Annotated in this window: 109 protein-coding genes, 1 tRNA gene, 1 pseudogene and 1 riboswitch (2 of these 112 running past the window's edge); of the genes and pseudogenes, 55 read left to right on the plus strand and 56 right to left on the minus strand. The window is 61.1% G+C overall.

What is annotated here, in order from left to right:
• The 5 genes from C0V76_RS11640 to C0V76_RS11660 form a co-directional block, all read right to left on the minus strand.
• Positions 1 to 148: the 5' portion of an FmdB family zinc ribbon protein gene (locus C0V76_RS11640; protein WP_101942569.1), read on the minus strand. Its footprint begins 125 nt before the window's first position; the window shows 148 of its 273 coding nt (coding positions 1-148); its start codon is at positions 146 to 148; the stop codon falls past the left edge of the window.
• A gap of 126 nt (positions 149 to 274) precedes the next feature.
• The gene (locus C0V76_RS11645) at positions 275 to 1,129 is read right to left on the minus strand and encodes an A24 family peptidase (RefSeq protein ID WP_101942570.1); all 855 of its coding nucleotides are present in this window, start codon (positions 1,127 to 1,129) and stop codon (positions 275 to 277) included.
• A 48-nt stretch (positions 1,130 to 1,177) separates the two neighbouring features.
• A complete protein-coding gene (locus tag C0V76_RS11650; RefSeq protein ID WP_101942571.1) occupies positions 1,178 to 2,416 on the minus strand; it encodes a type II secretion system F family protein in 1,239 nt (412 codons plus the stop codon).
• A gap of 15 nt (positions 2,417 to 2,431) precedes the next feature.
• Positions 2,432 to 4,150, minus strand: a complete 1,719-nt coding sequence (gene pilB / locus C0V76_RS11655; RefSeq protein WP_101942572.1) for a type IV-A pilus assembly ATPase PilB — start codon at positions 4,148 to 4,150, stop codon at positions 2,432 to 2,434.
• A gap of 155 nt (positions 4,151 to 4,305) precedes the next feature.
• Positions 4,306 to 5,112 (minus strand): inner membrane protein YpjD, encoded by an 807-nt coding sequence (locus C0V76_RS11660; RefSeq protein ID WP_101942573.1) that lies wholly within the window; start codon positions 5,110 to 5,112, stop codon positions 4,306 to 4,308.
• Positions 5,113 to 5,182: 70 nt separating this feature from the next.
• Between C0V76_RS11660 and ffh the strand changes: the two genes are divergently transcribed.
• The 8 genes and pseudogenes from ffh to C0V76_RS20390 all read left to right on the plus strand — a co-directional run bounded on the left by ffh (position 5,183) and on the right by C0V76_RS20390 (position 13,149).
• The gene (ffh, locus tag C0V76_RS11665; protein WP_101942574.1) at positions 5,183 to 6,553 is read left to right on the plus strand and encodes a signal recognition particle protein; all 1,371 of its coding nucleotides are present in this window, start codon (positions 5,183 to 5,185) and stop codon (positions 6,551 to 6,553) included.
• 171 nt (positions 6,554 to 6,724) lie between these two features.
• Positions 6,725 to 6,898 (plus strand): annotated as a pseudogene (locus C0V76_RS11670) (IS5/IS1182 family transposase); the annotation flags it as partial.
• A 301-nt stretch (positions 6,899 to 7,199) separates the two neighbouring features.
• On the plus strand, positions 7,200 to 7,706 hold the full coding sequence (locus C0V76_RS11675) for a GspH/FimT family pseudopilin (RefSeq protein ID WP_101942787.1): 507 nt from the start codon (positions 7,200 to 7,202) through the stop codon (positions 7,704 to 7,706).
• Complete coding sequence (gene pilV / locus C0V76_RS11680) at positions 7,696 to 8,211, plus strand: type IV pilus modification protein PilV (RefSeq protein WP_101942575.1); 516 nt, start codon at positions 7,696 to 7,698, stop codon at positions 8,209 to 8,211. The genes C0V76_RS11675 and pilV overlap by 11 nt, the downstream gene beginning before the upstream one ends.
• Positions 8,212 to 8,225: 14 nt before the next feature.
• A complete protein-coding gene (locus C0V76_RS11685) occupies positions 8,226 to 9,311 on the plus strand; it encodes a PilW family protein (RefSeq protein ID WP_158239228.1) in 1,086 nt (361 codons plus the stop codon).
• An 11-nt stretch (positions 9,312 to 9,322) separates the two neighbouring features.
• Positions 9,323 to 9,847, plus strand: coding sequence for a PilX N-terminal domain-containing pilus assembly protein (locus C0V76_RS11690; protein WP_143707414.1), 525 nt, complete (start codon positions 9,323 to 9,325; stop codon positions 9,845 to 9,847).
• A gap of 15 nt (positions 9,848 to 9,862) precedes the next feature.
• The gene (locus C0V76_RS11695; RefSeq protein WP_143707415.1) at positions 9,863 to 12,709 is read left to right on the plus strand and encodes a hypothetical protein; all 2,847 of its coding nucleotides are present in this window, start codon (positions 9,863 to 9,865) and stop codon (positions 12,707 to 12,709) included.
• Between the two features lie 14 nt (positions 12,710 to 12,723).
• Positions 12,724 to 13,149: a type IV pilin protein gene (locus tag C0V76_RS20390; protein ID WP_173893990.1), complete on the plus strand. Its 426-nt coding sequence runs from the start codon at positions 12,724 to 12,726 to the stop codon at positions 13,147 to 13,149.
• A 105-nt stretch (positions 13,150 to 13,254) separates the two neighbouring features.
• Here the strand turns inward: C0V76_RS20390 and C0V76_RS11705 are convergent, their stop codons facing one another.
• The 4 genes from C0V76_RS11705 to C0V76_RS11720 form a co-directional block, all read right to left on the minus strand.
• Positions 13,255 to 14,202, minus strand: a complete 948-nt coding sequence (locus C0V76_RS11705; RefSeq protein ID WP_158239229.1) for a DUF2950 family protein — start codon at positions 14,200 to 14,202, stop codon at positions 13,255 to 13,257.
• 37 nt (positions 14,203 to 14,239) lie between these two features.
• Positions 14,240 to 15,472, minus strand: coding sequence for a DUF3300 domain-containing protein (locus tag C0V76_RS11710; RefSeq protein ID WP_101942581.1), 1,233 nt, complete (start codon positions 15,470 to 15,472; stop codon positions 14,240 to 14,242).
• 166 nt (positions 15,473 to 15,638) lie between these two features.
• Positions 15,639 to 16,415 carry an SDR family NAD(P)-dependent oxidoreductase gene (locus C0V76_RS11715; protein ID WP_101942582.1) on the minus strand — a complete coding sequence of 259 codons (777 nt, stop codon included), beginning with the start codon at positions 16,413 to 16,415 and terminating at the stop codon, positions 15,639 to 15,641.
• A 107-nt stretch (positions 16,416 to 16,522) separates the two neighbouring features.
• On the minus strand, positions 16,523 to 17,767 hold the full coding sequence (locus C0V76_RS11720) for a nitronate monooxygenase (protein ID WP_101942583.1): 1,245 nt from the start codon (positions 17,765 to 17,767) through the stop codon (positions 16,523 to 16,525).
• 248 nt (positions 17,768 to 18,015) lie between these two features.
• On the opposite strand from C0V76_RS11720, the gene purB reads away from it, so the two are divergent.
• The 5 genes from purB to C0V76_RS11745 all read left to right on the plus strand — a co-directional run bounded on the left by purB (position 18,016) and on the right by C0V76_RS11745 (position 22,367).
• Positions 18,016 to 19,389: an adenylosuccinate lyase gene (gene purB / locus C0V76_RS11725; protein WP_101942584.1), complete on the plus strand. Its 1,374-nt coding sequence runs from the start codon at positions 18,016 to 18,018 to the stop codon at positions 19,387 to 19,389.
• Between the two features lie 10 nt (positions 19,390 to 19,399).
• Positions 19,400 to 20,230 (plus strand): glutamate racemase, encoded by an 831-nt coding sequence (gene murI / locus C0V76_RS11730; RefSeq protein WP_101942585.1) that lies wholly within the window; start codon positions 19,400 to 19,402, stop codon positions 20,228 to 20,230.
• Complete coding sequence (locus C0V76_RS11735) at positions 20,230 to 20,616, plus strand: MAPEG family protein (RefSeq protein ID WP_101942586.1); 387 nt, start codon at positions 20,230 to 20,232, stop codon at positions 20,614 to 20,616. Before murI ends, C0V76_RS11735 begins: the two co-directional genes overlap by 1 nt.
• Positions 20,617 to 20,661: 45 nt before the next feature.
• Positions 20,662 to 21,525 (plus strand): HDOD domain-containing protein, encoded by an 864-nt coding sequence (locus tag C0V76_RS11740; protein WP_101942587.1) that lies wholly within the window; start codon positions 20,662 to 20,664, stop codon positions 21,523 to 21,525.
• Positions 21,526 to 21,620: 95 nt separating this feature from the next.
• Positions 21,621 to 22,367: a PP2C family serine/threonine-protein phosphatase gene (locus C0V76_RS11745; protein ID WP_101942588.1), complete on the plus strand. Its 747-nt coding sequence runs from the start codon at positions 21,621 to 21,623 to the stop codon at positions 22,365 to 22,367.
• A 61-nt stretch (positions 22,368 to 22,428) separates the two neighbouring features.
• Here the strand turns inward: C0V76_RS11745 and C0V76_RS11750 are convergent, their stop codons facing one another.
• A complete protein-coding gene (locus C0V76_RS11750; protein WP_101942589.1) occupies positions 22,429 to 23,205 on the minus strand; it encodes a class I SAM-dependent methyltransferase in 777 nt (258 codons plus the stop codon).
• A gap of 115 nt (positions 23,206 to 23,320) precedes the next feature.
• Between C0V76_RS11750 and C0V76_RS11755 the strand changes: the two genes are divergently transcribed.
• On the plus strand, positions 23,321 to 24,544 hold the full coding sequence (locus C0V76_RS11755; protein ID WP_101942590.1) for a citrate synthase family protein: 1,224 nt from the start codon (positions 23,321 to 23,323) through the stop codon (positions 24,542 to 24,544).
• 76 nt (positions 24,545 to 24,620) lie between these two features.
• Here C0V76_RS11755 and gcvP read toward each other — a convergent pair whose 3' ends face one another.
• The 5 genes from gcvP to C0V76_RS11780 form a co-directional block, all read right to left on the minus strand.
• Positions 24,621 to 27,506, minus strand: a complete 2,886-nt coding sequence (gcvP, locus tag C0V76_RS11760; RefSeq protein WP_101942591.1) for an aminomethyl-transferring glycine dehydrogenase — start codon at positions 27,504 to 27,506, stop codon at positions 24,621 to 24,623.
• A gap of 27 nt (positions 27,507 to 27,533) precedes the next feature.
• Complete coding sequence (locus C0V76_RS19930) at positions 27,534 to 27,716, minus strand: hypothetical protein (protein ID WP_101942592.1); 183 nt, start codon at positions 27,714 to 27,716, stop codon at positions 27,534 to 27,536.
• Between the two features lie 67 nt (positions 27,717 to 27,783).
• Entirely contained in the window at positions 27,784 to 28,167 is a 384-nt protein-coding gene (gene gcvH, locus C0V76_RS11770) for a glycine cleavage system protein GcvH (RefSeq protein ID WP_101942593.1), read from the minus strand.
• Between the two features lie 47 nt (positions 28,168 to 28,214).
• Positions 28,215 to 29,300 (minus strand): glycine cleavage system aminomethyltransferase GcvT, encoded by a 1,086-nt coding sequence (gene gcvT / locus C0V76_RS11775; protein ID WP_101942788.1) that lies wholly within the window; start codon positions 29,298 to 29,300, stop codon positions 28,215 to 28,217.
• A 275-nt stretch (positions 29,301 to 29,575) separates the two neighbouring features.
• Positions 29,576 to 29,660: riboswitch (glycine riboswitch) on the minus strand.
• A 54-nt stretch (positions 29,661 to 29,714) separates the two neighbouring features.
• The gene (locus tag C0V76_RS11780) at positions 29,715 to 30,545 is read right to left on the minus strand and encodes a CPBP family intramembrane glutamic endopeptidase (RefSeq protein WP_143707416.1); all 831 of its coding nucleotides are present in this window, start codon (positions 30,543 to 30,545) and stop codon (positions 29,715 to 29,717) included.
• Between the two features lie 59 nt (positions 30,546 to 30,604).
• Here C0V76_RS11780 and C0V76_RS11785 point away from each other — a divergent pair, with 59 nt between their 5' ends.
• The 13 genes from C0V76_RS11785 to pnp all read left to right on the plus strand — a co-directional run bounded on the left by C0V76_RS11785 (position 30,605) and on the right by pnp (position 44,577).
• Positions 30,605 to 31,447: a 3',5'-nucleoside bisphosphate phosphatase gene (locus C0V76_RS11785; protein WP_101942595.1), complete on the plus strand. Its 843-nt coding sequence runs from the start codon at positions 30,605 to 30,607 to the stop codon at positions 31,445 to 31,447.
• A gap of 38 nt (positions 31,448 to 31,485) precedes the next feature.
• Positions 31,486 to 32,109 carry an L-threonylcarbamoyladenylate synthase gene (locus tag C0V76_RS11790; protein WP_101942596.1) on the plus strand — a complete coding sequence of 208 codons (624 nt, stop codon included), beginning with the start codon at positions 31,486 to 31,488 and terminating at the stop codon, positions 32,107 to 32,109.
• 12 nt (positions 32,110 to 32,121) lie between these two features.
• Positions 32,122 to 32,778 (plus strand): site-2 protease family protein, encoded by a 657-nt coding sequence (locus tag C0V76_RS19660; RefSeq protein ID WP_143707417.1) that lies wholly within the window; start codon positions 32,122 to 32,124, stop codon positions 32,776 to 32,778.
• Between the two features lie 151 nt (positions 32,779 to 32,929).
• Positions 32,930 to 33,760 carry a ScpA family protein gene (locus tag C0V76_RS11805; protein WP_101942599.1) on the plus strand — a complete coding sequence of 277 codons (831 nt, stop codon included), beginning with the start codon at positions 32,930 to 32,932 and terminating at the stop codon, positions 33,758 to 33,760.
• Positions 33,732 to 34,454, plus strand: a complete 723-nt coding sequence (gene scpB, locus C0V76_RS11810; protein ID WP_254048229.1) for an SMC-Scp complex subunit ScpB — start codon at positions 33,732 to 33,734, stop codon at positions 34,452 to 34,454. The genes C0V76_RS11805 and scpB overlap by 29 nt, the downstream gene beginning before the upstream one ends.
• Positions 34,432 to 35,661, plus strand: coding sequence for a 23S rRNA pseudouridine(2605) synthase RluB (rluB, locus tag C0V76_RS11815; RefSeq protein ID WP_371460164.1), 1,230 nt, complete (start codon positions 34,432 to 34,434; stop codon positions 35,659 to 35,661). The genes scpB and rluB overlap by 23 nt, the downstream gene beginning before the upstream one ends.
• Positions 35,662 to 35,807: 146 nt before the next feature.
• Positions 35,808 to 36,236, plus strand: coding sequence for a ribosome maturation factor RimP (gene rimP / locus C0V76_RS11820; protein WP_101942601.1), 429 nt, complete (start codon positions 35,808 to 35,810; stop codon positions 36,234 to 36,236).
• Between the two features lie 27 nt (positions 36,237 to 36,263).
• Entirely contained in the window at positions 36,264 to 37,736 is a 1,473-nt protein-coding gene (gene nusA / locus C0V76_RS11825) for a transcription termination factor NusA (RefSeq protein WP_101942602.1), read from the plus strand.
• Between the two features lie 18 nt (positions 37,737 to 37,754).
• Entirely contained in the window at positions 37,755 to 40,562 is a 2,808-nt protein-coding gene (gene infB / locus C0V76_RS11830) for a translation initiation factor IF-2 (RefSeq protein ID WP_101942603.1), read from the plus strand.
• A 64-nt stretch (positions 40,563 to 40,626) separates the two neighbouring features.
• Positions 40,627 to 41,028 carry a 30S ribosome-binding factor RbfA gene (gene rbfA, locus C0V76_RS11835; protein WP_101942604.1) on the plus strand — a complete coding sequence of 134 codons (402 nt, stop codon included), beginning with the start codon at positions 40,627 to 40,629 and terminating at the stop codon, positions 41,026 to 41,028.
• Positions 41,025 to 41,927, plus strand: coding sequence for a tRNA pseudouridine(55) synthase TruB (gene truB / locus C0V76_RS11840; RefSeq protein ID WP_101942605.1), 903 nt, complete (start codon positions 41,025 to 41,027; stop codon positions 41,925 to 41,927). Before rbfA ends, truB begins: the two co-directional genes overlap by 4 nt.
• A gap of 83 nt (positions 41,928 to 42,010) precedes the next feature.
• Positions 42,011 to 42,277: a 30S ribosomal protein S15 gene (gene rpsO, locus C0V76_RS11845; protein ID WP_101942606.1), complete on the plus strand. Its 267-nt coding sequence runs from the start codon at positions 42,011 to 42,013 to the stop codon at positions 42,275 to 42,277.
• 194 nt (positions 42,278 to 42,471) lie between these two features.
• Complete coding sequence (gene pnp / locus C0V76_RS11850; RefSeq protein ID WP_101942607.1) at positions 42,472 to 44,577, plus strand: polyribonucleotide nucleotidyltransferase; 2,106 nt, start codon at positions 42,472 to 42,474, stop codon at positions 44,575 to 44,577.
• A gap of 94 nt (positions 44,578 to 44,671) precedes the next feature.
• Here the strand turns inward: pnp and C0V76_RS11855 are convergent, their stop codons facing one another.
• Positions 44,672 to 45,307, minus strand: a complete 636-nt coding sequence (locus C0V76_RS11855) for a cytochrome c (RefSeq protein ID WP_101942608.1) — start codon at positions 45,305 to 45,307, stop codon at positions 44,672 to 44,674.
• Between the two features lie 105 nt (positions 45,308 to 45,412).
• Here C0V76_RS11855 and yihA point away from each other — a divergent pair, with 105 nt between their 5' ends.
• From yihA to C0V76_RS11870, 3 genes are all read left to right on the plus strand, one after another.
• Complete coding sequence (gene yihA, locus C0V76_RS11860) at positions 45,413 to 46,054, plus strand: ribosome biogenesis GTP-binding protein YihA/YsxC (protein ID WP_101942792.1); 642 nt, start codon at positions 45,413 to 45,415, stop codon at positions 46,052 to 46,054.
• Positions 46,055 to 46,270: 216 nt separating this feature from the next.
• Positions 46,271 to 47,275: a porphobilinogen synthase gene (gene hemB, locus C0V76_RS11865; RefSeq protein ID WP_101942609.1), complete on the plus strand. Its 1,005-nt coding sequence runs from the start codon at positions 46,271 to 46,273 to the stop codon at positions 47,273 to 47,275.
• A 16-nt stretch (positions 47,276 to 47,291) separates the two neighbouring features.
• Positions 47,292 to 47,753, plus strand: a complete 462-nt coding sequence (locus C0V76_RS11870) for a GNAT family N-acetyltransferase (RefSeq protein WP_158239230.1) — start codon at positions 47,292 to 47,294, stop codon at positions 47,751 to 47,753.
• Between the two features lie 27 nt (positions 47,754 to 47,780).
• Here the strand turns inward: C0V76_RS11870 and msbA are convergent, their stop codons facing one another.
• The 4 genes from msbA to C0V76_RS11890 form a co-directional block, all read right to left on the minus strand.
• Positions 47,781 to 49,580 carry a lipid A export permease/ATP-binding protein MsbA gene (gene msbA, locus C0V76_RS11875; protein WP_101942611.1) on the minus strand — a complete coding sequence of 600 codons (1,800 nt, stop codon included), beginning with the start codon at positions 49,578 to 49,580 and terminating at the stop codon, positions 47,781 to 47,783.
• 198 nt (positions 49,581 to 49,778) lie between these two features.
• Positions 49,779 to 50,438, minus strand: a complete 660-nt coding sequence (locus C0V76_RS11880; RefSeq protein ID WP_101942612.1) for a hypothetical protein — start codon at positions 50,436 to 50,438, stop codon at positions 49,779 to 49,781.
• A gap of 118 nt (positions 50,439 to 50,556) precedes the next feature.
• A complete protein-coding gene (locus C0V76_RS11885; RefSeq protein ID WP_254048230.1) occupies positions 50,557 to 51,222 on the minus strand; it encodes a dual specificity protein phosphatase family protein in 666 nt (221 codons plus the stop codon).
• A 39-nt stretch (positions 51,223 to 51,261) separates the two neighbouring features.
• The gene (locus tag C0V76_RS11890) at positions 51,262 to 52,533 is read right to left on the minus strand and encodes a LysR family transcriptional regulator (RefSeq protein ID WP_101942613.1); all 1,272 of its coding nucleotides are present in this window, start codon (positions 52,531 to 52,533) and stop codon (positions 51,262 to 51,264) included.
• A 229-nt stretch (positions 52,534 to 52,762) separates the two neighbouring features.
• Between C0V76_RS11890 and C0V76_RS11895 the strand changes: the two genes are divergently transcribed.
• The 8 genes from C0V76_RS11895 to C0V76_RS11930 all read left to right on the plus strand — a co-directional run bounded on the left by C0V76_RS11895 (position 52,763) and on the right by C0V76_RS11930 (position 60,577).
• Positions 52,763 to 53,278, plus strand: coding sequence for a TRAP transporter small permease (locus tag C0V76_RS11895; protein WP_101942614.1), 516 nt, complete (start codon positions 52,763 to 52,765; stop codon positions 53,276 to 53,278).
• Positions 53,275 to 54,597 (plus strand): TRAP transporter large permease, encoded by a 1,323-nt coding sequence (locus C0V76_RS11900; protein WP_101942615.1) that lies wholly within the window; start codon positions 53,275 to 53,277, stop codon positions 54,595 to 54,597. Before C0V76_RS11895 ends, C0V76_RS11900 begins: the two co-directional genes overlap by 4 nt.
• 61 nt (positions 54,598 to 54,658) lie before the next feature.
• Positions 54,659 to 55,708 (plus strand): TRAP transporter substrate-binding protein, encoded by a 1,050-nt coding sequence (locus C0V76_RS11905; RefSeq protein ID WP_101942616.1) that lies wholly within the window; start codon positions 54,659 to 54,661, stop codon positions 55,706 to 55,708.
• Positions 55,709 to 55,747: 39 nt separating this feature from the next.
• On the plus strand, positions 55,748 to 56,299 hold the full coding sequence (locus C0V76_RS11910) for a hemerythrin domain-containing protein (protein WP_101942617.1): 552 nt from the start codon (positions 55,748 to 55,750) through the stop codon (positions 56,297 to 56,299).
• Between the two features lie 24 nt (positions 56,300 to 56,323).
• Complete coding sequence (locus C0V76_RS11915; protein WP_101942618.1) at positions 56,324 to 57,349, plus strand: amidohydrolase family protein; 1,026 nt, start codon at positions 56,324 to 56,326, stop codon at positions 57,347 to 57,349.
• Positions 57,350 to 57,529: 180 nt separating this feature from the next.
• On the plus strand, positions 57,530 to 58,216 hold the full coding sequence (gene ligK, locus C0V76_RS11920; RefSeq protein ID WP_101942619.1) for a 4-carboxy-4-hydroxy-2-oxoadipate aldolase/oxaloacetate decarboxylase: 687 nt from the start codon (positions 57,530 to 57,532) through the stop codon (positions 58,214 to 58,216).
• Positions 58,209 to 59,297, plus strand: a complete 1,089-nt coding sequence (locus tag C0V76_RS11925; RefSeq protein WP_216821723.1) for a 4-oxalomesaconate tautomerase — start codon at positions 58,209 to 58,211, stop codon at positions 59,295 to 59,297. The genes ligK and C0V76_RS11925 overlap by 8 nt, the downstream gene beginning before the upstream one ends.
• Before the next feature lie 14 nt (positions 59,298 to 59,311).
• A complete protein-coding gene (locus C0V76_RS11930) occupies positions 59,312 to 60,577 on the plus strand; it encodes a gallate dioxygenase (protein WP_101942621.1) in 1,266 nt (421 codons plus the stop codon).
• A gap of 181 nt (positions 60,578 to 60,758) precedes the next feature.
• On the opposite strand, the gene C0V76_RS11935 is transcribed toward C0V76_RS11930, so the two are convergent.
• The gene (locus C0V76_RS11935) at positions 60,759 to 62,576 is read right to left on the minus strand and encodes a GspE/PulE family protein (protein WP_101942622.1); all 1,818 of its coding nucleotides are present in this window, start codon (positions 62,574 to 62,576) and stop codon (positions 60,759 to 60,761) included.
• 161 nt (positions 62,577 to 62,737) lie between these two features.
• Here C0V76_RS11935 and C0V76_RS11940 point away from each other — a divergent pair, with 161 nt between their 5' ends.
• Positions 62,738 to 64,699 (plus strand): ATP-dependent DNA helicase, encoded by a 1,962-nt coding sequence (locus C0V76_RS11940; RefSeq protein WP_101942795.1) that lies wholly within the window; start codon positions 62,738 to 62,740, stop codon positions 64,697 to 64,699.
• 121 nt (positions 64,700 to 64,820) lie between these two features.
• Complete coding sequence (locus C0V76_RS11945; protein WP_101942623.1) at positions 64,821 to 65,372, plus strand: hypothetical protein; 552 nt, start codon at positions 64,821 to 64,823, stop codon at positions 65,370 to 65,372.
• A gap of 1 nt (position 65,373) precedes the next feature.
• On the opposite strand, the gene C0V76_RS11950 is transcribed toward C0V76_RS11945, so the two are convergent.
• Together C0V76_RS11950 and msrP are read right to left on the minus strand one after the other, a co-directional pair.
• Positions 65,374 to 66,057 carry a sulfite oxidase heme-binding subunit YedZ gene (locus C0V76_RS11950; RefSeq protein WP_101942624.1) on the minus strand — a complete coding sequence of 228 codons (684 nt, stop codon included), beginning with the start codon at positions 66,055 to 66,057 and terminating at the stop codon, positions 65,374 to 65,376.
• Positions 66,057 to 67,001 (minus strand): protein-methionine-sulfoxide reductase catalytic subunit MsrP, encoded by a 945-nt coding sequence (gene msrP / locus C0V76_RS11955; protein ID WP_101942625.1) that lies wholly within the window; start codon positions 66,999 to 67,001, stop codon positions 66,057 to 66,059. Before msrP ends, C0V76_RS11950 begins: the two co-directional genes overlap by 1 nt.
• Before the next feature lie 191 nt (positions 67,002 to 67,192).
• Between msrP and C0V76_RS11960 the strand changes: the two genes are divergently transcribed.
• Positions 67,193 to 67,283 (plus strand) — tRNA-Ser (locus tag C0V76_RS11960).
• Positions 67,284 to 67,644: 361 nt separating this feature from the next.
• Here C0V76_RS11960 and C0V76_RS11965 read toward each other — a convergent pair.
• The 4 genes from C0V76_RS11965 to C0V76_RS11980 all read right to left on the minus strand — a co-directional run bounded on the left by C0V76_RS11965 (position 67,645) and on the right by C0V76_RS11980 (position 72,041).
• The gene (locus tag C0V76_RS11965) at positions 67,645 to 68,406 is read right to left on the minus strand and encodes a TerC family protein (RefSeq protein WP_101942626.1); all 762 of its coding nucleotides are present in this window, start codon (positions 68,404 to 68,406) and stop codon (positions 67,645 to 67,647) included.
• 75 nt (positions 68,407 to 68,481) lie between these two features.
• Positions 68,482 to 69,861: a DUF1501 domain-containing protein gene (locus C0V76_RS11970; protein WP_101942627.1), complete on the minus strand. Its 1,380-nt coding sequence runs from the start codon at positions 69,859 to 69,861 to the stop codon at positions 68,482 to 68,484.
• Between the two features lie 10 nt (positions 69,862 to 69,871).
• Positions 69,872 to 71,599, minus strand: a complete 1,728-nt coding sequence (locus C0V76_RS11975) for a DUF1800 family protein (protein WP_101942628.1) — start codon at positions 71,597 to 71,599, stop codon at positions 69,872 to 69,874.
• A 136-nt stretch (positions 71,600 to 71,735) separates the two neighbouring features.
• Entirely contained in the window at positions 71,736 to 72,041 is a 306-nt protein-coding gene (locus C0V76_RS11980; protein WP_101942629.1) for a hypothetical protein, read from the minus strand.
• 117 nt (positions 72,042 to 72,158) lie between these two features.
• On the opposite strand from C0V76_RS11980, the gene C0V76_RS20035 reads away from it, so the two are divergent.
• A complete protein-coding gene (locus C0V76_RS20035) occupies positions 72,159 to 72,323 on the plus strand; it encodes a LiaI-LiaF-like domain-containing protein (RefSeq protein ID WP_173893991.1) in 165 nt (54 codons plus the stop codon).
• Here the strand turns inward: C0V76_RS20035 and C0V76_RS11985 are convergent, their stop codons facing one another.
• Both C0V76_RS11985 and C0V76_RS11990 read right to left on the minus strand, forming a co-directional pair.
• On the minus strand, positions 72,324 to 73,814 hold the full coding sequence (locus tag C0V76_RS11985; protein WP_101942630.1) for an ATP-binding protein: 1,491 nt from the start codon (positions 73,812 to 73,814) through the stop codon (positions 72,324 to 72,326).
• Positions 73,814 to 74,830, minus strand: a complete 1,017-nt coding sequence (locus C0V76_RS11990; protein WP_158239231.1) for an ABC transporter substrate-binding protein — start codon at positions 74,828 to 74,830, stop codon at positions 73,814 to 73,816. The genes C0V76_RS11985 and C0V76_RS11990 overlap by 1 nt, the downstream gene beginning before the upstream one ends.
• Positions 74,831 to 74,987: 157 nt before the next feature.
• Here C0V76_RS11990 and C0V76_RS11995 point away from each other — a divergent pair, with 157 nt between their 5' ends.
• Entirely contained in the window at positions 74,988 to 75,755 is a 768-nt protein-coding gene (locus tag C0V76_RS11995) for a hypothetical protein (protein WP_158239232.1), read from the plus strand.
• 19 nt (positions 75,756 to 75,774) lie between these two features.
• On the plus strand, positions 75,775 to 76,272 hold the full coding sequence (locus C0V76_RS12000) for a hypothetical protein (protein WP_101942633.1): 498 nt from the start codon (positions 75,775 to 75,777) through the stop codon (positions 76,270 to 76,272).
• Positions 76,273 to 76,275: 3 nt separating this feature from the next.
• Here C0V76_RS12000 and C0V76_RS12005 read toward each other — a convergent pair whose 3' ends face one another.
• From C0V76_RS12005 to C0V76_RS12110, 22 genes are all read right to left on the minus strand, one after another.
• On the minus strand, positions 76,276 to 76,887 hold the full coding sequence (locus C0V76_RS12005; RefSeq protein ID WP_101942634.1) for an HAD family hydrolase: 612 nt from the start codon (positions 76,885 to 76,887) through the stop codon (positions 76,276 to 76,278).
• Positions 76,884 to 77,315: a DUF1841 family protein gene (locus C0V76_RS12010; RefSeq protein ID WP_101942635.1), complete on the minus strand. Its 432-nt coding sequence runs from the start codon at positions 77,313 to 77,315 to the stop codon at positions 76,884 to 76,886. Before C0V76_RS12010 ends, C0V76_RS12005 begins: the two co-directional genes overlap by 4 nt.
• Positions 77,316 to 77,320: 5 nt before the next feature.
• On the minus strand, positions 77,321 to 77,962 hold the full coding sequence (gene nth, locus C0V76_RS12015) for an endonuclease III (protein ID WP_101942796.1): 642 nt from the start codon (positions 77,960 to 77,962) through the stop codon (positions 77,321 to 77,323).
• A gap of 20 nt (positions 77,963 to 77,982) precedes the next feature.
• A complete protein-coding gene (rsxE, locus tag C0V76_RS12020; protein WP_101942636.1) occupies positions 77,983 to 78,663 on the minus strand; it encodes an electron transport complex subunit RsxE in 681 nt (226 codons plus the stop codon).
• Positions 78,660 to 79,310: an RnfABCDGE type electron transport complex subunit G gene (locus tag C0V76_RS12025; protein ID WP_101942637.1), complete on the minus strand. Its 651-nt coding sequence runs from the start codon at positions 79,308 to 79,310 to the stop codon at positions 78,660 to 78,662. The genes rsxE and C0V76_RS12025 overlap by 4 nt, the downstream gene beginning before the upstream one ends.
• Before the next feature lie 7 nt (positions 79,311 to 79,317).
• The gene (locus C0V76_RS12030) at positions 79,318 to 80,331 is read right to left on the minus strand and encodes an RnfABCDGE type electron transport complex subunit D (protein WP_101942638.1); all 1,014 of its coding nucleotides are present in this window, start codon (positions 80,329 to 80,331) and stop codon (positions 79,318 to 79,320) included.
• Between the two features lie 14 nt (positions 80,332 to 80,345).
• Positions 80,346 to 81,311: a Gfo/Idh/MocA family protein gene (locus C0V76_RS12035; RefSeq protein WP_101942639.1), complete on the minus strand. Its 966-nt coding sequence runs from the start codon at positions 81,309 to 81,311 to the stop codon at positions 80,346 to 80,348.
• Complete coding sequence (rsxC, locus tag C0V76_RS12040) at positions 81,308 to 83,449, minus strand: electron transport complex subunit RsxC (protein ID WP_101942640.1); 2,142 nt, start codon at positions 83,447 to 83,449, stop codon at positions 81,308 to 81,310. Before rsxC ends, C0V76_RS12035 begins: the two co-directional genes overlap by 4 nt.
• Positions 83,446 to 84,009, minus strand: coding sequence for an electron transport complex subunit RsxB (rsxB, locus tag C0V76_RS12045; protein ID WP_101942641.1), 564 nt, complete (start codon positions 84,007 to 84,009; stop codon positions 83,446 to 83,448). The genes rsxC and rsxB overlap by 4 nt, the downstream gene beginning before the upstream one ends.
• Positions 84,009 to 84,590: an electron transport complex subunit RsxA gene (rsxA, locus tag C0V76_RS12050; RefSeq protein WP_101942642.1), complete on the minus strand. Its 582-nt coding sequence runs from the start codon at positions 84,588 to 84,590 to the stop codon at positions 84,009 to 84,011. Before rsxA ends, rsxB begins: the two co-directional genes overlap by 1 nt.
• Positions 84,591 to 84,774: 184 nt before the next feature.
• Positions 84,775 to 85,809, minus strand: a complete 1,035-nt coding sequence (locus C0V76_RS12055) for a quinone-dependent dihydroorotate dehydrogenase (RefSeq protein WP_101942643.1) — start codon at positions 85,807 to 85,809, stop codon at positions 84,775 to 84,777.
• Between the two features lie 4 nt (positions 85,810 to 85,813).
• Positions 85,814 to 86,737: a cation diffusion facilitator family transporter gene (locus C0V76_RS12060; protein WP_101942644.1), complete on the minus strand. Its 924-nt coding sequence runs from the start codon at positions 86,735 to 86,737 to the stop codon at positions 85,814 to 85,816.
• Between the two features lie 11 nt (positions 86,738 to 86,748).
• Entirely contained in the window at positions 86,749 to 87,519 is a 771-nt protein-coding gene (locus C0V76_RS12065) for a flagellar brake protein (protein ID WP_101942645.1), read from the minus strand.
• A gap of 30 nt (positions 87,520 to 87,549) precedes the next feature.
• Positions 87,550 to 87,882, minus strand: coding sequence for an EscU/YscU/HrcU family type III secretion system export apparatus switch protein (locus C0V76_RS12070; protein WP_101942646.1), 333 nt, complete (start codon positions 87,880 to 87,882; stop codon positions 87,550 to 87,552).
• On the minus strand, positions 87,869 to 89,092 hold the full coding sequence (locus C0V76_RS12075; RefSeq protein ID WP_101942647.1) for a flagellar hook-length control protein FliK: 1,224 nt from the start codon (positions 89,090 to 89,092) through the stop codon (positions 87,869 to 87,871). Before C0V76_RS12075 ends, C0V76_RS12070 begins: the two co-directional genes overlap by 14 nt.
• 37 nt (positions 89,093 to 89,129) lie before the next feature.
• On the minus strand, positions 89,130 to 89,468 hold the full coding sequence (locus tag C0V76_RS12080; RefSeq protein WP_101942648.1) for a flagellar protein FliT: 339 nt from the start codon (positions 89,466 to 89,468) through the stop codon (positions 89,130 to 89,132).
• Complete coding sequence (gene fliS / locus C0V76_RS12085; protein ID WP_101942649.1) at positions 89,468 to 89,881, minus strand: flagellar export chaperone FliS; 414 nt, start codon at positions 89,879 to 89,881, stop codon at positions 89,468 to 89,470. The genes C0V76_RS12080 and fliS overlap by 1 nt, the downstream gene beginning before the upstream one ends.
• A 21-nt stretch (positions 89,882 to 89,902) precedes the next feature.
• Positions 89,903 to 91,279 (minus strand): flagellar filament capping protein FliD, encoded by a 1,377-nt coding sequence (fliD, locus tag C0V76_RS12090; protein ID WP_101942650.1) that lies wholly within the window; start codon positions 91,277 to 91,279, stop codon positions 89,903 to 89,905.
• Positions 91,280 to 91,320: 41 nt separating this feature from the next.
• Complete coding sequence (locus C0V76_RS12095; protein WP_101942651.1) at positions 91,321 to 91,701, minus strand: flagellar protein FlaG; 381 nt, start codon at positions 91,699 to 91,701, stop codon at positions 91,321 to 91,323.
• A gap of 368 nt (positions 91,702 to 92,069) precedes the next feature.
• Complete coding sequence (locus C0V76_RS12100; RefSeq protein WP_101942652.1) at positions 92,070 to 92,909, minus strand: flagellin; 840 nt, start codon at positions 92,907 to 92,909, stop codon at positions 92,070 to 92,072.
• A 40-nt stretch (positions 92,910 to 92,949) separates the two neighbouring features.
• Positions 92,950 to 93,792, minus strand: coding sequence for a flagellin (locus tag C0V76_RS12105; RefSeq protein ID WP_101942653.1), 843 nt, complete (start codon positions 93,790 to 93,792; stop codon positions 92,950 to 92,952).
• Positions 93,793 to 94,059: 267 nt separating this feature from the next.
• Positions 94,060 to 94,899 (minus strand): flagellin, encoded by an 840-nt coding sequence (locus C0V76_RS12110; RefSeq protein WP_101942654.1) that lies wholly within the window; start codon positions 94,897 to 94,899, stop codon positions 94,060 to 94,062.
• A gap of 384 nt (positions 94,900 to 95,283) precedes the next feature.
• On the opposite strand from C0V76_RS12110, the gene C0V76_RS12115 reads away from it, so the two are divergent.
• Both C0V76_RS12115 and pseB read left to right on the plus strand, forming a co-directional pair.
• Entirely contained in the window at positions 95,284 to 97,395 is a 2,112-nt protein-coding gene (locus C0V76_RS12115) for a 6-hydroxymethylpterin diphosphokinase MptE-like protein (protein WP_158239233.1), read from the plus strand.
• Positions 97,392 to 98,387, plus strand: coding sequence for a UDP-N-acetylglucosamine 4,6-dehydratase (inverting) (gene pseB / locus C0V76_RS12120; protein WP_101942656.1), 996 nt, complete (start codon positions 97,392 to 97,394; stop codon positions 98,385 to 98,387). The genes C0V76_RS12115 and pseB overlap by 4 nt, the downstream gene beginning before the upstream one ends.
• A gap of 249 nt (positions 98,388 to 98,636) precedes the next feature.
• On the opposite strand, the gene pseI is transcribed toward pseB, so the two are convergent.
• Genes pseI through pseC form a run of 5 tightly spaced genes read right to left on the minus strand, consistent with a single transcriptional unit; the run spans position 98,637 to position 103,119 of the window.
• Positions 98,637 to 99,698: a pseudaminic acid synthase gene (gene pseI / locus C0V76_RS12125; protein WP_101942657.1), complete on the minus strand. Its 1,062-nt coding sequence runs from the start codon at positions 99,696 to 99,698 to the stop codon at positions 98,637 to 98,639.
• The gene (gene pseH / locus C0V76_RS12130; protein ID WP_101942658.1) at positions 99,688 to 100,218 is read right to left on the minus strand and encodes a UDP-4-amino-4,6-dideoxy-N-acetyl-beta-L-altrosamine N-acetyltransferase; all 531 of its coding nucleotides are present in this window, start codon (positions 100,216 to 100,218) and stop codon (positions 99,688 to 99,690) included. The genes pseI and pseH overlap by 11 nt, the downstream gene beginning before the upstream one ends.
• Positions 100,215 to 101,273 carry a UDP-2,4-diacetamido-2,4,6-trideoxy-beta-L-altropyranose hydrolase gene (gene pseG, locus C0V76_RS12135; protein ID WP_101942659.1) on the minus strand — a complete coding sequence of 353 codons (1,059 nt, stop codon included), beginning with the start codon at positions 101,271 to 101,273 and terminating at the stop codon, positions 100,215 to 100,217. The genes pseH and pseG overlap by 4 nt, the downstream gene beginning before the upstream one ends.
• Positions 101,270 to 101,962 (minus strand): pseudaminic acid cytidylyltransferase, encoded by a 693-nt coding sequence (pseF, locus tag C0V76_RS12140; protein ID WP_101942660.1) that lies wholly within the window; start codon positions 101,960 to 101,962, stop codon positions 101,270 to 101,272. The genes pseG and pseF overlap by 4 nt, the downstream gene beginning before the upstream one ends.
• Positions 101,959 to 103,119: a UDP-4-amino-4,6-dideoxy-N-acetyl-beta-L-altrosamine transaminase gene (gene pseC, locus C0V76_RS12145; RefSeq protein ID WP_101942661.1), complete on the minus strand. Its 1,161-nt coding sequence runs from the start codon at positions 103,117 to 103,119 to the stop codon at positions 101,959 to 101,961. The genes pseF and pseC overlap by 4 nt, the downstream gene beginning before the upstream one ends.
• Positions 103,120 to 103,281: 162 nt before the next feature.
• Here pseC and C0V76_RS12150 point away from each other — a divergent pair, with 162 nt between their 5' ends.
• From C0V76_RS12150 to C0V76_RS12190, 9 genes are all read left to right on the plus strand, one after another.
• Entirely contained in the window at positions 103,282 to 103,620 is a 339-nt protein-coding gene (locus C0V76_RS12150) for a P-II family nitrogen regulator (RefSeq protein ID WP_101942798.1), read from the plus strand.
• Positions 103,621 to 103,687: 67 nt separating this feature from the next.
• The gene (locus C0V76_RS12155) at positions 103,688 to 104,119 is read left to right on the plus strand and encodes a heme-binding protein (RefSeq protein ID WP_101942662.1); all 432 of its coding nucleotides are present in this window, start codon (positions 103,688 to 103,690) and stop codon (positions 104,117 to 104,119) included.
• Positions 104,120 to 104,174: 55 nt separating this feature from the next.
• Positions 104,175 to 105,308, plus strand: a complete 1,134-nt coding sequence (gene aroC, locus C0V76_RS12160; RefSeq protein WP_101942663.1) for a chorismate synthase — start codon at positions 104,175 to 104,177, stop codon at positions 105,306 to 105,308.
• The gene (locus C0V76_RS12165; protein WP_254048231.1) at positions 105,301 to 106,491 is read left to right on the plus strand and encodes an MFS transporter; all 1,191 of its coding nucleotides are present in this window, start codon (positions 105,301 to 105,303) and stop codon (positions 106,489 to 106,491) included. Before aroC ends, C0V76_RS12165 begins: the two co-directional genes overlap by 8 nt.
• Positions 106,484 to 107,314: a M48 family metallopeptidase gene (locus C0V76_RS12170; protein ID WP_101942664.1), complete on the plus strand. Its 831-nt coding sequence runs from the start codon at positions 106,484 to 106,486 to the stop codon at positions 107,312 to 107,314. The genes C0V76_RS12165 and C0V76_RS12170 overlap by 8 nt, the downstream gene beginning before the upstream one ends.
• Positions 107,315 to 107,560: 246 nt before the next feature.
• Positions 107,561 to 108,370, plus strand: a complete 810-nt coding sequence (locus tag C0V76_RS12175; protein ID WP_101942665.1) for a response regulator — start codon at positions 107,561 to 107,563, stop codon at positions 108,368 to 108,370.
• A gap of 2 nt (positions 108,371 to 108,372) precedes the next feature.
• On the plus strand, positions 108,373 to 110,208 hold the full coding sequence (locus C0V76_RS12180) for an ATP-binding protein (protein WP_101942666.1): 1,836 nt from the start codon (positions 108,373 to 108,375) through the stop codon (positions 110,206 to 110,208).
• Positions 110,205 to 111,158: a TRAP transporter substrate-binding protein gene (locus C0V76_RS12185; protein WP_101942667.1), complete on the plus strand. Its 954-nt coding sequence runs from the start codon at positions 110,205 to 110,207 to the stop codon at positions 111,156 to 111,158. The genes C0V76_RS12180 and C0V76_RS12185 overlap by 4 nt, the downstream gene beginning before the upstream one ends.
• On the plus strand, positions 111,155 to 111,587 hold the beginning of the coding sequence (locus C0V76_RS12190; protein WP_101942668.1) for an ATP-binding protein. 854 nt of this gene lie beyond the right edge of the window; the window shows 433 of its 1,287 coding nt (coding positions 1-433); the start codon lies at positions 111,155 to 111,157; its stop codon lies beyond the right edge, outside the window. Before C0V76_RS12185 ends, C0V76_RS12190 begins: the two co-directional genes overlap by 4 nt.

Raw genomic sequence — 111,587 nt, forward strand, 5'->3', positions numbered from 1 at the left:
CTTTGAGCTGAAAACCTGCTGCAGTCAGCTGCTTTGTGTAGCTGGCGCTGCCGCAGGCCGGGCAGGCTGCGATCGGCGCATCGCTATGCTTCTGCAGGTGGTCTTTTTGGTGGCCGCAGTCGCCACAACGGTATTCGTAGATGGGCATTTGATTCTCCTCAGCCGCGCATTCTAACGCATTGGCACAACGGGAAAAACCGCCGGCTGATCGTGGTGAGCACGCTAGCGGGCGGTTTTTTTGCTGTAAGGGCTGAAGATCGGGCTTTCAGATCGATCAGAGCGGCACGAAAAGCGCGCTCAAGGCGTCACCAAAGAAAATGGCAAGAATCCCCGCACCGGCGAGATAGGGGCCAAATGGAATGGGTGTTTCACGCCCGTGTCGGGCAAACACCATCAGACAGATTCCGACGCAGGCTCCGACGACCGAGGAAAGCAGTATGACCGCAGGCAAGGCCTTCCATCCCAGAAAGGCACCTATGGCGGCGAGTAGTTTGAAGTCGCCATAGCCCATTCCTTCTTTGCCTGTCACCAGCTTGAACAGCCAGTACACAGACCAGAGGGCGAGGTAGCCCGTCATTGCGCCGATTACGGCTGCATCCAGCGTGACGAATGTCTGGTTTAGGTTGAATAGAAGCCCTCCCCACAAAAGTGGAAGAGTGATGTCATCGGGCAATAGGAAAGTGTCGAGGTCAATGAAAGTCAGGGCGATCAAAGCCCATACCAACAGCAGCCCACCAGCGGTTTGCCAGCCATAACCAAATTTCCATGCGACCGCAGCTGAGAGTGCTGCAGTAAGCGCTTCAATCAATGGGTAGCGAAGACTGATCGCTGCGCGGCAATGGCGACATCGGCCACGCAACAGGATATAACTGATGAGTGGGATGTTTTCGAGGGCGCCGATAAGGTGCCCACAATGCGGGCAGCGAGAACGTGGCGTGGCCAAGCCCAGTTGCTCGCTTTTCGGAGCGGTTTCGCCGCGCATTTCTGCTGCATCAGCCAGCCAACCTGCTTCCAGAATTTTGGGCAAGCGATGAATGACAACATTGAGGAAGCTGCCAACACACAAGCCGACCAAGGTGCAGCAGAAGACCAATATGGCCGGAATAGTCAAGTATTCATTAAGAAGCATAAGTGTATGGGGAAGGGCGGCACTAGACCGCCCTGTTGATTATGAAGGTCAGACCACTTGGCCGAGCTTGAAGATTGGCAGGTACATGGCAACCACCATCCCCCCGATGACGGTACCGAGGAATACGATGATGATTGGTTCCAGCAATTGCGATAGGCCGGCGACCATGTCATCCACTTCACGCTCGAAGAAGTCAGCGACCTTGGCACACATGCTGTCAAGCTGACCGGATTCTTCGCCAATTGAAACCATCTGAACAACCATGGCCGGGAAGACTTGCGCCCCCTGCATGGCAACAGTAAGGCTGGTGCCGGTGGAAACCTCGTTCTGGATGTTTTTTGTTGCGACCTTGTAAATATGATTACCCGCAGCGCCGGCGACAGAGTCCAGCGCTTCAACCAGCGGAACGCCAGCAGCAAACATTGTGGAAAGCGTACGCGTCCAGCGTGCGATGGTGGCCTTGCGTAGGATGTCACCAATGACTGGAATCTGAAGGCTCATCCTGTCCACCCAAGCTTGCATTGCAAGGGATCGCTTGTATGTAGAAGCTATGCCGATTACTGCTGCGATCAATGCCAATAAAATCAGAAAGCCGTTGGCTACAAAGAAATCTGAAAGAGCCATGACAAACAACGTAGGAGCAGGTAAGTCTGCTCCGAAGCTTGTAAACACTTTTTTGAACTCCGGAATCACGAAGATCATCATGACCGCAGTTACTGCACCGGCAACGACCATTACCGAAATCGGGTAAAAAAGTGCCGCCTTGATTTTGCTCTTGATGGCCAGCATTTTTTCCTGGTAGATCGCTATGCGGTCTAGAAGGTTTTCCAATGCACCTGACTGCTCGCCTGCCGCCACCAGATTGCAATACAGCGCATCGAAGTGCTGAGGATGTTTGCGCAGAGAATTGGCCAGACTTGTGCCCGTCTCGACTTCACTGCGGATGTCATTGAGTAGGCGACCCAGCGCGGCATTGCTGGTGCCCTTGATAGCGATGTCGAAGGACTGAAGAAGAGGCACGCCGGCGCGCATCATTGTTGCGAGCTGGCGAGTGAAGATTGCGATGTCCTTATCCTTGACCTTGGCGCCACGGCCAAAGGAGCGTTTCTTGACCTTGGTAACCGAGATGCCTTGACGTCGAAGGGTTGCTTGGACCACGTTTGCAGTTTGGGCGCGAAGCTCTCCGCGCACAATTTTTCCTGCTTTGTCCTTGCCTTCCCAAGTGAATAGGTTCTCTTGCTGGGAAGCGCTTGCTGGGCGGCGTACGGTGCGGGTTGCAGTGGCCATGGTGTTTTCCGTGGATTACTCGTTGGTTGTGGCGAGCACTTCAGTGAGTGAGGTGAGGCCTTGCTTGACCTTGCGCAAGCCTGATTGGCGCAGATCGCTTACGCCCTCAACCTGTGCCTGGGCGGCTACATCCATAGAGTTGCCGCCGGTCATGATGATGTGCTGGATTTCTTCAGTGATGGGCATAACCTGATAGATGCCGACGCGACCCTTGTAGCCAGAGCCTTTGCAGCGATCACAGCCAACAGGACCGTAAGGCTGCCAGCTGCCATCCAGATCGGCTTCGCCAAAGCCAGCCTGGACAAGCGCTTCGATGGGAATGTCGATCGGTTTCTTGCAGGAGCAGAGGCGGCGCGCGAGGCGCTGGGCTGTGATTAGAATGACTGAAGAAGCGATATTGAAGGGGGCAACCCCCATGTTACGAAGTCGTTCCAGCGTGGTGGGGGCATCGTTGGTGTGCAGGGTGGATAGCACCATGTGCCCGGTTTGCGCTGCCTTGATCGAAATTTCTGCAGTCTCAAGGTCTCGAATTTCACCGACCATGATGATGTCCGGATCCTGGCGCAGAAATGCTTTCAGGGATACCGCAAAGGTCAAGCCAGCCTTGTCGTTCATCGAAACCTGATTGATGCCCGGCAGGTTGATTTCAGCAGGATCTTCAGCGGTCGAAATATTGACGCCCGCTTTATTTAGAATGTTGAGGCAGGTGTAAAGCGACACAGTTTTGCCCGAACCCGTCGGGCCTGTTACTAAAACCATACCGTAGGGCCGTTCGATAGCGTCCATCAGGGCCGCTTTTTGATCGGGTTCATAGCCCAAAGCATCGATCCCCAGCATGGCGCTGGATGGATCAAGAATACGCATCACGATCTTCTCGCCATGCATGGTAGGTAGCGTAGAAACGCGAAAGTCGATGGCCTTACTCTTCGACAGTACCAGCTTCATGCGACCATCTTGTGGTACGCGTTTTTCCGAGATATCGAGGCGCGAAATGACCTTAATCCGCGCAGCGATTTTTTCTTTTAGAGCCAATGGTGGCTGGGAAATCTCACGCAGGATGCCGTCCGTGCGGAAACGGATCCGGTAGTACTTCTCGTAGGGCTCAAAGTGGATGTCGGACGCTCCTTCATTGATAGCGTCCACAAGCATTTTCTGGATGAAACGTACGACGGGGGCGTCATCAACCTCTGCCGCACCGGCCTCTGCAGCTTGAGCATCCTCCTGATTGGAATCATTCAGCGCATCGAGATCGAAATCATCGGTGGTTGAAAGGTTCGTGAGGGCTGATGAGACTGACTCGGTCAGTTTGCCTAGCAGGACTGCGAGCTTGTCGACTTCGACAACTACTGGGTCGACGGCTAGCCCTGTCTGAAAACGGATCTCGTCCAGCGCGCGCAAATTGCTGGGGTCGGCTAGTGCCACCGATATGCGGTTGCCGCGCTTGGCCAAGCCGATGACCTGATGCTTGGACATCAGCTTGGTGTCGATTGCATCCTTGGCTACATAGCTTTCGTCGTAAGCCGAAAGATCCATCCACGGACAACCAAAGCTGTTTGCGCAAAAGGCTGCGATGTCACTGGCCTTCATCAGGCCGCGCTGCACAACCTCGGCAACAAAGCCGCCCGGGTTGCTGCTTGGTGCCGAACACGCTGACGCATCCGCCTCTTTGAGGCGTTCCTGCTGGACAAGCGCACGCGCCAAGCCATTTAAAGCGGATTGTGGGGTGGATGCCATCGTTATTTGATGTGCCTGTCTATCAACGAGTTAGCGGGCTTACTTGATGTTGCACGGTAATTCCTGCGATTGTAAACCCATCCGGCTAGAGGCGTTGCGCCGGTGGTCGGCCTCGAATGGCTCGCACAACCGACTGTCTGGAGGCTCTTAAGCACTCAGGTGCTGCGTTCAAGCAGTATTTCAAGAACGAAACGAGTGCCGGCATAGGCTAGCAGCAGGCATGCAAAGCCTGCTAACAACCAGCGGATGGCCAGCTTGCCACGCCACCCCTTTAGAAAGCGCCCCAGGATCAGAATAGCAAACAGTACCCATGACGCGATGCCAAACACCGCCTTGTGTGAAAAAACGAAGGGCTTGCCAAAGATTTGCTCAGAGAAAAGCAGTCCTGAGCCCACTGTTAGTGTCAGGAATACGAAGGCTGCGTGAATGATGCGGAAAAGAATCCGTTCAAGGCTTAGTAGCGGTGGTAATTCTTCGCTTTCCAAGGTGGCTGCGTGATGGATGTTGCGTTCGGTCGCTGCCAGTACGACGGCATGAAAGACGGCTAGTGTGAATAGACTGTAGGCGAGCATTGCAACGACTATGTGGGTGCGGAAAGCCCAGTTTTCAGCATCTATCGACTGCGGGTGGCCTCCACCCAGCGCGGGCAGAAAAGCGCAGATGGCCGCAATGGGGGTCGCATAGCCCAGCAGTTGGTTGAGCGGAGTGATCAGGCTCTCCAGTGAATAGATCAGCATCGCCAGCCAGAGGCTGAGTGAGAGTGCTATGAAAAGACCGAACTGGAACCCGCCTGTTCCAAACATGGCTTCTGACAGCACGAAGGCGTGGCTCAAGAGCGCCATGGCTTGTAGGCCGCGATTTGCAACCCGCATGCTCGGCAACTGAAGCATGTTTGAGCGGCAGAGGGCCGTAATCCCCAGATAAAACGAGGCTGGAAGCAGATGCAGTAGAATGTTTGCCATTCAGCCAGTTTAACGCCCATCGGCTTGCCTGCGGAACCTCCTGGCGGCCCTTTTCTGACGGTTTTCATCAATGCTAGATAACCTTACAAATCGCCTCGCTCAGGTAGTGAAGACTCTGCGTGGTCAGGCCCGCCTGACTGAAGACAATATTGCCGACATGTTGCGTGAAGTTCGCATGGCTTTGCTTGAGGCTGATGTGGCCTTGCCTGTCGTCAAAGATTTGATGGCCCGGATCAAAGAGAAGGCGCTTGGTCAGGAGGTTGTGGGTTCCCTTACGCCAGGGCAGGCGCTGGTCGGTGTGGTGCAGCAAGAGCTCGCTTTGATCATGGGAGGGAGCCAGGCAAGTCTTAATTTCGCAACTCAGCCGCCTGCAATCATCTTGATGGCGGGCCTGCAGGGGGCAGGCAAGACCACGACGGTTGGCAAGCTAGCTAAGTACCTGAAAGAGAAGCAGCGCAAGAAGGTTCTGACGGTCTCCTGTGACGTTTATCGCCCCGCGGCTATTGCTCAGTTGCAGACGGTTAGCGCGCAGGCGGGGGCCGAGTTCTTTCCGTCGTCAGTTGATCAGAAGCCAGTCGATATCGCGCTTGCCGCGATCGATTACGCCAAGCGGCATTATCTGGATGTTCTGCTGGTCGATACCGCTGGGCGTATCACCATAGACGAGCAGATGATGGACGAGATTCGCCAATTGCACGCAGCAATTAAGCCGATCGAAACGCTCTTCGTTGTCGATGCCATGCTGGGGCAGGATGCTGTCAATACCGCGCGTGCCTTCAACGAGGCTTTGCCTCTGACTGGCGTCGTGCTGACTAAGCTTGATGGTGACGCCCGTGGTGGGGCTGCGCTATCGGTGCGGCACGTTACCGGGGCACCGATCAAATTTACCGGCGTGGGAGAGAAGCTCGGCGGACTGGATGAGTTTCACCCGGATCGGATGGCTAGCCGCATCCTTGGGATGGGAGACATTCTTTCTCTGGTCGAAGAAGCACGTGCAGCCGTTGATGAAAAGGCTGCGCTTGATCTTGCGGAAAAACTGCGCAAGGGCAAAGGCTTCGATCTGAATGACTTCAAGGAGCAGATGGGGCAGATGCGCAAAATGGGAGGCTTATCCGGGTTGATGGACAAAATGCCGGCCCAGTTTGCTCAGGCCGCTGCCCAGATGCAGCCCGGTGCGCCGGAAAAGGCTATGGCTCGCGTCGAGGGTATCATCAACTCGATGACGCCGGCTGAGCGATCTAATCCTGATCTCATCAAGGCCGCACGCAAGCGTCGGATCGCTGCCGGAGCGGGAGTTCAAGTGCAGGAGGTCAATCGCTTGCTCAATCAGTTCGAGCAGATGCAGAAAATGATGAAGCAGTTTTCCAAGGGCGGGATGGGGAAGTTGATGCGCGGACTTGGTGGGCTTAAAGGTATGAAGGGCATGATGCGGGGTGGATGAGTCTGTTGATGGGCTTTGTTGCACAAAGCGCCTGCCCGACAGCGTGTGGCCGATAGACTTGCGGGATGAGCAAGTCTTTGACGCCGAAGTACTGCATGACCAACTGGTCTTCCTAGAACGATTCCTTGTGCCAACGTGGCGCGTTGCTGTTATGGATCGACAAGGACATTGAGTGGGTACCACTGGCGCAGCTTGGTCGAAGCCAAGATGCGCAGCTTCAAGTTGCTCGGCGAGCGTGTGGTGGCCCGCGACTTTGATCGGCAGGTCGCGGAGCTACAAATTCGCGCTGCGCTGCTCAATCGTTTCACCCAGCTCGGAACGCCTCAAACCGTGCGCGTGGCATGAGTCCGTCTGGGGGCAGGGGAATTACGGCCTTGCTTCGATTTGTGCAACAAAGCCGTTCGGAGCGCAATCTATCCTGTTGGCCTTGGGTTGAGCATTGAACAAAACGTACTGAGCGATGGACGCTGACCGACTTCTTTGCTTTTTTTGGTTACCGGTGCCATTTCCGTGGTTTAAGGGTTTTGCTTAATCCCTGAGTGGGGGTTTTCACTAGCCGACCGTCCGAATGTCAGAAAAATGCTTAAGGGATTTCCCTGTCATGGTATTTTTTGGGCTGGCAGCTTGTTAAGCAAGGAGTCGCACGATGTCGCGAAAACGCTCAGAGTCACTGATGCAGCAGGGTTTTACATTGATCGAATTGATGGTCACCGTTGCCGTGTTGGCTGTCCTGCTTGCTATCGCTGTACCTAGCTTTACCGCCCAAATACAGTCTGGCCGGGCGCAGATGGCGGCCGATGGTCTTAAGAGGGCTGTCGCGAATGCTCGAGCGATCGCATCCCAGACCGGTAAGCGAACGACACTAACCCTCAAGGGGGGCGTAACTGGGTGTGACCCTGCCGCTTGGGCTATCACGCAAAAAGCCGCAACCGCTAGCAATCCTGATGCAGTTACGGTGGTTGGGTGTCTTACCCAAGTCGACTTTTCCAAGCGCTATGAAGGTACTTCTTTGGCTGGATCTGACTCTCAGTCAGTGGTTTTCTTGCCGACAGGTATTGCGACTAACACAAGCGCGCTGACTTACACATTTACGGCAGGAAGCTCCAGCAAGTCCCTGACGATCAACGCTGGTGGTGCTGTTAATGTGCTCTGATTCTGGAAAGTCCTTACAGCTTGGCGCCACCTTGATTGAGGTGTTGATAGCCGTTCTTGTATTGTCAATTGGCCTTCTTGGTGCTTTGAAGCTTCAGACCGAAGGGGTGCGTCTGAATGCTGATTCGAAATACACAGTTCTTGCTGCTGCGTTTGCGCATGATGCATTGGATGCACTGACTTTGGATCGCTTCAACGATCGTGCCAGTTGGACTGCGATCGATACCATCACCACACCTTTGAGCTGCAATACGGGCACATCAAGCGCGGCGAGTTCAACAGCAACTGGAGCTACAGGGCGGGCGGGCGAATGGGCTCAAAAGGTCGCTTGTGATCTACCTGATGGCAAGGCCAAAGTCAGTTGTACGAGCGCGGGAGAGCCCAAAACTTGCAACGTAGAGTTGCGCTGGACTCCTTCTGGCCGCGATACGGTCTCCGCTACGTATTCCGTATATGCCGGAGCTGCTTCCTCGGCGGCAGCAAGCTCTGCTGCTTCCAGTTCATGATGCCGGTACCAGCGATGATAGCTATTCAGCCGAAGTACAACACCTTAAATAGGCGACAGCGTGGTTTGACGCTGGTCGAGTTAATGATTGCTTTAGTTCTTGGGCTGATCGTAGTAGGTGGCTCGTTGGCCGTTTTTCTAAGTCAGCGTGTCAGTAGTACTCTTTCTGCACAAATGGCTGATGTGCAATCCGAGGGGCGCATTGCCCTGGATGCAATGGCTCGCGATCTGCGTGCAGCTGGGGATTTTGGTTGCTGGCCAGTAACCAACCCAATTGATGAACGACTAAATAACAAGACTGCACTGGATGCCGATCAAGGCGGGATTTTGGGGTTTGATAAGCTGGCGGATGTGCCCGCCGATGCCTCTGGCCATTACGGATTGGCCAAGGTTAAGGATTCAATGCCCAACGACCTGACCGATCTTGCAAAGAACTCCAGCGTTGTTGCATTTGTGGGTATTTCTGGCTCCCTTTCGGTGCTCAGTACTGCAATGGGCTCGCAAGCTGCAGATCTTGTTATCAAAAAACCACTTGAGCTGTTCAAATCCAATGATCTGGCGGTTGTTACGGATTGCATTAATTGGGCGAAATTTGAAGTAACTTCGGTCACGGTGCCAGATGCCAGTGGGACGACGCAGACGCTCAAGCATGAGGCGGGAGAAACATCCAGTTTCGGCAAGGGGAATCTTGACGGAAATATTGGCGAGTTATTTGGTGTTGGGGCTTCCGTTGGTCGCTTGGACTCTGTTTGGTGGTTCATGGGGAAGGTCAACGGGCAGTCAGGGCTTTTTCGCCTGAGTGCGCGTGACAACGTTCCCGTACTGGTTTCGAGTCAGGTGGCTGCGATCAGTGTGAACTATGACCTCAGCAATAGTGCAAATGGCAGCGTTACCGACGCAGGTAAGACGGCCGCTCAGGTTGAGGCAAGTGCCAATAAATGGACCAGCGTGCGCTCAGCCACAATCAGCATGCTGATGCGTTCCGAGAGGGTAGGGAATGCAGGTCAGCAGACAGTGACATCATTCAATGGACAGAGCGTTTCGAGCGATAGTCATGTCTATCTGCCACTGCAGATGACGATCGCCTTGCGCAATCAATAAGGAGCGTGAGCATGCGTCATTCCAGCTCATTTGATCGACAAAGAGGGGCTGCATTGCTGGTCTCGTTGATCATGCTGATACTGGTTTCTTTGTTGGCAGCTGCCGGCTTCATGCTCTCTACAGGCGAGGCGCGCGGGGCGGCAGGCTGGAGTGATCGACAGCGGTCGATGTTTACGGCCGAAGGGGCTTTGAAAGAAGCTGAGGTTGCCGTAGCAAGCCTGGTGGCAAGTTCGCAGGATATCGAGACGGCGCTCAGCGGGCGTTCAGGCTATTTTCTGCGCAAGAACGGCAATGTGCCAGATTTCGATCCCTGGCCGGTTTCCAGTTCGATTTCGGCCACTCAGCCAAATTCTGGTGCGGATAATGCTTATTACATCGTCGTGTATGAAGGCAAGGCCGTCGGGAGTAATGACGGCATGCTCAGTGGCGGACGCGTGAACCAGACTGCGGCTAAGCCGCGCTTCACGCTTTACGCCAAAGCGGGTGGTATCAAGGAGGGCACTTACGTGGTGCTCTCCACTTCCAAAGAATTCTGAGACCGGAGTTAAATCATGGAACACAAAACGATCAAGCGTATCGGGGCTGCGTCCTTGGTGGGTCTTCATGTTTTCAGTTTTCCGGCTTGGGCGCAGGTGTGCTCTGCCACTAATGGATTGGGGGCTGTTTTCTCAGTAATGGGAGATGGTCAAATTAACCTTAAAAACGATGGTGAAAACGGGCAGTGCAACCCGACGTTCTATAACGCAAATCAGGTTAATGCAAATCCGGGCAATTTGATTATGTCTGGCACTGATGCTAACAAGAAAAACTGTCAGTCTTTTGCTTCCTCAGGCGATGTGACATCAAACAATTCGACGTCGTTGAAAGTTTCTGGATCGTCAATCCCTGCGCGAACTCTGCCTACCTACATAGAAAGTAGTTCGGCCTTTGATATTAGCTTTCCTAATAGCAACCAGATTCAGTATGGCAACGCCCTTGGAGGGAGCTCAAATGCCGACTCAAACGGCCAATATACATTGGAGAGAGACAGCAGGGCGGTTGTTGTCTCCAAATCGGGTAGTGTTTATACCCTACCAGGTGGGGAATATGATCAAATATCAATATCTAATGGCAATAGTATTGTTTTTTCTGCGCCTGTCAGAATAAAGCGACTTTCCATGGGGGGGTGCAACGGGGCGGGAGTGACGTTTGCACAGGATGTCGATGGTGCTGTAATTCCACAGAGCAATATCAACCAAATTGATTGGCCCGCTGCATGTAACGTCAGCACGGCTGGGCCGGGTGTGACGACGTTGAATGTTTTGGGTAAAAACGTTTCTGGAAGTGTGATTGGCCTTGAATTGAATGGCGGGCCTACCTGCGTGAACTACACTAATTGCTCTGCAGAAAAGGACTGGGCCAATATGGACGCCCAGCACCCTGAGCGTTTACAGATAAACGTTTATAACGGTACGATGACTACGCAGGGTAATTTCAGCTTAGCTGCTGGTGTCTATGTCGCTGATGGCGATTTCAATATGGGTAATGGTTCGCCTGTGACCATTGTTGGTGAAATTCTGGCTAAGAACGTAATTGCTCAGAATAACTCTCAGACGAAATTTTTCTCAAAAACCACAACCAGTGCGGTGCCCCGCACTGGAGCTTATTCGCTGACCCCGCCCGTCACAGAACTGATTACAGATAAAGACTCCTTGGTCTATCGAGCCCTGCAGAAGGATCAGCCGGGCACTTCAGGCCACCTGCAAGCGTTCAAGCTCAAGGACGACAGTTCGCAGAACACTACGCCGGAGTGGGATGCGACGGATGTGTCGGCGAGCAAGATGAGCGCAGATAATCGTCTGGCCAAGCTGCGCACGGAAACCACGAACTGGGCGAGTGCGAGCACGGATTTTGAAGCCTTGAGCAATACAGCTTCGGGCGCCACACTGGCTCAGGCCTGCGCGGTAAATCCCACTCAGATGGCGTGCCGGATTACGGGTGACAAGCGTCTGGCGACTTCCATGGTGGGGGTGCCTTGGCGCGTAGCACCACTGTTGCTCGGCGATTCGGTGTTGTTCGCTACTGACGACGGAATCCTGTATTCGGTCGACAAGACCAATGGCAACCTGAATTGGGGCTGGATCCCGCGTGATGTACTGGCCGAGAGCCAGGCTGCGTTGAGTTCCACGCCCATGAAGCTGATGGAAGCACATCCCTGGGGGCAGATTGCGTCAGTGCAACTCTTGGAGGATGACGTGTCATCTACAGCAGGCGCAAAGGTCACGCGTACTTACGTGACTGGAACGGCTTTGGGTGGCAAGCTGCATTTCTCGATCCGAGTTAGTAACGACGGTAAGTCGCTCGACAAGGTCGTGTGGCTGGATTCACGCACGAGCGAGTATTCACCGGGCTCTGCAGGCAACACCAATGATGGCGAGGCAGGTTGGAGCAGTGGCGTGTATGGTCGTCCGTATGGTGGTGCTGCACCAGTAGGGGCGGTGATGGGCGGCAACAAGGTTGCCTATGTGGTGGGCGGCAAGCTGGTGACACGTGAGGTGAATACCGATGTTGCTGCTGTGGAACGCAATTTCACTACCGGTGGTGAGATGGCGTCTGCTTCCTCCTCGGCGGCAAGCTCCGCTTCTTCCAGTGCAACCAGTTCGGCAGCCTCGTCCGTGACGAATTCTGCCGCCAGTGTTACACCCAGCAGCAACCTGTTGTATGTGGATGACAACGCGATCTACTTCGGTGCGGAAGACGGTAAGGTTTATAAGACCAAGAGTACAGGGGTGATCGAAACAGGTGAGTACAGCGTCGACAAGCTGCGGACTTATCGCACTGGCGGCTCGGCTAGTGCGGTGTGGTACGTGAATGGCAGCAAGATCGCCTCGGCCAGTGGTAATGGTCTGATCCTGCTGGCGCAGACCAAAACTCACGTGACGGCCTTGAAGTACTTCTCGGACAAATGGACTTTTGCCTGGCAGACCGGCATCAATGCTTCGACGAAGCTGGGTGAATCCGACCCAGCGACTAATCCGAGCATCAGCGTTCTGGCGAGTGACAATGCTTATCTCTCTGCTCCGGCCGACATCATCAATGGTGTGGTGGTGTTGTATTACACGAAGAAGCCAAGTGAGTGTGACATCAAGGGCTATACCTTCGGTCCGCTGAAGCTGCTTGATGGAACGGATGCGCGCGGGAATTCTCAATTCCGGATGACGGACATGACCAGCCTCGATAACTATGTGGGTCTTGGTGATGCTACTGGCGGAGCGTTTACGCGCTTTAAGGGCAAGCGTGCGATTCTGGCGGGTACCGGGGGGGATCCGGGAAATTCGGGCGATACGGCGGCAATTACTCCAGCTGAAAACGCATTCCGTGAGCGCCTGAATTGGCGTGAACTGACTAATTTCTTCTGATGAGAGCAGGCGTCATGAGGAAAAAAAATGGTTTTACTTTGATCGAATTGATGATCACTGTTGCGGTGATTGGTATTCTTGCCGCGATAGCCTATCCGAGCTTCATTGACTATGTGCGAAAAACAAAATTTGCCCATGCCAAGGATGGTGTGATGCAGATTGGTGCTCAACTGGAACGTCTAGTCGCGCAGGCGAGTTCCTATCCTTCAGCACAGCCAGCGCTTGGTAACGAGTATGCGGATGTGACCTTCAGCTACGGTCGCTCTGACACTAACCGCGATTACTCTCTTGGCGGTGCCATGACGTCCTGGAAGGTGTGGGTGGGTATCAACTCTAAGGGAACGCGTTGCGGCTGTTCGGGTGGATCATGCGAGGCACCGTCTTCATCGTCGTTTGGTGCAACAACGACCTCCTGCCCGTCCGGAACCAGTGCGTTTTGAGGGAGGTCGAGGGCGTCAGCCTGCTTCGCTGATGTAATGGGTTGATATCAAGAAAAGAGCCGTCGGGTCAAAGCCGGACGGCTCTTTTCTTGATTTTGCGCCAGCCTATTTCCCCGTGACGGGTTTCCAGTCTGGAGCCAGTTCGAAGAGTCTCAAGGCGGCAGCCTTGGCCGCGGTTTCGCTACCGAGGTCGCGTTCATAGACCATGCCGTCCTGATTGATCATGAAGCTCTTTATGCCACTGATGCCATAGCGCTCCGGCCATGCCAGTACGGCAAAACCGCCGATCTGGTATTTGCCGGTCTGGTATTGGCGGGCTCCGCCTTGGGCTGATTTCCCCTGGCCTGGCAGCATGCGGTAGCGATAGCCGAAGTAGGCGCCCGGCTCTCCGCTATGGCCGGCAGCGCTCAGTTCTGAGGCGCGCGCAACCAGTGGCCCGAGGGGGCTGGCGGGCTTGCCGGGGGCATCGGGCCAGTAGAGGCCGTCCTGTTTGCCGGGGCTGCTTTCGATGCGTCCGGCGTATTCGCCGGCACGACCCGGCTCGCGTGCGGCCATCAGGAAATATTCGTCCTGCGCCAGAGCGATCTGTTTGAGCACTTCAATGGTGGTGAGTTCATTCAGGCCAATGCGGCGGTTGATGAGTTCGTCTTTGCCAGCCTTGGTGTCGAACTGCCAGCCCGTTGCGGTTTTTCGCAGCGGAACAGGGAAGGGGTAGTGGGCCTTGCCAACGATCAGGATCTGCAGGCCGCTCCGGCTACGCTCTAGTTTGTGGTACGTGTCGTAGGCTTTATTGAAGCGCTCCCAGGTGTTTATGTCTTCATCAATGTTGTCACTCAGGACGAATTCATGGCTTCCTGGGCCAAGTACTTCCAGAATCTGGCCCGCATCCTTGGCTTTCAGGGCGGAGGAGAGTGCTGCCGCTGCGGCCTCCGGTGAGGGGTAGCTACGGGATGACTGGGCCGTGGTGGCGAGCGGTAGGGCCAGGCTGAGTGCGAGGATCAGTTTTGCGGGGCTGAATGGTGCTGTATGCCACAGCGATGCGAAGCATTTCATGAGGTCACCTATTAGGGCTGGCTGCACATGAGGAGGGTCAGCGGCGTCCGCCACCACGGCGCCCAGCGCCGCTTCCTCCGCTGAGGGAGCGGCTGTTGCTGCCGCGGGCGCTGAAGTCTCGTGCCTGGCTGCCGTGCTCGACTCCGGAGAAGGCGCCGCTGCGCTCTGCAGTGCCTGCGCTCGGGCTGCGCTCTCCGCGATCGCCGCGATCCATGCCCTGACTGCGATCCTGTACGCCAGCGCCATGGCCGGTTCCACCGGCGCTGCGGTCACTGGTCGAAGGGGCGCGGCCAAAATCCTGACCGAGTTCCTGACGTCCTGATTCTGCGCGTCCGCGGAATTCTTCACGGGCGCGGGTGTCGCGCGTCTGGGCGCTCTTGTCGCCGTATTTCTGGCGCGATCCTTCGCTGGCATAGGGCACGCCGCGGCGGTTCTCCACGTTGTGTTGCCAGTTGCCGTTGTTGATCTTGTTGTAATGATTGACCTGGTTGTAGCGATTAATGTTGATATTGACCGAGCCGCCGCCGTGTCCCCAGTTACAGCCGCCCCATAGCCAGCTTCCGACGATGACGCCGGCAGTGAAGGTGAAGAATGCGGCGCCGGGGACGTAACCGGGCGGGTACCAGTAGTAGGGGGGAGGTGCGGAATACCACCAGGGGCCATAAACCGTTGTCGGGTTGTAGGTCGGCACATAGACCACTTGTGGGTCAGCCGGCTCCACTTTGATGACAGTCTGGCTGCCTTCGCTTGCCGTTGTGACGATCTGTTCTTTGGTGGTTTCTAGCGAGCCAGCCTGCTTGGCCTTTGTGCGCAAGCTTTGTACCGTGTCCATTACTTGCGCTTGCTGACCAAGGAAGGCGTCACCCAGCTTCTGGGTCCAGTCGAGCTTGTCATTCATCATTTCAAGTACGTTAGGGAAGGCGCTCAGCGATTTCACGCTAGGGTCCCATCGCTGCTGCTCCATGGCAGTCTCCAACTTTTTGCCTTCGACTTTAGGGTTGGCTTGTTTCCAGCGTGCCGCTTCAACCACGTCAAGCGGGTAGGTGGACGCCATTAGAATCTGGGCGAGCAGAGCGTCCGGATGCAGGGCGATGGGGGCCAGCAGTTCATCCAGTTCCTGCTGAGAGTAGGTCTTGCCGGAGGATGCCTGGTTGCTGCTCGCTGCGCTTGGTGTGTCTTGCCCAAGCGCTGAGGTAACAGGCAGGCTGCCTGTGAGCACCAGGCTGGCTGAGACCAGCATGGAAACGAAGCGATGCAGGCGAGAGGGCATTGGGCATTCCTCTATGCAGATAGTTCTGGAACTGTATCAGTTCTGTTTGCCCTGAAATTGCGCCCAGAGGGGTGTGTGGCACCCAGCCATCTGCTTGCGGTGTAGCAGGCTTGTTTACCGCAGGAGGGGCGTTTGCGTTCTGCGGGGTTGTCGGGTTGGCCAAGGCTCAGGGCATGAATTGCCCGCCATTCACGTCGAGGATCTGCCCGGTGATGTAGCCCGAACAGGCATGAGAGGCGAAGAACAGGAAGGCCGGGGCAATGTCTTCCGGCTGACCGAAGCGCCCCATCGGGATGCCGGCGCTGATGCGCTGGCGGACTTCCTCGCTCTTGTCGGCATGGAAAGCCGTATCGAACACGCCTGGTGAAATGATATTGAAGCGGATGCCGTCCGCCGTGTGGTAATCGACCCAGTTCTTGTGGATGTTGTGCAGCCAGGCCTTGGCTGCGCCGTACAGCGAGGCACCGGGGCCGCCGCCGGTGTGACCTGCGATCGAGCCGACGCTGATGACTGCCGCCGTTTCGCCCCGTGCTGCTGCCGAGGCTTTCAGGTGAGGCAGGGCCGCCTGAGTGCAGACGAGTGCCGAGCGCATGTTGAGATCTCCGACGGCCTTGTAGAAGTCGTCATCGATGTCTGCCAGCGACTTGCGTCCCACCAGACCGCCGGCATTGTTGATCAGCACATCGATGCCGCCGAAACGGCTGATGAAGTCGTTCACGAGCTTCTTGCAGGCGCTGCTGTCGGAAAGGTCTGCGCAGAAGAACTCAGCTTCACCGCCTTGGCCGCGCATTTCTTCGAGCAGTGAATCCAGCCCTGCAGGTGTGTGGCGGGCGTTGATGCCTACTTTTGCGCCACAGCGGGCGAAGGCCCGGGCAGCACCGAGGCCGATACCCATGCTGGAGCCGGTGATGAGGACGCGCTTGCCTGCAAGATCCTGGAACATGTCGTGTGCCTGCTACGAAAAGGGAGGTCGCAAGGATAGCCTGTGAGCGCGCGATAAAAAAGCCGCCGGGCTTGCGCCGGGCGGCTTATGTGCAATGCGCTGGCTGCTCAGGCGGGCAAGGCGATTTGGTTGTTGGTGCTGAACTGGTAGTCCTTGAACACATGCTCGGCAGTGAGTTGGCGATAGCTGCCGTCCTCATTCTTTGTCGTGGTGTCCTTGAGGCGATAGGTGTAGTGGCCGCAGGTCCAGCAGTCGAAGTTGCGCATGTGGGTGCACAGGCAGGTCTTCTCTTTGACTGACAGCTTCTTCATGCCCGGATTGGCCTCGACGGTCTTGTTGTAGGCCTCGATATAGGCGCAGCCTCCCTTGGCGTCGAGCAGGTAGCCGTAGGCTTCGCAGTTCGGACGAATGCCTGCGCCGATGGCGGGGCTGCTCTTTAGCATGCGCATCGGGTAACCCGTCGGCGATTGCTCATTGACCTCGATGTCTTCTTCGCTAGCCTTGAAGTATTCCTGCTGAACCTTGGCCGGCAAGCCGCATTCTTGAGTCACGGTGAAGCGGGTGGCAACCTGCACCCCGGCCGCGCCCATTTCCATGTAGCGCACGGCATCCGAGCCGGTGAAGATGCCACCGGCCGGGATGACCGGGATGTCCAGTTTTTCGTTCTTCAGCCAGGCCATGACTTCCTCCACGATGCTGGAAAGTTCGTACTTGGCCCAGTCCATCCCGAAGCCGAGGTGACCGCCGGCCAGCGGGCCTTCGACGACCACGTAGTCCGGCAGTCGGTTGGTACGCATGTTTTTGCGGATGAAGAGCTGCAGCGCACGGGCCGAGGACACGATGATGCCAAGCTTGGCGTCGCGGAAGCGCGGGTGATCTTCGATCAGCGAGAAGCTGTTCAGATGCAGGCCCGCGGCGAGTGTGATGCCATCGATACCGGCATCCAGCGCCGAACGCAGACGCACAGCCAGAGTTTCCTTTGGCGCGTTCATGGTCAGTTTTTCCATGCAGTTGATGAAGACCATGCCGGCGCCACGCACCGCTTCCATGGTCTTGCCCACATGTAGCTTGGTGGCTTCAGCCAGCTCACCAAGGCGGAACTGGACGACAGACTTGTCCATGTTCGCGACGTTGAATTTGTAGCGCTGAAGCTTTTCCTTAACGAAGGTGGTGTTGAATTTGCTGTCGGACACGACTTTGATCATGGCATCCGAGATATGGCCAATGCCGCCCAGACGAGCCGCCTCTAGCGCCAAGGCGGAGGTCGAGATATCCACGCCCATACCACCGATCATGATCGGCACCAGTTCGCGATTGCCGAAAGTGAGGCGAAAGTCGTCAAGTTTCTTCATTGCTGTTTCCTGGTGGAACCGCAGTACTGCGGGCGCGCTTGCAGGAGCGCTTTTCTCTGTAGGGTCTTGCTGTCGACAGGAAAAGCCCGCCGGGGTTCAAAACCGCGCGATTGTACCGGGTCTACGCTCCGGCTGTCCTGAATCTTGTGCGCTCGGGCTGCTTGTGCGGCGCGGGGAAATGCAGGGATCCGGTTCCGCGCAGCTATAATCCGCGCCTCACGCCCCATTCTTATGAAATCGGATTTGCCATGTCTTCCCAGCTTAATACCCTGCTTGCCCTGTCTCCGCTCGATGGCCGCTATGCCGCCAAGCTCGATCCGCTACGTCCGCATTTTTCGGAGTACGGCCTGATCCGCAACCGGGTTCGCGTCGAGATCGAATGGCTCAAGGCTTTGGCTGCGGACGCCCGCGTGCCGGAAGTGCCGGCCTTTTCCGCCGCCACGCTGGCTGAGCTGGATGCTGTGGCTGCCGGTTTCTCGGAAGCCGATGGCGACGCGATCAAGACCATCGAAGCGCGCACCAATCACGACGTGAAGGCCATGGAGTACTGGCTGCGCGACCGCTTTGCGAACAACGCCGAGGTCAGCAAGGCCGCTGAGTTCATCCACTTCGCCTGTACCTCGGAAGACATCAACAATACCTCGCACGCGCTGATGCTCAAGGAGTCGCGCGACGCAGCCTTCCTGCCGCAATTCGACAAGGTGGTCGCGCGCTTCGTTGAGCTGGCCCATCTGCTTGCTGATCTGCCGATGCTTTCGCGCACCCACGGTCAGCCGGCCAGCCCGACCACGCTGGGCAAGGAAATGGCCAACATCGCCTATCGCCTGCGTCGCGCTCGCAAGGCCATCGCAGCGGTGGAGATGACCGCCAAGTTCAACGGCGCGGTCGGTAACTACAACGCCCACCTGTCCGCCTATCCGGAAATCGATTGGGCCGCGCACAACCAGGCCTTCATCGAATCGCTGGGTCTGGTGTTCAACCCCTACACGATCCAGATCGAGCCGCATGACTCGATGGCCGAGCTGTTCGACGCCATCGCCCGCGCCAACACCATGCTGATCGATGCCTGCCGCGACATCTGGATGTACATCTCGCTCGGCTTCTTCAAGCAGAAGCTCAAGGACGGCGAAGTCGGTTCCTCGACCATGCCGCACAAGGTCAATCCGATCGACTTTGAAAATGCTGAAGGCAACTTCGGGGTGTCGAATGCCGTGCTGAAGCATTTTTCCGAAAAGCTGCCGATCTCGCGCATGCAGCGCGACCTGACCGACTCCACCGTGCTGCGCAACATGGGTGTGGCCATCGGTCACAGCCTGCTCGGTCTGGATTCCTGCCTGCGTGGCCTGAACAAGCTCGAAGCCAATCCGTCCGCGCTGTCTGCCGATATCGACAATGCCTGGGAAGTGCTGGCCGAGCCGATCCAGACCGTGATGCGTCGCTACGGCTTTGATAACCCCTACGATCAGCTCAAGAAAATGACCCGTGGTGCCGGCATCAGCAAGGAAGCCCTGCAGGAGTTCGTTGCCACGCTGGACATCCCGGCGGCCGACAAGGCTCGCCTGCTGGCGATGACCCCGGCCAGCTACATCGGCGCTGCTGCAGAACTCGCGAAAAAGATCTGACGCTGACTGCATGAGCGATCCTCGTCCCATCGGTGTATTTGATTCCGGCCTGGGCGGTTTGTCCGTCCTGCGCGAAATCCGTGCGCTGCTGCCGAACGAGGATCTGCTCTATTGCGCTGATTCCGGCCACGCACCGTATGGTGAAAAGCCGCAACACCTGATTGCCGCACGCTCCCTGGAGTTGTGCGGCTTTCTTTTGGAGCAGGGCGCCAAGGCGCTGGTGATTGCCTGCAACACCGCTACCGCCGCGGCCGCGCAGGCGATCCGCGAGCGCTGGCCGGATGTGCCGGTGATCGGCATGGAGCCGGCCGTGAAGCCTGCTACCGCTGCGACCAAAAATGGCGTGGTCGGCGTGCTTGCGACCACCGGAACGCTGGAAAGTGCGCGTTTTGCGGCGCTGCTTGATCAGTTCGGGAAGGACGTGCGTGTATTGACGCGTTCCGGTACGGGCCTAGTCGAAGCGGTGGAGCGTGGTGAACAGAGCTCTCCCGCTTTGCTCCGGCTGCTGGCATCGCATCTGGAACCTTTACTGGCAGGGGGGGCAGACGTGATCGTGCTGGGTTGTACTCATTATGTGTTCCTGCGTGAGCAAGTTGAAGCCCAGGTGGGGGGGGATGTACGGGTGATCGACACCGGCGCGGCGGTGGCCCGTCAGCTACAGCGCAAACTCGCTGCAGAGAGTTTGCTGGTTGATAGGCAAATTGCAGGGCACGCGCGTTTCTGGTGCAGTGGTGTGGCCGGGCAAGTTTCGCCAGTGCTTGAACAGCTCTGGCCGGGCGCCGGCGAGGCTCAGTCTCTGCCCGAGTCGGCGTGTCTTTCAGAAAAGAGTGAGGAAGCGTGATGAATGTGGCCTATCTGTGCATCCTGATTGCGGCCTTGCTGCCTATCCTGCTGGCCGGCGCAGCCAAGGCGGGCGGCCGGAAGCTTGGCGTGTCCTACGATAATGCTGCGCCACGTGCTTCGCTTTCGCAGCTGTCTGGGTGGCCGCAGCGCGCCAACTGGGCGCAGCAGAACAGTTGGGAAGCTTTTCCTGTGTTTGCTGCCGCAGTTCTGATGGCCTTGCAGGCGGGGCTGGATGTACGCATGGTGGGTCTATGGGCCAGCGCTTTTGTGTTTGCCCGCTGTGCCTATTCGGTGTGCTATCTGCTGGATCTGGCTGCGGCGCGCTCACTGTGCTGGATGGCCGGCCTATTCATCTGCATGCGTTTGATGATGGCCGCGATCTGAAGGCAGCCGCCTTCAGCTTCGCTTCCCGCTGCCGTTAATCCCGGGATGAGCCCGGAAAACCTCCAGACGCTGGCCGAAGTCGATGAAGAAGTGGCGAGGCTGGTCTCGTCCGGCATCCGCATTCCACCCCAGCCGAAAATCGTGCAAGAAGTGCTTGCAATGCTGCAGGCCAACCAGCTTGATTTGCGCGAAATGGCCGAGACGATCTCAGCCGATGCCGGCCTGACCGCCATGCTCTACAAGATCACTCGCTCGGCGGCATTTGCGCGGCGGCGGGCACCTCAATCGGTCGAGCAGATTCTGGCGCTGGTGGGGATCCGCCAGGCAGCCCAGTTAGTGCAGTGTTACGGCCTGACTACCGCATTGCCGGGCAATGTTAACGTCATGAATCAGTTCTGGGTGCGCTCTGGTGAGATCGCCCAGCTTGCCTCCGTAATTGCCCATGAGCGGGTCGCGGTGTGCAATATTTTCCCGGAGCAGGCCTATATGGCCGGCATCTTTCATGATTGTGGTGTGCCGGTCTTGATGCAGCGCTTTCCTGGCTATTGCAATGCTACGGGTGTGGACGGCCGGGCGCAGAAATGGGCCGATGTGCGCGAAGAGGACCGCCACTTCCAAGTTGATCACTGCTCGATCGGTTATCTCCTGGCTCGCCACTGGCGCCTGCCTGATTTTGTTGCCCAGGCTATTCGCAATCATCACGATTTGCAGCGTTTGAATGCCAGTGCCTCACGCTCAATGGCCGCCGTGTTGCAATTGGCTATTCAGCTTTATCTGGCAGAGCAAGGATTGAGCAATCCCGAGTGGGTGGAATGCCACAGTCTGGTGCTTGAAGATCTAGGCCTGCATTCCGATGATCTGCAGTTGTTTTGTGATGAAGTTCTGGACCTCTATCACGGTCTGGAGTGAATTATTTCCTGCGCAATGCCAAGCAGGCGGCGCATTGTTGCAGGGCTTTCATTAGAATCAGGCACGCTACAAAATCTAACAGACTGACTGAACGCATGCCTTTTGCCATAGATACCTGCGCCGCCATGCATATTGGCGACCGAACCGACCAGCAGGACCGCGTGGCAATCCTGCCGCACCCAACGCGTTCGGATTGCCTGCTGGCTGTGCTGGCGGATGGCATGGGGGGGCATACAGGGGGCGCGATCGCTGCTCAGCAGGTGATCCTCAAGGCCAAGCAGAACTTCTCCAGCTATCAGCCAGGCAGTGAAAGCACTGCCGAATTCCTGCGCAGCGTGATTGAAGAAGCGCATGTGGTGATCAAGCTCACGCGTTTCACCAGTGAGGCGGATCCGCACAGTACGGCGGTGGTGATGGTGTTGCGCCCTGGTCATGCAGACTGGGCGCACTGTGGTGATTCGCGTCTGTATCACTTCCGGCGTGGCAAGCTGGTGGTGCATACGCCTGATCACTCGCTGGTGGGTGAGTTGATTCGGACCAATCGCATCACGGAAGAGATGGCGCTGCATCATCCGCAGCGCAACCTGCTGCTTTCTTGCCTGGGCGCGGAGAAAGAGCCGCGCATTGACTATGGCGGCGCACCTGTTCTGGAACCTGGCGACTGCTTTGTGCTGTGTTCCGATGGCTTGTGGGGGCTGATCGGTGATGACGAACTGGGCAAGACGCTCAACGAGCTGGACGCCCGTTCGGCAGCACGTGTGCTGATCAATGCCGCACGCAGTCGCGGTGAGGGCGTGGGGGACAACATCTCGCTGGCCATCGTGAAGATCGTGCCGATCTGATTGTTTCGGGCTGGCGAGAACTTTGTACCTCAATCACCTGTAGCGGACATTCGCTCCGAAGTCAGCTCGACAGGGGCATCCTGCCGATCAGGGCAAATACCCGATGCGGGATGCGCAGCGGCTCTGCCGGAGAGCGTGTCGTCAGCATGGCTGCGTGCGCGGTATCGAAGCGATGCACTGCCTCGGGTGACAGGCTGGCTGCCACGCCCGCGCTGGCCCGGATGCGCCCGCGCCAGCCTGCATGCGAGTAGAGGACGTCCTCGTCGTAGGTAAAGGATTGCAGGGCGTGAAAGCCGGCGCCCGTGAGGTCGGCTAATTCCTTGTAATGAACGCCGTGGCCGCTGTGGCCGCGCCAGTCCGGGTTGTGTTCAAGGATCAGCTTTTCAGTGGCCTCAACCACCGTGCCGGGCCAGGGCAGCCAGTCGAAATGCGTGCACAGCATTAGGCCGCCGGGACGCAGCAGGTGCGCGCACATCGCGGCAGCACGCGGGCGGTCGAACCAGTGCCAGCATTGCCCGGCGCTGATGAGGTCGAAGCTGGCGGCGGGCAGGGTGCTGTCTTCGATGCGCGCAAGTACGTAATCCGTACTGACACCAGCCTCCGCATCCAGCTCGCGTGCCTGGGCGATGAGTTCGGCCGATGGATCGAGACCTGTCACCAAGCAGCCACGCCGGGCAAAACCGCGCCCGAGGCTGCCGGTGCCGGTTCCGATATCCAGCACGCGCTGCCCGTTGATGCCGACGCCGTAGACGGTGAGGCGGGTGAAGAGCGAATCGGGAAAGCCTGCCCGGTGGCGGCGATAGTCCTGGGCGGTCAGCCCGAAATTCACGCTGTTCATGTCTTGCTCCTGCGAGATGAGGGAGCAGGCATTTCAAGGCGCGCGGGAAAGCTGCGTCAATCTTGACTGGCTCAATCAAGCTGTTCGGCATGCGGGCTGCATGCCATGATGCGGCATGACCCAGCTCATCGATTCCACGACTGCCGCTGCCTTGCTTGGCGTGTCGCGCCAGACGCTCTACAGCTACGTCAGCCGGGGGCTGTTGCGGGCTCAGGTAGCCTCCGACGGGCGCGGCAAGCGTTATCGCCGCGACGAAGTCGAGCGCCTGCTGCGCCATGCCGTGCAGACCCGCAAGCCGCGCGCGGCGGCCGGTGCAACGCTGGATTTTGGGTTGCCGGTGCTGGCCTCCGCGCTCACCCTGATTGCCGAGGGGCAGCTTTGGTATCGCGGCCAGAATGCCATCCAGCTTGCAGCGACGGCTTCGCTAGAAGAGGTGGCCGCGCTGCTGTGGCAATGCGAGGCCAGCGTCTTCGTTGGGCCGATGGCAGTGCCCGCCGCCGCAAATCCCGTGGTCCCGGCATCGCTGGCGCCATTGGAACGTGCGCTGGCGGTTTTCCCGGCTCTCGCCCTGCAAGTGTCAAGCTTGCCTGTGAATGCCGATTCTGCGGCGCAATACGCGCGTTGCGTGTTCCTGCTGCGGGCGATGGCCGCAGCCTTGCTTGGCTGCGCCTTGTCGGCCGGGCCGATCCACCAGCAGTGCGCGCAGGTTTGGGGGCTGGACGCCGACGGCGCACAGCTTGTCCGCCAGGCTCTGGTGCTGTGTGCTGACCATGAGCTGAATGCCTCCAGTTTCACGGCACGCTGTGTGGCTTCGACCGGTGCGCAAATGCATGCTGCCTTGCTTGGTGGGCTGGCTGCCTTGTCCGGTCCTCGCCACGGCATGGCCAGCGAGCGCGTGGAGGGCTGGCTGGATACATTGAGTTCAGCGACGACTATTGCCGAGTTGCGGCAAGCGCTGGCAGAGCAAAAATCCGTACCGGGTTTTGGTCATCGTCTGTATCCGTTCGGCGATCCGCGTGCGCGTTGCATCCTCGCGGCACTGCCTGTAGAACCAATGCTGATGCGGCTCTGCGAGCAGGTCGAAAAGCAGTTCGGCGAGTACCCCAATCTCGATTTTGCGCTGGTCGTCTTGCGGCGCAGCCTTGGTTTGCCGCGCCATAGCGCCAGCATCCTGTTCGCGCTGGGGCGCACGGTGGGCTGGCTGGCGCACGCGCTGGAACAGCGGGCGCAGCACAAGCTGATTCGGCCGCGCGCGCATTATGTTGGCGAGCCGATTCCCGTCGCTTCTGAGGGGCGTCCCGCAGGGCGTATCGTGCGGATGGGGCGCGACGCCGATTGAGCGTGCTACGGCGTCGGTCCCGACAATAAAACGGCCACGCAGTGCGTGGCCGTTTTGTCTAACAGCGATGAGTGGCTCAGCTTGCGTAAGCGTCCATCGGCACGCAGGCGCAGAAGAGGTTGCGGTCACCATACACATCGTCGATACGATTCACGCTCGGCCAGAACTTGTTCTCCCGCACATACGGCAGCGGGAAGACGGCTTCGTCGCGTGAGTAGGGGTGAGCCCACTCGTTGCTGATCACATCCAGCTGGGTATGCGGTGCGTTCTTCAGCGGATTGTCGTCTGCCGGCAGTTCGCCCGCTTCGATGCGGCGTATTTCATTGCGGATTGCTCGCATCGCGGCGATGAAGCGATCCAGCTCGCCGAGGTCTTCCGACTCGGTTGGCTCCACCATGATCGTGCCGGCCACCGGGAAACTCATGGTTGGGGCGTGGAAGCCGTAGTCCATCAGGCGCTTGGCGATGTCCACTTCGGTGATGCCGGTCGCGGCCTTGATCGGGCGAATATCCAGAATGCATTCGTGGGCGACGCGCCCCTGGCTGCCCATGTAGAGCACCGGGTAGTCGTTCTTGAGCTGATTGGCCACGTAGTTGGCATTCAGGATCGCGACTTCGGTCGCCTGCTTGAGGCCGCTGCCGCCCATCATGCGGATGTACATCCACGAGATCGGCAGGATGCTGGCCGAGCCGAAAGGCGCGGCCGACACGGCGCCCTGACCGGCGTGCGCGCGGCCTTCATTGCCGGTAGCAGCAACGGCGTGGTCCGCCATGAAGGGCGCGAGATGCGCGGCCAGACCGATCGGGCCCATGCCGGGGCCGCCGCCGCCGTGCGGGATGCAGAAGGTCTTGTGCAGGTTGAGGTGGCAGACATCCGCGCCGATGAAGCCGGGCGAGGTGAGGCCCACCTGGGCGTTCATGTTGGCGCCGTCCATGTAGACCTGACCGCCGGCGGCATGGGTCAGCGCGCAGATCTCGCGCACCGCTTCTTCGAATACGCCGTGAGTCGAGGGGTAGGTGATCATCAGGGCGGCGATCTTGTCGCCATGCGCGGCGATCTTGGCCTTCAGGTCGGCTACGTCCACGTTGCCATTGTCGTCGCAGGCGACCACGACGACTTCCAGCCCGCACATCTGCGCGGTGGCCGGGTTGGTGCCGTGGGCAGACTTCGGAATCAGGCAGATGTTGCGCTGCGCATCACCGCGTGCGGCGTGGTAGCGGCGGATCGCCACGAGGCCGGCGTATTCGCCCTGAGCGCCGGAGTTGGGCTGCATGCAGATCGCCGGGAAGCCGGTGACGGCACGCAGATAGTCTTCCAGCCCCTGGATCATTTCCAGATAGCCGACTGCCTGATCACGCGGCACGAAGGGATGCATGGCGCCGAATTCGGGCCAGGTCACCGGGATCATTTCGCTGGTGGCGTTGAGCTTCATGGTGCAGGAGCCCAGCGAGATCATCGAGTGGTCGAGCGCCAGATCCTTGTTCTGCAGCTTTTTCAGATAGCGCAGCATCTCGTGCTCGGTGTGGTGGGTGTTGAACACCGGATGCGCAAGGATCGCGTCGCTGCGCAAGAGTTCGGCAGGCAGACGGGCGCCGGCCACGGCCTGATCCAATGCCTCGATATCGGCCTGTACACCGAAGGCGCCGAACAGCGCAGCGAGATCGGCGCGGGTGTGGGTTTCATCGAAGCTCACGCCGAGCACCGTGGCGGAAACGCGGCGCAGGTTGTAACCCGCGTCCAGCGCGGCTTGCAGGATGGTGGCGGTCGCTTCGCCGGTGTCGATGTCGAAGCTGTCGAAGAAATTGTGGGCGCGCAGCGCAAAGCCGGCGTCCGACAGTCCTGCGGCGAAGAGCTTGGCCAGGCGGTGGATGCGCCGGGCGATGGTGCGCAGGCCTTCGGGGCCGTGATACACCGCGTACATGCCGGCCATGTTGGCGAGCAGCACCTGCGAGGTACAGATGTTGGAGTTGGCCTTCTCGCGGCGGATGTGCTGTTCGCGGGTCTGCAGCGCCATGCGCAGCGCCGTCTTGCCGCGCGCATCCTTCGAGACGCCGATGATCCGCCCGGCCATGCTGCGGGCATTCGATTCATGGGTGGCGAAGAAGGCGGCGTGCGGGCCACCAAAGCCCATCGGCACGCCGAAACGCTGGCCGGAACCGAAGGCGATGTCTGCGCCCATTTCGCCCGGGCTCTTCAGCAGTACCAGCGCCATCAGGTCGGTGGCCACGGCCACAGCTGCACCGCGCGCCTTGGCGGCGGCGATCAGTGCGCTGTAGTCGGCGATCTCTCCGCTCACGTTCGGGTACTGCAGCAAGGCGCCGAAGGCATCCTGATCGGCCGCCTGTGCAGCCGGCGCTATCACGAGTTCATAACCGAAATACCCGGCGCGGGTCTTCACCACATCGATGGTCTGCGGGAAGCAGGCGGCGTCGACGAAGAAGACATTCGACTTCGATTTCGACATGCGGCGCGCCATCGTCATCGCTTCGGCGGCGGCGGTGGCTTCGTCCAGCAGCGAGGCGTTGGCCAACTCCATGCCGGTGAGATCGCACACCATCTGCTGCCAGTTCAGCAGTGCTTCCAGGCGGCCTTGAGCGATTTCGGCCTGGTAAGGCGTGTAGGCGGTGTACCAGCCCGGGTTCTCCATCACGTTGCGCAGGATCACCGCCGGGGTGTGGGTGCCGTAGTAGCCCGTGCCGATCAGCGAGGACTTAAGCGCATTCTTGCCGGCAATCGCCTTCAGCTCGGCCAGCGCTTCCTGCTCCGGTGCGGGGCCAGCGATTGGCAGCGGGGCTGGCAGGCGGATGTCCGCCGGCACGGTCTGGGCAATCAGCTCATCCAGCGAGGCCGCGCCGAGGGCGGCGAGCATCTGCGCCTGCTCGGCGGAATTGGGGCCGAGATGGCGGGCGATGAAGGCAGCGCGGGCTTCGAGGGCGGAGAGGGAGGATGTGGGGTGGGACATGAGCTTCTTTCCGGTGGGGCGGGGAGGTCAGTTCTTTTTGTTACTGGCGCTGCGCTTGAAGCGCAGCAGCACGAAGCCGATCCAGACGGCTATCAGCAGCGCGGTAAGCCACTTCCCGCGCGTGAGCACGAGCATGGCGAGGCACATGCCTGCCGCCACGATGGCGTACATGAGTACTTCCTTGATCGGATCGCGGGGCGGCTTTTGCATGTATGCAAGTCAGACCGTTCAGGGTGAGGGGACTCGCCAGGAACGGCCTGCTGGTTGGGGGGAAAGATCAGGCGGCGTCGACGATTTTGGCGTAGCCGGCGGCATCGAGCAGAGCATCGATGTCGTCCAGATTGGCCGGTTTGATCTTGAACAGCCAGGCGCCGTAGGGATCGGTGTTGATCGACTCGGGGGCGTCGACAGCGGCGGTGTTGGCCTCGATGATTTCCCCGGCGACCGGCGCGTAGATGTCGGAGGCGGCCTTGACGGACTCGACCACGGCGACTTCCTCGCCGGCCTTCACCACGCGGCCGGCTTCCGGCAGTTCGAGAAACACGATGTCGCCGAGCGCGCCCTGAGCGTGATCGGTGATGCCGATGGTCAGGGTATTGTCCGGTTCCTTGCGGATCCATTCATGGGATTCGGCGTAGCGCAGGTTGGCGGGGATGCTCATGTCTTGCTCCTTGATGAAATTGAAATGAGGGGTGTTCGAAATAGGCTTCAGACCAGTACCTTACCGCGGCGCACGAAGGGCAGCTTCACTACGCGGGCGGCAAGGCGCTTGCCGCGGATGTCGACTTCGACCTTGTCGCCCACCTCCACACCTGCCGGTACGCGGGCGAAGGCGATTGACGCATTCATGCTTGGGGCAAAGCTGCCGCTGGTAGTCTCGCCCTCGCCGTGCGCCGTGAATACTGGCATGTGGCCACGCAATACACCGCGATCTTCAAGCAACAGGCCGACGAGTTGGCGGGCCGGCGCTTTGGCTTCGAGTGCGGCGCGACCGATGAAGGCGCGCTCGCCTGAAAAGTCGACTGTCCAGGCCAGGCCCGACTCGAGTGGGCCGACGGACTCGTCCATGTCCTGACCATACAGATTCATGCCGGCTTCAAGCCGCAGTGTGTCGCGTGCGCCCAGACCAATCGGGGCCACGCCCTGGGCGGCGAGGGCATTCCAGATTTCGATGGCGCGTCCGGCCGGGAAGATCAGTTCGTAACCCGCTTCGCCTGTGTAGCCAGTGAAGCAGATCATCAGCTCATCCATGCGGGCGGCCTGGAAGTACTTGAGCGAGGACGCTGTGGCTTCGGTGTCGGGCAGGGCGGCCCACACCTTGGCCTGGGCGTTCGGGCCTTGTACCGCGATGATGGCCAGATCACGGCGCGGGCTGATTGTGACGTTGCCACCGCCGGGCAGTTTGCTGGCGACTTTGCGCATCCAGGCGACGTCCTTGTCGGCGGTGCCGGCATTCACGACGATGCGGTAATCGTCCTGAGCAAAGAAATAGACGATCAGATCGTCGATGACGCCTCCATCCTCCTGCAGCATGCAGGAGTAGAGCGCGCGCCCCTCTTCGGTGAGCTTGGCCACATTGTTGGCGAGCAGGATCGAGAGGAAGGCTTGCGCACCCGCGCCGCAGACATCGATCGGTAGCATGTGGGAGACGTCGAACATGCCGGCATCTGCGCGCACGGTCTTGTGTTCTTCGAGTTGGGAGCCATAGTGGATCGGCATGTCCCAGCCTGCGAAATCGACGATCTTGGCGCTGGCGGCTGCATGCACGGGGTAGAGCGGGGTCTGTTTGGCCATGTTTTTCTCGGTACCGAACTGCGGGCAAATGAAAAGGGCTGAGTGCACGACGTGCTTCAGCCCCCATCTGTCCTTGGTACCTGAGAGATTGCGCCTGAGAACTTCATAAGGTGGCTGTACGAACCGGCTACTGCGCTCGCCCACTCGCCGTACTTGCGTACTGTCTGCGCGGACCGCCTTGTTGCCGACTTGCTTGCTCACCTTCTGAAGCACCCGGTCGATACGACGCGTGCCCCTTCGGTGGATGCCTGTGAGGCATCGCTCTCCAGATTTTTGATCTTCGTTCGGTCCTTTTGCCTGAGCGTTCCCGGGGGGTTGCGCCTTCGGCGGTCCAAGCGGACTCTCTCCCGAACGAGTCGCGACTGTACCTGTTCGCCCGGGGCAACTCAAGCTGTGCGCAGCAGTATGGAGCGTCTATCCGAAGGGGCTCTTCATCAGCAGCAGGATGCCGGCATTGGTCAGAAAGTGGGCAGCGATACTCAAGGCCAGATTGCGTTGTGGGCCGGCCATCCAGCCATAAAAAAGGCCCGCCAGCGCGCTGAGTGCCGCAAAGGGCAGCCCCCAGGGCAGATGGACCAGCCCGAACACCAGGCTGCTACAAGCCAGCGCCAGTGCAAAGGTGTAGCTTTGGGGCGCAAGCAAGGTTTGCAGGCTGCCTTGCAGCCAGCCGCGGAAGAAAGCTTCTTCGGCATAGACGGTGAGGAACAGATTGCCCAGTAGCCACAGGCTGGCGCCAGGCAGCCAGCGAGGATCTGGTCGCGCCAGACCAAGCAGCCAGGCTAGAGCCGGGAAAGCGAGACAGCCGGCGAGTAGTGCCCAGTGCCGAAGCTGGATGCGTACTGGCGGGACGGGTTGAAGTGCCCACAACAGGATCAGGGCGGCCAGTCCCTTGTCGTAATGCCAGCGCAGCAAGCCATTGCCACCTCGGCCAAAGTCCTCCTGCCAGATCAAAGACGAAAAGCCTGGTAGCAGATGCAGGCTGGTGGCAAGCGCCCACATCGCGATCAGGCTCGGTAACCAGGGTTGAAGGCGGGAAGGGAGCTGAGGGCGCGCCAAGATCAGCAGCAGGACGGGGAGCAGGGCAGGCAGGGCCTGAGCTGAAAGAATGTCTCCGATCAGGGCGCAGAGTAGCGAGAAGGCCCCGGCAAACTGACTGGCCCGCCCGCTGCTTGGGTGCAACGCCAGCAGCAAGGCTGCGAAGAGCAGGCCAAAGGCAGCCAGCGAGGGAAAGGGAGGCGTCAGCATGCGGGGCAGGGTGCCGGCCGCGTGCCAACAGGTCAAGTTCCGGCTGCTACACTCGGCGTATGAATACCATCATCAATGCCGATCTGCACTGCCACTCCACCGTTTCCGACGGTTTGCTTGCACCCCGTGAGGTGGTGCGCCGTGCTCATGCCAATGGTGTCACCCTGCTGGCGCTCACCGATCACGATGAACTGGGTGGGCTCGCCGAGGCGCGTGATGAAGCTGCAGCGCTGGGTCTGGGGTTCGTGAACGGGGTGGAGATTTCGGTGTCCTGGCTGGATCAGTCGGTGCATATCGTCGGCTTGGGTGTGGATGTGGCCTCTGCTGAGCTCGTCGAGGGCCTGGCTCAGGCGCGCAGCGGGCGAGATTTGCGAGCTCGCCAGATGAGCGATGGGCTGGCGAAAATCGGTATCCGTGGCGTCTATGACGGAGCCCTGAAGTATGTGGGCAACCCGGCGCTGATCTCGCGTGCCCACTTTGCACGCTATCTGGTCGAGATCGGCATTGCCCGCGATGTGGCGAAGGTATTCGATCACTATCTGGTGCGTGGCAAGCCTGGCTTTGTTGAGCATGAGTGGGCGAGTCTCGAGGCTGCACTGGGCTGGATTCATGCGGCCGGCGGCATTGCGGTGATCGCTCATCCTGGGCGTACACGGGTCAGCAAGGCGGGTATGGAGCAGCTCTACAGTCGTTTCAAGGACCTGGGAGGCGAGGCCATCGAGGTTGTGTCCGGCGTACAGTGTGGCCCGGAAGCGCTGGCGGCCGCCCGCGTGGCGCGGCGTTTCGGCTTTCTCGCCTCGCGGGCCTCGGATTTTCATGGCCCCGGTGAGAGTGCGATCGACATCGGCCGTGCTGAACCGCTGCCACCGGATCTGACGCCGGTATGGGAGCGTTTGGTGTAAGGTGCCGCCTTCCTTTACGCCGCGCCGATCGCTCAGCCATGGCCCAGTTTTTTGAAATTCACCCCGAACATCCCCAGCCGCGCCTGATCCGTCAGGCGGCTGAAATCCTGCGCAAGGGCGGTTTGATTGCGGTGCCGACCGATTGCGCTTATTCGCTGGTGGGGCACGTTGGCGATGCGGCGGTGCTGGATCGTATCCGGCGCATCAGGGGAGTGGATGAGCGCCACCACTTCACCTTGATGTGCCGTGATCTGTCTGAAATCGCGACTTTTGCACGTGTTGATAACGCCCAGTACCGACTGCTCAAGGCCACCACGCCGGGAGCCTACACCTTCATTCTCGAAGGCACCAAGGAGCTGCCACGGCGGGTACTGCATCCCAAGCGCAAGACCATCGGTCTGCGTGTGCCTGATCACCTTGTGCTCAGCGCCTTGCTCGCTGAACTTGGCGAGCCGCTGCTTTCCTCCACGCTGCTACTGCCTGATGAGGAGTTGCCGCCGACGGATGCCGACGAGATCCGTTCGCGCCTGGAGCGTCAGCTGGATCTGGTGATCGAGTCGGGCCCCTGCGGACTGGAAACCACCACCGTGGTCGACCTGAGTGGCGAGGAGCCCGAGTTGCTTCGTGCAGGCAAAGGGGCGCTGGCGCCGTTGGGTCTATAAAATAGGCTTGCCATGAACGACTTCATTTATAACGTCGCTGTCTGGGCGATCCCTGTGGTACTCGCCATTACCCTGCACGAAGCTGCGCACGGCTATGTTGCCCGGATGTTCGGTGATCCGACTGCGCACATGATGGGGCGGATCACGCTGAACCCCCTCAAGCATATTGATCCAGTAGGAACCTTGCTTGTGCCGGGTGGCATCGTACTGATGAACGCCATCACGGGTGCGAGCTTTCCGCCATTTGGCTGGGCCAAGCCGGTGCCGGTTGATTTCGGGCGTTTGCGCAAACCCAAGGCGGATATGCTGTGGGTGGCAGCGGCGGGGCCGGCTTCCAATTTCGTACAGGCCATCGTCTGGGCCTTGCTGGTGGGTTTTCTGGTCCGCATGCAGGGCTCGCCGGACTCTTTCTGGTTTGATCTGGCTCAGCGTGGCATGTTGGTCAATGTGGGGCTCATGCTGATCAATCTGGTGCCCGTGCCACCGCTCGATGGTGGGCGCATTGTGGTGAGCTTGCTGCCGCTGCGCCAGGCATTGGCTTGGTCACGATTGGAGCCCTATGGTTTTTTCATCCTGATCGGCCTGCTGTATTTCGGCATCCTCGATTACGTGCTGCGCTACGTTGCGCAGCCGATTCTGTCCTTCCTGATGTTCTTTACCGGGCTGTAAGCGTGGTAACTGTTAAAGCCATGGGCTTGCATGGGCTTGTGAAGGCGTTGCTGCCGGAGTGCTTGAGTCGAGCAGAAGGCGTGTTTGCGATGGATGGGCGCGGGCGGGAGTCCTGCTGTATGGCTGGCCGGCTGAGCCTCGGTGGCGCGTGATGAGCGAACTGGCGCAACAGGAGCCGGTGCAAGGGGAGCTGGTGCTCGCCCGCATTCATGGCGAGCCGCTACGCGAGATGCCGAAGGATCTCTACATCCCACCGGATGCGCTGGAAGTCTTCCTGGAAACTTTCGAAGGCCCGTTGGATCTTTTGCTCTACCTGATTCGCCGTGCCAACGTAAATGTGCTCGATATCCCGATGGCGCCGCTGACCGAGCAATATCTGGCCTACGTGGATGCCATGCGTTCCACGAATCTCGAGCTGGCGGCAGACTATCTGCTGATGGCTGCAACCCTGCTCGATATCAAGTCGCGCATGCTCTTGCCCAAACCTCCGCGCGAAAAAACCGACGATAGCGAGGAGGATCCGCGTGCAGAGCTGGTGCGACGCCTGATGGAGTACGAGCGGATCAAGCTTGGTGCCCAGTTGATCAACAGGCAGCCACGCGCCGAGCGTGACTTCGAATGGGTTGCGGTGCATGTGGCAGAGAAGACGGTCGAACGCCTGCCTGACGTCAGCCTGGCGGATCTGCAGACGGCTTGGCTGGCTCTGCTTCAGCGCGCACGCCTGAGTCGTCACCACCAGATTTCTCGCGACGAACTCTCGGTGCGCGAATACATGACATCTATTTTGCGTCGTCTTCGGGAGGCTGGGGACGTGCCTTTCGAAGCGCTTTTTGAATGCACACATGGCGTGGCGAGTGTGGTTGTAGGCTTTCTGGCAGTGCTTGAGCTGGTGAAGGAGCGCTTGGTACACGTCACTCAGAATGCGCCGATGGAGGCGATTTATGTCCGACTCAATGAATCCGGCGCTGCTGACGCCGCCTGAGCAGGAGATGGCCGACGCAGAGGTTGTTGCGACGGCCTCAGTCGCCGAGCTGCTGGCGACGGGGATTGACGTCCGTTTTGCCAAGCAGGTGCTTGAGGCGGCCTTGTTGTCTGCGCAGGATCCCTTGCCGCTTGCCGTGCTGCGGCGGGTGTTTGAGCCGGATCTGGGGACGCCGGTTTTGCTGCGCCTGCTGGCCGATCTGCAGGTCGATTGGCATGGAAAATCGGTGGAGTTGGTACGTCTGGCCAGTGGTTGGCGGTTCCAGACCCGGGCCGAATTTCAGCCCTGGCTGGAGAGGATGAAAGAGACCCGTGCGCCGCGCTATTCGCGCGCGGTGCTGGAAACCTTGGCGATCATCGTGTATCGTCAGCCCGTCACGCGCGGCGACATTGAAGATATTCGCGGCGTGGCCGTTTCCAGCCAGATCATAAAGTCGCTGGAAACCCGTGGCTGGATCGATACGATCGGCCATCGCGACACACCGGGCCGCCCGGCCCTGTATGCGACCACCAAACAATTTTTGGATGATCTCGGCTTGCGCAGCCTGACGGAGCTGCCTCCTCTGGCCGAGCTTGAAGGAGTACTCGATCTTGTCGATACCGCAGAAGCCGCGTCGTCCGCGCTCGCCCAATCAGAAGAAGAACAGCCCGCTGCGCCGTCCGGCCCAGCCAATGCAAGCAGCGCCGGAGATTGACTTCGATTCGCCTGACTTCATCGAGGGCGAGCACGATGGTCAGCTCGCTTTCATGGGGCGCCTCGAGCAAACCCGTGATCTCGACCTGGGCGTGCCCGGCGGCGGTCGCTGGGGGCGTGGCGGTTCAGGGGGGGCTAGTAAAGTTGTCATGCTGCCCGGCGAGCGCATCCAGAAAGTGCTGGCGGAAGCGGGCTACGGTTCCCGTCGCGAAATTGAAGAATGGGTCGTGGCTGGCCGAGTCAGCGTGAATGGCGAGCCTTCGTTTTTGGGGCAGAAAATAGGCCCAACTGATCGCGTGAAGGTTAATGGCAAGCTGGTCAGTCTGCGCTTTGCAGCTGAGCAGAAAAAGCGTGGCCCGCGTGTGTTGGTCTACCACAAGCCGGAAGGCGAGATTGTTTCCAAGGATGATCCGGAAGGCCGCCCGAGCGTATTTGATCGCTTGCCGACGATCAACAAGGGACGCTGGATTGCCATTGGCCGCCTGGACTTCAATACCTCTGGTCTGCTGCTCTTTACCGATAGCGGCGAGTTGGCCAATCGCATGATGCACCCTCGCTACGAGATCGAACGCGAATACGCTGTGCGCCTCCTGGGAGAGCTGACTGAAGAGCAGATCAAGCAACTTACCGACGGCATCGTGCTTGAAGATGGTCCTGCCAAGTTCGCTACCCTGCGTGATGAAGGGGGCGAAGGTTCGAATCACTGGTATCGCGTAACGCTGTCTGAAGGCCGTAACCGCGAAGTGCGCCGCATGTTTGAAGCCATCGGCCTCACTGTGAGCCGTCTGATGCGTGTGCGTTATGGCAAGGTGGAGCTGCCGAGTCGTCTCAAGCGTGGCATGTACGAAGAGATGCAGCCAGAACAGGTTGCTGTACTCACCGGGCAGCCGGTTGAGAAGCGTCAGCAGCGTCCGGACGAAAAACGTCGTGCAGAGAAATCCAAAGGCCCGCGCAGCACCCGTCCGCATGTGAAGGAAGCCGCTCCGCGCCCTGAGTTGGCGGAAGGTGGAGAGCGCTCCGGATCTGCCAGACGCCGTCCGCGCCGTAACAAGCCACGTCCGGAGGGGCAAGGGCAGGTTCGCCCCGAAGGGGCTGCGGCACCTCAACAGGCGGCCGTCGTGGTAGATGGGGCTGCACCCGCGGCCCGCAAGCCGCGTCGTTCGCGCGGGCCACGGCGTGCGCGTCCGGCGGCTCCGCCCGAGGCTTGATCTGTAAGGGCTTATTACGAGACCGGCATTTACGGATGCCGGTCCGCGTGCTAAACTCCACGCGTTTTGTTGATTCGGGTCGGGCTTCTCGTTCGGCCGGGTAATCGTGATGGGCATTGCGCCCATTTTTTATTTGTGGCGCCGGAATGGATCTTTTTAGCCTTGTAGAACAGACGCTCGCTGGCATGGGTTACGAGCTTGTCGATATCGAGCTGTCGCCCGGTGGGCGTTTGCTGCGCATTTTTATCGACATCGAACGCGGCATCATGGTGGATGACTGTGCAACGGTCAGTCATCAGTTGCAGCACGTGTTCGAAGTAGAGAACGTCAATTACGACCGGCTGGAAGTTTCCTCGCCGGGGCTGGATCGCCCGATCAAGAAGAGTGCTGATTTCGAACGATTTGCAGGGCAGCAGGCGCAGATCCGGATTCGTATTCCGATTGGTAATCAACGCAATTTTGCAGGTGTGCTGGCGGGTATGCGCGATGGCGCCGTGCTGCTGCAGACCGAAAAAGGGGAGCTCGCTCTTCCGCTGGACCAAGTGGAAAAAGCGCGCCTGGTTCCGAAATTTTGATGAATTCGCTTTCAGGGGATTGAAACAATGAGCCGCGAGGTTTTGCTGCTTGTCGATGCACTGGCGCGTGAAAAGAACGTTGCCAAGGATATCGTCTTTACTGCGCTGGAAATGGCGCTGGCTTCTGCCACCAAGAAGCGGATTCATGATGAAGCCGACGTGCGCGTGTCGATCGACCGCGAATCCGGTGATTACGAATCTTTTCGTCGCTGGGTGGTGTTGCCTGACGCGGAAGTGGAGAACGATGAAGCCCAGATGGGCATCATCGATGCCCGTGAGCAATTTCCGGATATCGAAGTCGGGGAGTTCGTTGAAGAACCGCTGGAGCCGATCGATTTTGGCCGTATCGGTGCTCAGGCCGCAAAGCAGGTCATTCTGCAGAAAATCCGTGATGCTGAGCGTGAGCAGATCCTGAATGACTTTCTGGATCGTGGCGAACATCTGTGTACCGGTAGTATCAAGCGCATGGAGCGCGGCAATGCGATCGTTGAAGTGGGTCGTCTTGAAGCCGTGCTGCCGCGTGACCAGCAGATCCCGAAAGAGAACCTGCGTGTCGGTGACCGAGTGCGTGCCTATCTGCTGCGTATCGATCGTGGCGCCCGTGGTCCGCAATTGATTCTGTCGCGCAGTGCGCCTGATTTCATTACCAAGCTCTTCGAACTCGAAGTGCCGGAAATGGAAGATGGTCTCCTTGAAATCAAGGCGGCGGCCCGCGATGCAGGCTTGCGAGCCAAGATTGCCGTGAAGTCCAACGATCAGCGCATCGACCCGATTGGTACCTGTGTGGGCTTGCGTGGTTCCCGCGTGACGGCTGTTCGGAACGAACTGGGTGGCGAAAACGTGGATATTGTGCTGTGGTCGCCTGAACCGGCCCAGTTCGTGATCAATGCATTGGCGCCTGCCGAAGTCAGCTCCATCGTGGTGGATGAAGAAACTCACACCATGGAAGTGGTGGTGGATGAAAGCAACCTGGCGATGGCGATTGGCCGTGGTGGTCAGAACGTGAAGCTGGCTTCTGAACTGACTGGCTGGAACATCAATCTGATGACCCAGCAGGCGGCAGCAGAGAAGTCCGAAGCTGAACAAGGTCAGTTGCGCAGCCTGTTCTGCGAAAAGCTGGATGTGGATGAAGAGGTTGCTGACATTCTGATCGAGGAGGGTTTCTCTTCTCTGGAAGAAGTGGCCTATGTGCCGCTCGCAGAAATGCTGGAAATCGAAGCCTTTGACGAAGAAACGGTCAATGAGCTGCGTCAGCGCGCACGGAATGTGCTGCTGACCGAGGCAATCGTGAACGAAGAACAGCTGGAGGGTGTGGCAGAGGATCTGCTGGCGCTCGAAGGCATGGAAAAGTCTCTGGCTGCGAAGCTGGCCCAGGGTGGTGTGAAGAGCCGCGACGATCTCGCAGATCTGGCGGTGGATGAACTGGTGGAGCTGGGCGGTATCGATGAAGCCAGTGCCAAGGATCTGATTACCAAGGCGCGTGCGCACTGGTTCGAGTAAGCGGGGGAGAAGCACACGATGGCGCAAATGAGTGTGGCGGAGTTTGCCACCGAACTGAAAATGCCGGCTCCGGCCCTTCTCGAGCAATTCGAGAAGGCGGGGGTCGCAAAGTCTGGCCCGACCGATACGGTCAGCGAGCAGGACAAGGCACGACTTCTGGATTATCTGCGCCGTTCACATGGCGAGACGGCTCCAAAGTCCAAGATTACCCTGACCCGTAAGCAGACCACTGAAATCAAGGCGGCCGACTCGTCGGGCAAATCCCGCACCATTCAGGTTGAGGTGCGTAAGAAGCGCACATTCGTCAAGCGTGACGACATTGACCTCGCTGGTGAGGCTGCGGCTGAATCGCTGGAGACTGAAGTTGAAGAGCTGACGTCTGTGGCTGATGCCATTGAAGCTCCGGTTGCCGAGCTGATTCCGGAGGTCGTTGTTCCCGCCCCGGAGCCCGTTCCCGAGCCTGAACCCGCCCCGGAACCTGAGCCCGCTCCGGAACCTGAGCCAGAACCCGAAGCTGCTCCGGAGCCCGAGCCGGTTCCTGAGCCTGAGCAGACTCCTGAGCCTGAGTCTCCGCTCGAGCCTGTCGCGCAAGTCTCCGTTGCGAACCCTGCTGCGCCTGCTGTGGAGACCTCGCGTCAGCGTGAAGATCGTCGCCAGCGCGAACTGCTGGAGCGACAGGCGGCTGACAAGCGTGCTCGTGAAGCCGAAACGATTGCCCGCAAGGCTGCTGCTGAAGCGCGTGTCAAAGCCGAAGCGGACGCTGCTGCCGCAGCAGTTGCTGCGGCAGCAGCTGCAAAAGCCAAAGAAACTGCCCGCAAGGAAACGGGGCACACCCTGCATAAGCCGAACAAGCCCGCAGGTGCTGATGCCAGTAAAAAACCGGCACAACCGGCCAAGGCTGCGCCCTCGCGTGATGATGATTCGCGTAACAAGCGCGGTGGTCTGAAGACCCGTGGCGATACAGCGGGTGGCGCTGCTGGTTGGCGTGGCGGACCGAAGGGCGGTAGCCGTCATGGCGGCGGTCGTCATCAGGATCAGTCGACCAGCTTCCAGGCGCCGACCGAGCCGGTGGTGCGTGAGGTGCACGTGCCTGAAACCATCTCGGTGGCTGATCTGGCTCACAAGATGTCGGTGAAGGCCACGGAAGTCATCAAGAAAATGATGATGCTGGGTCAGATGGTGACCATTAACCAAGTGCTGGACCAGGAAACCGCGATGATCATCGTGGAAGAAATGGGCCATCAGGCACTGGCTGCCAAGCTCGATGATCCAGAAGCCTTCCTGATCGAAGGTGACGAAGCCAAGGATGTGAAGCTCGAGCATCGTGCTCCGGTTGTGACCATCATGGGCCACGTCGACCACGGCAAGACCTCGCTGCTTGACTACATCCGTCGTACCAAGGTGGCCGCAGGCGAAGCCGGCGGTATTACCCAGCACATCGGCGCTTACCACGTGGAAACGCCGCGCGGCATGATTTGCTTCCTGGATACTCCGGGTCACGAGGCTTTTACTGCGATGCGTGCCCGCGGTGCCAAGGCAACCGATATCGTGATTCTGGTGGTGGCGGCGGATGACGGCGTGATGCCGCAAACCAAGGAAGCCATTCACCACGCCAAAGCGGCCGGTGTGCCGATCGTGGTGGCGGTGAACAAGATCGACAAGCCGGAAGCCAATCCCGAGCGCGTCAAGCAGGAACTGGTCACCGAAGGCGTGGTGCCGGAAGAGTACGGCGGCGATTCGCCGTTCTGCCCGGTATCGGCCAAAACTGGTGTCGGTATCGATGAGCTGCTGGAAAACATCCTGTTGCAAGCCGAAGTGCTGGAGCTGACCGCTCCGATCGAAGCGCCTGCCAAGGGCCTGATCATCGAAGCGCGTCTGGATAAGGGGCGTGGCCCGGTGGCCACCATGCTGGTGCAAAGCGGCACGCTGCGTCGTGGTGACGTGGTGCTGGCCGGTGCTGCATTCGGTAAGGTGCGTGCCATGCTGGATGAGAACGGTAAGCCGATCAATTCGGCCGGGCCGTCTATTCCTGTCGAGATTCTCGGTCTGTCCGAAGTTCCGTCGGCCGGTGACGAAGTCATGGGCATGTCTGACGAGCGCAAGGCGCGTGAAATCGCCTTGTTCCGTCAGGGCAAGTATCGTGACGTAAAGCTGGCCAAGCAGCAGGCCGCTAAGCTCGAAACCCTGATGGATCAAATGAAGGAAGGTGAAGTCAAGTCGCTGCACCTGATCGTGAAGGCTGACGTGCAGGGTTCGCAGGAAGCGCTGGTGCAGTCGCTGCAGAAGCTCTCCACCGACGAAGTGCGCGTTAACGTCATTCACGCAGCTGTGGGCGGTATTTCCGAGTCCGACGTCAATCTGGCGCAAGCTTCGCAAGCGGTCATCATCGGCTTCAACACCCGTGCGGATGCCAACTCGCGCAAGCTGGCCGAGACTTTCGGCGTCGATCTGCGCTACTACAACATCATTTACGATGCAGTGGATGAGGTGAAGGCAGCGTTGTCCGGCATGCTGGCGCCTGAAAAGCGCGAACAAGTCATCGGCACGGTCGAGATCCGTCAGGTTATTGTTATTTCCAAGGTCGGTACGATTGCGGGTTGTTACGTACTGGATGGTGTGGTCAAGCGCAATTCGCGTGTCCGCCTGCTGCGTAACAACGTGGTGCACTTCGATGGCGAACTCGAGTCGCTCAAGCGCTTCAAGGACGACGTCAAGGAAGTTAAGTCGAACTACGAGTGCGGCCTCTCCTTGAAGAACTTCAATGACATCAAGGAAGGCGACCAGCTGGAAGTGTATGAAATCCAGGAAATCGCTCGTACCCTCTAAGCGGATGAAAGACTGGTTGTAACGCAAGCGGGCCCTGCGGGGCCCGTTTGTGTTGGAGAAAATGATGGCTAAAGAATTTTCCCGTGGGGCCCGTGTGGCCGAGCAGATCAAGCGCGAGCTGGCTGAGCTGATCCGTCTGGAAGTGAAGGATCCGCGTGTGGGCTTCATTTCGCTGACGGATGTTGAACTCACGCCTGACTACGCTCATGCCAAGGTGTTTTTCACCTCCATGAAAGGTGAGGAGGGGCTCGATGAGATCCTTATCGGTTTGCGTCGTGCTAGTGGTTTTCTGCGTCGTGAGTTGGGGCGTCGGGTTCGGATCCACACTACGCCGGAGTTGCATTTCGTGTATGACCGCTCGGTTGAGCACGGCAGTTACATGTCAGTGCTGATCGACCAGGTGGTAACGGCAGATCGTGCACAGCGCGGTGATGAAGCGCCGGGTGAAGAAGAGTCGAAGGCATGAATCAGCCTCCGCGCAAGCGCTGGCAGATCGTTGATGGAGTGCTGCTGCTCGACAAACCGGGCGGGTTGAGTTCCAACGATGCCCTGCAAAAGGCGCGCCGCCTGTTTTCGGCCGCCAAGGCGGGTCATACCGGCACCCTGGATCCTATGGCGACAGGCTTGTTGCCGCTGTGCTTTGGCGAGGCGACCAAGTTTTCCAATCGTCTGCTGGAAGCCGACAAAACTTATGTGGCGACGCTGCATTTGGGCGTGACCACGACGACTGGGGATGCTGAAGGCGAAGTGCTGGTTGAGCGCCCCGTCGTCGCGGACGAAGCGGCGGTGCACGCGGCCTGCACCCACTTTATTGGCGAAATCGAGCAGGTGCCTCCGATGTATTCGGCACTGAAGCACCAGGGTAAGGCGCTTTACGAATACGCACGGCAAGGAATCGAGATCGCGCGCGAAGCGCGTCGTGTGACGATTCATTCGCTTGAGGTGAAGCGCATTGCTTTGCCAGAGGTGGATATCGTGGTTCGTTGCAGTAAGGGAACCTATGTCCGCACTCTGGGTGAGGATATCGGTACCTTGCTCGGTTGCGGTGCGCATCTGACTGCTCTGCGACGCACTGGAATCGGGCCGCTGGAGATCGATGCGGCGTTGACGCTGGAGCAGATTACTGCTGTGGAGGAGAGCGCCCGGCGTCCGTTGCTGGCTCCCCCTGACGCATTGCTGGCGCATTTGCCGGAAGTGCAGCTGGACTCGCTTGGGCGGAGCAGTTTTCTGCATGGACAAGCAGTGAGAATCGCGGCTGGGGAGGGGGAAGTGCGGGTATACGGCCCGGATTTCCTCGGCCTTGGTATGGCGGAGAGTAATCAGCAGGTAAAGCCGGTGCGGCTGATTGCTTTTGCCGCGCAATGAAACACCTTGGCAGACTTGTGCTGGGAGCGCTTGCTCCCGTATAATCACGGGCTTGCTAAAGGACAACCTTAAGAGACTCAAGAATGATTTCTATCGAACAAAAGGCTCAGATCGTTGCTGACTACCAGCGTGCCCCGGGTGATACCGGCTCGCCCGAAGTTCAGGTCGCTCTGCTGACCGCACGTATCAATGGCCTGACCGACCACTTCAAGGCCAACGTCAAGGATCACCATTCCCGCCGTGGCCTGCTCAAGATGGTTAGCCAGCGTCGCAAGCTGCTGGACTACTACAAGAGCAAGAACTTCCAGGGCTATCGCGCTCTGATCGAGCGTCTCGGCCTGCGCAAGTAATGCCATTGCAGGGTCGCTTGTCACGCGGACTCAGTCCGCGTTGAAATCAGCAAAGCCGGCAGGCCGAAGGGGCTTGGCCGGCTTTGTTTCATGTGGCCCGTTATCCTGTTTCATCAGTAGTGTCTGTCATGCCCGCTGCATCTGGCAGCCGGGCGAACCGCTTCATGTGAAGCGCATCCAGAAAGGATAAATCCGTGCCTATCGCAACCAAGAAAAGCTTCCAGTACGGGCAGCATACCGTGACCCTTGAAACCGGCGAGATTGCTCGTCAGGCTCATGGCGCTGTCATCTGTACCATCGACGATACCGTGGTGCTGGCGACCGTTGTTGCTGCCAAGGATCCGAAGCCGGGCCAGGACTTCTTCCCCCTTACCGTCGATTACATGGAGAAGTTTTACGCTGCGGGTCGTATCCCCGGCGGTTTCTTCAAGCGTGAAGGTCGTCCGACCGAGAAAGAAACGCTGACTTCGCGTCTGATCGATCGTCCGATCCGTCCGCTTTTCCCTGACGCCTACTACAACGAAGTGCAGGTTGTGGCGACCGTGCTGTCCCAGAATCCGGAAATCGATGGTGATATTCCGGCAATGATCGCGACTTCTGCTGCCTTGGCTATCTCCGGTGTGCCGTTCAATGGCCCGATCGGTGCGGCCCGTGTGGGTTACATCGATGGTCAGTACATTCTCAACCCGACCACGACCCAACTCGCCAGCAGCCAGATGAATCTGGTGGTGGCGGGTACCGAAGCTGGTGTGCTGATGGTGGAGTCCGAAGCGGATCAGCTGTCCGAAGAAATCATGCTCGGTGCCGTGGTTTTCGGTCACCAGCAAATGCAGGCTGCAATCCAGGCTATCCACGAACTGGTGGAAGTAGCCGGTAAGCCGGAAGTCGAGTTCATTGCTCCGGCGAAGAACGAAGCCTTGATCGCCAAGGTCAAGGAAGTTGCCCAGGCTGATCTGGAGGCCGCTTTCGGTACTACCAGCAAGTCTGTGCGCAGCGGTCTGCTGAAGGATGTGACCAAGAAGGCGATCGCCGCTCTGGTGACTGGTGAAGAAGGTGCGCCGAAGGACAAGGACGTCAAGGACATTCTGTTCGAACTCGAGTCTGCCATTGTTCGTGGCCGCATCCTGGCTGGCGAACCGCGTATCGACGGTCGCGATACCCGCACTGTGCGCCCGATCAGCATCCGTACGGGTGTTCTGCCGCGTACTCACGGTTCGGCTTTGTTCACCCGTGGTGAAACCCAGGCGCTGGTCGTGACCACGCTGGGTACTGGCCGCGATGAACAGATCATCGACGCCATCGCTGGCGAGTACAAGGAGCGTTACATGCTCCATTACAACTTCCCGCCGTACTCCACCGGTGAAACCGGCCGTGTGGGTTCGCCCAAGCGCCGCGAAATCGGCCATGGCCGTCTGGCCAAGCGCGCCCTGGCTGCCGTGCTGCCGGATGCCAAGGAGTTTGGTTATACGATCCGTGTCGTGTCCGAAATCATGGAGTCCAACGGTTCCTCCTCGATGGCTTCCGTTTGTGGCGGTTCGCTGTCGATGATGGATGCTGGTGTGCCGCTGAAGGCGCCGGTGGCGGGTATTGCCATGGGCTTGATCAAGGACGGTGGCCGTTTTGCCGTGCTGACCGACATCCTGGGTGATGAAGATCACCTCGGTGACATGGATTTCAAGGTGGCAGGCACGACTACTGGCGTGACCGCGCTACAGATGGATCTGAAGATCGACTCGATCTCGCCGGCCATCATGAACAAGGCCCTGGAACAAGCCAAGGAAGGTCGTTTGCACATCCTCGGCCTGATGGATGAGGCCCTGAATGGCAGCAAGGAGCTGTCCGCTTTTGCGCCGCGCATGATGAGCTTCAAGATCAATCCCGAGAAAATCCGTGATGTGATCGGTAAGGGCGGCGCTGTGATTCGCGGTCTGACCGAAGAAACCGGTTGTGTCATCGATATTCAAGATGACGGTACCGTGACCATCTCTTCTGCGGACCAATCCAAGTCCGACGAATGCAAGCGCCGTATCGACCAGATTACTGCTGAAGTTGAAGTTGGCAAAATCTACGAAGGTCCGGTGCTGCGCATTCTGGACTTCGGCGCGATCGTGAACATCATGCCGGGCCGTGATGGTCTGTTGCATGTGTCGCAAATCGCCAAAGAGCGCGTCAATAACGTCTCTGACTACCTCAAGGAAGGTCAGGTCGTGCGCGTGAAGGTTCTTGAGACCGACGAGAAGGGTAAGGTCAAGCTGTCGATGAAGGCTCTGCTGACCGAAGAGGTTCCGGCTGCTGAATAAGCAGGCGCTACCCAAACAAAAAGGACGCCTCGGCGTCCTTTTTGTTTTCTGGTGTCCGGCCTGCTATTGCAGATCCGGAGCGTGTGGCGTCGCTTTAGCGCAGGCCGGCGATGTAGTCCGATACCGCCTTGATTTCCGCGTCGGTCAGGCGCGAAGCAAAGCCGCGCATCATGCTGTTGGGATCGTTGGCACGCTCTGCAAGACGGAAGCTCTTGAGTTGAGCTTCAGTGTAATCGGCGAACTGTCCAGCCAGGCGTGGGTACTGGTTCGGAATGCCTTGGCCTGCCGGGCCATGACAGCCTGCACAGGCCGGCACACCGGTCGCTGCATTGCCTGAGCGCCAGAGCTTCTGGCCGAGCTCGACGGTCTTGAGGCTCTTGGCTGCTTCGGGCTTCAGTTTTTGCTGTGAGTAGTAACGCGCGAGCCCTTGCATGTCGGTATCCGACAATGCTGCAACCATGGGCGCCATGGATGCGTTTACGCGTTCAGCAGGCTTGTCGCCGACTTGCTTGAAGTTGCGTAGTTGTTTAAGCAGGTACTGCTCGTGCTGCCCGGCAATCTTCGGGAAAGTGGCTGCAGCACTGTTGCCGTCTGCACCATGGCAGGCCACACAGACGGTCTCTGCCGTCTGCTTGGCACGTGCCAAGTCTGGTTTGTTTGCTGGGGCGGACTGGGCAAAGGCCGTCTGGATAGTCAGGGCAATCGTCAGGATTGAAATGCGCGCGATCATTGTCACCTCTGAGGTGTGGCGTTCTTGAATCCTGATATTCTATACCGCCCTGCGCCCGACGCGGAATTCCGCGTGTGCGCCAGCAAATCCTTCTGGTTGTTTTCCATGTCCCTTTTTCGTGCTGCCCGTTTTGAAATCTCCATCGCCCGCCCTCAGGATCTGCCCCCTTCGATGGGTGCGGAGATAGCCTTTGCAGGGCGTTCGAACGCCGGTAAATCCAGCGCGATCAATACACTCGTTGGTCATACGCGCCTGGCCTTCGTCAGCAAGACGCCGGGGCGTACCCAGCTGATCAATATTTTCCGCATGAACAATGGTGCGGCATTGGTGGATTTGCCTGGTTATGGCTACGCCAAGGTGCCGGAGGCGATCCGCAAGCAGTGGGTGAAGCTGCTGGAGGAGTATCTGACACGTCGTGACAGCCTGATCGGCCTGATCCTGATCATGGATTCGCGTCACCCGCTTACCCCGCTCGATCAGCAGATGCTGGGTTGGTTCGCGCCGACCGGGCGGCCGATCCACGTTTTGCTGACCAAATCCGACAAGCTGACGCGTGGTCCGGCCATGCAGACGCTTGCCAAGGTGCGCAAGGATCTGGCCGCTTGGGGCCCGAACATCAGCGTGCAGCTTTTCTCAAGCCTCAAGAAAAGCGGTGTCGAGGAAGTTGAAAAAGTCGTAGGGGGATGGCTGGGCACACATTCACCGGAAGAGCTGGGTCTGCCGGAAGATGCTGCCCGGGCTGAATAAAAATAAACCCCGGCGCGAGGGGGCACGCCGGGGCTGGAATGACCTGAATGACCCGGGGGAGTTCATTCAGGTTCCCGCTCAGGGAGGTGAAGCGGGAGGTAGCTCGCGCTACCTATAGCTATGAACGGCGCGAGGTCGAAAAGTTTTAGGCCTTGATTGTAAAAAATCGTAAATTCATCGCGGCGATAGCCGTGTTGTTAGCTCTGTGAGTCAGCCATGACAGCCTTTGCCCGCTTTCCCGCCAATCGTCCACGTCGCATGCGGCGTGATGAGTTCTCCCGTCGCCTGATGCGCGAGTCGCGCTTGAGCAGCGATGATCTGATCTATCCGGTATTTGTTCTCGAGGGGCAGGGGCGTGTTGAGCCGGTGGTTTCAATGCCCGGGGTCAGCCGCGTATCGCTCGACAGACTGTTGGATATCGCAGCAGAGGCTGTGGCTTTTGGGATTCCGGCACTGGCGCTATTCCCGGTGATCGAAGCCGGCAAGAGTGATGCTGCGGAAGAGGCCTGGAATCCCGACGGGCTGGTGCCGCGCGTGGTGCGAGCGTTGAAGGACAGGTTTCCGGCGCTTGGGGTGATCACGGATGTGGCGCTGGATCCCTATACGAGTCATGGTCAGGACGGGTTGATTGATGCGAACGGCTATGTACTGAATGACGAGACCCTGGCTGCGCTAGAGAAGCAGGCGCTGTGTCACGCAGCCGCCGGGGCTGATGTGGTGGCACCGTCAGACATGATGGACGGGCGAGTGGCGCGCATTCGCAGTGCGCTGGAGGGGGCAGGGCATATCCATACCAGGATCCTTGCCTATTCAGCCAAATATGCATCGAGTTTTTACGGTCCCTTCCGTGATGCGGTGGGCTCTGCGGGCAATCTGGGCAAGGGCAACAAATACAGCTACCAGATGGATCCAGCCAATTCGGATGAGGCGATCCGTGAAGTGGCACAGGATATTGCCGAGGGCGCGGACATGTTCATGGTCAAACCCGGCATGCCTTATCTGGACATCGTGCGGCGCGTGAAGAGCGAGTTGGCGGTGCCAACCTTTGTATATCAGGTCAGCGGCGAGTACGCGATGCTCAAGGCAGCCGCAGCGAACGGCTGGCTGGACGAGCAGGCGGTGTTCATGGAGTCTCTCCTGGCCTTCAAGCGTGCCGGTGCGGATGGCATCCTGACCTACTATGCGCTGGAGGCCGCGCGCTTGCTCAAGCGTGAGGCCTGAGTTGCAGATCCGCCCGATGCGGCCGGCAGACTTGCCGGCCGCTTTTGCTTTGCAGTGCCGAGTTTATCCGGACGTCTATCACGAGCCGCAGGAAGCCTTGGCGAGCCGCTTGGAGGCGGGGCCTGCTTTCTGCTGGGTAGCCGAGCAAGGTGGGCAACTGGCGGGCTATGTCTTTGCTCATCCCTGGAGTGGTGCGCCGCCACCGCTGCACGAGCCCTTGCCTGCTTGTGTGGCGGAGCATCTGTTCCTGCATGACCTGGCTGTCTGCCCTAATCACCGGGGAATGGCGGCAGGACGCCAGCTGTATGCCTGCGTGGCGGGTGAGGCCCTGCGCGCCGGTCTGGACAGAATCCGTCTGGTGGCTGTCGGTAGCGCCAGTGCGTTCTGGCAGCGCCAAGGGTTTGCTGAACGGGTGCTGGCCGGGCTGCATCCAGCCTACGGCCAGGCGCAGGTGATGCAGCAGGACTTGATAGGCTGATGCACTGTTCCGTCTGCTGGCTGGGACTTAGCCTCGTGCAACAGCCTCATTGAAGGCCAGGGTCTCGCTCAGGCCGGCCGGCGTGGGTTCGTCACCCACGATCTCCTCTCCGCTGGCGAGCAGGCGGGCATAAGCGCCACCTGCCGTCATCAGGCTTTCGTGGGTGCCGATCTCGACGATGCGGCCGCGCTCCATCACCACGATGCGATTGGCGTCACGGATGGTGGTCAGGCGGTGGGCGACAACCAGCACGGTGCGATCACGGCGTAGCTCGACCAGTGCTTCACGCACAACGCGCTCGGATTCGTTGTCCAGCGCCGAGGTGGCTTCGTCCAGCAGCAGGATCGGGGCGTTCTTGAGGAAGGCGCGGGCGATGGCCAGGCGCTGGCGCTGGCCGCCCGAGAGCTGGTTGCCGTTGCTGCCGATGCGTGAGTCGAAGCCTTGCGGAAGCTTGTTGATGAATTCCAGTGCGTGGGCCTGGCGGGCCGCTTCCTGGATTTCGTCGAAACTGGCCAGTTGGCGGCCGTAGCCGATGTTGTGGGCGACGCTGTCATCAAAGAGCGCCGCATGCTGGCCGACCAGGGCGAGTTGCTGGCGCAGGTCGTTGAGAGGCAGATCCTGCAGGGGCATCCCGTCAATCAGGATGCGCCCCTGAGTGGCCTCAAAGAAGCGTGCTACCAGCGCCATCAGAGTGGTCTTGCCGGAGCCAGAGGCGCCGACGAAGGCGACGGTTTCGCCGGGCTGGATGCTCAGCGTGAAGTCGCTTACTGCGGGTGTTTCCTGACCCGGGTAGGCAAAGCTCACGTTTTCAAACCGGATTTCGCCGCGCGCACGCTCAAGCTTTTGCAGACCGCGATCTTCTTCGGCTTGCAGATCCAGCAATTCGAAAATGCTCTGGGCGCCGGCTAGGCCGCGCTGGATCGTGGAGTTGATGTTGGTCAGGCGCCGAATGGGTTCGAAGATCATGGCCATGGTGGCGATGAAGGCCACGAACTGGCCCGGCGTGAGCTGACCACTCTCTACCAGGCTGGAGGCGGCGAAGATCACGATGGCTACGGCAGCGAAGGCCAGCACCTGCACCATCGGCACATTGGCCGAGGAGATGCGTACGACGCGCATGGTTTCCTTGCGTAACTGGGTGGCGATGCGGGCGAAGCGGCTGGCTTCGTGCTGCTGGGTGCCGAAGATCTTGATTTCGCGCAGGCCGGCCAGTTGCTCCTCTACGGCACAGGTCATCTCACCCATGCTGGCCTGCTGCAGACGATTGGAGGCCCGCATGCCGGTGCTGGCCTTGCGGATGATCCAGGCGACTACCGGGGCGATGGCAAAGATGATCAGGGTCAGATGCCAGGCCTTGTAGAACAGGAAGGCGAGCAGGGCAACGATGGTCAGGCTGTCCTGGATCACCACGATCCAGGCGGTCGACAGCGCAGCGCCGACCTGCGGGATGTCGTAAGTGATGCGCGAGAGCATGCGTCCGGTGGTCTGCGCCTGGTGGGTCGTGACCGGAAGTTCCATCTGATGGTTGAAGACGAGGCGGCGCAGATCTTCGATGGCTTTGTTGGCCACCCACTGGCTGGAGACGCTGGAGATGTATTCGGCGAGGCTCTTGCCGCAGGCAATCAGCAGGATAGTGAGCGGCACCCGCCACATGGCATCCGGATTGCGGGCGATCAGGCTTTCATCGAGCAGGGGTTCGAACTGCCCCGAGAGCAGCGGGGTGGCCCCGGCAACGGCAGCCATGGCCAGCACGGAGAGGGCCGAAACGCGCCAGTAAGGCTTGATGTAGGCCAGCAGGCGGCGATAGAGGCGGAAGGAATCAGTCATCGGAATGCCGGAGAGGCGGCCTGCGGAGTGAGGCCCGGCGTGATTGTAGCAGTGGCCGGGCTGCTGCCCGGCTACGGCCCCGTTCGCTATTGCGGTGTTAGCCAACGTTTGTGGGCTGTAGGGGCATTAACGCAGCGATGCCCCCATAGCCAAACCGGCCAAGATGATCTGGCCGGGGCAATCTGAACAGGCTCTGGCTCAGAAGCCGACGGTGACACCCAGGCTCAGCACCGGGTACCACTTGTACTTGCTGATCTTGTCGTCGAACTTGGTCTTCTCGGCCGCTACATCGCTTTGCAGCTGGCTGCACTGGGCTGCATTGAGGGCACTGCCGCAGCTGACATTGAGAGTCGAGGTGGGGCTGCCCATGTAATACGCACCGAGGTCGGCATAGAAACCGATGCCGGCACCGGACACGCTACCGTAGCCCACGCCCAGATAGGGTGCGAGGCTGTTGCCGGATTTGACTTGACCGGTGGCACTACCGATCTGGCTGGCCTGGTATTGGGTGCCATTGAAGTTGTAGGTGCCGTTGGTGGGGCGGCCAGTGAGATCCACCTTGCTGTTCGAGTAATAAAAACCGCCGGTCACGCGAAAGCCCAGGCCCACGCTCACATCGGCGAGCAGACGCGGTGTGGAGAGTTTGGCGTCAGCGTCGTAGTCGATATCGGTTTCGGTGAAAGACTTTGAATAGCTGTACTGCGAGTAGCCGGCACGTACGCTCACCAGCGGCATAACCTGATAAGCCACGTCGAAGCCGTAGCCGGTACTGCCCACCTGCAGGCCGGCACCGAGATCGGCAGAAGCGGCCGTACTGCAGGCTGCAAGTGCTGCGCAGAGGAGGATTTTCTTGTGCATGGGAGTCCTTTTCCGGGTCTGGGTTGGATGGTTCGGCCTGAATGGCTGGCAGGATTGTGGGGGCTCGGGTTGTGGCCGGCAATGATCGTTAATCTGTATTCGGTGAGCGCAGCCTTGCCTATTCGCGATGGAGCACGCGGTCGACCAGGAAGTCGGCCCAGCCTCGTGTATGAAAGGCCGCCTTGAGTTGATCGCGGTCGTAAACCGTATCCAGCCAGGTGAAGAATTCGATCGGCTCGCGGGCGTTGGCGATCAGATATTCTTCAAAGAAGAAATCGAGGATGCCGGTCTTCGAGCCCTTCAAATGGCCATATTTCCACGATAGCTCGCGCATCGCGTCGGCAATCGGCTCGCCCTGGCGGAACATGCGGTAGAGCGCTGCAGCGAAGCCGGCGCGGTCTGCGCCGCTCTTGCAATGGATCAGCACCGGGTATTCGATTTCGCCAAACAGGGTCTGCGCATCCTTGATGACGTGAGCGTAAGGCGCGCTGCGCGAGAGGATGCCCTTGAAGTCGATCAGGCGGATGCCCAGACGGTGGCATTCCTCGGCCTCGAGTGCATAGCGCCGCGAGTCGTCCGCTCCACGCAGATTGATGATGGTGCGGATGCCCAGCTTGCGCTGATATTTACGGATCTGACCCGGACTGGGCTGGCTGCTGCGGTAGAGGCCGCCGGGCAGGGCATGTAGGTTGTTGTAGATCACGCGGAAGATGCCGTGATCCACGAAGAGCATGTCCAGATAGGCCAGCAGACGGCCAGAGAAACTTGTTACATCACGTGCCACGGAAAAGGTCCGATCAGCCCGGTGGGGCAAAGGCGGGGATTATGCTTCAAAAGCGCCCCGGGGCGCCGCAGCAGGTCGCGGCGGGAGGAGCCCAGCCTGATGCCGGATCGCCGCCAGCACCGCTTCGGCAGCCGGCGAGAGCTGGGCATGGGCGCGGGTGGTGATGCCGATCTGGCGCACCGTCTGCCCCAGCTCGACCGGCAGTTCAACGAGCTTGCCGGCCTCCAGCTCGAAACAGAGCTGATGCGGCGAGATGGCGGTAAGCATGTTGCTGGAGAAGAGCAGGCTACGCAGGATGGCCAGATCGCCGGTCTCGACCGAAGCCAGCGGCGGCGCCAGCCCCAGCTCACTGAAGGAGGCATCGACGAGGCGCCGGCCCGGCGCATCGGGGCGCGGCAATACCCATTGCTCATTCAGCAGATCGGCGAGCGGGATGCGCTCGCGTACGGCAAGCGGATGGCTGGCACGTGCGAGGATGCCCAGGCGGTCTTCAAACAGCGGCTCGAGCAGCAGGCCTTGCGTGTCGCGATCGGCGCGCAGGGCGCCGAAAATGAAGTCGATGTCACCGCTGCGCAAACCCGCAAGCAGCGCCTCGTACGGACTTTCGACCGTGCTCACGCGCAGACGCGGGTGGCGCCCCACCGCCGCAGCGATGCCGGCCGGTACGATCAGGGTGCGCCCGAGCGGTAGCGCCCCGACGGTGACATGGCCGGCCAGGCTGCCGGCAATGGCGGCCAGGTCCGACTGCATGTGGCGCAACTCGGCCGCGATCAGTTTGGCATGCACCAGCAGGCGCGCGGCCGCATCGGTAGGCAACAAGCCCTGCTGCATGCGCTGAAAGAGCGGTGCGCCCAGGGCGGTTTCAAAGCGTTTCAGCGCCATGCTGGCACCGGCCTGGGAGATGCCCAGGCGCGCGGCCACCGCCGTCACATTCCGCTGCTCGGCCATGCTGATCAGCAATTGCAGCTTGTGGCCCGAGAACAGCAGGCTGGCCAGACTGTTGCGCTGGCTGCGGCTGCAGCCCAGCTCATCCAGCACCTGGCTGACCTCGCTCTCGATGCGTTCGGCACGCTGCTGCACCGCCTCGCCATAGGCATTGAGCAACATGCCGCGCGGGCGGCGCTCGAAGAGCGGCGTGCCCAGCGCCTCTTCCAGCTCCCCGACCGAACGCGTGACCGCCGAAGCCGCCTTGAAGACCAGCTCGGCCGCCCGCGCCACGCTGCCGCTGCGGGCCACGGCGAGAAAGCTGCGCAAGTGCTGAAGCGGCTCCAGAACGCCCGAATCCTGATAAGGGTTTTCACTTAGATGCATCGCACAATCCTTATCTGACGGACCATAACGAAAATTTACTTATGAAGTCATAACATTTCCAGAACGCAGTATAAGCAGCCGGCAACGAGCCGACAACGCAGTCTGCCTACACTGGATTCACCCGATCAGCCCACCGGAAGGCCTCGCAAGAAAGCCGGGTGTGGCGAGCAACACAGACCTCTCTGGCGCGCACGCAACGCACCAGGCAGCTGGATCCAACGGAGACAAGATGCAGTCGAACATTGAACAAATGCGCCCGGTCGAGCGCTGGCTTGGTCGCCTCTGCGACATCAGCGCCAGCATCGGCGGCACGGTGCTGGTGAGCATGGCCGGCATGACGGTGGCCAGCGTGATTGGCCGGACCTTTTTCGCCAATCCCATCCTCGGTGATGTGGAACTGGTGCAGCTGGGCTCGGCGGTCGTGGTGGCCTCCTTTCTGCCCTATACCCAGTACCGCCGCGCCAACATCATCGTGGACTTCTTCACCACCGGCCTGTCTGCCCGCAAGCAGGAATGGCTCGATGGCCTCGGCAGCCTGCTCTACACCCTGATGCTGGCGCTGATCTGCTGGCGCGTGGCGGTGGGCTGCATCGACATCCGCGCGACCGGCGAAGCCTCGATGCTGATGAACTTTCCGCTCTGGATCGCCTATCTGCTGATGCTGCCGGGGCTTGCGCTCGCCGTGGTCATCGGCCTGTATCAGACGCTGTGCCAGCTGCGCGGCGAAGCGGGAGTCACAGCATGAGCAGCTTCTCGATTGGAATGTCCATGTTCGGCGGCATGCTGGTGCTGATGGCACTGCGGGCGCCGATTGCGGTGTCGATGTTCGTGCCCGGCGCGTTGGGCTATCTGGCGCTCTCTGGCTGGTTGCCGCTGCTCTCGCATCTCAAGGGCGCGGTGTATGGCCGGGTGTCGGTGTATGACCTGTCGGTGATTCCGCTCTTCATGCTGATGGGCGCTCTGGCCGTGCAAGGCGGGCTGGCGCGGGCACTCTTCGACTTCGCGAATGCGCTGCTCGGGCGCTTCCGGGGTGGCATGGCAATGGCCGGCGTGCTCGCCTGTGCCGCCTTCGGCTCGATCTCCGGCTCCACCGTGGCCACCACCGCGACGATTGCCCAGGTGGCCTACCCGCAGATGCGCCGCATCGACTACTCCGGCCGTCTGGCCACCGCCGCGCTGGCCACCGGCGGCACCATGGGCGTGCTGCTGCCGCCCTCGGTGACCCTGATGGTATATGCCATCCTCACCGAGCAGAACATCACCAAAATGTTCCTCGCCGCCTATGTGCCGGCGCTGGTGGCCGCCATTGGCTACATGCTGGCGATCATGGTCACCGTGCGCCTGAATCCGGAGCAAGCTCCGGCAGCCAAGCCGGCCTCGCTGCGTGAAGTCGTGAGCTGCGGCAAGCAGGTGTGGCACATCGGCCTGATCTTTGGGCTGGTCTTCGGCGGCATCTACGGTGGCTTCTTCACCGCCACCGAGGGCGCGGCGATTGGCGCGCTGCTGACCTTCCTGATCACGCTCGCCACCGGGCAGATGAGCCGCGCCAAGCTGATCAGCTCGGTGCGCACCACGGCCCAGACCAGCGGCATGATCTTCCTGATCTTCCTGGGCGCCGACATGATCAACGCCGCGCTGGCGCTCTCCCAGCTGCCGGCCCAGCTGGCTGACATGGTGGGCCACCTGCAGCTGAGCCCGCTGCTGGTGATGGCCGGGCTGATGCTCTTCTACGTGATCCTGGGCTGCGTGATGGACGAGATGTCGATGATCCTCCTCACGGTGCCGACGCTCTTCCCGGTGATCATGGGCCTGGACTTCTTCGGCCTCGGCATGGCGGACAAATCGCTCTGGTTCGGCATCCTGATCCTCACCGTGTGCGAGATCGGCATGATCTTCCCGCCGGTCGGCCTGAACGTTTACATCATGAACGGCCTAGCCAAGGACGTGCCGATGAGCGAGACCTACAAGGGCGTGATCCCCTTCCTGATCACCGATGCCATTCGCCTTGGTCTGCTCATCACCTTCCCCGGCATCTCGCTGTGGCTGGTGCATCTGCTGATCTGATCCCGCCGCCCGCCCCACCCCAAGTCCACTGCTTCACCCGACCCGACAAGGAGACAAGACCATGAAGACCCAACAGAAGATGATCGGCAAAGTCTGCAGCCTCGCATTGCTGGCGCTGGCCGCCACCCCGGCGCTGGCCGCCGACCCCGTCGTAACGCTCAAGCTGCACTTTCACCTGCCGATCAGCTCCTTGGCCAACACCCTGTTCATCACGCCCTGGTGCGAGAAAATCGCCAAGGAATCGAACGAGCGCATGAAGTGCCAGATCTATCCCTCAATGCAGCTCGGCGGCACTCCGGCCCAGCTCTACGAGCAAGTGCGCGATGGCGTGGCCGATGTCGTATGGGCCCTGCCGGGCTACACCGCCGGCCGCTTCCCAATGGTGGAAGCCTTCGAGCTGCCCTTCATGATGCAGAGCCCGGAAGCCACCAGCCGCGCGCTGTGGGACTACGTCGATCAGTACGCCAAGGCCGAGTTCAAGGATGTGAAGCCGCTGGCCTTCCATGTGCACGGCGATGGCGTTTTCCACACCACCAGCAAGCAGGTGCGCACCGCAGCCGATCTGAAAGGCATGAAGCTGCGCGCGCCAACCCGCCTCACCAACAAGTTCATCGCCATGCTCGGCGCCACGCCGGTGAGCATGCCGGTGCCGCAGGTGGGCGACGCGCTGGCCAAGGGCGTGATCGATGGCGCGGTTGTGCCCTATGAAGTGGTGCCCTCGGTGAAGATTCAGGAGCTTGTGAAGTACCACAGCGAAACCGACCCGGCCGAGCCCGCCTTCTACACCTCGACCTTCATCTTTGCGATGAACAAGGCCAAGTACGACTCGCTGCCGGCCGACCTGAAGAAGGTGATCGACCACAACAGCGGCGTGGAGCTTTCCGGCCAGATTGGCAAAGCCTTCCTGCAGGCCGATGCCGAGGGCAAGAAGCTCACCACCCACAACACCACCTACGTGATCCCGAAGGCCGAGCTGGACAACTGGAAGAAAGTGGCCGAGCCGCTGAAGGCCTCCTGGGTCAGCGAGATGAACGGCAAGGGCTACAACGGCCAGCAACTGCTCGATGGGGCCAAGGCCCTGATCGCCAAGCATTCGGCCGCCATCAAATAACCCCATGCCGATGAACGCTCAAGAAATGGAGGTGGCATCGTGAGTGCTGAACTACCCGGCAAACCCGGCACGCCGGAAGACTCCCCGCTGGAGAGTTTCTCGCACTGCCATGAAGGCATCCTCACGCATCTTGGCGCGCTGGGCGAACTGCCGGCGCTGGCTGCCGCCGCGACCCGCGCCCGGGAGCTCGCCGGGCAAACCCAGCGTTTCTTCGCCGAAGCCATGCTGGCCCACCACGAGGAGGAAGAGCGCGAGCTCTTCACCGCCGTGCTGGCCAGCTCGGTGGCCGGCGAAGAAGCCGCCAGGGTGCAGGCCATGGTGCAGCGCCTGACCGAAGAGCACCGCGCCATCGAAGTGCTCTGGTATCGCCTGGCGCCGCAGCTCAAGCGCCTCACCAATGGCCATGTCGAGCCGCTCGATGGCGCGCTGGCCAGTGAGCTGGTGAGCCGCTACCGCGCCCATGCCGACTTCGAGGAGCGCGAGTTCCTGCCGCTGTGCCAGCTCATTCTCGGCCGCAACGGCAGCCACATGGCGGCCCTCGGGCTGGCCCTGCACATGCGCCATGCGCCGCAGAAACTGCCCTACATCTGAACCGAAGCAAGGAGTCCACGCATCATGATCATCGACTGCCATGGTCACTACACCACCGCGCCGGCCGCCCTCGAAGCTTGGCGCCAGCGCCAGATCGCCGGCATCAAGGATCCTTCGGCAATGCCAAAGGCCTCTGAGCTGAAAATCAGCGACGACGAACTGCGCGAGAGCATCGAGCTGAATCAACTCGCCAAGATGAACGAGCGCGGCATCGACCTCACGCTGTTCTCGCCGCGCGCCAGCTTCATGGCCCACCACATCGGCGACTTTCAGATCTCCGCCACCTGGGCCTCGCTGTGCAACGAGTTGTGCCATCGGGTCGCCCAGCTTTTTCCCGAGCGCTTCGTGGGCGCGGCAATGCTGCCGCAGTCGCCCGGCGTGGATCCGGCGAGCTGCATTGCCGAGCTGGAAAAGTGCGTGAAGGAATACGGTTTCGTCGGCCTCAACCTCAATCCGGATCCCTCCGGTGGGCACTGGACCAGTCCGCCGCTGACCGACCGCCACTGGTACCCGCTCTACGAAAAAATGGTGGAGCTGGACATCCCGGCGATGATCCACGTCAGCACCAGCTGCAATGCCTGCTTCCACACCACCGGTGCGCACTACATCAATGCCGACACCACGGCCGTGATGCAGCTGATCCAGGGCGATCTGTTCCGCGACTTCCCGAGCTTGCGCTTCGTGATCCCGCACGGCGGCGGCGCCGCGCCCTATCACTGGGGGCGTTACCGTGGCCTCGCGCAGGAGCTCAAGAAACCCTTGCTCAGCGAGCATCTGCTGAAAAACATCTTCTTCGACACCTGCGTCTATCACCAGCCGGGCATCGACCTGCTGACGCGCGTGATCCCGGTCGAGAACGTGCTGTTCGCGTCCGAAATGATCGGCGCGGTGCGCGGCATCGACCCGGAGACAGGCCATCACTTCGACGACACCCGGCGTTACATCAACGCCGCCGCCTTGTCCGACGCCGAGCGCGCGCAGATCTTCGAGGGCAATGCTCGCCGCGTCTATCCGCGCCTCGATGCGCAACTGAAAGCCCGCGGGCGATGAGTCACGACCGAGGGGCGTCAAGTCGTAGGGCGGAGTGCCAACTCCGCCATTTTTCCAGACACATGCGCGGCATTTGCCCGCCATCGCATGCGGTGGAGTTTCACTCCACCCTACGTATCGGTCCCGCGTCGACGATCCAACCGTGCGCGGTGAAGGTCCGTGGATTTTGAGGAGAAAGCAATGAGCATGAACAATCTAGGCGTGGTGCGCACGCAAATCGAGCGCGCCGACCTGGCCGCCGTCGAACATCTCTCGCGCTTCGGCGTGGCCACCATTCACGAGGCCATGGGCCGCGTGGGGCTGTTGAAACCCACGATCCGCCCGATCTACGCCGGTGCGCATCTGTGCGGCACGGCCGTGACCGTGCTGCTGCAGCCCGGCGACAACTGGATGCTGCATGTGGCGGCCGAGCAGATCCGCCCCGGCGACGTGGTCATCGCCGCCTGCACCGCCGATAGCACCGATGGCTTCTTCGGCGACCTGCTGGCCACCTCCTACCGCGCTCGCGGCGCGAAAGGCCTGGTCATAGATGGCGGCGTGCGCGACGTGAAAGACCTCACCGCAATGAATTTCCCGGTCTTCAGCCGGGCGATTCACGCCAAGGGCTGCACCCGCGCCACGCTAGGCTCGGTGAATATCCCGGTGGTGTGTGCCGGCGCGCTGGTCAATCCGGGCGATGTAGTGGTTGCCGATGACGATGGCGTCGTGATCGTGCCGGCCGCGCTGGCGGCTGAGGTCGCTGCTGCCGCCCAGGCCCGCGAAGACAACGAAGGCGCCAAGCGCGCCCGCTTTGCGGCCGGCGAACTGGGGCTGGACATGTACAACATGCGCGACACCCTCGCGAAAGCCGGCCTGCGCTATGAATAGTGCTCGCTGCATGTGGATGCGCGGCGGCACCTCCAAGGGCGGCTACTTCCTCGCCGAGGATCTGCCCGCCGACCCGGCCACGCGCGACGCCTTCCTGCTGGCGGTGATGGGCTCGCCCGATGCGCGCCAGATCGATGGCATGGGCGGAGCTGATCCGCTCACCTCCAAAGTCGCGGTCGTGCGCAAGTCGCAGCGCCCCGGTGTGGATGTCGATTACCTGTTCCTGCAGGTCTTCGTCGATCAGCCGCTGGTGAGCAGCGCGCAAAACTGCGGCAATCTGCTCGCCGGTGTCGCCCCCTTCGCCATCGAGCGCGGGCTGGTGCCGACACAGACGGATGAGACCATGGTGCGCATCTACATGGAGAACACCGGCCAGATCGCCGAGGCAAGGGTGCAGACGCCGGAGGGGCGCGTCGAATACGCGGGCGACGCGGCACTCGATGGGGTGCCCGGCACGGCAGCGCCGATCCCGCTGTTTTTCAGCGACACGGCCGGCTCCTCCTGCGGTGCGCTGCTGCCGACCGGTCGGGCCCGCGACAGGATTCAGGGTGTGGACGTCACCTGCATCGACAATGGCATGCCGGTGGTGCTGATTCGCGCCGCCGATCTGGGCTGCCGGGGCGACGAAACGCGTGCCGAACTCGATGCCGATGAGGCGCTCAAGGCGCGGCTCGAAGCGATCCGGCTGGAAGCCGGGCCGCTGATGCATCTGGGCGATGTGCGCGAGCAGTCGGTGCCGAAAATGAGCTTGATCAGCGCGCCGCAAGCCGGCGGGGTGATCAACACCCGCAGCTTCATCCCGCACCGCTGCCATGCCGGCATCGGCGTGTTCGGCGCGCTCAGTGTGGCCACCGCCGCAGCGCTGCCCGGCAGCGTGGCCGAAGGCCTCGCGCAGGTGCCGGCCGGCGCCAGCAAGGCCATGCGCATCGAGCATCCCTCGGGCGCCACGCGGGTGCAGGTAGAAACCGATGGCGCGGGCGCATTTCGCTCGGCAGGATTGATCCTGAGCGCCCGCAAACTTTTCGATGGTGTTGTCTATGCTGCAGCACGCGCCTCCCAGCGCGAAGCCGTAGCCGAATGAAGAAGGAGACAGGAATGGCAAGAATCATTGGCGGCGTGGCGGTTTCGCATACCCCCACCATCGGCTTCGCCTACGACCACAGCAAGCAGAACGATCCGGCCTGGGCGCCGATATTCACGGCCTTCGAACCTTTGCGTGCGTGGTTCAACGAACAGAAGCCGGATGTGCTGATCTACATATTCAACGATCACGTCACCTCCTTCTTCTTCGATCACTACTCGGCCTTCGCGCTGGGCGTGGGCGAGCAATACGCGGTGGCGGACGAAGGCGGCGGCGCACGCGATCTGCCGCCGGCCGCCGGCCACCCGGCACTGGCCCGGCACATTGCCACCAGCCTCGTGACCGACGAGTTCGACATGTCCTTCTTCCAGGACAAACCTCTCGATCACGGTTTCTTCTCGCCGATGTCGGTGCTGCTCGACCGGCCGGACAATCAGTGGCCCACCACCGTGGTGCCGCTGCAGGTCGGCGTGTTGCAGTTCCCGATTCCGAGTGCGGCGCGCTGCTACAAGCTGGGCCAGGCCCTGCGCCGCGCCGTGGAGAGCTATCCGGAAGACCTCAAGGTGGCGGTGGTCGCCACCGGTGGCCTCTCGCACCAGGTGCATGGCGAACGTGCCGGCTTCAACAACACCGAGTGGGACCACCAGTTCCTCGACCTGATCACCCAGGATCCGGCTCAGCTCGCCGGCATGACCCACGCCGAATATGCCGAACTGGGCGGGCTGGAAGGCGCTGAAGTCATCATGTGGCTGATCATGCGCGGCGCGCTCTCGGCGAATGTGAAGCGCCTGCACAGCTCCTACTACCTGCCCTCGATGACTGGCATCGCCACCCTGATCCTCGAAGACGAAGGTCGGCCGGCGACCGGCGCCCAGCAGGCCCGCCACCGCGCCCGCATGGGCGAGCAGCTGGCGGGCGCCGAAAAACTGCAGGGCACCTATGCTTTCGATCTGGAGCGCAGCGTGCGGGCCTACCGCATCAACCGCTACCTGCACGAGATGATCCGCCCCGAGCACCGCGCGGCCTTCCTCGCCGATCCCGAAGCATCCTTCGAAGCAGCTAGCCTGAGCGAAACCGAGCGCGACCTGATCCGCAGCCGCGACTGGCGCGGCCTGATCCACTACGGCGTGATCTTCTTCATGCTCGAAAAACTCGGCGCCACGCTGGGCGTGCCGAATCTGCATATCTACGCTGCAATGCGCGGCGAGAGCGTCGAGGCCTTCATGAAGACCCGCAACACCCAGGTGAATTACTCGGTGGCGGGTAAGGGCAGGGTCTGAAGCCAGGGAGCGTCCGCCTCAGGCGGCACTACCGCTCAGTCAGGCGATGGGCATGTGCAGCGTGTCGTCTCCGTGAAGGTGGGGATCCAGTGTCTTTCTACGTCTCTGGATTCCCGTCTTCGCGGGAATGACAAGTTTTGGCCTTAGGTGAAGTTTTAGGCGGGCGCTTTTGAGCGGTGCATCAGGTGCTGGTAGCGAGGCTCTCATCCTGTGCCGGCGGCGCGCAGCGCACAACTTCTTCGAGGCTGGTCAGGCCTCTGGCGATCTTCAGGGCGCCCGAGATGCGTAGCGGCTTCATGTCTTCCCGCATGGCCTGCTGGCGAACGGCAGCGAGTTCGGTGTTGTGCTGGATCTGGCGGGCGATGCCCGGTGACATCAGGAGGGTTTCGTAAATGCCCATGCGCCCGCTGTAACCGGTATTGCGGCATTCCAGACAGCCGATCGGGCGATGAAAATGGCGTGGTACGGCGGCTTTGAACGGCGCGACGAGCTGCTCCCAGACCAGGGCTTCTTCCGGCGTGGGCGGCGAGGGCTGCTTGCAGTGCGGGCACAGGGTGCGCACCAGGCGCTGGGCCATCACGCCGAGCATGGTGGCATTCAGCAAGTAGGGTGGCACCCCCAGATCCAGCATTCGGGTGATGGCCGAGGGCGCATCGTTGGTGTGCAGGGTGGAAAGCACCAGGTGGCCGGTCAGCGCAGCCTGAATCGCCATTTCGGCGGTTTCCAGATCGCGGATTTCGCCGATCATGATGATGTCCGGGTCCTGCCGCAGCAGTGCCCGCACGCCGTCCGCGAAGCCAAGGTCAATACCTGCCTGGACCTGCATCTGGTTGAAGGCGCCTTCCACCATTTCGATCGGATCTTCGATCGTGCACACATTCACTTCCTGTGTGGCGAGCTGCTTGAGCGTGGAGTAGAGCGTGGTGGTCTTGCCCGAGCCGGTCGGGCCGGTCACCAGGATGATGCCGTTGGGCTGGCGAGTCATGTGGTGCCAGCGCACCAGATCTTCGTCAGTGAAGCCGAGCTCGGCAAAGCTGCGCACCAGCACGTCCGGATCGAAAATCCGCATTACCAGCTTTTCGCCGAAGGCGGTGGGCAGTGTGGATAGACGTAGCTCGACCTCGGTGCCTTGTGGCGTGCGGGTCTTGATACGGCCATCCTGCGGGCGCCGTTTCTCGACGACGTCCATGCGGCCGAGAATCTTGATGCGGCTGGTCATCGCGTTGATGACCGTCATCGGCAGCTGGTAGACCTGATGCAGCACGCCATCGATGCGAAAGCGCACGATGCCCATCTCGCGGCGTGGCTCGACGTGGATGTCCGACGCACGCTGGTCAAAGGCGTATTGCCACAGCCAGTCGACGATGGAGACGATGTGCTGCTCGTTGGCGTCGAACTGGCGATTGGTTTTCGAGAGCTCGACCAGTTGCTCGAAGTTCGAGATCGCGCTGCCCTTCTGTTGCTCGGCCTGGGAGGCCTTCTTGACCGAGCGCGCGAGGTTGTAGAACTCGATCTGGAAGCGCTCGATATCCACTGGATTGGCGAACACGCGGCGAATCGGCTTGCGCAGCACATGCAGGAGTTCCGCCTCCCACTCGCGCACGAAGGGCTCGGCGCTGGCGATCACCACCTCGTTACCACTGACCTGCACAGGCAGCACCTGCAGACGCGAGGCGTAGGCGGCGGTCATCACTTCGGTAACGGTCGAGAAATTGATCTTCAGCGGATCAATGTGGAAGTACTCCAGCCCCAGTTTGCCGGCCAGCCATTCGGTGAGGGCATCGATATGCAGGAGCTTGTGCGGCGGCTGAGCGGATTTCAGCTGGCGTTCGGCAATGACCACCAGCGGATGCGCACCGCCCTTGTGGCTGTAGCGTTCGGCGAAGATCGCCTCGGCATCCTCATGGCTGATCAGGCGATCTTCGCGCATCAGTTTCAGAACCTCCTTGAGCTGGAGGCGGTGTTCACTGGCGGCGTGTTTCGAGCTAGGGCTGTTCATGTCACGGGGAAGGCTGGGCGCGCGAGACTGGAATGTACTCCCGAGGGAGTACGGGCAGGGGCTTGGTTTGGGAGTTTTTCAAGCCCTTTGCAGCTTTTAACGACAGCCGGACCCGCCGCATTGAGCGTGCTAACATCGCGCGGCCTTTGGTCTGCCTGCTCATGATCGACATCACCCCCCACTTTGCTGACGACGGCACGCTTGCCCGCGTGATTCCCGGTTTTCGCCCGCGCCCCCAGCAACTGGAGATGGCGGCGGCGATTGCGCGCGCAATCCATGGCAACCGACTGCTGGTGGCCGAGGCGGGTACCGGTACCGGCAAGACCTTCGCCTATCTGGTGCCGGCGCTCCTCTCGGGCGGCAAGGTGATCGTCTCGACTGGTACCAAGACCCTGCAGGACCAGCTCTTTCACCGCGATCTGCCGGCCGTGCGCAAGGCCTTGAAGGTGCCGGTGGGTGTCGCCTTGCTGAAGGGGCGACAGAACTATGCCTGTCACTACCATATCGGGCGGGCCCAGCTCGAAGGCCGTTTCCTCAATCGTGAGGATGCGGTCCACATCCGCACGATTGCCAAATGGCTGATGCACACCCAGACCGGCGACAAGGCTGAGTGCACAGGTGTGCCCGAGGATTCCACGGTATGGATGGCGGCAACCTCGACGCGCGAGAACTGTCTCGGTCAGGAGTGCCCGAACGCCAAGGAGTGCTTCGTGATGGCGGCGCGGCGCGCGGCGCAGGAGGCGGATGTGGTGGTGGTCAATCATCACCTGTTCTTCGCAGATGTGATGTTGCGCGACGAAGGCATGGGCGAGCTGTTGCCGGCCTGCAATACGGTGATTTTCGACGAAGCGCATCAGTTGCCGGAAACTGCCTCGATGTTCTTTGGCGACTCGGCTTCCACTGGCCAGATGCTCGATCTGGCGCGCGATACCCGGGTCGAGGCGGTCGCGGGGGCACGCGATTTCCTGCCCTTGCAGGATGCCACCCGGTCGCTGGAGAAAGCCGCTCGCGATCTGCGTCTGGCGATTCCCGGCGAGAACGCCCGGCTTTCCTTCGAGCAGGTTGGCGACAAGGCGGACTTCCTGGCCGCGCTGGACGCGGTTGAGCATGAGCTGGAGGCCTTTGTCGGTTTGGCCGAATCGCAGGCCGAGCGCTCCGAAGGACTGGAGAAATGCTGGCAGCGCGCCACCGATCTGCACGCCCGGCTCACCAACTGGCGCCGCCTGAATCAGCCGGACACGATCCGCTGGGTCGAGGTGTTTAGCCAGTCGGCCTCGCTGAATACCACCCCGCTGCGGGTGGCCGAGATTTTCCGCAAGCAGATCGAGGGCAATGCCAAGAGCTGGATCTTTGCCTCCGCAACGCTCGCTGTCGGGCAGAGCTTCGGCCACTACTGTGGCGAACTGGGCCTCGATGTGCTGGATCCGCCGCCCGATACCGGCATGTGGGGCAGCCCCTTCGAATATCAGGATCAGGCTTTGCTGTACGCACCAGCGAATATGCCCGATCCGAACAGTCCGCTGTATCTGGATGCAGTCATCGAAGCCGCTGTGCCGGTGATCCGCGCAGCCCAGGGGCGCACTTTTGTGCTGTGTACGTCGCTGCGGGCCATGAAGCACATCCACGAGGGGCTCGAGTCGCGCTTTCATCGCCAGGCGTTGGATTTCCCCCTGTTGATCCAGGGCCAGGCCTCGCGCAGTGAGTTGCTGGAGCGCTTCCGTCAGCTCGGCAATGCAGTGCTGGTAGCCAGCCAGAGCTTCTGGGAAGGCGTGGATGTGCCGGGCGATGCGCTGTCTGTCGTGATCATCGACAAGCTGCCCTTTGCGCCGCCGGATGACCCGGTGCTGAAAGCCCGCGTCGACTGGATCGAGAAGCAGGGCAAGAACCCGTTCATGGAATACCAGCTGCCGCGCGCGGTGATCAGCATGAAACAGGGGGCAGGGCGGCTGATCCGCTCCGAGCGCGATCGTGGTGTGCTGATGGTTTGCGACCCGCGCATGATCAGCAAGCCCTATGGCAAGCGGGTCTGGCAAAGCCTGCCGGCGATGCGCCGCACACGCATCGAGGAGGAAGTGGTGGCTTTCCTCGAAGCCTTGCCGCCGCCTGCCAGCTTGGTAGATTGACAAAAAATTGCAGCTTCGCGTGCTGACAGCTGTCATAGATACAAAGTAATATTTCCCCGCGCGCCTGTAGGAGAAGAACCTACAGCTAATATTCGCCGCTGGAAGCGGTTTCGGGGAACAGATGGACAGGCTGGTTTTTGCCAAGACGAGTGCCGGGCTGGATGAAATCCAGCAGCGCCAGATGCGCCTGCATCCGCGCGTGCGCTCGCTCCTGATTCTTGTGGATGGCAAGCAGCCGGTGTCTGAACTGCGTGGCAAGTTTGCCGTTGATCCCGTGATCCTGCAGGAGCATCTGGAACTGCTGCAGGAAGCCGGCCTGATCCATCCGGTGTTCGAGAGTGTGGAACCCACACCGCATACCGGCCCCGCCTCCAATCTGCCGGAAGTCGTGGAGCTGCCCGCGCAAGGCGAAGCTTCATGGATGTCGGAAATGCAGAGCCCGCTGCCCTCTGACGAGAGTTCCCGCCTGATGGCGCTCTACCGCATCTATACCGAGACCATCAGTGCCAGTTTCGCTGCCAAGTCCGCACCTTATCTGAAGGAGCTGGACAAGGCTGCGCGCATTGGCGATTACATCGCCCTTGGGAACAAGATCATCACGGCGCTGAACAAGTCCGCGCGTGTCAATCTGGCGGTCGAGTTCAAGCGCAAGGTCAAGCCGTTGCTCAGATAGCTCAGCGCGGAATGATCGGAATGATCTTGCGCGCTTTCACTTTCTGCTGTGGCCGCCCGGCGGCGAGCTGACGCCGGCGCTCTTCCTCACGCATCCAGGCACGGTAGCCTAGCAGTGTCGCCAGAATCAGGGTGTAGATCAGCGGTTCGGTAATATCCCGCTTCACCAGCCACCAGTAGTGCAGCACAGCGAGGATGCCGATGGCGTATACCGAGCGATGCAGTGTCTGCCATCGTCGCCCGCCTAGCCAGCGGATGGCGGTGTTGAAGGAGGTCGCGGCGAGCGGAATCAGCAGTACGAAAGCGGCAAAGCCCACCGTGATGAAGGGGCGCTTCACGATGTCGCGTGCGATGCCTTCCCAGTCAAAAAACTGGTCCAGCCAGATGTAGGTGATGAAGTGTTGCAGGCCATAAAAAAAGGCATACAGCCCCAGCATGCGGCGGGTGCGCAGCAGCCAGTTCATGCCGCTCAGCTTGCGCAGCGGCGTGATGGCAAGTGAGGCCAGCAGGAAGCGCAGGGTCCACTCGCCGGTGCCACGTGTAATCGCCTCCACTGGGTTGGCACCCAGTTCATCATTGAAAAAGCCCCAGCTCATGTGTGCCAGAGGCAGCAGGCAGGCAAGGAAGAGTACGCATTTGAAGGCCGCGATCGCGCCGCGCCCAGGGTTCTTGATCCAGTCTCGCATCAGTAGTTCTTCTTCAGGTCCATGCCGGTGTAAAGCTGGCCCACCTCGTCGGCATAGCCGTTGAAAAGCAGGGTCTTGCGCTTGGTGATTTCACCGATGCGGCGCTCGGTATCCTGCTTCCAGCGTGGATGATGCACGGCTGGATTGACGTTCGAATAGAAACCGTATTCATTGGCGGCAGCCTTGTTCCAGGCCGTGCCCGGCATCTTCTCGACCAGCCTGATCTTTACGATGGATTTTGCGCCCTTGAAACCATACTTCCAGGGCACCACCAGGCGGATCGGGGCGCCATTCTGAGGCAGCAACTCCTCGCCGTAGAGGCCGACCGCCATCAGCGTGAGCGGGTGCATGGCCTCATCGAGACGCAGACCTTCGGTATAAGGCCAGTCCAGCACTGGTTGCCAGGTGCCGAGCATGATCCGCTTGTCGTAGTGAGTCACGAACTCCACGAATTTCGCACTGCCCTGCGGTTCGACCAGCTTGAGCAAACTCGCCAGTGGGAAGCCTACCCAGGGAATGACCATTGACCAGCCCTCGACGCAGCGCATGCGATAGATGCGTTCCTCAAGTGGTGCAAGCTTGAGCAGATCTTCGATGGCAAAGCTGCGTGGCTTGTTGCACAGGCCTTCCACTACAACGGTCCACGGCCGTGTCTTCATCACGCCGGCATTTTCCGCAGGTTCATCCTTGTCCAGTCCGAACTCGTAGAAGTTGTTGTAGCTCGTGATGTCCTTCAGGCGCGTCGGTTTGTCATCAATCTTCTGGCGATTGGGCTGCACATTGGCAAGTGCTGCAGCTTCGGCCGCCCCCCAGGGCAACGCCAGCCCTGTCGCAGCGGCCAGAACTGCACGACTGCTGCTGCGCATGAACTCGCGGCGGGCCTGGTAGAGCTCAGCTGGGGTGATTTCGGAGGGGGGGATGTTGTCGGGGCGTCGGATCAGCATGGGGTCCATCCTTTCAGGGCAGTGGGTCTGCCGGGCTCTCTGGTGTCGGGATCTATCCGTAGTAGACCGCCTTGGGCGCAAAAGCTTACGGGAAAAAGCACAAATTCCTTGGCGAGCGCTTGGCGCGTGGAAAGTTTTTACTCTGGCATTGCCCGAAGGTGCCAAGTCTGGCTATAATCTCGCCTCTTCGCGGAGAGGTGGATGAGTGGTTTAAGTCGCACGCCTGGAAAGCGTGTGTAGGGTAATACTCTACCGCGGGTTCGAATCCCGCCCTCTCCGCCACGAAGACCTGTTAAGGCCCTGAAAATTCAGGGCCTTTTGTTTTTCTGGTTTGCTTGTACTGCATGGAATGCATACCTCTCGCTTGAGGCAAGCGTACCTACGGTTCGCGCCAAGCACCCTTTCTTCGCATGAGCATGCGTTGCTCGGAATGCCTCCCTGATCAACTTCTGGAAGTCGCTGCGTCGCCAGGCCACCGAGCAGGGGCCGCTTAAGGCCTCGGTCAAGCGTTGTTGGGAGCATCTGTGAAATACACCGAACACGAAAAACTGCTCATCCTTTGGGCTGTGCTTTTTTAAGCTTCTGTCCTGTGTTTGATCAATCAGCACTGGCTGATTGATCGGTTCGGGAGTCGCGTCAATCTTCAGGCGTCGATCTGCCCGGGCATTTCCTTGTGCAGCATGAGCTTTTGCTCGCCCCGTTTGCGTAGGCGGATGTTGATCAGCTCTACCACGATAGAGAAGGCCATCGCGAAGTAGATGTAGCCCTTCGGCACATGGGTGTCGAAGCCTTCTGCAATCAGGGTGACACCGACCAGCACCAGGAAGGACAAGGCCAGCATCTTGATGGTGGGGTTGGCATCAACGAATTCGCCGATCGGTTTGGCTGCGAACATCATCACGCCAACCGAGATCAGGATTGCGGCGACCATTACGCCGATCTGGTCGACCAGGCCGACGGCGGTGATCACCGAGTCCAGCGAAAACACGATGTCGATGATCGCAATCTGCACTAGCACGGCACCAAAGGCTGCGCGTGCCGCGCTTTCCGTGTGATGGGCTTCTTGTTCCGCCGTGAGCGAGTTGTGAATCTCATGCACGCTCTTCCACAGCAGGAACAGGCCGCCGCCGATCAGGATGATGTCGCGCCCGGAAATCTCCTGGGCCAGCACGGTGAATAGCGGGGCGGTGAGCTTCATGATCCAGACCAGCGACAGCAGCAGGGCGATGCGACTCAGCATGGCCAGCGACAGGCCCAACCGGCGCGCCAGGTTGCGCCGCGAAGCTTCGACGCGCGAGACCAGGATGGAGATGAAGATAATGTTGTCGATACCCAGTACGATTTCCAGCGCTGTGAGGGTGGCGAGGGCAATCCAGGCATTCGGGTCGGCAAGCCATTCGAACATGATCGGGATCCGTTATAGAAAAGGTGTGATGAGACCGGCGGAACCGGGGCTGGTTCCTGTGTTGCGTTCATTCGCTCAAGTGTTGCGCATGAAGCCCAGGTTGCTGCTGGCGAAGTTGCCTATGTTGGGCAGGACGACCGGCAAATCCGCTTCTGCCACCCCCATCCAGCGTGCCAGCGTGGCGGCGTACTGGTCTACTGCCGTAGTGGGTAGCAGGCGGCCATTGCCGACGTCCGTTGTCGTGTTCAGGGCGACCTCCGGGAACTGGCCATAGAGCTGCCCGCCCTTTACGGCGCCGCCGACGATGAAGTGGTGGCTGCCCCAGCCATGATCGGAGCCGTCGCCGTTGGAGAGCAATGCGCGGCCGAAGTCCGAGGCCGTGAACAGGGTGACCTTGTCCGCTACGCCGAGTTCTTCCATTGCCTCCTGGAAGTACGCGACCGATTGCGCCACGCTGCGCAGCAACTCGCCTTGCTTGGCGAGCTGGTTGTCGTGGGTATCGAATCCGTTCAGCGAGACGAAGAAAATCTGGCGCCGCTGTCGGATGCTTTCATCATCGCGCACGCCGATCATGCGCGCTACGATGCGCAGCTGCTGGGCGAGCTTGTCCTGCGCGAGCTCAGGCGGCAGATCAATGCGCGGGTCGTTCTCGGGCAGTCTGGCCAGTGCCGCAGAGAGCAGGCCGTGGGCTTCGATCGAGCGATTGACGACAGCTGCGTACTCGCTGCCGAAGAGCTCGTCCTGACTGGCCGCGATCTGGGCACGCAAGGCCTCGGCGATCTGGGGTGGATAGCGGTTGCCACTGGTGACGCGGTTGAAGCCGATCGCACCGCCCGGCGTGATCTGATACTGGATGGTCTTGTCGCTAGCGAGGAAAACAGCGTTGCCCGCTGCCGAGATGGCAGTGAAGAGTTGCTTGCCGTTGTGGCTGGCGAGCAGATCGGCAATTCGCCCGCCCCATCCGATCTTCGCGCCTTCGGGCGAGAAGGCCTGCCAGATGGCTTGTTGGTCGTTATGCGAGAAGAGCTTGGGCGGCCGGGCAATGTTCGTGCCCTTGAAACTGGCGGCATCCCTGATCGGCACGATGAGCGGGCCGACGTTGGCGAGCACCGCAGTCTTGCCGCGTTGATAGAGGCGCTGAAGGGGTTCCAGTTCCGGGTGCAGGCCCAGCGGCTGGCTGGCGGCGAGCGGCAGCAATTGCTCGCGCGGCAGGGCCAACACTGTCCGGGCCGTCGCATAGCGTGCATAGCCGGACTCATCCAGCGGTATGACCGTGTTGTGGCCGTCGTTGGCACCGTACATGAAGAGACACACGATGGCCCGGTAATCATCGGGCCGGTTGGCGGCAGCCGCGGCACCGATGCCGGCCAGTTGCAGGCCCAGCGGCCCGGCCGTGCGCAGCAGCGTGAGGGCGCCGGCGCGGCGCAGGAATTCGCGGCGGGAAGCTTGGCTCATGCTTGCATCCTCATCTCTGCACCAGATATTCGGGCGACACCATCACCAGCAGCACGGCCAGCTTCACGCGGTTGCGCTGCGCGTTTTCGAGCGCAGTGACCGGGCTGGCCGGCAGGGGCAGAGCGGCTACGGCCGCGGTGATGCGCTGGCGGGAGGCTTCGGTGAGGCGCTGGCCGGTGAGCAGCAGATCCAGCTGCTCGACGAGGCGGGCGGGCTGCGAGGCCAGCGCCATCTGCGCGCTGTAGTCTGGCTGGATGTCACGGCGCCCGCCCTCGGCGCGACCGGCGCCTGCGTCGATCGTGGTCTGGATGAAATTGGCATAGCCGGCCACAGCGCTTTCGGAGACGATCTGCATCTCCGGCGCCACCATGTTCTTGCGGGCGATTTCGCTGCCCGGCGGCATGAAGCCGGGGCGGTAGAAGTTGAACACGCTGGGCGAGCGCAGCGGACTCTGGCCGAGCGAGTTGGCTGGGTTGTCGGTGTTCTGCATGCGGAATTCTCCCGAGGCCGAGGTGGCATGGAAGGCTCGCATCCACTGCGACAGGCGCAGGATCGGCTCGCGCAGCTTGCCGCTGGAGCCTGCTGCGGGGTTGCGGGCCTCTGGATCCAACAGCACGGCGCGGATCACGGCCTGCATGTCACCGCGCACGCCAGCGCCATTGTCATTGAAGGCACGTGCGACGCGTTCGACATAGGCTGGCGAGGGATTGCTGGTCACGAGGCGCTGGATCAGCTGGCGGCCGAAAAAGGGGCCGACGTTGGGGTGATTGAAAAGTCGGTCCAGCGCGATTTTCAGATCCCCTTCCGGATCAGCTTGCACCTGTGGCTTGATGGTGACGCCGAGGAAATTCTTTTCACTGGTCGAGTGGAATTTCGGATAGCCCTTCATCGGCAGGATGTCCCAGTGCGGTTCCTTGCCCTGCTGGAAGAAGTGCTGATCCGTCGTGCCGGGGCCGCCGTAGGATAGGCCGGTGAAAACCCTGGCCAGCCCGGTGATGTCGTCCATGTCATAGGTTTCGATGGGCTGGTTGTTCTCCAGCTTCAAGGAGCCGTCCGGGTTCAGCTCCTGCAGGCCGATGGTGAACAGCTGCATGATTTCGCGGGCGAAGTTCTCGTCCGGCACGCGGCCCTTGGCCGGGTCTTCCTTCTGGTTTTTCAGGTGGGAGAGGTAGATGCCCATCATTGGGTGGCGGGCTACTTCTTCGAGCAGGCTGCGAAAGTCGCCGAAGGCATTGCGCCCGAGCATGTCGTAATAGGAGGCGACACCGCGGATCTTCACATCTAGCATGCCTTCAAACGAGATCACGAATATTTCCGAGAGCGCGAAGGCCACGCGCTGGCGCAACTGGTCCGGCGCGGTGGCTGCACGCTTCCAGAAGATCTCGAAAAACAGTTGCTGGCGCAGGTTCTGGCCCTTGGCGAGCTGCGCGTGATGAGGCTCCACATCGGGAAGGAACAGCGTTTGGGGCAGTGCGAACTGCTGCTTGAACCAGTGTGGGTAGTCGCTGCTGCTGAGGGCGTCGATCTCCGCCAGGCTAGGGCCGAAGCTGGCTTGCTGCAGGAAGCGCGAAGCGTCCACCGGAGAGGGCGCAGGGTAACGGGGGCCGGGCGGTGTGGCGGGGCGCTTGATGGCCGCCGGGCTATCCGGATAGGCCCACGGGTCAGAGCGTGGCGAAGTGCTGCCACAGGCGGCCAGCAGACCCAGGAAAAGAGGCAGGCAAGAACGCAGCAGTTTCATGGTCCTGTTCCGAGAGTGTGCATCTGGCCAGGAGTTTAGGGCGGGCAGGGCCTGAACGGGATCAGGGTAAACAAAAAGGGTTCCCCTTGCGAGGAACCCGAAGTGCTGCGTGAGGAGACGGTTGCTGGCTGACGCCCTAGGAGCGGGCACCAAACATATAGCGATCGGTTTTACTGCCTTTTTCTGGTGCAGGAGATGATTTGCTTGCGGGTGCTGAAGTGGTGGTGCTTTGCAGACTATCAGCTTGGATCCAGCCCAGACGGTTGCGGATTTCGAGCGAGCCTGTGACAAGGTCAATGTCTTCGCAATCCTCAGCAGCATCCAGTACTTGGCAGGCGTAGGCTTGATCAGTGAAAAAACGCTGGGTGTTCACGGCGACACCCTTTTCCTGGCGCAGACGGATCTTGATGCGGGCGAGGAGCTGAATTACTACGGGATCCATGGCGTGTTCACTCAGGGTAGTTAAACGATACTTAGGTTTAGCAATACGCGTGCCGGACTTGCTGCGAGGTGCTGCTGCTGGCACAGTGCAGCGGAACTATTTCACGGAGTCCTGGATATGTCGCGTTTCGGTTCGATTGCCCTGATCGTGGTGGGCAGTCTCTTTCTGCTGAGCAATCTCGGCTTGTTCCGCTTTAGCCAAGTGGCTCAGGTACTACATACGTGGTGGCCGTTGATTCTGATTGCTGTGGGAGTGCTAGGCCTGCTCGGCAAAAAGGGGTGATCAGGGGGCGGAGGGGGCGTCAGGCGCCGGATGGCTGGCTGGCTGCAGACGGGCAGTGAACCAGAAGGTGGCACCGTTTTTGAGCGAGCTATCCACGCCCACTTCGCCGCCCATGGCTTCGGCCAACTGCTTGACGATCGAGAGCCCAAGGCCGGTGCCCGAGCGGCGCTGACCATCGGCGTTGGCGACCTGCACGAAGGGCTCGAAGAGCAGGTGAAGCTTGCTCTTGTCGATGCCGACTCCCGTGTCGGTGACCGAAAAGGAAATCCGGTTGTGGAGCGGGGTGATGTCCAGATGCACGCTGCCCTGATCGGTGTACTTGATTGCGTTGCTGATCAAGTTGGTGAGCATCTGCATCAGGCGCGGCGCATCACCGTTGAGATGCCGGGGCAGCTCCGGCGAGATCGCGAAGCTGAGCTCAAGCTTCTTGCTGCTGGCAAAGTCCTCCTGCAAGGCAATGGTGTCTTCGATCAGTTGCTGCAGATTGAAATCAGCATGCATCAGTTCCAGCTTGCCAGAGTCGATCTTGGCGAAGGCGAGGATGTCATTGATGATGCCCAGCAGCCATTGCCCGGCCTTATGCACATTGAGTGAGTAACGCTGCTGTTTCTCGGTTAGCGTAGTGCTGCGCAGCAACTCGTTCATAGACAAGATGGCGTGCATCGGAGTGCGCAGATCATGGCTCATGGCGGCGAGGAAGTCGGACTTCATGCGATTGGCCTTGTCCGAGTTGTCGCGCGCTTCGATGAGTTCGCGCTCGCGCTCCTCGATATTGTCCAGCAACTGGTTGAAACCATTCACGAGAAGACCGATTTCGTCATCCTGCTGGGGTGGCACGCGTGGCGAATAGTCACCGGGGTTGGCCTGCAGGTGGGCTACGACTTGCATCAGCCGGGAGATCGGGCGGGTGACGAAGTGGCGCAGCATCAGGTAGAGCACCAGCAGTCCGATCACGGCCACACTGCCGCCTGCGCCAAGCCCCAGCAGCAGCATCGAGCGCAGCTTCTGGTCGATATCCGAGAGCGGGAACGCCACGATGACGCTGGCAATCTGTGGGTCATTGCTGCCACGTACAGATTCCAGAACGGCCAGGCTCTGTTCGGCTTCGACCTCGGTGCTGCGGCTGCCTTTCTGTAAGGCTTTGAGCAGCTCCGGTTCGGCCAGCGGCTTGCCGCTCAGTTCCGGGCGGCTGGAAAAAAGCACTGTGCCATCCTGCGCAGCAATCAGCGCGTATGAAACTCCGGGGTAAGCACTGACGGCTTCAGCGCATTGCGCTTCGAATCCGGTGACATCGTGGATGTCCAGACCCAGCGCAGTGACCCGTTCAAGCTGGATAGCCAGGCCGCGCGCCACGGCCTGCGAACGGGACTGCAGCACTTCGGCATGATGATGAAGATAGACTAGGGTGCCGCTCAGCGCGAAGGACGCAGTGACGAAGATGATCACCAGTGCAGCGATGGTGATGATCTTGCTGCGCAGCCCCAGTTTCATTACTTGTCCCAGATGTAGGAAGTCACCACGGTCGATGATAGCAGCTGAGTGGAGGGCGGGATGAGCCCCAGTTGCTTTGCGCGAGCCAGGCTGATAACCGGTACGCCCTTGGTGGTGGGGGCAATCGGCAGACTGGCGGGTTTGCGTTTGTCGACCAGAATGGCACGGGCCAGCTTGCCTGCAGCCATGCCCTGTTCAAAGGCGGATACGGTGACGCCGGCGAGCGTGCCATGAAGCATGCGGTCATCCCAGAAGGATAGATCCGGCAGTTTGCTGTGTTCAGCCAGCCAGCGCTGCAAATTCGGATAGGGTACATCCATGCCTTTTGCATCCTTGAAATTGAAGTTGCCGAGAATCATGTACGCGTCGGCCTTGTTCGGATTTTCCAGCACCAGGCGCTGGAAGTCGGCGTAGGCCACGGGCTGGTCCACACCGACGAGACTGAACTCCTGGTGTTCGCGGGCGATACTGCGGACACGCCCGATGACTTGTGGCCAATAGGCTGCGCTGTCCGAGAGGATCTGGATGCGCCGGATGCCTGGTTTGATGGCCTGAACCAGATGGATGGATTCGAGGATGTGCTCACGTTCGAGCACGCCGGTGATGTTGGTGGCACCTTTGATGCCGTGATCTTCGGCGCTTTTGTTGACGCCACTGAAGACGAAGGGCAGGGACTTGTTCACGTAGTGTGCGGTCACTAGCTGGACGGCGTCGTCATCCGAGGTGTAGACCAGATCAGGTTTCCAGTCGGCGATGATCTTCATCGCGCGCTGGGCGTTGCGCTCCATTTCTTCCTTGCTGCTCTGGCGTTTCGTGTCGAGCTGAAAAACCTGATACTCGGTTTTGACATCGGAACCCAGCCCTGCCTTGAATCCTTCGAGCTGGCCATCGGTCCAGCGATAAGGCGAGTTGAAACTCATGATGTGCAGGATGCGCAGATTGCCGGCCGGGGCAGCCTGGGATACCGGAACCAGGAGTAACAGACTGGCAAGGCTGAGCAACAAGTGTTTGAACACGAAACATCTCCGCAAAGGGCGATTGAAGGTGCGCGGATGATGGGCCGATTCCACGCGGGCGCAAATAGACTCTTCGGGCGGCTCGCCGCCAGGTTTCGCGGGTGGGGATGCTTTGGGGCAAAATGGCGGGCTTTCCCCCAATCCTTCCGGGTGCCTCATGTCCGTTGATTCCAGTTTCGAACTGCCTGCCGATCCTTTTGAAGAACTTGCTGCCCGCGATGTGCAGCTGCAGGCCGCACGCCTTGTCCACGAAGCCTTTGCAGCCGCACTGCGTTTGTCTGCGGGAGGTGGTGAGAGCAAGCAGCTGGAAGAGGCACTGGCGAAGCTCGCTAGCCATCTGCGCGAGTGGTCGCGCATGGCGCCGATGGAAGCTGCACATCTGCGGCTGGCTATGCTGCTGGCGGGGCTCGACCAATGGGGGCTGGCCTACAGCAAGGCGTTTGGCGCCCCTGCACTGGCGGGTGTGTCGGCTGTGCTGGCCGATCTGCGGGACAGTCTGGCGCCGCAAGAAGAGGCCGCTTGCCAGCGTTTTCTCGATACCCTCTACGAGAAGGAAGAAACCGCGCTGGAGTTCAAGATTGCCTTCCGTCGCGAGTTGCACCTGTCGCTGTGGCATACCTTGATCGCGGCGGAAAACCGCGAGCAAGGCAAGCTTCTGGTGAGCCTGCTGGGGGGCATGCTGCTGGCCTTGACCCGCGCCATGCCGACGCTTGGCTGGCGTCTGGTCGCGGATGCTCTGGCTTCGATCCAGATTCGCTGCCTGCAGCACGGCCTCGCGGCCAGCGGCATGGAGCAGGAACTGACCGAGGAACTCTTTGCCGGATTGCAGGCCGAACTTCCGGAAGGCCCGCGTGAGCTGGTGAATCAGCACTCAGCCGAGGCTGTGCGTGCCTGGCAGGAGGCCCGGCGCGCGACTCAACACTGATCCCTGAGGTGAGCTGACGATGCAGTCTTCAAGAGTCATAACATGCTTACTGCTGCTGACACTGGCGTGCGCTGCGTATCCCGCCTCAGCCGAAGACTATTACGACTGCGCACTGTTCGATGACCGGGTGCTGTGCAAGCTGCTCAACAGGCATCCCGCGGTAAAGGATCTGCCGGTATTCGCGGCGAGCCGGGTGCTGGGCCTCTATCGGGAGCGTGAGGATTACGCCGAGGAAGTGCTGGAAGATAAGGCCGTAGTCTTGAGTGGGGCCGTGACTGCGGTGCAGGTACAGAAGGGGCGCGTAATGGTCGGCATGGGTGAAGCGGGTGAAGAGCAGCTGCAGTTGAAGCTGTTTTCCCACCACCCGCTTGCCAGCGACGGTGGGCGCATCGCCAGCCGCAGTGCCGAGGCGGTCGCAACGCTGCTCAAACCCGGCGTGAACGCGGTGTTCCAGTGTGTGGGTGAGGGGCTTGCTGGGCGCACACCTGTCTTCGTCGATTGCGTCTACTGGGAGTAAGCCTTAAACGGGAAGACTCAGCTCACGCAGATGCTGGCGCAGCAGCCCTGGCTCCGTGAAGTGGATGGCCTGCATGCCGAGCTGGCGGGCGGTGGCAACATTGGCCACGCTGTCGTCGATGAAGACGGCCTGCTCGGGTTTCACGCTATAGCGTTCAAACAGTAGTTTGTATATCGCCGCATCCGGCTTGATCAGGCCTTCATCGCCCGAGACCACGATGCCCTCGAATTCATCGAGGAAATCATAGAGCCGGCGCGCGCGCGGGAAGGTCTCGGCCGAGAAATTGGTCAGGGCCAGCACGCGCAGACCGGCGGTCTTCAGCTCGCGTAAGAGCCGCACCGATTCCTCGAAGGCGGGAGCGACCGACTCTTCCCAGCGGTCGAAATAGGCCTGCAACAGATGGCGATAGTGTGGGAACTGTGCGCCGTGGGATTCGATGCCGACGGCGAAGGGCTGGCCTGCATCGTGAATCGCGTTCCAGCGGTTGAAGTCGACGTCCTGCAGGAAGCGCTCGATCTCGGCCTCATCCTGCAGCAGCTTGCGGAACAGCCAGCGCGGCTCCCAAGGAATCAGCACGTTGCCGAGGTCGAAAACGACGGTGTCGATACGTGTCATTTGCCGGCCCGTCTTTTCACGTTTTCCACATAGGCCATCGCGTCGAGCGGCTTGCCGCTGCGCTGGGCTTCGAACAGGGTCTCGCCGAGCGCTTCGAGCACCTCGTGCAGGGCGGCGTGACGATCGTCAGCGTGGCGGCGCAAGCAGGCGTCATAGGCGCCTCGGATGCCCGGCGGCTGATCGATCGAGAGCTGTTCGTGAATGGCCAGATGCAGCGAGAGGTGCAGGAAGGGATTGACCTGCCCGTCTTCGGGGCTGAAGTCCTTGTCGACCGAGTCCGGGTTTTCGATCAGGGCGTGGTATTCCGGGTGCTGGAAGACGAGCTCGGCGGCGATGTCCTCCATCTGGCTGAGGGTTTCTTTTGCACGGTGCTTGCGCCAGCTTTCGATGAAGAACTGGCGAACCTGGTCGCGGCTGGGATTGAACATGATGTTTAGTCCGGTCGATCTGTCTTGTCGGGGCTCTGGCAGAGGTCGCGCACCGTGCATTGCCCGCATTTCGGGCTGCGCGCGGTGCACACGTAGCGCCCATGCAGGATCAGCCAGTGGTGGGCATCCACCAGATATGGCTTCGGGATGCGCCGCATCAGAGCGTCTTCTACCGCGCGCACATCCTTGCCCGGAGCCAGCCCCATGCGGTTGCAGACCCGGAAAATGTGCGTATCGACCGCCATCACCGGTTCGCGCCACAAGGCGTTGAGCACCACGTTGGCGGTCTTGCGGCCGACGCCGGGCAGGGCTTCGAGGGCTTCGCGCGAGCGCGGTACCTCGCCGGCGTGACGCTCCAGTAACTGGCGGCTGAGTTGGGCGACGTTCTTGGCCTTGTTGCGGTAGAGGCCGATGGTCTTGATGTGCTCGGCAATGCCTGCCTCGCCGAGTGTGGCCATGGCTTCGGGCGTGGGCGCGGCGGGGAACAGGCGGCGGGTGGCGAGATTCACGCCCTTGTCGGTGGCCTGAGCCGAGAGCACCACGGCCACCAGCAGCTGGAAGGGCGTTGCATATTCCAGCTCGGTGACCGGCTGAGGATTGGCGGCTTGCCAGCGGGCAAAGGCCTCGCCAATCTCTGCCTTGTTCATCAGCCGGGGCATGGCAGACCTCAGTGAGCGGCGGGCACGCAGCCTGCACCGGTGCTGGTCTGGGCCGCCTTGTTGCGTGCCTCCAACCAGCTCTTGCCCGCAATCAGGCAGGCCAGGGCGATGAAGGCGCCGGGCGGCAGGATGGCGAACAGGAAGCCAGGATAGTCTGCAGGCAATACCTGAACGGCATGGGCTCCCGGAATGATCATTTCGACGCCGGCGAAGAGCTGCCCGGTGCCGATCAATTCGCGCATGCCGCCGAGCACAGCCAGTACCAGCATCAAACCGACACCCATCGCGGCGCCATCGACAGCCGAAGGCAGGGCCGGGTTCTTGGCAGCATAGGCTTCGACGCGGGCTAGCACGATGCAGTTGGTGGTGATCAGCGGCACAAAGATCCCTAACACCACGTAGAGCTCGTGCAGCCATGCATTCATGGCTAGATCCAGCACGGTGACCAGTGCGGCGATGATCAGGATGAACACCGGGATGCGGATTTCATACGGAATCAGATTACGCAGGGCGGAGACGACGGCGTTGGAGACGGCCATCACGAGAATGGTGGCCAGGGCCAGACTGACGCCATTGACCACGCTGGTCGACACCGCGAGGATCGGGCACAGGCCGAGCAGCTGGGCCAGGCCAGCGTTCTGGCGCCACAGGCCGCTCCAGAAAATGTCACGGTAGTTGTAGCTGTTCATGGCTGGGCTCCTTGCTGGTACAGGTGCGCTTGTTCGCTGCGGGCGAAGGCGGCGACGCGGGCCACTGCGTTGGTGACGGCTCGGGCTGAAATAGTGGCGCCGGTGCGATAGGCGATGTCACCGCCGTCTTTCTTCACTTTCCATGCTTGGCCAGTGAGGGCCTTGAATTGCTCAATCCAGGGAGCCGCCTTGTTTTTGTCCTTCTTCGGGTCGATGTAGTCGCCCAGGCCCGGTGTTTCGTGATGCTCCACCACACGCACGCCGCCGAGGCTGCCATCTTGCATCACGGCCATCACCAGGCGGATCTTGCCCGCGTAACCATCCGGCGCGACGGCTTCCAGTACCAGCGCCACCGGCTGGCCGGCCTTGCGCGCGCGCCACACCGAGGCGCCCTTGGGCAGACCCAACTCGGGTGCGGCAGCGAGCTTCAGTTCATCACGCAGCAGGGCGTTGTCGTAACTCGCGGGTGGCAGCACTTCATTGATCAATTGCAGCTTGGCCTCTTCAGCGCTGGCAGCAATGGTGCTCTGGGTGGCTTCATAGGTGCCGGCCATCAGCGCGGTGAACACGATGGTGAAGGCCAGCATGGTCAGCGCAGTGCGCAGTGACAGCCCGAAAGGCGTAGGTTGGGGAATCACGGGTTCCATCGCAGGCTCAGTTCTTGTGGCCGAAGACCGGTGGCTGGGTCTTCATGTCGATCAGCGGGACGAGGATATTCATCAGCAGGGTGGCGAAGGCCACGCCGTCCGGGTAGGCTCCGAAGACGCGGATCAGATACACCAGCAGTGCGGCCGCAGCCGCGTAGATCAGCTTGCCGCGCGGCGTGGTGCAGGCCGATACCGGGTCGGTGAAGATGAAGAAGGCGCCGAGCATCGAGCCGCCGGCTGCAAGGTGGAACAGCGGCGAGGCGTAGTGTGTGCTGTCTGCCAGCCAGAAAGCACCTGCAATGGCGGACAGCCCGGCAATGAAGGCGACCGGGATATGCCAGGTAATCACGCGCTGCTGAATCAGGAACAGGCCGCCTGCCAGATAGGCCAGGGCGATCCACTCCCAGCCGCGTCCTGCGACCTGGCCGAAGCTGGCCGGATCGGCGCTGACGCTGGCAACACTGGCACCGGCTGCGCGCAGGCCTGTGCGCAAGGCGTCCAGCGGCGTAGCGCTGGTGATCGCGTCCAGCGCCATGGCGGCCCCGTCGGGAAGAACTTGCGCGTGCTCGGCCAGTGCAGCGGCCTGCATGGACAGATCCCCCGGCCATTGGCTCATCAGCGAAGGAAAGGCCACGATCATCACGCAGTAAGCCACCATGGCCGGGTTGAACGTGTTCTGGCCCAGCCCGCCATACAGGTGCTTGGCAACCACGATGGCAAAGGCCGTACCGGTGACGACCAACCACCAGGGGGCGAGCGGCGGGAAGGCCAGCGCGATCAGCCAGGCCGTGACGATGGCCGAAAGATCGGTGAGGTAGAGTGCGAGCGGCTTGCCGCGAAGCTTCAGCATGGCGGCTTCACAGACCAGTGCGGTGGCACTGGCGAGCGCGAGCTGGATCAGGATGGCCGGGCCGAACTGCCACACATAGACGGCTATTGCCGGCACGAGCGCCGCCAGTACCTTGAGCATCACGCGGCTGACGCTGGCGGGCTTGCGGACGTAGGGAGAGTTGTTGAGCATCTGGGGAGGGCGTCCTAGTGGGCCTGCAGGCTGGCGCGGATCAGATCCAGCACTTCCAGGTTGCGGATGGATTCCTTCAGCGGAATCAGCGGCGAGCGCTGCTGCAGAACGGCGGCGGCGAAGTCACGGACTTGTGCGGTGTAACGATCCGTGGCGCTGACCGGGATGCTGCGGCTGCCCTGGGCTGTGACGAGGGTGAGCTCACCAGCCTCGCCAAGGAACGGATCGGGCACCATCAGGCGACCTTTGCTGCCAATGATTTCGGCACCCATCTGGCCAAAGGCATTGAAGCCGCAGTGGAGCGTGGCGAGGAGGCCCGATTCATAGCGCAGCAGCACGGAGGCATTCACGTCCACGCCATTGTCGAACTGAGCTTCAGCGTGCACCCTGACCGGCAGGGCGCCATCGGTAATCAGCCCCAGCAAACTGACCGGATATACGCCGACGTCGTACAGCGCGCCACCGCCCAGTTCGGGCTCCATCTTGATGGTGCCGGGGCGATCGAGCAGGAAGCGGAAGCTCGCATTCACATGGCGGATCTCTCCTAGTACGCCGGAATCGAGCACCGCACGCAACTGGCGCGTGCGATCGGTGTAGCGATACATGATGGCTTCCATCAGCAGGCGTTCATTGCTGACGGCCGCAGCCTGCATTTCACGCGCTTCACGGGCTGAGAGGGCCAGCGGTTTCTCGCACAGTACATGCTTGCCGGCATCCAGTGCGGCAACAACCCATTGGCGGTGCAGGGCGTTGGGGAGCGGAATGTACACCGCATCAACCTGTGGGTCGGCCAGCAATTCGCTGTAGCTCGTGTAGCTGACCAGCTCTGGCACTTGTGCGCATGCTTCTGCCAGCTTGCTTTCATCGCGCGAGGCCAGGGCCTGGATCCGTCCATTGCCGGAGGCGAGGATGGCCGGAATGAGCTGCAGACGGGCAATGCGGGCGTAGCCGAGGATGCCCCAGCGGATCTGGCGATTCATGACTGTTCCTTGTCTGCCGCCTGAGCGGCCTTCTTTGCCTTGGCACGTTCCAGCGCGGCATCGATCAGGGCCTGTTTTTCCTCGGCCGACAATTCCTTCTTCGCCGGCTTGTCGGGCGGAGTCTCGGTGCCCGCTGCCAGCGCCGCTTTCTTTTCCTTCGCACGGGCGATGGCTGCGTCGATCACGGCCTGCGTGTCCGTCGCAGAGGCGGGGTCGGCTACGGCGGCGGCCTCTTTTTTCGCCTTGGCTTTAGCCAGTGCAGCATCAACCAGAGCCTGCTTTTCCTCGGCTGACAATTCCTTCTTGGCAGGCTTGTCGGCAGACATTTCCGTGCCTGCCGTCTGAGCTGCCTTTTTTTCCTTGGCACGGGCAATCGCGGCCTCGATCAGCGCTTGCTTGTCGTCGGCCGCTGCGGGGGTGCTGGTTTCAGCTGCCGCATCCTTCTTTGCCTTGGCGCGGGCCAGGGCTGCGTCGACGAGCGCCTGCTTCTCCTCTGCGGAGAGCTCTTTCTTAGCGGGCTTGTCTGTTGCCGGAGCTGCTTCCCCGCTGGAGGCGGCTTCCTTCTTGGCCTTGGCACGCGCGAGTGCAGCTTCGATCAGAGCTTTCTTCGCGTCGTCCGTTGCCGGGCTGGCAGGAGGAGCTTCATTCGCAGCAGTTGCTGTCTCGGTCGAGACTGTGGCGGCGGCCCGGCTGGCGGCCGTGCGGGCGGCCAGCTTCTCGGCCTTCTCGCGCTTCTCGCGCTCGATGCGTTCATTGCGTGCCTCGAAGCGCACGCGGGCTTCGTCGGCCGCCTCCTTCTTGCGTTCGCGATCCCAGATCTCGGTCTTGGCGAAACGGTAATAGTCGACCAGCGGGATGTGCGAGGGGCAGACGAAGCTACAGCAGCCGCATTCGATGCAGTCGAACAGGTTGTATTCCTGCACCTTGCCGAAATTCTTGGCGCGGGCGTGCCAATACATTTCGAAGGGCTGCAGATCGGTGGGGCAGGCGCGGGCGCATTCGCCACAGCGGATGCAGTTCATCTCGGGCGGCGGCGGTGCGAACAGACGGGGGCTGGCCGCGATCACGCAGTTGGTGGCCTTGACGACCGGTACGTCGAAGGCAGGCATGCGGAAGCCCATCATCGGGCCGCCCATGATGAAGGCGTCGGTATCCTCTTGCCAGCCGGCCTGGCGCACCAGATGATCCATCGGCGTGCCGAAGAGCACTTCGTAATTGCGCGGCGCGCCGACGTTGCCGGCGACGGTGACGATGCGCGAAATCAGCGGGCGGCCCAGTTCGATGGCTTCGTGAATGGCGTAGGCGGTACCAACGTTGAAACACTGCACGCCGTAATCGGTGGAGCGCTGACCGTGTGGCACTTCAATACCGGTGAGCACGCGAATGAGCTGCTTGGCGCCGCCGGCTGGATAGCGTGTTGGGACGGCGATGGCCTGGATCGAGGCGTCGCCATGCACCTGGCAGGCGGCCTGCATGGCGGCAACGGCTTCGGGTTTGTTGTCCTCGATACCGATCAGCACCTCGGGCGCGCCGAGCAGTTCGCGCATGATCAGGATGCCGGCCAGCACTTTGTCTGCGCGCTCGCGCATCAGGAGATCATCGCAGGTGATGAAGGGCTCGCATTCGGCGCCGTTGATCACCAGGGTCTTCATTGGCGTCTTGCGGCCTGGATTCAATTTCACGTGGCTGGGGAAGACCGCACCACCGAGGCCGACCACCCCTGCATCACGCAGCCAGTCGCGTACTTCATCAGCGCCGAAGCTCTTCCAGCGCAGTGGCTCACACTCCATCCATTCGTCCTTGCCGTCCGGCTCGATGACCACTGACAGCATCGACAGCCCCGAGGTGTGGGCCATCAGGCGAGGTTCAACGGCCACGACGGTGCCGGAGGTGGGGGCATGTACGGCAGCCGAGAAGTTACCGTCGGCCGCGCCGATGCGTTGGCCCTTGAGCACGTGCTCGCCCGTTGCCACCAGCGGCAGCGGTGTGCCGCCGACGCTCTGATGCAGTGGCACCACGAACTGTGCGGGCAGCGGCAACTCGGCCAGCGGCACGATCGGCGCGCGGGTGGATTCGGCCTTGTTTGTAGCGGGCTTTACGCCGCCGTTGAAGCTGAAGAGTTTGCGCAGGGCGTTCATGCGGTACGGCCTTCCTGTTGCTTGAGCGGGAAGACCGGGTAGCGCCACTTCCAGGTGTCTACGGTTTCCTTCACCGGTTCCATCGTGATGCAGTCGACCGGGCAGGGGGCAATGCACAACTCGCAGCCGGTGCACAGCGGCGCGATGATGGTATGCATCTGCTTGGCTGCACCGGAGATCGCGTCCACCGGGCAGGCCTGCAGGCACAAGGTACAGCCGATGCAGGTCTGCTCATCAATGAAGGCCACTGCCTTGGGTTTTTCGGCGCCGTTCTCGGCATTCAGCGGTTTGTATTCGCGTCCCAGAAGGTCGGCGAGCTTGTGGATGCCATCATCGCCGCCTGGAGGGCACTGGTTGATGTCTGCCTCGCCATTGGCGATCGCCGTGGCATAGGGTTTGCAGCCAGGGAAACCGCACTGACCGCATTGCGTCTGCGGCAGGATGGCGTCGATTTTCTCGACCAGCGGGTCGCCTTCGACCTTGAATTTCAGGGCTGCGAAGCCCAGTACGGCGCCGATGAGGATGGCGAGGCCCGCCATCACGAGAAGAGCTGACAGCATCAGAACTTGTCCAGTCCGGCAAAGCCCATGAAGGCCAGGCTCATCAGCCCGGCGGTGACCAGCGCGATCGGTGTGCCCTTGAAGTGTTGGGGTACATCGGCGCCATCAAGGCGCTCACGCACACCGGCAAACAGGATCAGCGCCAGAGTGAAACCGGCGGCGCTGCCAAAGCCGAAAATCAGGGCTTCCATGAGGTTGTGCTGGTAGTTCACCGACAGTAGCGGGATGCCCAGCACGGCGCAGTTGGTCGTGATCAGCGGCAGGTAGATCCCCAGAACCTGTTGCAGATCAGGGCTGGTCTTCTGGATCACCAACTCGGTGAATTGCACGATGGCGGCAATCATTACGATGAAGGCTAGAGTGCGCAGGTAGCCAACATCGAAGGGCAGCAGCAGGTAATGTTCGATCAGATAGCTGCTGCCGCAGGCCAGCGTGAGTACGAAGGTGGTGGCCGCGCCCATGCCGATGGCAGTTTCCAGCTTCTTGGAAACGCCCATGAACGGGCACAGGCCGAGAATGCGCACGAACACGACGTTGTTGACGAGCACAGCGCCAATGATCAGGAAAAGGTAGTGAGCCATGAATTTTCGCCCGGAGAATGGCCGGGATTATCCGCCTGAGCCAGGTGAATCCAAAGCAGAGGAGTGTTATAGGGGTATGCAGGCGAGGCATATAGGCGTCGCCTGGGATGGCAGGGCTGTGTAACACGGACTGCGTGCTGCCTGCACCGGCCGGGCCGGCGCTGAAGGCAGTCCGCGCTCTTATTTACTCTGTTTCAGCTGCGTCGCGCTGGAACTTGCAGGTGTTTTCCACGCAGTCTGCGATGAGTTTGGGGCCGCCGTAGATGAAGCCGGTATAGACCTGGACCAGGGCCGCGCCAGCCTGCAGTTTTTCGAGGGCATGAGCGCCTTCTGTGATGCCGCCGACACCAATGATCGGTAGTTCGCCAGCCAGTTTGGCCGCCAGTGAGCGGACCACTTCGGTGCTGCGCTCGCGCAGCGGTGCGCCGGACAGCCCACCCGCTTCGTTGCTATGGGCGAGCCCTTGTACGGCCTCACGAGCCAGTGTGGTGTTGGTGGCGATTACGCCGTCGATACGGTGACGGCGCAGCGCGTCGGCGATGTTGGTGAGCTGGGCTTCATCTACGTCAGGTGCGATTTTCAGGGCGATCGGCACGTAGCGGCCGTGGCTCTGGGCCAGCTCGGTCTGGCGCTGCTTCAATCGAGCAAGCAGGCTGTCGAGCTCGGATTCGCCCTGCAGCTGGCGCAAATTCTGGGTATTGGGCGAGGAGATGTTGGCCGCGATGTAGCTGGCGTGGCCATAGACCTTGTCGAGGCAGGCGAGGTAGTCGTCCGCGGCGTGTTCGATCGGAGTGTCGAAATTCTTGCCGATGGAAATGCCCAGCACTCCCTTGAAACGGGCAGCCTTCACGTGGGCGATGAGGTTGTCCACGCCTTCATTGTTGAAGCCCATGCGGTTGATGATGGCGCGCTGCTCGGGAATGCGGAACATGCGTGGCTTGGGGTTGCCGGGTTGGGCGCGCGGGGTGACGGTGCCGATTTCAATATGCCCGAAGCCAAAGGAGGACAGCGCGTCGATGGCATCGCCATTCTTGTCCAGTCCGGCCGCCAGCCCGACTCGGTTCGGGAAACGGATCCCCATCACTTCGATCGACTCGGCTTGGGCCAGGCTGGCGCTGGGCATCCAGCCGCCGAAGTTGCGCATCCCCCACAGCGAGAAATCGTGGGCGCATTCCGGATCGAGCGAGAAGAGAAAGGGGCGGGCAAGGGCGTAGAGCATCGGTTCAATCCTGACGGCGGTCGCCGGTGGCGGCGTGAAGCGCGCAATATACCGGTTCGAGATGGGTGGTGGTTTGGGTGCCGTGAACTTCGCTGGCAATCCTGGCTTCGATTTCATCGAGCAGGGTGTGAGCAGTCTCCACTGACCAGTCGCCCGGCACGAGGATGTCGACATGCGCGAAACGGCGTGTGCCGGCCCGCCGCGTAAGGAGATGGCGGTAGTGCACATTGCGCGCGGTGTAGCAGCGCAGGATCTGGCGGATCTGCTCAATTTCGGCTTCATCCATGGCGTGATCCATCAGACCGCTGACTGAAGCCTGCATCAGGCGGGCGCCCTCGGAGAGGATGTGCAGGGCGACCAGAACGGCGATCACCGCATCGAGCCACAGCCAGCCGGTAAGCATGACTCCGATGAGGCCGGCGACCACGCCGACCGAGGTCCATACGTCGGTCATCAGGTGCGCCGAATCTGCTTCCAGGGCGATCGAGTGGAGGCGTTTACCGGCGCGCTTGAGGGTGTGTGCCGTGAAGAAATTGATGGCGGTGCTGGCGGCGGAGAACCACAGGCCGATGCCCAGCGATTCGAGTGGCTGCGGTGCGAAGAGGCGCGGGATGGCCGCCCACAGGATGGCGGCAGCGGCGATGAAGATCAGGCCGCCTTCGAAACCGCTCGAAAAATACTCGGCTTTGCTGTGGCCCCAGGGATGACCTGCGTCTGGCGGTTCGGCAGCCACTTTCAGCATCACCAGCGCGAACACGGCTCCGGCCAGATTCACGAAGGATTCCATCGCATCCGAGAGCAGGCTCACCGAGCCGGATAGCCACCAGGCGAGAAATTTCAGGACGATGGTGGCCAGGGCTGCGGCTACCGACAGGTAGATATAGCGGAAGGCGTCGGGCGCAGGCTTGTCGGCGGCTGGAGCAGACATGGAGGAGGGAGTCAGGCCCGGTAGTGGTTGCGCTCGCGCTCGGTCTTGAGGATGTAGCGCTGGATCAGGTTGGCCTCGGCAGCGCGCAGATGCACGAGCTGGCAGCCCGCTCGCAGCACTTCGCTGCCGCCCCGGGTGCTCATGCGAAATACGTTGCGTACCTGCAGGCTGACGGTGAGAGGTGGGCTGTCCGGCAGTTCGAGGCGGCAGTTCTCGAAGATCGTGCCGACCTGCAGATCCTCTCCGCCGGGGGGGGCGACGATGGCTAGGCCACCGCCTGAAATGTCGAGTATGCGGGCGTGGATCTTGCGGCCATCGCGCAGCGGAATCTGGCAGGCCAGTGAATCGAGCGAGGGGGCGCTGAGGCGGTAGTATTCGCGGCGCTGCAGACGCAGGAGGATGTCTGGCAGTGGTGTGCGCAGGGCTGGGAAGCCTTCGTGGGTGCAGCGCTCCAGACGCTCCAGGGGGAACTGGATCTTGACCTTGTCGAGTTGAGTGGCGCAGAGCAGACGGCCTGCGGCCAGGGCTCCGGCAATCGCAGCTTCGTCACGGCCGAGATCGAGGATTAGATTGCGATTGTCCGTTGCGACATCAATGACGCCGGTAGTCAGAAAATCCCCCGCGTGGCCATACCAGGCGGTAACGATAGCGCGGCGAGCGCCGAGCTGGCGCAGCACATAGGCGATTTCGCGCGCGTCGCGCAGGATGTACTGAGCGTGCGCGTCAGGTTGCTGGATTTCGAGGCGGGTGTCTGGCGCGGATGCGGAACCGGGAGTGGGCATGCGGTGGATTCCGGGAATGAAGGGCCGGAATCAGGTCTCGTCCGGCGTGGGGGAGACTATATCATCGGGCAGTGGTGGCGGGGCTTCCGGGGCTTGTCCCTGTTCAAGGCGGTAGAGCCAGGCGAGCAGTTCGGCGACCGCTACATAGAGCTTGGGCGGGATGCGCTCGTCCAGATCTACCTGCATCAGGAGCGCTACGAGCTCGCGCGATTCATGCACATAGACACCGGCTTCGCGGGCGCGATCGATGATCTGCTGGGCGATCAGGCCATTGCCTTTGGCGATTACGCGCGGGGCAGCCTCACCTTCCTGATAGGCGAGGGCGACGGCCGTGGCGCGCGGAGCGATATCAGGCGCTGACATGTTCGCTCACTGTGATGTGGCGCGGATCCAGTCCGGCGGCTTCGAGTGCGGCCTGCAGTGCCGGTTGTGCTGCGCGCATTTTTTCGGCGGTATCGGCGCGATCGGTATCGATCAGCAGGCTCAGGCCTTGTGGGCCTAGCAGCAGGCGTGCCTGGATGCCGCCGAGGGCAGGCAGATCGACGCGCAGATTGCTGCGCCAGACCTGGCCTTGGTCGGCCTCGCCGCGCTGGGGCGATTCGCTTTCCGGATCGACTAGCGACCATTGGAGCTGCATGCCGGGCCAGGCCTGGCCTTGCCAGCTGAGCTGGTTGCTGGCAAGGGCTTCGAGTTGCTGCAGCATCACGGGTGTAAGCGGATCGGCGGAGCGTGCCGGAGCCGTGTTGTCTGTCGCACTGGCGGCAGTCGTGCCGGTAGCCACACGCAGAGCCGAGGTTTCACGCTCACGTTCGGTGTCAGGCGTTGTCTGGGAGTTCAGCGCCTGGGCGAGACCGGCCGGTGCCTGTGGATTGGTGGAGGTCTGAGCGGGGCTACTTACGCTGCTGGCGGGGGAGGCTGTAGGTGCGGCGGCGGTACTGCTGGCTGTGCGTGGCAACAGACCACGGGTGGTCGTTTCGCCCCCTTCGCTTTCGGGCATGCCTGCGGCCTGGGGCTCGGCGAGCAGGCTGGCGAGCGGTCGCTTACCTTCCACCCATTGACGCAGATGGGCTTCGTAGAAAACGCCGCTTTGACTCACCGCCTGCTGCAGGACGGGGGCCAGGGTGGCCGCACGGGGCGTCTGGGTGGCCGGTAGCAGGGGCTCGCCCCGGTTGAGGGCTTGCGGGCGGGCTTCGCCATGGCGGCCGGTGATCAGCTGAGAAATGAGCTGGCCGGTTTTGCTTAATGCGGTGCGCGGCAATTCGTCGCCATCGGCGGGCGGCGTTTCGGTCGCCGGTGCCAGACGGGCATGAACCGTGCTGCCACGCTGACCGGTGACGAGCAACTCCAGCGAGTCGCCACTCTTGGCAGACTCGGGCAGCGCAAGGGTGATGGTCTTGCCCGCCACGACGGCGCGGAAGCTGCCATCGGGCAAGGGGCTTTCGATCAGCGCAGTAATTCGCTGGCCTGGCTGCAGACGCGGCAGATCGGGCGCGATTTCATGCGCTACCGAGATGGGTTGGACACTCGCTTCAAGCAGGACGCGCAGTCTGGACGCCAGGTCTCCGGGAATCATGGGCTACTGCGCTCCTGCCGCTGGGATGGCCCTGATTCTAGCCCGACCGCAGACCGTAGGCGTTATTGATCGCCCGTTGCCGGCTGTTGCCAGCCAACAGGGCACGCACATGTTCCAGCCAGGGATCGGTGTGGCTGCGGATCTCGCGATCTTCGGCGAGGATCTGCTGAATGAGGGCCACTTTGCGTGCCCTGCCGCCTTCATCGAGGGAGGCAGGGCTTGCTGCCGGCATCTCGTAGCGGACGAGGCGATCGCGCAGCTCGGCGGCTTCGCGTTCGAGCAGGCAGAACTGGTCCCAGTCATTGGCGCGGGCAGCCACCAGCATTTCGCTGGAGAGATGATGCATGGCTTCGTAGAGGGGGAGGGTCGGATCCATCATGCCTCCTGTGATTCTGCCTGGCTGGCATTAGCAATCTGCGACCAGGCGTCGCGCAGATCGCGCAGCAGGCCAGCTACTTCCACCAGCGGCGCATCCGTGCTGAAGGCGTTGGCGTGCAGGAGACGTGAGCACATGTAGTCGTAGAGAGCGCCGAGCCGTTCGGCTAGTTCGCCGCCACCTTGCGCGTCCAGACTGGCCTTGAGCCCCATGGTGATGATTTCGATGGCCTTGGTGATGTTCTTCACGCGCGCTTCAATATCGCCACGCTCCATGGCGATGGCAGCAGAGTTGATGGCCAGCAGGGCGCCATCGAAGAGCATGAGGATCAGCTGATGCGGGTCCGCGTTGGTGACATGGGATTCCACACCAACTTTGGCGTAGGCAGCGGCAGCCGAGGGACGTGCAAACATTATGGATGGGCTCCTGCTCGGTTAATTGTTGGTGTACTTGGTCAGCAGGCTTGAGAGCTGCGTGGTGAGATAGTTGCCGGTTGAGTTCCAGCTGGCGACAGAGGTATCCAGCGCCGTGAATTGTTTGCGGTAGCGCGCTTCGATCACGGTCATGCGGGCTTCCAGGGTTTCAATCTGCTTGTCGATGCCAAGCTGGGTCTTCTTGATCCCATCGGTACGGCTGGTCAGCAGGCCGTCGGTACCAAGGAACTCCTTGACCCGATCAGCGATCTGGTCGGCAAAGCCACTGACCGTGCCTTCGGCAAACAGGCTGCCAATGTCCTTGGTCGGGTCGGCCAGCACGTTTTTGAATTTGGTGCTGTCGAGCGTGAGGGTGCCGCTGGTCTCGATCTTGATGCCAATGTCGGAGAGACGGGTCAGCGAACCGCTCGACAGGGAGCCGCTGACAATGCTGCGCAGCTGGCTCTGGATACCACGTACTGCGGCATCGCCGTTGAGGGCTGCAGCCGTCTTGGTGTCGTTGTTCCAGGCTGTCTGGGTCTTGATTGTGTTGACGACGTTGTTATAGGCCGTGATGAAGTCCTCGACCTTTTTCTGGATCGCCGTTCCATCCTGCGTGATGTTGAGCGTGGTTGGCGTGCCGATATTCTTTTTGTTCAGGGTCAGCGTCACGCCGTCCAGCGCGTCACTGATCACGTTGCTGGATCGGGTGACCTGCACACCGTCGAGCGTGAATACGGCGTTGGTGGCTGCCTTCGAAGTGCTTTGATCGACCAGGCTATCCGAGCTGGCAATGTCATTCGGATCGAAACCGAGCCCCAGGCCACTCACAGTGAAGCCGTTGTCGGTGCCGGACTGCGAGGCGGTGAGGATCAGCCGGGTGCCATTACCGTCACTGAGCAGGCTGGCGCTCACGCCCGCGCCAGATGCATTGATGGCGTCCCTGACTTTGGCGAGGGTGTTGTTGCCTTTGGCTGCGCTGATGTCGATGTTGGTGACCTTGCCAGCTACGTCAAAGCTGAGCGTTCCATCGGCAAAGGTATAGCTGCTGCTTTGTGCCGTCGTGACGACTTTCTGTGATGACGCAAGCGAGCTGACTTCCAGCTGATAGCTGCCGGCCGAGGCGGAAGAGCCGGCGCTGACCGTTCCGATCGTGCTGTCGGCAATACTTGCCTGGTAAGCCGAGAATTTTGCCGCCGAACTGATCGCTTCTGCCGCCGTCTGCAGGCTGGAGAGCGAACTCTTGAGCGTGCCGAAGGCGGAGAGCTTGGTGTCAAAACTCTTGTCCTTGGTCTGCAGCTTGGTGATCGGCTGCTGTTCGATGGACATCAGTTTGGTCACCAGGGATTCGATATCGATCCCAGACCCGAGTCCTGCAGAAGTAATTGTGCCTGCCATGATTGCTTACCCTGTTATTTCAAGCGTTTGCCGCAAGCGGCTCAGACTTTCTGCTTGAGGAGCAGGCCGGATAATTTGTCCAGGGCGTGTGCGATGTTTAGCAACTCTTCGCTGGGCAGCTGGCGGATAACTTCGCTCGTGTCTGCATCCACAACCTTGACGACACTCCGACCGGTTTGCTCGTCAATGGAGAATTGCAGGTTTCGTGCCACGGAGGGCAGGGCGCGCTGCATTTCCTGCATAGCCTCGTTGACCGCCTCTCGGCTCGGGGGCGGCGCACTGGTGCCTTGCTCGGTCTTGTCTTCGCCGACGACGTTAAGGGTTTCATCAAGCGGGACATCCTTGCCTGCTGAGGGACGGATGTCGCGTGCATGTGAAACTGCGTCGGGCGAGGAAACGGGCGTAATGGGTTGCATCGTCATGATTCAGCCTCCTGTGACTACCGGGGGGCGCGACAAGGGGTGAGGGCGTACAGGCAGACCGGCGGCGGGCGGGATTGCCCGGGAATATTGCTGGCTGCATGCGTCATCTGTGACTCCATCCTGTTGTCTGCGTCCCACTCAGGCTGTGGTCGGGCGGGGGCCCCGGCACAGCTTCTGGCGACGTTCGGAGGGCGGTACTGGCATGCCTTCCGGGGCGTCCGTAGGGGGGATAACGACTACTTTTTCACAGTCCACAGGGTTAGCTGGGCTGCAAGGCTGGATGAAGCTGACGGGCGGACTGGGTGGACAAAAAAGAGGAGGCTTCCGCCTCCTCGAAATCACAGCAACTGACCGGTTGTAAGAAGCGCTTAGCCCTGGAGGAGTTGGAGCACTTGTTGTGGGAGTGCGTTGGCCTGCGCCAGCATGGCTGTGCCGGCTTGCTGGAGGATCTGGGTGCGCGAGAGATTGGCAGTTTCCTGCGCAAAGTCCGCATCGACGATCCGGCCGCGGGCGGCAGACTGGTTTTCCACCGCGATCTGCAGTGAGGAAATCACGGCCTGGGCGCGGTTCAGCGCAGCGCCAAAACCTGCGCGGGTGGTGGTGATGGTGTTGATCGCCGAATCCAGGTTGGTGATGGCGGCGAGCGCATTGGAGCCGGTGCTGCCGGCCACGTTGATCACCGAGGAGTCGATGGCCAGTGCGCTGGCACGCAGATCAGCGGTGGAGACGCTGATCTGGTCATACTGGGTGGTGCCGGCACCGACCTGGAAGGTGAAGGTGGAAACGGCCGAGTTCAGCAGCGGTACGTTGTTGAATTTGGTGGCTTGCGAGAGGCGCTGTACCTCGCTGCCCAGGGCGGCGAATTCCACCTGCAGGTTGGCGCGGTCGCCCGAGTTCAGCGTGCCGTTGGCAGCTTGGATGGCCAGCTCGCGCATGCGCTGGATGTTGTCGGCTATCTGCCCGGAGCCGCCGTCGGCGACTTGCATCAGGGAGATCGCATCGTTGGCATTGCGCACCGCCACCGTGAAGCCGCGCACCTGGGCCTGGATTCGCTCGGCGACCGCCAGGCCGGCTGCGTCGTCCTTGGCCGAGTTGATGCGCAGGCCCGAGGAGAGGCGCTGCAGCGAGGTGGACAGGGAGGCCTGTGAGCCGCTGAGATTGCGCTGGGCATTCAGCGAAGGAACGTTGGTGTTGATGGTCATTGCCATGATGGTTCTCCAGTTTGCTGTGAATTACTGAACGTCTGCATCAGCCCTGCAGAAGCTGCAGGACTTGTTGGGGAAGCGCATTGGCCTGCGAAAGCATGGCCGTGCCAGCTTGCTGCAGGATCTGGTTGCGCGAAAGCTGGGCGGTTTCGGCGGCGAAGTCGGCATCGACGATGCGTCCGCGTGCCGCGGCTTGGTTCTCGACCGAGATCTGCAGCGAGGAAATCACGGCAGTAGCGCGGTTGAGTGCTGCACCGAAGCCGGCGCGGGTGGTCGTGATGGTGTTGATCGCCGAGTCCAGATTGGTAATCGCGGCGAGTGCATTGGAAGCCGTGCTGCCATTGATGGAAATCGAAGCGGAATCCACCAGGATGGCGCCCGAGGCACGCAGATCCACGGTGGAGACGCTGATCTGGTCATTGGCTGTGGTGCCTGCGCCGACCTGGAAGGTAAAGGTGGAGGAGGCAGAGTTCAGCAGCGGGATATTGTTGAACTTGGTGGCCTCGGAGAGGCGCGTGATTTCCTTGCCCAGGGCTGAGAATTCGACCTGAAGGTTGTCGCGGTCCCCTGAGTTCAGTGTGCCGTTGGCAGCCTGCACGGCGAGTTCGCGCATGCGCTGAATGTTGTCGGCAATCTGTCCGGCGCCGCCGTCGGCCACCTGCATCAGCGAGATGGCGTCATTGGAGTTGCGGATGGCGACGTTGAACCCGCGCACCTGGGCCTGGATGCGCTCGGCGACTGCCAGGCCGGCTGCGTCATCCTTGGCGCTGTTGATTCGCAGCCCCGAGGACAGACGCTGGAGTGAGGTGGTCAGTGCTGTCTGGTTGCTGGAAAGATTGCGCTGCGCGTTCAGCGAGGCCACGTTGGTGTTGATCGTCATTGCCATGCCCGGACTCCTGGATTTCGTGCCGGACCGATCTGGTTCGGCGGTGGTTCAAACGTCTTGTTCCGTGGAGAGGAACAGGAACACGCTTGCCAACGCCTATGCAAAGCCGATGCCAGTTTTATGAAATCCCCGTGGGGCAATGGTTTTGGGCTGTTTGTCAGTTCTCCTTGAGAGGTGCTTGCGGTAGTCAAAGCGGAATGACGGGCGAAAAAAATGCCGGTGGATTCTCATCCACCGGCATTTTCTGCCGTTACGGCAAGGGGGTTTTTACTGGAGCAGGCTGAGCACTTGCTGCGGCAGCGCATTGGCCTGGGCCAGCATCGCGGTACCGGCCTGTTGCAGAATCTGCGAGCGCGAGAGATTGGCGGTTTCCGAAGCGAAGTCGGCATCAACGATGCGGCCGCGGGCTGCCGACTGGTTCTCGACTGCGATCTGGAGAGAGGAGATCACTGCCGTGGCCCGGTTCAGTGCGGCACCAAAGCCTGCACGAGTGGTCGTGATGGTATTGATGCCGCAGTCGAGGTTAGTAATAGCGGCGAGCGCATTGGAGGCTGTGCTGCCGTCAATTGTGATCGAGCCGGAATCAAGGGCGATCGTAGAGGCCTGCAGATCGACTGTAGAGACGGTGATCTGGTCGTTGCTGGTGGTGCCAGCACCGACCTGGAAGGTGAAGGTCTGAGCGCCAGTCGAGTTGATCAGTTCAATGTTGTTGAACTTGGTGGCGTTCGAGAGACGGGAAATTTCCTTGCCAAGGGCTGAAAACTCCACCTGCAGGTTGGCTCGGTCACCAGAGTTCAGCGTACCGTTGGCGGCTTGCACGGCCAGCTCGCGCATACGCTGAATATTGTTGGAAATCTGCTCGGCACCGCCGTCGGCCACCTGCATCAGGGAGACCGCATCGTTGGCGTTGCGGGTGGCAACGTTGAAGCCGCGCACCTGTGCCTGAATACGCTCAGCGATGGCCATGCCTGCTGCATCGTCCTTGGCGCTGTTGATGCGCAGACCGGAGGACAGGCGTTGCAGCGAGGTAGACAATGAACTCTGCGTGCCTGTGAGGTTACGTTGGGCGTTCAGCGAAGCCACGTTGGTGTTGATCGTCAGTGCCATTTTGCTACTCCTTGTATATGCGTTTCTCACTTCAGTCTGGCGGCTGTATGGCCTGAGGGGCTGAGCCCCGATTCCTGACTGCTGGCTTTGGTCCTGTGTAGTCCCGTGCCATGAGCCAAATAACGACCGGAATACCCTTCTCTTCAGGGTTATGTAGGCCTTCAGGCAGATATATTTTTGTGGTGTGAAAAACCGTGGCCTGAAAACCCTTTAGTGGCGCGGGTTTGCGGGGAGGGTGCCGTGTTGGAGAAAGCGCCCTTCGGATTAAAGTTTTCAGGTATGCGGGCCGATAACCCGGATAAGCCCGTGATTCGTCCGGCCTCCGGAGTTCAGCTTTTTTTTGTAAACAGGTGTGTCAGCACCTGTCTCGCTGGAGCAAACGGAATGGACGATAGCAGTCAAGGGGCACTGGATCAGGAGTGGACGCCTTTACAGGAGGCCTACATCCAGAAGCTGATGGCCACCTATCAGGCCAATCTGCTCTTCTTCCATGAGCGCTTTCCGGATGTTTTCGAAAACATCATGGGCGCTGAGCTGCCAGCCCCCTTTGAGGTGGATGCTGACGGTGGGCTGACCATCTATTCAGCCGGCTACAAGGGGGATCCGAAGGATTACGTGGATCTCTCCCGGATCCTGATGGATGTTTTCAACAATCCCAAGATTCGCCCGCGCATCACGGTGAACCACGGTTACATCAATAATCTTCACGATGTAGCGCCGCACCAGGATTACTCCTTCTTCCACTCCTACATTGAGGTTGAGTACCGCACGAAGCTCGTGCAGAAATTTCTCGACCTCACCTCAGAAGAGGGACGGCGGTTGCCGCTGGCTGATTTTGGTGACAAGAAACTGCCAATCGCGATCGTGTTTGGAAGCGGATTCGGCTGGCATCTGGATAGGCTTGTAGATGATTACGATCTGCGCCATCTGCTGATAGTTGATACCGACATCGCGCGTCTGAATCTATCGCTGTATTTCGTCGACTACATCTCACTGGCCCAGCGCTTCTCCCGCAAAGGGTTTTACTTTTCGGTTGCTTATGACGAATCGCCTGAAAAGCTCTCTGACCATCTGCGTGTGCACTTCTACAACCTCTGGCCGCCATACTGCATTCAGGGCGCTGGGATGTTTTTCAATGATTACGACTCGGAGAAAGTTCGCGAGCTCTGGGACAAGCTGAAGACCGACCTCTGGACCTTTTATCGTGGTTGGGGTTTTCTGGATGACGAGATCCTGGGTCTTAAGCATGCTCTGGATAATTGCCTCGCACGTTATCCAGCCTATACCCGAGCGCCCGAGCGCCCGATCCCGGAAGACGCGATGGCGTTCATCATCGGCGCCGGGCCCTCGCTCGATCACCTGCTGCCGCTTTTGCGCGAGTATCGTGACCGGGCCGTGGTGTTCAGTTGTGGTACGGCGATCTCAGCATTGGCGCGGGCTGGCATCCGACCGGACTTTCACGTCGAGATCGAGCGCACGGCACTGACTAACCGATTCCTCGCGGCCACGTTGAATGAATCCTGGAAAGGCGAGGTGCCTATTCTGGGTCTTTCCATTTTGCCGCCTGAGGTGTTTGAACTCACCCAGCATCCTTTGATGTTCTTCAAGGAAATGGATGTGGGGGCCATGGTGGGTAATTTCTTTGGTGAAGCTCCGGTTTTCCGCAGCGGCCCTACCTGTACCAATGGTGGGCTGGCACTGGCTTTGCGCCTGGGCTTTCGCAATATCTACCTGATGGGGGTGGATCTGGGTTTTCGCAGCGAAGCGCACCACCACTCCAAGGCTTCGGTGTACTTCGAAGGCCAGAGCACTGTATCGCCTGATCTCAAGAAGATTGTCGACATCACTCACAAGCGCCACCGTGAAGCCAATGCCCGCGAAGTGGAAGGCAACTTTGGCGGCAAGGTGTTTTCGACCGACACCTTTACTCATTCACGCGATTCGATGGTCATATCCTTGCGCGAGAACCCCGGCGCGAAGGTGTACAACCTCAATGACGGAGCCTTGATCCGAGGTGCTGAGCCTTTGCATGCCGAGGATTTTACGAGTGCTGCGACGCCGGCCACCCGCATGGAGGCCATCGAGGCCATGCTCGGGGCTTTTACCACGAGCTATGACCAAGACCCATTGCACAGTTTGGCGATGATGCAAGAGCAACTCGTGGCAGTGCGCGAAGATGTGGCCCGCATCCTCGCGCCTGAGGTGCACGAGAAGATGGACATCGTCGAGCGTATGTTCGATCTGCACCACTACTTCTTTGCAGACAAGCACCGCAGCACTCAGATCTTCCCGCTCATGCGCGGCTCCATGCTGCATATGGGGCGTTTCCTCTACGACTGCATGGCCTTGTGCGCCACCGATGAGCTGGCGGTGGAGTACGCCACCGAAGCCTTCGGGGTGATCCAGAACTTTCTTGCTGCAGCCTCCGACGGGCTACAGGACCTCGCCGACGCCGCGCGGGCCAGACAGGCATCCGACCAGGGAGAACAACAATGATCGACGGCAAGTCCATCCTCATCACCGGCGGTACCGGCTCCTTCGGCCGCCAGTTCGTACGCAACATCCTCGCCCATCACAATCCGCGCCGGGTGGTGGTGTACTCGCGCGACGAACTCAAGCAATACGAGATGCAGCAGGAGTTCCGCGACCCGCGCATGCGCTTCTTCCTGGGTGATGTACGCGATGCTGAGCGCACCCGCCAGGCCTGCCGCGAGATCGACGTGGTGATTCACGCCGCCGCCATCAAGCAGGTGCCGGCCGCCGAATACAACCCGATGGAGTGCATCAAGACCAACATCCATGGCGCCCAGAACGTGATCGACGCCTGCCTCGACAACGAAGTCGAGCGCGTGATCGCCCTCTCCACTGACAAGGCTGCCAGCCCGATCAACCTGTATGGCGCCACCAAGCTCGCGTCCGACAAGCTTTTCGTGTCCGCCAACAACATCGTTGGTCGCCGCCGAACCCGCTTTGCCGTGGTGCGCTACGGCAACGTGGTCGGCTCGCGCGGCTCGGTCGTGCCCTTCTTTCAGAAACTGATCAGCGAAGGCGCGACGGAGATACCGATCACCGACCCCCGCATGACGCGCTTCTGGATCACCCTGGAGCAGGGGGTCGAGTTCGTGATCCGCAGTCTGGCGCGCATGCACGGTGGCGAACTCTTCGTGCCGAAGATCCCGTCCTCGCGCATCACGGATCTGGCCCGCGCCATGGCGCCGGATCTGCCCCAGAAGATCGTCGGCATCCGTCCTGGCGAAAAGCTGCACGAAGTCATGGTGCCGGCCGACAACGCCTTCCAGACCGTTGAATTCTCGCAGCACTACGTGATCCGGCCCTCGATCAGCTTCGTGACCGAGCCTAACTACTTCCTCGATGCAACAGGGGAGAGGGGCCGCCAGGTGGAAGACGGCTTCGAATACAACTCCGGCACCAATGAGCACTTCCTTACGGACGATGAAATCCGCGCCCTGATAGCCGAGAAGAAGTAGCGGGTTGTGGTTCAGGAAAAACAACAAGGCCGGCGAAATGCCGGTCTTGTTGTTTCAGGTATTGGCGGGGGATGCTTGGGGTGAAACGCCTCAGGCTTTGCATGCGACCGGGATGCAGCACAGCGTAATCCGGGGCGGGTCTCCACGAGAACCCTGGCCGACGATCCGGTTGGTGTAGGGCTGACTTCAATCAGCAAACCATGCGTGTCGCGCGACTGAAGTTCCGCCTACATTGACCTTTACCCGTGCCTACAGCCCCTCAATCACTTCTACTCTTACCGGCGTGCAGGCGGCCACGTCGGCCAGCACACGCTTGCCGATCACCGCATCGAGATGCTTGGGCGGCAGGCCAAAGCCGGGGCGCACGCTGCGCACATCGTCCGGGCCGATCACATCGCCCGCTTTAAGAGCGCGCACGAAGTAGAGCGAGCGGCGGAATTTGACGTTGCCTTGCTCGCTGGATTTGCGGCCGTAATCCACCCGGCCCAGCGCGCGCCAGGCGGTGGCGGAATCGCGGCACAGGGCGACGAGGCCATCGGGCTCCAGCGAGAAGCTGTCGTCCGGGCCGCCGCCGGAGCGATCCAGCGTGAAGTGTTTTTCAAGGATGGCGGCGCCGAGTGCGACGCTGGCTATTGCGGTGGTGTTGTCCAGGGTGTGGTCCGAGAGACCGACCACGCAGCCGAAGCGCGCGCGCATGTCGGCAATCGTGGCGAGGTTGTAGTCCTCGGCCGGGGCCGGGTAGCCGCTCACGCAGTGGAGCAGTGCGAGCTCGCGGCAGCCGCCGCTGCGTGCGGCGTCCACTGCCTCGGCGATTTCTTCGGCATCGGCCATGCCGGTGGAGATGATCATGGGCTTGCCGGTGGCGGCGGCGTAGCGGATCAGGGGCAGGTCGATGGCCTCGAAGGAAGCGATCTTGTAGGCCGGCGCGCCGAGGTCTTCGAGCAGGTCGATTGCGGTGCGGTCGAAGGGCGAGCTGAAAATCGTGACGCCGCGCTTTTTTGCATGGGCGAAGAGCGGGGCGTGCCATTCCCAGGGCATGTGAGCCTGCTGGTAGAGCTGGTAGAGGGTCTGGCCATCCCACAGGCCGCCGTGGATCTGGAAGTCTTCACTGGCGCAGTCGAGCGTGAGGGTGTCCGGCCGGTAGGTCTGCAGCTTGACGGCACTGGCGCCGGCCGCGACGGCTGCGTCGATGATGGCGAAGGCGGTGTCGAGACTGCCGTTGTGGTTGGCAGACATTTCGGCGATCACATAGGGCGGGTCTTCGCGCGAGATGCGCCGGCCGGCGATGTGGATGCTGTGCTCAGTCGTCATTGGCAGCCTCTGGGTTGTAGTGTTGCCACTCGTGGCGCAAGAGGCCGAAGCAGTGCACATCGAAATAGTGTGTCCCGTCGTGATACTGCTCGCGCAAAACGCCTTCGAGCTGGAAGCCGAGCTTGCGGTGAAAGGCAAGCGAGCGGGGGTTGTCGGCGATCACCTGGCCACACAGCTTGTGCAGACTCAGGGTTTCAAAGGCCCAGTCAAGGGCGGCGCGGCCCATGCGCAGGCCGCTGCCATTGGGCGCTTCGGGGGCCCGGTAGAAGCCCCAGTCCGCCATTTTCGGGTTTTGCAGCTGGCTGAAATTGACGTGGCCGAGTGGGTTGCCAGCTTCCTCATAGATCAGCAGAAAGCGTTCGCTCAGGTGCTGTTGGCTAGCGAACCACTTGGCGTGTTCGGCAGGCGTGATCTCGCTGCGGCGGAACATGGCCACGCGCACCGAGGGATGGTTGCGCCAGGCCAGCAGCAAGGGGAGGTCGCGCTCTTCAAGCGGGCGCAGCAGGCCGGTGATTTTCATGACAGCTCCTTCATGGTCCGCACTACGCGTTGCGCACCAAGGCCGTCGCAGATAGCAGCGGCGCTGGCGCTGAGGGTGGAGAGACGGGGCGGGGCGAGTTGTGCGAGGCTCGCAGCCAAGTCTTCCGGCCGCTCGGCGAACAGAGCAGCGCCGGCCTCGAGGAGTGCTTGCGTACCGGCGCGCTGGTTCTCGGCCTGGATCAGCAACACGCTGGGCACGCCCAGGCAGCAGCGCTCCCAGGCGCTGCCGCCGGCCGCGCCGATGACGAGATCGGCGCTGGCGAGGTGGCGGGCCATGTCTGCCACATTGATTTTCACTTCGGTCGCCCAGGGCATTTGCACAGCCAGCCCCCGGGTCTCCTGCTGCCAGGGGTTGGCCGCGCCGAGGATCACCGTGATACGGCAATCGGTGGGTAGCCGGCTGCCTTGCAGGGCTCGCAGTACGGCGCCGCTGAGGTTGTGTGCATCGGCGCCGCCGAAGCTGATCAGGATGTGCCGGAGCGCAGGCACTTGCCGGTGGCGCAGGCTGAGTTTGCGGGCGGTGGCGAATTCGTCGCGCAGCAGGGCGTAGTGCGGGCCGGCCAGCACGCGACAGGTGGCGGGCAGCAAGCTGGCATAGTCGCTGGTCTGGCGGCCGAGATTTTGATCCAGCAGCAGATCGGCCACATGTGCGCGGTCGGCCAGATCGTCGATGACCAGCAGATGCCGGCCGCTTCCGCGCAGCGCGCTTTCCCACTCGGCGGCAAGTGCGTAGTGATCGGCGATGAGCCAGTCTGGCCGCAGTGCGTCCAGCGCGTTGCGGCAGGCGGCGGCGTCCTGTTCCTGACTGAAGGCTTCGCTGGCCGGCAACTCGTGCGCGGTGAAACCGGCGGCGCGGATCTGGTCGAGCAAATGGCCGGGCTCGCCGCGGCACAGGAAATGGCAGTCGCTGCCCTCGGCCTGCAGGGCTTGGGCGAGGGTCAGGCAGCGCATCACGTGGCCGCTGCCGAGGGTGAGGCTGGCGTCGCAGCGAAAGGCGACGCGCCCGATCCGCCGGGGCAGGGCCGTGATACTCATAGGCCGGCCTGCATGGCCTTGAAGAGCCATTCGGCACGCAGCCAGTCTTCGGGCGTGTCGATGTCCTGTACGCGATGGCGCGGCACCGGCAGGCCCAGCGAGCGCGGCGAGAAGATTGGCGTGCCGGCCAGCCAGGCCTCGCGGCGGCCCCAGTAGAACTGGCCGGCGTCGTGCCAGGCTTCTTCGAGATCCTGCGAGCGGGTGGCGAAATGCTCGGGCTGGAACATGCTCACATGCTGCGCTTCGTCGAGGCGCACCGCGCGCTGGATCGGGAAGGGATAGCGGGTGACCGGGAAGGCATAGTCGGCATCCGAATCCTGCAGGCGTTCGAGCCCAGCGCGCAGGTCGTCCGAACTGGCGAAGGGGGCGGTGGCATAGAGACAACAGACGAGCGTGGGCGGCGTGCCGGCGGCGTCGAAATGGCGGATGGCGTGGGCGATCACGGCGGTGGTGCCGGTGTGATCGTCGGAAAGTTCGGGCGGGCGCATGAAGGGCGTGCTGGCGCCGAGGTTGCGGGCGGTAGCGGCGATCTCTTCGTCGTCGGTCGATACGATGATGTGATCGAAACAGCCGGCGCGGCGCGCGGCCACTACGGACCAGCCGATGATCGGGCGGCCGCAGAAGTCTTTCAGATTCTTGCGCGGGATGCGTTTGCTGCCGCCGCGCGCCGGAATTACGCAGAGTTTCATCGTTGGGCCTCGGTCAGCACTTCGCGCAGGGCGGCGGCTACTTCGTTCTGCTCTTCTTCGCTGAGGCCGGAGTAGAGCGGCAGGCTGATGGCCTCGCGGTAATAGGCTTCGGCTTGCGGGAACTGTCCGGGCGCGAAGCCGAGTGTGTGATACCAGGGCTGCAGGTGTACCGGGATGTAATGCAGGTTCACGCCGATGCCGGCGGCGCGCAGCGCTTCAAACACGAAACGATGCTGGGCGGCCTCCTGCAGGCGGATCACATAGAGATGGCGGGCGGATTCGCTCACTGTGGCCTGCACCGGCAGGGTGAGCGGCAGGTTTGCCAGCAACTGGTCGTAGCGCAAGGCGAGCTGTTGCCGGCGCCGTACGAATTCGTCCAGCCGGGAGAGCTGGCTCAGGCCCAACGCCGCCTGCAGCTCGGTCATACGGTAGTTAAAACCGAGCGTGATCTGCTCGTAATACCAAGGTCCGTCCGGGGGCTGACCCATCTCGCCGGCTTCGCGGGTGATGCCATGGCTGCGCAAGAGCTCCATCTGGCGGGCCAGTTGTGTATCGTTGGTGAGTGCCATGCCGCCCTCGCCGGTGGTGATGATCTTTACCGGGTGGAAGCTGAAGACGGTGATGTCGCTGTAGCGGCAGTTGCCGACCGGCTCGTTCTGGTAGCGGGCGCCGATGGCATGCGAGGCATCCTCGATGATGCGGAAGCCGAAGCGCACACTGAGCGCGTGGATGGCGGCCATCTCGCAGGGCTGACCGCACAGATGCACCGGAATCACGATTTTAGGAAGGCGGCCCAGGGCCTCGGCTTCGAGCAGCTTCGCTTCCAACCGCTGGGGGCAGAGGTTGTAACTGACCGGGTCGATGTCGACAAAATCCACGCTGGCGCCGCAGTACAGCGCACAGTTGGCGCTGGCGACGAAGGTCGTCGGGCTGGTCCACAGCGCATCACCCGGGCCGAGGCCCAGCGCCAGGCAGGCGATATGCAGCGCCGAGGTGGCGCTATTGACTGCCACCGCATGGGCAGCACCGCAGTGGTCGGCAATGGCGGCCTCGAAACGGGGGACGACTGGCCCTTGGGTCAGCCAGTCCGACCGCAGCACCTCGCTGACGGCGGCGATATCGGCCTCGGAAATGTCCTGTCTGCCATACGGAATCATGTGCGATGGTCCTCCTCTACCCGCGTCATTGTGCCCCGCGGCCAGTACTCCAGAGTATGCGATATGGCACTGGTTTACCGCCTGTTTTCGGTGCCTTGCATTTCCGGTGCGCCCCTTGTTGGCTATACTCCGGGCCTCAACCTGTTGGACTGGAGACCAGCCGTGAAAAAGATCGAAGCCGTCATCAAGCCCTTCAAACTCGACGAAGTGCGCGAAGCCCTCTCCGAAGTAGGCATCACCGGCCTGACCGTGACTGAGGTCAAGGGCTTTGGTCGCCAGAAGGGTCATACCGAGCTGTATCGCGGCGCCGAGTATGTGGTCGATTTCCTGCCCAAGATCAAGGTCGAGGTGGTGGTGGTCGACGAGATCGTTGATCAGGCCATGGAAGCCATCATCAAGGCCGCTCACACCGGCAAGATCGGCGACGGCAAGATCTTCGTGTCGAGCGTCGAGCAGGTGGTGCGCATCCGCACCGGCGAAACCAACGAGCAGGCAATCTGAAGCCGGCTTGCTCCGTTCGAGGCCCCGCAGTGCGGGGCCTTTGTTTTTCGACTGAAAGGATTTCCACATGAGCACGCCCCTTCCCCCGCGCTATGGCGCCCCGATCACGCTCGAAGAGGCGCAGCGCGTGATGGCCGCTGCGGTGGCCGAATGCCAGCGCCAGGGGGACTGGCCGATGGTCATCGCGATTGTCGATAGCGGCTCGCATCTGAAGCTCTTTCAGGCGCTGGATGGTGCCCAGCATGCGAGCCTCGCGGTGGCGCAGGCCAAGGCGGTGACGGCCAACAATTTTCGCCGCCCGACCAAGCTGCTTGAAGAGGTGGTGGCGGGGGGCGGGATCGGCCTGCGCATGCTCTCGATGGACGGCGTGTGCACCGTGGATGGCGGCCTGCCTTTGTTCCGCAACGGCGAAGTGATCGGTGCCATCGGTGTCTCCGGCATGAATGCGCTGCAGGATGCGGTGATTGCCGCGGCGGCTGTGGCCGCACTGGCCGGGTGATTCGGCAGGGGCGCGTGATAAAATCCGCGCCCTCACAGGATGGATTGGAACGCCCATGTCCGGCAGCACTTTCGGCACGCTCTTCACGGTCACTTCTTTCGGCGAATCGCACGGCGCGGCCATCGGCTGCGTGGTGGACGGCTGCCCGCCGGGACTGGCGCTTACTGAAGCCGACATCCAGCTGGAGCTGGATCGCCGCAAACCGGGCACCTCGCGCCATGTCACCCAGCGCAAGGAACCGGACGCGGTGGAGATCCTCTCCGGCGTGTTCGAGGGCAAGACCACTGGCACCCCGATCGCGCTGCTGATCCGCAATCAGGATCAGAGAAGCGGCGACTACTCCAAGATCATGAACACCTTCCGCCCGGGCCATGCGGACTACGCCTATGAGCACAAGTACGGCGTGCGCGACTACCGTGGCGGCGGCCGTTCCTCAGCGCGCGAAACTGCGGTGCGCGTGGCAGCAGGCGCGATTGCAAAGAAGTGGCTTCGCGAAAAACACGGCATCGTGATCCGTGGCTTCATGAGCCAACTGGGTGAGATTGAGATTCCGTTCCAGAGCTGGGATGAAGTTGGCAACAACGCCTTCTTCGCGCCGAATGCCGGGATCGTGCCGCAGCTCGAAAGCTATATGGACCAGATCCGCTCCGAGCGCGATTCCATTGGCGCCAGGATCGACGTGGTTGCCACCGGTGTGCCGCCGGGCTGGGGCGAGCCGGTGTTTGATCGCCTGGACGCCGACATCGCCTACGCCATGATGAGCATCAACGCCGTCAAGGGCGTGGAAATCGGCGATGGCTTCGGTGTGGTGGCCCAGCGTGGCACCGAGCATTGCGACGAGCTCACGCCTGAGGGTTTCCTGTCGAACCATGCCGGCGGTGTGCTGGGCGGGATTTCGTCCGGGCAGGACATTCACGTGTCCATCGCCATCAAGCCGACTTCCTCGCTGCCGCAGGAGCGCCGCTCGATCGACCGAGACGGCAATCCGGTGATGATGATGACTACTGGTCGCCACGACCCCTGCGTGGGCATCCGTGCCACGCCGATCGCCGAGGCCATGCTGGCTCTGGTGCTGATCGATCACGCCTTGCGCCAGCGCGCGCAGAACGCCGATATCACGCCGCCGCTGCCGACGATTGCCGGCCTGGCGCCGGGCGCGGTGCAGGCCGTGCCGTCGCCGCGTGACTGAGGCGGGCTTGCAGGGCGGGGCTGGGCGCGTGCCCTTTGCGCGCCTCTCCGCCTACTACTTCTTCTACTACGCTTTCATCGGCGTATTCATGCCTTACTTTGCGCTCTATCTGCAAGGGCGCGGCTTTCCTTCGGCGCAGATCGGTTTCCTGCTCTCGATCATGCAGTGGATGCGCCTGGCTGCCCCCAATTTGTGGGGCTGGCTGGCCGATCGTGCCGGCCGGCGCATGCCGGTGATGCGTATCGCGGCTTTGTGCTCCTTCTGCGGTTTTCTTGGCATCTGGCTCGGTGAAGGCCTGTGGAGCATTGCCCTGGCGCTGGCCGTGATGGGTTTTTTCTGGACCGCCCAGAGCCCGCTCGCCGAGGCCACCACTTTTGCGCACCTGGCGGGCCGCCATGGCTATGGCAGAGTGCGTGCCTGGGGCTCCTTTGGTTTTGTGGTGGCTGTACTGGGCATGGGCTGGTGGCTGGAGCGAGCCAGCATCGATTGGGTGATCCATGCCGGAATCGTGATGCTGGCGGCCATCGTGCTGACCTCGCTGACGGTGCCGGAGGCTCCACCGGCAGACAAGCGCGCGAGTGGTGGCAGCCTTCTGAGCATTTTGCGCCGGCGCGAGGTGCTGGCGCTGCTGGTGTCCTGCATGTTGATGACGGCTGCGCACGGTGCGCTCAACGTGTTCTACTCGATCCATCTGGTCGAGGCGGGTTACGGTAAGAGCGTGGTGGGCCTGCTGTGGACCCTCGGGGTGCTGGCCGAGATTCTGGTCTTCATGTGGGCGCCGCGCCTGATGGGGCGATTCCGCCTGCGCAGCATGTTGCTTCTGGCGCTGCTGGTGGCGGTGGGGCGCTTTGCGCTGATCGGCTGGGGCGTGGAATGGATCGGTTTGCTGCTGGGTTTGCAGCTTCTGCATGGCATCACCTTCGGCCTTAACCATATCTGCGCGATCTCGGCAGTCAGCAAATGGTTCGCCGGGGCACATCAGGCCCAGGGGCAGGCGCTGTATGGCAGCATTTCCTTTGGCGCCGGCGGCATCATCGGCAGTCTGGTGAGCGGGGCCTTGTGGGATGGTGTGGGCGGTGGCTGGACCTTCACCGCCAGCTCGGTGTTTGCGCTGCTGGGGTTTGTGGTTTTGTGGCTGGGCTGGCCGGCCCGCCTTGGTGAGGGAGAGAAACGGGATGCGTGACAAGATAGCTCCTTGGGCCAGCGCCGCCGTGCTGCTGGCCGCGGTGGTTGGCTGCCAGACGGTGCAGACCACCAATCCCGGCGTGGTGGGCGTGACGCGCGAGCAGCGCGTGTCCTCGCTGATCGATCGGGGCCAGTTCAATCAGCAGTCTGCCTTGCAGTACAAGCAGGTACTGGGTGGCGAGCAGAAGAAGGGCGCGCTCAACAAGGATCCGGAGCAGGTGCAGCGCATCCGTACGATTGCTGACCGGCTGATTCCACAGGCCGAGGTCTTCCGCCCTGAAGCCGCCAAGTGGAAGTGGGAAGTGAATGTGATCACGTCCAAGGAGCTCAATGCCTGGTGCATGCCCGGTGGCAAGATCGCCTTCTATACCGGCCTGATCGAAGGCCTGAAAGCCAGTGACGACGAACTGGCCCAGGTGATGGGCCACGAGATCGCCCATGCCCTGCGCGAGCATGCGCTGGAGCGGGCTTCAAGCGCGGCCACGGCGGGGCTGGGAATGTCCATCATCGGCATTGCGCTGGGCGCTTCCTCTGGGACGATGGACCTGGCCAGTGTGGTCTATAACGTCACCTTCGAGTTGCCGAACTCGCGCGAGCATGAAACCGAGGCGGATCGCGTCGGCATCGAACTGGCCGCGCGCGCGGGCTACGATCCGCGCGCGGCGGTCACGCTGTGGCAGAAAATGGGCAAGGCCAGCGAGGGCGCGCCGCCCAAGTGGTTATCCACGCACCCGGCTTCCGCGGATCGCCAGGCTGATCTCAAGGTGTATGGCGACAAGGTCATGCCGCTGTACGAACAGGCCCGCCGGGGAAACCGATAAATATCGAGGGTGCGCCCAGGCTGTTCGATCAGGTCGGCTAGCCTGTGCGCTTCAGCTCACCGCCACGGCCCCTTGTGCAGGGGCCGTTTTCACGTCTGCCGGCCGGATTTCGTGGTGCTGCCCCTTTAGGCGGCTCACCGGCTTTCAAGGCCGCTCCCAAAGTTGCCGATAAGCCTCCAGGGGGCTGGCGCCTGGACATCCGTCCTGCGCGCAAACCCGCCAACACGAGGGGAGCTTTCCGCAGCCATGGAAACGATCCAGGGGCCGGGCGATGCGCGCATCGAGATCAAGCCGGCTGTGCTGCTGCTGGTTGATGACGAGGAGAACATCCTCTCCGCCTTGCGTCGCCTCTTGCGTCGGGACAACTACGTCATCCTGACGGCCTCGAGCGGGGAGCAGGGGCTCGAGATCCTGGCCCACGAAAAGGTCGACCTGATCGTGTCGGATCAGCGCATGCCGGGCATGCTGGGCACGGTCTTCCTGCATAAGGCTCAGGCCTCCAGTCCCGATAGCGTCCGCATCATTCTCTCCGGTTACACCGATCTCGATAGCGTGACTGCCGCCATCAACGAGGGTGCGGTCTACAAATTCCTGACCAAACCCTGGGACGACGAAATCCTGCGCCTCTCAATCAGGGAGGCCCTGCATCACAAGTGGGTACAGGATGAGAATCGAATGCTCCAGGGCATGCTGGTTACAGTGAATGAGGAGCTTGCAGTGGCCAATCGCAAACTCGCCGAACAGGCTGAATTTGCCGAAGCTTCGCTTGCGGCCACCCAGGAGTTGCTGCATGCCTTGCCGATGCCACTACTTGGCGTGGGGGCGGACGGCCTGCTGATGTTTGCCAATCACGCCGGACTGGTCCTGTTCAGCGAGGCGCTGCAGTTATGTCGCCCGGCGGCGACCCAGTTGCCCGCCGAACTGGCGGTGCTGATCGCCGATCCGGCACAGAAATCTTGCCGGTTCGCACTCGCCGGGCAGGTCTATCAAGCCCAGATCCAGAGCATGCCCCATGCCGAGCGCGGGCTCATCATTGCCATTACCCCGGTGCGTTGATTATGGATACGCTGCAGACAGGGGACTCCCGGCAAAGCTTTCTGCTCCTTGATCTGATCGAGGTCGGAGTGCTGGTCATCGAAGGCGAATCCCTGCTCTTTGCCAACAGTGCTTTCCTGCGTACGGTCGGACTGGAGCGCAGCGCGCTGCAGGGGCATGGTTTGCGCGAGTTGGCAGGAGAATCCTGGATCGATTTCACGCTCGGGCAAAGCTGGGCCGATGCCTTGCCCTGGCCGATGGCCGATGGCAGCGATCGCTGGTTCGAGGTGAGTCTGCAGCCGAGCCTGTTTGGTGGGCGCCCGGTACAGATCGCCACCTGTACCGATGTTACGACCCGGATGCGTGCAGAGAGTGCCGAGGCATCGATGCTGCAGATGCTCACCGAGATCATCGAGAGTTATCCGGTGGGGACTTTCGTGCTCGATCGCGAGCATCGCATCAGCCACTGCAACCGTGCCTGCGAGATCATCACCGGGCTCTCGGCCAATGACATCATCGGTCGTGACGATGCCGGTCTGGCCCTTGGCGTTGCGCGTGGCGAATGGCTGGCTGACAAGGTGATGGGGCCGGTTGATGAGGCCTTCCTGCGCCAGCGCTATCAGGGGCGCTTCTGGCCTTCGCCGACGGCCGAGGGGGGCTATGAGGCCGAGATGTTCTTTCCTGCCCACGGCAAGCAGTCCGCCCGCTGGCTGCATGCGGCCGCCGCGCCGCTGCGCGATGCGACCGGACAGATCGTGGGCGCCATCGAAACCCTCATCGACATTACGGCTCGCAAGGCCGTGGAGGCGGAATTGCAGAACGCGCATCAGGCCGCCGAGAGCCTGGTGGCGGAGCGCACGCGCGAGCTGCAAAGTGCCAAGAGCGAGCTGGAGCGAGACATCGCCCGTCGCGAGGAGCTCGAGCTGACTATGCATGAGCATCTGCGCGAGGTTACGCGCCTGAACTCAGAGCTCCATCTGGCCCAGGATCAGCTCATCCAGAGCCAGCAGCAGCTCGTGCAGAACGAGAAGCTGGCCTCCATTGGTCAGCTGGCGGCAGGTGTGGCGCATGAAATCAACAATCCCATCGGCTATGTGTTCTCGAATTTCGGCAGCCTGCAGCTCTATCTGGATGATCTGCTCGGCCTGCTCGATGCCTATGTGGCAGCCGAGGGAATGATCGGCGATGAAGCCCTGCGCGCCTCACTGGCGGCACTGCGCGAGAAGATCGATCTGGCTTACCTGAAAGAAGATGTACTCGATCTCATGCGTGAATCGCGTGAAGGGATCGAGCGGGTGCGCAAGATCGTGCAGGATCTCAAGGACTTCTCCCACGTTGATGCCAGTGCCGACTGGCAGTGGGTGGATCTGCACCGTGGTCTCGAATCGACGCTCAACGTGGTCAATAACGAGATCAAGTACAAGGCTGACGTGATCCGCGATTACGGTGTGCTGCCGCAGATCCAGTGCCTGCCCTCGCAGCTCAATCAGGTTTTCATGAATCTGCTGGTCAATGCCGCCCATGCTATGCCGGAGGGGCGGCGCGGCAGCATCACGGTGCGGTCGCGGGCTGAAGACGGGCAGGTGCGGGTAGAGATTGAGGATAACGGCAGCGGCATGGCGCCGGAGGTCATGCAGCGCATCTTCGATCCCTTCTTTACCACCAAGCCGGTTGGCAAGGGTACCGGACTGGGCCTCTCGCTCTCCTTCGGGATCATCCGCAAGCATCACGGCCGCATCGAGGTCAGCTCCACTCCGGGCGTCGGCACCTGTTTTACGCTGCATCTGCCGGTACAGCAAGCCGGGGATGCCGCGAACAGTGACCCCGATATACCAACGGGGGCGGAGGAGCGGTCATGAGCACCGGCTTCAAGACTCTGCTGCTGGCCCACCATACCGGTGACACTTCCGCTGCCGGTCGTGCCATTGCCGATTTTTCCGGTCGCGTGGCCCAGCGCAGCGGCGGCCTGCTGAATATTGCCGACATGCCCGGCAGCACCCTGGGCAATATCCCAGCCTTGCTGCGTCTGGTGATGGACGGGCAGGCAGACATGGCTTTCGCCCCCTTCGATCGCCTGTGCGAGCTGATTCCAAAGTTCGGCTTTGTCGGTATGCCTTTCGTGTTCGACGACCTGGCCCATGCCGATCGTGTGCTCAATGGCCCCTTTGCCGACTGGGCCCTGCCGGATCTTCTGCAACGTGGCCTGCACAGCCTTTCGAGCTGGGAGTGGGGCCGGCGCCAGATCAGCAACCGCGTGCGCCCGCTGCAACAGCCCGCCGATCTGGCCGGGCTGCGCATCCGCGTGCCACCAATCGCCATCAATCTTGACGCCATCCAGGCCCTGGGGGCGATGCCGGTGGTGGTCGAGTTTGCCCGCCTGATCCCGGCCCTGCGGCAGGGCATGGTGGATGGCCAGGAAAACCCCGTGGCGATCATCCACGGCTATCGTCTCTACGAGCAGCAAGGCTATCTGAGCCTGCTCGATTACAGCTACGGCGCCATGCTCCACATCATCAACCGGCGCAGTTTCGAAGCCCTCAGCGCCGAGCACCAGAAGATCCTCGCTGAGGAGTCCCGGCGGGCCGGGCAGGCAATGCGTCTCGCCCTGCGTACCGAGGAACTCAGCCAGATCGAAGCCTTGCGTACTGCCGGCATGCGTATCGAGCGGCCTGATCCGCAGCCTTTCCGCATCGCCCTGCAGCCTGCGCGCGAACGCCTTATCGAGCGCTTCGGGGCTGCGCGCGGGGGCAGCTTCCTCGCCATGGTCGAGCATCTGCGCGCAGCCCCTGCCACGGAGGATGCTGCATGAGCCAGGCTTGCCCGCTGCCCGCTGCACCGGCTTTTCTCACTTGCCTGCTCGATACCCTGACCGAAGGAGCACTCGGGATCGATGGGCAGCATCTCATTACTTACGCCAACCGTGCCGCCTGCGCCCTGCTCGGCTATTCGGCGCAGGCCTTGTGTGGTGCCAGTCTGCACAGCCTGCTGCAACCCAGGCATGCCGACGGCAGCGCCTATCCGCCGGAGCAGAGCCCTTTTGCGTGGCTTGAGCGTGGTGGTGCCTTCTGCTTCATCGAAGACGTTTTCTGGCAGGCCAATGGCCAGGCACTGGATGTGGAAATCACGGCCAATCCGCTGCGACCCGGCGAGCCCGGCGCCGGTGCGGTGGTGATCTTTCGCGATATTGCCGAGCGCAAGAGCAATCAGGCGGCCTTGCTGAAGGCCTTTCAGGATCTGG

Origin of the sequence: Uliginosibacterium sp. TH139 (assembly GCF_002855595.1) — a bacterium.
Classification (GTDB): Bacteria; Pseudomonadota; Gammaproteobacteria; order Burkholderiales; family Rhodocyclaceae; genus Uliginosibacterium; species Uliginosibacterium aquaticum.

Bases quoted from the DNA above. Each gene is read 5' to 3' on its own strand.
- aroC (WP_101942663.1), top strand. From the start codon at position 104,175: ATGTCCGGCAGCACTTTCGGCACGCTCTTCACGGTCACTTCTTTCGGC.
- C0V76_RS12010 (WP_101942635.1), bottom strand. From the start codon at position 77,315: ATGTTCAATCCCAGCCGCGACCAGGTTCGCCAGTTCTTCATCGAAAGC.
- nth (WP_101942796.1), bottom strand. From the start codon at position 77,962: ATGAACAAGGCAGAGATTGGCGAGGCCTTTGCCCGCTGGCAAGCCGCC.
- C0V76_RS12060 (WP_101942644.1), bottom strand. From the start codon at position 86,737: ATGTCTGCTCCAGCCGCCGACAAGCCTGCGCCCGACGCCTTCCGCTAT.
- pseG (WP_101942659.1), bottom strand. From the start codon at position 101,273: ATGAGTATCACGGCCCTGCCCCGGCGGATCGGGCGCGTCGCCTTTCGC.
- C0V76_RS11715 (WP_101942582.1), bottom strand. From the start codon at position 16,415: ATGTTCCAGGATCTTGCAGGCAAGCGCGTCCTCATCACCGGCTCCAGC.
- C0V76_RS12095 (WP_101942651.1), bottom strand. From the start codon at position 91,701: ATGACGATGCAACCCATTACGCCCGTTTCCTCGCCCGACGCAGTTTCA.
- C0V76_RS20035 (WP_173893991.1), top strand. From the start codon at position 72,159: ATGTCGCGTTTCGGTTCGATTGCCCTGATCGTGGTGGGCAGTCTCTTT.
- pseH (WP_101942658.1), bottom strand. From the start codon at position 100,218: ATGAAAATCACCGGCCTGCTGCGCCCGCTTGAAGAGCGCGACCTCCCC.
- C0V76_RS11995 (WP_158239232.1), top strand. From the start codon at position 74,988: ATGTCCGTTGATTCCAGTTTCGAACTGCCTGCCGATCCTTTTGAAGAA.
- C0V76_RS11975 (WP_101942628.1), bottom strand. From the start codon at position 71,599: ATGAAACTGCTGCGTTCTTGCCTGCCTCTTTTCCTGGGTCTGCTGGCC.
- C0V76_RS11970 (WP_101942627.1), bottom strand. From the start codon at position 69,861: ATGAGCCAAGCTTCCCGCCGCGAATTCCTGCGCCGCGCCGGCGCCCTC.
- C0V76_RS11780 (WP_143707416.1), bottom strand. From the start codon at position 30,545: ATGCTGACGCCTCCCTTTCCCTCGCTGGCTGCCTTTGGCCTGCTCTTC.
- msbA (WP_101942611.1), bottom strand. From the start codon at position 49,580: ATGACTGATTCCTTCCGCCTCTATCGCCGCCTGCTGGCCTACATCAAG.
- C0V76_RS12025 (WP_101942637.1), bottom strand. From the start codon at position 79,310: ATGGAACCCGTGATTCCCCAACCTACGCCTTTCGGGCTGTCACTGCGC.
- C0V76_RS12070 (WP_101942646.1), bottom strand. From the start codon at position 87,882: ATGTCAGCGCCTGATATCGCTCCGCGCGCCACGGCCGTCGCCCTCGCC.
- C0V76_RS11870 (WP_158239230.1), top strand. From the start codon at position 47,292: ATGCGGCCGGCAGACTTGCCGGCCGCTTTTGCTTTGCAGTGCCGAGTT.
- rimP (WP_101942601.1), top strand. From the start codon at position 35,808: ATGGATCTTTTTAGCCTTGTAGAACAGACGCTCGCTGGCATGGGTTAC.
- C0V76_RS11980 (WP_101942629.1), bottom strand. From the start codon at position 72,041: ATGGATCCCGTAGTAATTCAGCTCCTCGCCCGCATCAAGATCCGTCTG.
- rsxA (WP_101942642.1), bottom strand. From the start codon at position 84,590: ATGGCTCACTACCTTTTCCTGATCATTGGCGCTGTGCTCGTCAACAAC.
- C0V76_RS12155 (WP_101942662.1), top strand. From the start codon at position 103,688: ATGAGCACGCCCCTTCCCCCGCGCTATGGCGCCCCGATCACGCTCGAA.
- C0V76_RS11745 (WP_101942588.1), top strand. From the start codon at position 21,621: ATGCCTTTTGCCATAGATACCTGCGCCGCCATGCATATTGGCGACCGA.
- C0V76_RS11645 (WP_101942570.1), bottom strand. From the start codon at position 1,129: ATGCTTCTTAATGAATACTTGACTATTCCGGCCATATTGGTCTTCTGC.
- gcvT (WP_101942788.1), bottom strand. From the start codon at position 29,300: ATGGCCAAACAGACCCCGCTCTACCCCGTGCATGCAGCCGCCAGCGCC.
- C0V76_RS11690 (WP_143707414.1), top strand. From the start codon at position 9,323: ATGCGTCATTCCAGCTCATTTGATCGACAAAGAGGGGCTGCATTGCTG.
- C0V76_RS11950 (WP_101942624.1), bottom strand. From the start codon at position 66,057: ATGCGAGACTGGATCAAGAACCCTGGGCGCGGCGCGATCGCGGCCTTC.
- C0V76_RS11935 (WP_101942622.1), bottom strand. From the start codon at position 62,576: ATGAACAGCCCTAGCTCGAAACACGCCGCCAGTGAACACCGCCTCCAG.
- rsxB (WP_101942641.1), bottom strand. From the start codon at position 84,009: ATGCTGTCAGCTCTTCTCGTGATGGCGGGCCTCGCCATCCTCATCGGC.
- C0V76_RS12105 (WP_101942653.1), bottom strand. From the start codon at position 93,792: ATGGCAATGACGATCAACACCAACGTGGCCTCGCTGAACGCGCAGCGC.
- C0V76_RS11695 (WP_143707415.1), top strand. From the start codon at position 9,863: ATGGAACACAAAACGATCAAGCGTATCGGGGCTGCGTCCTTGGTGGGT.
- C0V76_RS11805 (WP_101942599.1), top strand. From the start codon at position 32,930: ATGAGCGAACTGGCGCAACAGGAGCCGGTGCAAGGGGAGCTGGTGCTC.
- C0V76_RS11880 (WP_101942612.1), bottom strand. From the start codon at position 50,438: ATGCACAAGAAAATCCTCCTCTGCGCAGCACTTGCAGCCTGCAGTACG.
- murI (WP_101942585.1), top strand. From the start codon at position 19,400: ATGAGCGATCCTCGTCCCATCGGTGTATTTGATTCCGGCCTGGGCGGT.
- C0V76_RS11930 (WP_101942621.1), top strand. From the start codon at position 59,312: ATGGCAAGAATCATTGGCGGCGTGGCGGTTTCGCATACCCCCACCATC.
- C0V76_RS11650 (WP_101942571.1), bottom strand. From the start codon at position 2,416: ATGGCCACTGCAACCCGCACCGTACGCCGCCCAGCAAGCGCTTCCCAG.
- C0V76_RS19660 (WP_143707417.1), top strand. From the start codon at position 32,122: ATGAACGACTTCATTTATAACGTCGCTGTCTGGGCGATCCCTGTGGTA.
- pseF (WP_101942660.1), bottom strand. From the start codon at position 101,962: ATGAAACTCTGCGTAATTCCGGCGCGCGGCGGCAGCAAACGCATCCCG.
- C0V76_RS12100 (WP_101942652.1), bottom strand. From the start codon at position 92,909: ATGGCAATGACCATCAACACCAACGTTCCTTCGCTGAATGCCCAGCGC.
- rluB (WP_371460164.1), top strand. From the start codon at position 34,432: ATGCAAGCAGCGCCGGAGATTGACTTCGATTCGCCTGACTTCATCGAG.
- C0V76_RS11925 (WP_216821723.1), top strand. From the start codon at position 58,209: ATGAATAGTGCTCGCTGCATGTGGATGCGCGGCGGCACCTCCAAGGGC.
- C0V76_RS11915 (WP_101942618.1), top strand. From the start codon at position 56,324: ATGATCATCGACTGCCATGGTCACTACACCACCGCGCCGGCCGCCCTC.
- nusA (WP_101942602.1), top strand. From the start codon at position 36,264: ATGAGCCGCGAGGTTTTGCTGCTTGTCGATGCACTGGCGCGTGAAAAG.
- C0V76_RS11785 (WP_101942595.1), top strand. From the start codon at position 30,605: ATGAATACCATCATCAATGCCGATCTGCACTGCCACTCCACCGTTTCC.
- C0V76_RS11685 (WP_158239228.1), top strand. From the start codon at position 8,226: ATGATAGCTATTCAGCCGAAGTACAACACCTTAAATAGGCGACAGCGT.
- C0V76_RS11660 (WP_101942573.1), bottom strand. From the start codon at position 5,112: ATGGCAAACATTCTACTGCATCTGCTTCCAGCCTCGTTTTATCTGGGG.
- C0V76_RS11735 (WP_101942586.1), top strand. From the start codon at position 20,230: ATGAATGTGGCCTATCTGTGCATCCTGATTGCGGCCTTGCTGCCTATC.
- infB (WP_101942603.1), top strand. From the start codon at position 37,755: ATGGCGCAAATGAGTGTGGCGGAGTTTGCCACCGAACTGAAAATGCCG.
- pilB (WP_101942572.1), bottom strand. From the start codon at position 4,150: ATGGCATCCACCCCACAATCCGCTTTAAATGGCTTGGCGCGTGCGCTT.
- C0V76_RS11720 (WP_101942583.1), bottom strand. From the start codon at position 17,767: ATGAAGAAACTTGACGACTTTCGCCTCACTTTCGGCAATCGCGAACTG.
- C0V76_RS11900 (WP_101942615.1), top strand. From the start codon at position 53,275: ATGAGCAGCTTCTCGATTGGAATGTCCATGTTCGGCGGCATGCTGGTG.
- pseI (WP_101942657.1), bottom strand. From the start codon at position 99,698: ATGACGACTGAGCACAGCATCCACATCGCCGGCCGGCGCATCTCGCGC.
- C0V76_RS19930 (WP_101942592.1), bottom strand. From the start codon at position 27,716: ATGCAAAAGCCGCCCCGCGATCCGATCAAGGAAGTACTCATGTACGCC.
- C0V76_RS12075 (WP_101942647.1), bottom strand. From the start codon at position 89,092: ATGATTCCCGGAGACCTGGCGTCCAGACTGCGCGTCCTGCTTGAAGCG.
- C0V76_RS11895 (WP_101942614.1), top strand. From the start codon at position 52,763: ATGCAGTCGAACATTGAACAAATGCGCCCGGTCGAGCGCTGGCTTGGT.
- C0V76_RS12180 (WP_101942666.1), top strand. From the start codon at position 108,373: ATGGATACGCTGCAGACAGGGGACTCCCGGCAAAGCTTTCTGCTCCTT.
- rsxE (WP_101942636.1), bottom strand. From the start codon at position 78,663: ATGAACAGCTACAACTACCGTGACATTTTCTGGAGCGGCCTGTGGCGC.
- C0V76_RS11945 (WP_101942623.1), top strand. From the start codon at position 64,821: ATGGACAGGCTGGTTTTTGCCAAGACGAGTGCCGGGCTGGATGAAATC.
- msrP (WP_101942625.1), bottom strand. From the start codon at position 67,001: ATGCTGATCCGACGCCCCGACAACATCCCCCCCTCCGAAATCACCCCA.
- pseB (WP_101942656.1), top strand. From the start codon at position 97,392: ATGATCGACGGCAAGTCCATCCTCATCACCGGCGGTACCGGCTCCTTC.
- C0V76_RS12175 (WP_101942665.1), top strand. From the start codon at position 107,561: ATGGAAACGATCCAGGGGCCGGGCGATGCGCGCATCGAGATCAAGCCG.
- truB (WP_101942605.1), top strand. From the start codon at position 41,025: ATGAATCAGCCTCCGCGCAAGCGCTGGCAGATCGTTGATGGAGTGCTG.
- C0V76_RS11705 (WP_158239229.1), bottom strand. From the start codon at position 14,202: ATGAAATGCTTCGCATCGCTGTGGCATACAGCACCATTCAGCCCCGCA.
- gcvP (WP_101942591.1), bottom strand. From the start codon at position 27,506: ATGTCCCACCCCACATCCTCCCTCTCCGCCCTCGAAGCCCGCGCTGCC.
- C0V76_RS12035 (WP_101942639.1), bottom strand. From the start codon at position 81,311: ATGAATCGCCAGATCCGCTGGGGCATCCTCGGCTACGCCCGCATTGCC.
- C0V76_RS12110 (WP_101942654.1), bottom strand. From the start codon at position 94,899: ATGGCACTGACGATCAACACCAACGTGGCTTCGCTGAACGCCCAACGT.
- C0V76_RS11985 (WP_101942630.1), bottom strand. From the start codon at position 73,814: ATGAAACTGGGGCTGCGCAGCAAGATCATCACCATCGCTGCACTGGTG.
- C0V76_RS12005 (WP_101942634.1), bottom strand. From the start codon at position 76,887: ATGACACGTATCGACACCGTCGTTTTCGACCTCGGCAACGTGCTGATT.
- C0V76_RS11740 (WP_101942587.1), top strand. From the start codon at position 20,662: ATGAGCCCGGAAAACCTCCAGACGCTGGCCGAAGTCGATGAAGAAGTG.
- hemB (WP_101942609.1), top strand. From the start codon at position 46,271: ATGACAGCCTTTGCCCGCTTTCCCGCCAATCGTCCACGTCGCATGCGG.
- C0V76_RS12080 (WP_101942648.1), bottom strand. From the start codon at position 89,468: ATGGATCCGACCCTCCCCCTCTACGAAGCCATGCATCATCTCTCCAGC.
- C0V76_RS12065 (WP_101942645.1), bottom strand. From the start codon at position 87,519: ATGCCCACTCCCGGTTCCGCATCCGCGCCAGACACCCGCCTCGAAATC.
- C0V76_RS12185 (WP_101942667.1), top strand. From the start codon at position 110,205: ATGAGCACCGGCTTCAAGACTCTGCTGCTGGCCCACCATACCGGTGAC.
- scpB (WP_254048229.1), top strand. From the start codon at position 33,732: ATGAATCCGGCGCTGCTGACGCCGCCTGAGCAGGAGATGGCCGACGCA.
- pseC (WP_101942661.1), bottom strand. From the start codon at position 103,119: ATGATTCCGTATGGCAGACAGGACATTTCCGAGGCCGATATCGCCGCC.
- C0V76_RS11965 (WP_101942626.1), bottom strand. From the start codon at position 68,406: ATGTTCGAATGGCTTGCCGACCCGAATGCCTGGATTGCCCTCGCCACC.
- gcvH (WP_101942593.1), bottom strand. From the start codon at position 28,167: ATGAGCATCCCCGCCAACCTGCGCTACGCCGAATCCCATGAATGGATC.
- C0V76_RS11790 (WP_101942596.1), top strand. From the start codon at position 31,486: ATGGCCCAGTTTTTTGAAATTCACCCCGAACATCCCCAGCCGCGCCTG.
- purB (WP_101942584.1), top strand. From the start codon at position 18,016: ATGTCTTCCCAGCTTAATACCCTGCTTGCCCTGTCTCCGCTCGATGGC.
- C0V76_RS20390 (WP_173893990.1), top strand. From the start codon at position 12,724: ATGAGGAAAAAAAATGGTTTTACTTTGATCGAATTGATGATCACTGTT.
- ligK (WP_101942619.1), top strand. From the start codon at position 57,530: ATGAGCATGAACAATCTAGGCGTGGTGCGCACGCAAATCGAGCGCGCC.
- rsxC (WP_101942640.1), bottom strand. From the start codon at position 83,449: ATGAACGCCCTGCGCAAACTCTTCAGCTTCAACGGCGGCGTAAAGCCC.
- yihA (WP_101942792.1), top strand. From the start codon at position 45,413: ATGTCCCTTTTTCGTGCTGCCCGTTTTGAAATCTCCATCGCCCGCCCT.
- C0V76_RS11710 (WP_101942581.1), bottom strand. From the start codon at position 15,472: ATGCCCTCTCGCCTGCATCGCTTCGTTTCCATGCTGGTCTCAGCCAGC.
- rbfA (WP_101942604.1), top strand. From the start codon at position 40,627: ATGGCTAAAGAATTTTCCCGTGGGGCCCGTGTGGCCGAGCAGATCAAG.
- C0V76_RS12000 (WP_101942633.1), top strand. From the start codon at position 75,775: ATGCAGTCTTCAAGAGTCATAACATGCTTACTGCTGCTGACACTGGCG.
- rpsO (WP_101942606.1), top strand. From the start codon at position 42,011: ATGATTTCTATCGAACAAAAGGCTCAGATCGTTGCTGACTACCAGCGT.
- C0V76_RS12170 (WP_101942664.1), top strand. From the start codon at position 106,484: ATGCGTGACAAGATAGCTCCTTGGGCCAGCGCCGCCGTGCTGCTGGCC.
- C0V76_RS12115 (WP_158239233.1), top strand. From the start codon at position 95,284: ATGGACGATAGCAGTCAAGGGGCACTGGATCAGGAGTGGACGCCTTTA.
- C0V76_RS11755 (WP_101942590.1), top strand. From the start codon at position 23,321: ATGACCCAGCTCATCGATTCCACGACTGCCGCTGCCTTGCTTGGCGTG.
- pilV (WP_101942575.1), top strand. From the start codon at position 7,696: ATGTGCTCTGATTCTGGAAAGTCCTTACAGCTTGGCGCCACCTTGATT.
- C0V76_RS11890 (WP_101942613.1), bottom strand. From the start codon at position 52,533: ATGCATCTAAGTGAAAACCCTTATCAGGATTCGGGCGTTCTGGAGCCG.
- fliD (WP_101942650.1), bottom strand. From the start codon at position 91,279: ATGGCAGGCACAATTACTTCTGCAGGACTCGGGTCTGGGATCGATATC.
- C0V76_RS11940 (WP_101942795.1), top strand. From the start codon at position 62,738: ATGATCGACATCACCCCCCACTTTGCTGACGACGGCACGCTTGCCCGC.
- C0V76_RS12055 (WP_101942643.1), bottom strand. From the start codon at position 85,809: ATGCTCTACGCCCTTGCCCGCCCCTTTCTCTTCTCGCTCGATCCGGAA.
- C0V76_RS11905 (WP_101942616.1), top strand. From the start codon at position 54,659: ATGAAGACCCAACAGAAGATGATCGGCAAAGTCTGCAGCCTCGCATTG.
- C0V76_RS11675 (WP_101942787.1), top strand. From the start codon at position 7,200: ATGTCGCGAAAACGCTCAGAGTCACTGATGCAGCAGGGTTTTACATTG.
- ffh (WP_101942574.1), top strand. From the start codon at position 5,183: ATGCTAGATAACCTTACAAATCGCCTCGCTCAGGTAGTGAAGACTCTG.
- fliS (WP_101942649.1), bottom strand. From the start codon at position 89,881: ATGTTTGCACGTCCCTCGGCTGCCGCTGCCTACGCCAAAGTTGGTGTG.
- C0V76_RS12030 (WP_101942638.1), bottom strand. From the start codon at position 80,331: ATGCTCAACAACTCTCCCTACGTCCGCAAGCCCGCCAGCGTCAGCCGC.
- C0V76_RS11750 (WP_101942589.1), bottom strand. From the start codon at position 23,205: ATGAACAGCGTGAATTTCGGGCTGACCGCCCAGGACTATCGCCGCCAC.
- C0V76_RS11855 (WP_101942608.1), bottom strand. From the start codon at position 45,307: ATGATCGCGCGCATTTCAATCCTGACGATTGCCCTGACTATCCAGACG.